This is a genomic window from Burkholderia pyrrocinia, from assembly GCF_003330765.1.
In the GTDB taxonomy this organism is placed as follows: domain Bacteria; phylum Pseudomonadota; class Gammaproteobacteria; order Burkholderiales; family Burkholderiaceae; genus Burkholderia; species Burkholderia pyrrocinia_B.
The window spans coordinates 631650-746433 of the sequence record NZ_CP024903.1 but is presented as its reverse complement, the minus strand read 5'-3'; the positions used below and the strand labels follow the sequence as shown (position 1 = coordinate 746433).

The 114784-nt window shown below is 66.7% G+C and carries 101 protein-coding genes, 1 tRNA gene and 3 pseudogenes (1 of these 105 running past the window's edge); 51 read left to right on the top strand and 54 right to left on the bottom strand.

What is annotated here, in order from left to right; genetic code table 11:
• Nucleotides 1-147 precede the first annotated feature (147 nt).
• Nucleotides 148-906: an N-acetylmuramoyl-L-alanine amidase family protein gene (locus CUJ89_RS20810; protein WP_114179359.1), complete on the top strand. Its 759-nt coding sequence runs from the start codon at nt 148-150 to the stop codon at nt 904-906.
• A gap of 50 nt (nt 907-956) precedes the next feature.
• Entirely contained in the window at nt 957-1346 is a 390-nt protein-coding gene (locus tag CUJ89_RS20805) for a lysozyme inhibitor LprI family protein (RefSeq protein WP_114181470.1), read from the top strand.
• 54 nt (nt 1347-1400) lie between these two features.
• On the opposite strand, the gene CUJ89_RS20800 is transcribed toward CUJ89_RS20805, so the two are convergent.
• The 3 genes from CUJ89_RS20800 to CUJ89_RS20790 form a co-directional block, all read right to left on the bottom strand.
• The gene (locus CUJ89_RS20800) at nt 1401-2747 is read right to left on the bottom strand and encodes a glutamine synthetase family protein (RefSeq protein WP_114179358.1); all 1347 of its coding nucleotides are present in this window, start codon (nt 2745-2747) and stop codon (nt 1401-1403) included.
• A 151-nt stretch (nt 2748-2898) separates the two neighbouring features.
• Complete coding sequence (locus tag CUJ89_RS20795) at nt 2899-3456, bottom strand: helix-turn-helix domain-containing protein (protein WP_089427004.1); 558 nt, start codon at nt 3454-3456, stop codon at nt 2899-2901.
• A gap of 17 nt (nt 3457-3473) precedes the next feature.
• A complete protein-coding gene (locus CUJ89_RS20790) occupies nt 3474-4763 on the bottom strand; it encodes an NAD(P)/FAD-dependent oxidoreductase (RefSeq protein WP_114179357.1) in 1290 nt (429 codons plus the stop codon).
• A 283-nt stretch (nt 4764-5046) separates the two neighbouring features.
• On the opposite strand from CUJ89_RS20790, the gene CUJ89_RS20785 reads away from it, so the two are divergent.
• From CUJ89_RS20785 to CUJ89_RS20765, 4 genes are all read left to right on the top strand, one after another.
• Complete coding sequence (locus CUJ89_RS20785; protein ID WP_114179356.1) at nt 5047-5274, top strand: DUF2945 domain-containing protein; 228 nt, start codon at nt 5047-5049, stop codon at nt 5272-5274.
• Entirely contained in the window at nt 5271-5846 is a 576-nt protein-coding gene (locus CUJ89_RS20780) for a DUF488 family protein (RefSeq protein WP_114179355.1), read from the top strand. Before CUJ89_RS20785 ends, CUJ89_RS20780 begins: the two co-directional genes overlap by 4 nt.
• A 126-nt stretch (nt 5847-5972) precedes the next feature.
• Nucleotides 5973-6710 (top strand): sulfite exporter TauE/SafE family protein, encoded by a 738-nt coding sequence (locus CUJ89_RS20775; protein WP_114179354.1) that lies wholly within the window; start codon nt 5973-5975, stop codon nt 6708-6710.
• A 293-nt stretch (nt 6711-7003) separates the two neighbouring features.
• On the top strand, nt 7004-8383 hold the full coding sequence (locus tag CUJ89_RS20765) for an amino acid permease (RefSeq protein ID WP_114179353.1): 1380 nt from the start codon (nt 7004-7006) through the stop codon (nt 8381-8383).
• Between the two features lie 42 nt (nt 8384-8425).
• On the opposite strand, the gene CUJ89_RS20760 is transcribed toward CUJ89_RS20765, so the two are convergent.
• From CUJ89_RS20760 to ftrA, 7 genes and pseudogenes are all read right to left on the bottom strand, one after another.
• Entirely contained in the window at nt 8426-9004 is a 579-nt protein-coding gene (locus CUJ89_RS20760) for an NnrU family protein (RefSeq protein WP_114179352.1), read from the bottom strand.
• 324 nt (nt 9005-9328) lie between these two features.
• Entirely contained in the window at nt 9329-9910 is a 582-nt protein-coding gene (locus tag CUJ89_RS20755; protein WP_114179351.1) for a TfoX/Sxy family protein, read from the bottom strand.
• Between the two features lie 16 nt (nt 9911-9926).
• Complete coding sequence (locus tag CUJ89_RS20750; protein WP_114179350.1) at nt 9927-11036, bottom strand: malate/lactate/ureidoglycolate dehydrogenase; 1110 nt, start codon at nt 11034-11036, stop codon at nt 9927-9929.
• 45 nt (nt 11037-11081) lie between these two features.
• Nucleotides 11082-12536 (bottom strand): M20 family metallopeptidase, encoded by a 1455-nt coding sequence (locus tag CUJ89_RS20745; protein ID WP_114179349.1) that lies wholly within the window; start codon nt 12534-12536, stop codon nt 11082-11084.
• An 81-nt stretch (nt 12537-12617) separates the two neighbouring features.
• Nucleotides 12618-12815 (bottom strand): annotated as a pseudogene (locus CUJ89_RS20740) (2-nitropropane dioxygenase); the annotation flags it as partial.
• 108 nt (nt 12816-12923) lie between these two features.
• The gene (locus CUJ89_RS20735; RefSeq protein WP_114179348.1) at nt 12924-13664 is read right to left on the bottom strand and encodes a hypothetical protein; all 741 of its coding nucleotides are present in this window, start codon (nt 13662-13664) and stop codon (nt 12924-12926) included.
• 164 nt (nt 13665-13828) lie between these two features.
• A complete protein-coding gene (ftrA, locus tag CUJ89_RS20730) occupies nt 13829-14803 on the bottom strand; it encodes a transcriptional regulator FtrA (protein ID WP_114179347.1) in 975 nt (324 codons plus the stop codon).
• Between the two features lie 114 nt (nt 14804-14917).
• Here ftrA and CUJ89_RS20725 point away from each other — a divergent pair, with 114 nt between their 5' ends.
• Both CUJ89_RS20725 and CUJ89_RS20720 read left to right on the top strand, forming a co-directional pair.
• A complete protein-coding gene (locus CUJ89_RS20725; protein WP_114179346.1) occupies nt 14918-15337 on the top strand; it encodes a rhodanese-like domain-containing protein in 420 nt (139 codons plus the stop codon).
• 90 nt (nt 15338-15427) lie between these two features.
• Nucleotides 15428-15754, top strand: coding sequence for a superinfection immunity protein (locus CUJ89_RS20720; protein ID WP_114179345.1), 327 nt, complete (start codon nt 15428-15430; stop codon nt 15752-15754).
• A 15-nt stretch (nt 15755-15769) separates the two neighbouring features.
• On the opposite strand, the gene CUJ89_RS20715 is transcribed toward CUJ89_RS20720, so the two are convergent.
• The 5 genes from CUJ89_RS20715 to CUJ89_RS20690 form a co-directional block, all read right to left on the bottom strand.
• Nucleotides 15770-16939: a cytochrome P450 gene (locus tag CUJ89_RS20715; RefSeq protein WP_114179344.1), complete on the bottom strand. Its 1170-nt coding sequence runs from the start codon at nt 16937-16939 to the stop codon at nt 15770-15772.
• A gap of 101 nt (nt 16940-17040) precedes the next feature.
• Nucleotides 17041-17307, bottom strand: a complete 267-nt coding sequence (locus CUJ89_RS20710; protein ID WP_114179343.1) for a YodC family protein — start codon at nt 17305-17307, stop codon at nt 17041-17043.
• Nucleotides 17308-17642: 335 nt separating this feature from the next.
• Nucleotides 17643-18503, bottom strand: coding sequence for an isocitrate lyase/PEP mutase family protein (locus CUJ89_RS20700; RefSeq protein ID WP_114179341.1), 861 nt, complete (start codon nt 18501-18503; stop codon nt 17643-17645).
• A 178-nt stretch (nt 18504-18681) separates the two neighbouring features.
• Nucleotides 18682-19542 carry a MurR/RpiR family transcriptional regulator gene (locus CUJ89_RS20695; RefSeq protein WP_047902647.1) on the bottom strand — a complete coding sequence of 287 codons (861 nt, stop codon included), beginning with the start codon at nt 19540-19542 and terminating at the stop codon, nt 18682-18684.
• A gap of 56 nt (nt 19543-19598) precedes the next feature.
• Complete coding sequence (locus CUJ89_RS20690) at nt 19599-19952, bottom strand: YgiW/YdeI family stress tolerance OB fold protein (RefSeq protein WP_114179340.1); 354 nt, start codon at nt 19950-19952, stop codon at nt 19599-19601.
• Between the two features lie 232 nt (nt 19953-20184).
• On the opposite strand from CUJ89_RS20690, the gene CUJ89_RS20685 reads away from it, so the two are divergent.
• From CUJ89_RS20685 to CUJ89_RS20670, 4 genes are all read left to right on the top strand, one after another.
• On the top strand, nt 20185-20847 hold the full coding sequence (locus CUJ89_RS20685) for a response regulator (RefSeq protein ID WP_096473744.1): 663 nt from the start codon (nt 20185-20187) through the stop codon (nt 20845-20847).
• The gene (locus tag CUJ89_RS20680; protein ID WP_114179339.1) at nt 20844-22220 is read left to right on the top strand and encodes an ATP-binding protein; all 1377 of its coding nucleotides are present in this window, start codon (nt 20844-20846) and stop codon (nt 22218-22220) included. The genes CUJ89_RS20685 and CUJ89_RS20680 overlap by 4 nt, the downstream gene beginning before the upstream one ends.
• A gap of 487 nt (nt 22221-22707) precedes the next feature.
• Complete coding sequence (locus CUJ89_RS20675) at nt 22708-23154, top strand: MarR family winged helix-turn-helix transcriptional regulator (RefSeq protein ID WP_114179338.1); 447 nt, start codon at nt 22708-22710, stop codon at nt 23152-23154.
• Nucleotides 23155-23188: 34 nt separating this feature from the next.
• Entirely contained in the window at nt 23189-23557 is a 369-nt protein-coding gene (locus CUJ89_RS20670; RefSeq protein ID WP_114179337.1) for an antibiotic biosynthesis monooxygenase family protein, read from the top strand.
• A 361-nt stretch (nt 23558-23918) separates the two neighbouring features.
• On the opposite strand, the gene CUJ89_RS38030 is transcribed toward CUJ89_RS20670, so the two are convergent.
• The gene (locus CUJ89_RS38030; RefSeq protein ID WP_161556549.1) at nt 23919-24086 is read right to left on the bottom strand and encodes a hypothetical protein; all 168 of its coding nucleotides are present in this window, start codon (nt 24084-24086) and stop codon (nt 23919-23921) included.
• Between CUJ89_RS38030 and CUJ89_RS20665 the strand changes: the two genes are divergently transcribed.
• Nucleotides 24085-24285, top strand: a complete 201-nt coding sequence (locus tag CUJ89_RS20665) for a hypothetical protein (RefSeq protein WP_114179336.1) — start codon at nt 24085-24087, stop codon at nt 24283-24285. The two genes, CUJ89_RS38030 and CUJ89_RS20665, sit on opposite strands and share 2 nt — an antisense overlap.
• 341 nt (nt 24286-24626) lie before the next feature.
• Here CUJ89_RS20665 and blaPEN-bcc read toward each other — a convergent pair whose 3' ends face one another.
• Nucleotides 24627-25544, bottom strand: a complete 918-nt coding sequence (gene blaPEN-bcc, locus CUJ89_RS20655; protein WP_114179335.1) for a PEN family class A beta-lactamase, Bcc-type — start codon at nt 25542-25544, stop codon at nt 24627-24629.
• A 128-nt stretch (nt 25545-25672) separates the two neighbouring features.
• Here blaPEN-bcc and penR point away from each other — a divergent pair, with 128 nt between their 5' ends.
• Nucleotides 25673-26563, top strand: coding sequence for a beta-lactamase transcriptional regulator PenR (gene penR / locus CUJ89_RS20650; protein ID WP_114179334.1), 891 nt, complete (start codon nt 25673-25675; stop codon nt 26561-26563).
• A 497-nt stretch (nt 26564-27060) separates the two neighbouring features.
• Here penR and CUJ89_RS20640 read toward each other — a convergent pair whose 3' ends face one another.
• The 3 genes from CUJ89_RS20640 to CUJ89_RS20630 form a co-directional block, all read right to left on the bottom strand.
• Nucleotides 27061-27312, bottom strand: coding sequence for a hypothetical protein (locus CUJ89_RS20640; protein WP_114179332.1), 252 nt, complete (start codon nt 27310-27312; stop codon nt 27061-27063).
• A gap of 96 nt (nt 27313-27408) precedes the next feature.
• Entirely contained in the window at nt 27409-29631 is a 2223-nt protein-coding gene (locus CUJ89_RS20635) for an amylo-alpha-1,6-glucosidase (protein WP_114179331.1), read from the bottom strand.
• Between the two features lie 170 nt (nt 29632-29801).
• Entirely contained in the window at nt 29802-37712 is a 7911-nt protein-coding gene (locus CUJ89_RS20630; protein WP_236655048.1) for an autotransporter-associated beta strand repeat-containing protein, read from the bottom strand.
• 1 nt (nt 37713) lies between these two features.
• Here CUJ89_RS20630 and CUJ89_RS38565 point away from each other — a divergent pair, with 1 nt between their 5' ends.
• The gene (locus CUJ89_RS38565; protein WP_236655047.1) at nt 37714-37977 is read left to right on the top strand and encodes a hypothetical protein; all 264 of its coding nucleotides are present in this window, start codon (nt 37714-37716) and stop codon (nt 37975-37977) included.
• A gap of 601 nt (nt 37978-38578) precedes the next feature.
• Here CUJ89_RS38565 and CUJ89_RS20625 read toward each other — a convergent pair.
• Both CUJ89_RS20625 and CUJ89_RS20620 read right to left on the bottom strand, forming a co-directional pair.
• Nucleotides 38579-39238 carry a YdcF family protein gene (locus CUJ89_RS20625; RefSeq protein ID WP_114179329.1) on the bottom strand — a complete coding sequence of 220 codons (660 nt, stop codon included), beginning with the start codon at nt 39236-39238 and terminating at the stop codon, nt 38579-38581.
• A 220-nt stretch (nt 39239-39458) separates the two neighbouring features.
• A complete protein-coding gene (locus CUJ89_RS20620; RefSeq protein ID WP_114179328.1) occupies nt 39459-40493 on the bottom strand; it encodes a rod shape-determining protein in 1035 nt (344 codons plus the stop codon).
• A gap of 270 nt (nt 40494-40763) precedes the next feature.
• On the opposite strand from CUJ89_RS20620, the gene CUJ89_RS20615 reads away from it, so the two are divergent.
• Nucleotides 40764-43157 (top strand): patatin-like phospholipase family protein, encoded by a 2394-nt coding sequence (locus CUJ89_RS20615; protein WP_114179327.1) that lies wholly within the window; start codon nt 40764-40766, stop codon nt 43155-43157.
• Nucleotides 43158-43241: 84 nt separating this feature from the next.
• Here CUJ89_RS20615 and CUJ89_RS20610 read toward each other — a convergent pair whose 3' ends face one another.
• Both CUJ89_RS20610 and CUJ89_RS20605 read right to left on the bottom strand, forming a co-directional pair.
• Nucleotides 43242-44372, bottom strand: a complete 1131-nt coding sequence (locus CUJ89_RS20610; RefSeq protein ID WP_114179326.1) for an ATP-binding protein — start codon at nt 44370-44372, stop codon at nt 43242-43244.
• A 64-nt stretch (nt 44373-44436) separates the two neighbouring features.
• Complete coding sequence (locus CUJ89_RS20605; protein WP_114179325.1) at nt 44437-45147, bottom strand: response regulator; 711 nt, start codon at nt 45145-45147, stop codon at nt 44437-44439.
• A gap of 220 nt (nt 45148-45367) precedes the next feature.
• Here CUJ89_RS20605 and CUJ89_RS20600 point away from each other — a divergent pair, with 220 nt between their 5' ends.
• Nucleotides 45368-46282, top strand: coding sequence for a glutaminase (locus tag CUJ89_RS20600; protein WP_114179324.1), 915 nt, complete (start codon nt 45368-45370; stop codon nt 46280-46282).
• Nucleotides 46283-46465: 183 nt separating this feature from the next.
• On the opposite strand, the gene CUJ89_RS20595 is transcribed toward CUJ89_RS20600, so the two are convergent.
• Nucleotides 46466-47764, bottom strand: coding sequence for an NAD(P)/FAD-dependent oxidoreductase (locus CUJ89_RS20595; protein WP_114179323.1), 1299 nt, complete (start codon nt 47762-47764; stop codon nt 46466-46468).
• A 532-nt stretch (nt 47765-48296) separates the two neighbouring features.
• On the opposite strand from CUJ89_RS20595, the gene CUJ89_RS20590 reads away from it, so the two are divergent.
• Nucleotides 48297-48932, top strand: a complete 636-nt coding sequence (locus CUJ89_RS20590; protein ID WP_114179322.1) for an isochorismatase family cysteine hydrolase — start codon at nt 48297-48299, stop codon at nt 48930-48932.
• A gap of 136 nt (nt 48933-49068) precedes the next feature.
• Here the strand turns inward: CUJ89_RS20590 and CUJ89_RS20585 are convergent, their stop codons facing one another.
• The 3 genes from CUJ89_RS20585 to CUJ89_RS20575 form a co-directional block, all read right to left on the bottom strand.
• The gene (locus CUJ89_RS20585) at nt 49069-49800 is read right to left on the bottom strand and encodes a ribonuclease T2 (RefSeq protein WP_114179321.1); all 732 of its coding nucleotides are present in this window, start codon (nt 49798-49800) and stop codon (nt 49069-49071) included.
• A gap of 184 nt (nt 49801-49984) precedes the next feature.
• Entirely contained in the window at nt 49985-50563 is a 579-nt protein-coding gene (locus tag CUJ89_RS20580) for a hypothetical protein (protein WP_114179320.1), read from the bottom strand.
• Nucleotides 50564-50657: 94 nt separating this feature from the next.
• Nucleotides 50658-52061 (bottom strand): HdeD family acid-resistance protein, encoded by a 1404-nt coding sequence (locus CUJ89_RS20575; protein WP_114179319.1) that lies wholly within the window; start codon nt 52059-52061, stop codon nt 50658-50660.
• Between the two features lie 335 nt (nt 52062-52396).
• Here CUJ89_RS20575 and CUJ89_RS20570 point away from each other — a divergent pair, with 335 nt between their 5' ends.
• The 7 genes from CUJ89_RS20570 (at nt 52397) to CUJ89_RS20540 (ending at nt 60053) form a co-directional block, all read left to right on the top strand.
• Nucleotides 52397-53035: a hypothetical protein gene (locus CUJ89_RS20570; protein WP_114179318.1), complete on the top strand. Its 639-nt coding sequence runs from the start codon at nt 52397-52399 to the stop codon at nt 53033-53035.
• An 84-nt stretch (nt 53036-53119) separates the two neighbouring features.
• Nucleotides 53120-53677, top strand: coding sequence for a helix-turn-helix domain-containing protein (locus CUJ89_RS20565; protein WP_114179317.1), 558 nt, complete (start codon nt 53120-53122; stop codon nt 53675-53677).
• A 107-nt stretch (nt 53678-53784) separates the two neighbouring features.
• Nucleotides 53785-54366 (top strand): HD domain-containing protein, encoded by a 582-nt coding sequence (locus CUJ89_RS20560; RefSeq protein ID WP_114179316.1) that lies wholly within the window; start codon nt 53785-53787, stop codon nt 54364-54366.
• A 41-nt stretch (nt 54367-54407) separates the two neighbouring features.
• On the top strand, nt 54408-55136 hold the full coding sequence (locus tag CUJ89_RS20555; RefSeq protein WP_114179315.1) for a class I SAM-dependent methyltransferase: 729 nt from the start codon (nt 54408-54410) through the stop codon (nt 55134-55136).
• Between the two features lie 305 nt (nt 55137-55441).
• On the top strand, nt 55442-56635 hold the full coding sequence (locus tag CUJ89_RS20550) for an efflux RND transporter periplasmic adaptor subunit (protein ID WP_114179314.1): 1194 nt from the start codon (nt 55442-55444) through the stop codon (nt 56633-56635).
• Between the two features lie 2 nt (nt 56636-56637).
• The gene (locus CUJ89_RS20545; RefSeq protein WP_114179313.1) at nt 56638-58668 is read left to right on the top strand and encodes a MacB family efflux pump subunit; all 2031 of its coding nucleotides are present in this window, start codon (nt 56638-56640) and stop codon (nt 58666-58668) included.
• Between the two features lie 11 nt (nt 58669-58679).
• On the top strand, nt 58680-60053 hold the full coding sequence (locus CUJ89_RS20540; protein WP_114179312.1) for an efflux transporter outer membrane subunit: 1374 nt from the start codon (nt 58680-58682) through the stop codon (nt 60051-60053).
• 15 nt (nt 60054-60068) lie between these two features.
• On the opposite strand, the gene CUJ89_RS20535 is transcribed toward CUJ89_RS20540, so the two are convergent.
• Nucleotides 60069-61607, bottom strand: a complete 1539-nt coding sequence (locus tag CUJ89_RS20535) for an MFS transporter (RefSeq protein ID WP_114179311.1) — start codon at nt 61605-61607, stop codon at nt 60069-60071.
• 180 nt (nt 61608-61787) lie between these two features.
• On the opposite strand from CUJ89_RS20535, the gene CUJ89_RS20530 reads away from it, so the two are divergent.
• Nucleotides 61788-62693: a LysR family transcriptional regulator gene (locus tag CUJ89_RS20530; RefSeq protein WP_114179310.1), complete on the top strand. Its 906-nt coding sequence runs from the start codon at nt 61788-61790 to the stop codon at nt 62691-62693.
• Between the two features lie 40 nt (nt 62694-62733).
• On the opposite strand, the gene CUJ89_RS20525 is transcribed toward CUJ89_RS20530, so the two are convergent.
• The 6 genes from CUJ89_RS20525 to CUJ89_RS20495 all read right to left on the bottom strand — a co-directional run bounded on the left by CUJ89_RS20525 (nt 62734) and on the right by CUJ89_RS20495 (nt 70221).
• Complete coding sequence (locus CUJ89_RS20525) at nt 62734-63873, bottom strand: enoyl-CoA hydratase/isomerase family protein (protein ID WP_114179309.1); 1140 nt, start codon at nt 63871-63873, stop codon at nt 62734-62736.
• Nucleotides 63870-64658 carry an enoyl-CoA hydratase gene (locus tag CUJ89_RS20520; protein WP_114179308.1) on the bottom strand — a complete coding sequence of 263 codons (789 nt, stop codon included), beginning with the start codon at nt 64656-64658 and terminating at the stop codon, nt 63870-63872. The genes CUJ89_RS20525 and CUJ89_RS20520 overlap by 4 nt, the downstream gene beginning before the upstream one ends.
• Complete coding sequence (gene mmsB / locus CUJ89_RS20515; RefSeq protein ID WP_046548443.1) at nt 64658-65557, bottom strand: 3-hydroxyisobutyrate dehydrogenase; 900 nt, start codon at nt 65555-65557, stop codon at nt 64658-64660. The genes CUJ89_RS20520 and mmsB overlap by 1 nt, the downstream gene beginning before the upstream one ends.
• An 18-nt stretch (nt 65558-65575) precedes the next feature.
• Entirely contained in the window at nt 65576-67105 is a 1530-nt protein-coding gene (locus CUJ89_RS20510) for a CoA-acylating methylmalonate-semialdehyde dehydrogenase (RefSeq protein ID WP_114179307.1), read from the bottom strand.
• 113 nt (nt 67106-67218) lie between these two features.
• Nucleotides 67219-68925, bottom strand: coding sequence for an AMP-binding protein (locus tag CUJ89_RS20505; protein WP_114179306.1), 1707 nt, complete (start codon nt 68923-68925; stop codon nt 67219-67221).
• Between the two features lie 162 nt (nt 68926-69087).
• On the bottom strand, nt 69088-70221 hold the full coding sequence (locus CUJ89_RS20495) for an acyl-CoA dehydrogenase (protein WP_114181469.1): 1134 nt from the start codon (nt 70219-70221) through the stop codon (nt 69088-69090).
• 137 nt (nt 70222-70358) lie between these two features.
• Here CUJ89_RS20495 and CUJ89_RS20490 point away from each other — a divergent pair, with 137 nt between their 5' ends.
• From CUJ89_RS20490 to CUJ89_RS20480, 3 genes are all read left to right on the top strand, one after another.
• Nucleotides 70359-71393 carry an AraC family transcriptional regulator gene (locus tag CUJ89_RS20490; protein WP_114179305.1) on the top strand — a complete coding sequence of 345 codons (1035 nt, stop codon included), beginning with the start codon at nt 70359-70361 and terminating at the stop codon, nt 71391-71393.
• Nucleotides 71394-71514: 121 nt separating this feature from the next.
• On the top strand, nt 71515-73071 hold the full coding sequence (locus CUJ89_RS20485; RefSeq protein ID WP_114179304.1) for an NfeD family protein: 1557 nt from the start codon (nt 71515-71517) through the stop codon (nt 73069-73071).
• Nucleotides 73068-73841, top strand: coding sequence for a slipin family protein (locus CUJ89_RS20480; RefSeq protein WP_114179303.1), 774 nt, complete (start codon nt 73068-73070; stop codon nt 73839-73841). Before CUJ89_RS20485 ends, CUJ89_RS20480 begins: the two co-directional genes overlap by 4 nt.
• 81 nt (nt 73842-73922) lie before the next feature.
• Here the strand turns inward: CUJ89_RS20480 and CUJ89_RS20475 are convergent, their stop codons facing one another.
• Entirely contained in the window at nt 73923-75200 is a 1278-nt protein-coding gene (locus tag CUJ89_RS20475) for a haloacid dehalogenase-like hydrolase (protein WP_114179302.1), read from the bottom strand.
• A 563-nt stretch (nt 75201-75763) separates the two neighbouring features.
• On the opposite strand from CUJ89_RS20475, the gene CUJ89_RS20470 reads away from it, so the two are divergent.
• From CUJ89_RS20470 to CUJ89_RS20450, 5 genes are all read left to right on the top strand, one after another.
• Nucleotides 75764-76660 (top strand): M24 family metallopeptidase, encoded by an 897-nt coding sequence (locus CUJ89_RS20470; protein ID WP_114179301.1) that lies wholly within the window; start codon nt 75764-75766, stop codon nt 76658-76660.
• Nucleotides 76661-76698: 38 nt separating this feature from the next.
• Complete coding sequence (locus tag CUJ89_RS20465) at nt 76699-78486, top strand: SDR family oxidoreductase (RefSeq protein WP_114179300.1); 1788 nt, start codon at nt 76699-76701, stop codon at nt 78484-78486.
• Nucleotides 78487-78516: 30 nt separating this feature from the next.
• On the top strand, nt 78517-79422 hold the full coding sequence (locus CUJ89_RS20460) for a metal-dependent hydrolase (RefSeq protein ID WP_114179299.1): 906 nt from the start codon (nt 78517-78519) through the stop codon (nt 79420-79422).
• Between the two features lie 78 nt (nt 79423-79500).
• The gene (locus tag CUJ89_RS20455) at nt 79501-79788 is read left to right on the top strand and encodes a hypothetical protein (protein ID WP_114179298.1); all 288 of its coding nucleotides are present in this window, start codon (nt 79501-79503) and stop codon (nt 79786-79788) included.
• Nucleotides 79789-80039: 251 nt separating this feature from the next.
• Nucleotides 80040-80414: a DUF2917 domain-containing protein gene (locus CUJ89_RS20450; protein WP_114179297.1), complete on the top strand. Its 375-nt coding sequence runs from the start codon at nt 80040-80042 to the stop codon at nt 80412-80414.
• A gap of 165 nt (nt 80415-80579) precedes the next feature.
• Here CUJ89_RS20450 and CUJ89_RS20445 read toward each other — a convergent pair whose 3' ends face one another.
• A complete protein-coding gene (locus CUJ89_RS20445; RefSeq protein WP_114181468.1) occupies nt 80580-80858 on the bottom strand; it encodes a hypothetical protein in 279 nt (92 codons plus the stop codon).
• 764 nt (nt 80859-81622) lie between these two features.
• Between CUJ89_RS20445 and CUJ89_RS20430 the strand changes: the two genes are divergently transcribed.
• The gene (locus CUJ89_RS20430; RefSeq protein WP_114179296.1) at nt 81623-82924 is read left to right on the top strand and encodes an NCS2 family permease; all 1302 of its coding nucleotides are present in this window, start codon (nt 81623-81625) and stop codon (nt 82922-82924) included.
• Nucleotides 82925-83165: 241 nt separating this feature from the next.
• On the opposite strand, the gene CUJ89_RS20425 is transcribed toward CUJ89_RS20430, so the two are convergent.
• Nucleotides 83166-83453, bottom strand: coding sequence for a DUF1488 domain-containing protein (locus CUJ89_RS20425; RefSeq protein WP_114179295.1), 288 nt, complete (start codon nt 83451-83453; stop codon nt 83166-83168).
• 239 nt (nt 83454-83692) lie between these two features.
• Complete coding sequence (locus tag CUJ89_RS20420) at nt 83693-83968, bottom strand: DUF2964 family protein (protein WP_236655046.1); 276 nt, start codon at nt 83966-83968, stop codon at nt 83693-83695.
• Nucleotides 83969-84461: 493 nt separating this feature from the next.
• Between CUJ89_RS20420 and CUJ89_RS20415 the strand changes: the two genes are divergently transcribed.
• The 8 genes and pseudogenes from CUJ89_RS20415 to CUJ89_RS38955 form a co-directional block, all read left to right on the top strand.
• Nucleotides 84462-86366 (top strand): sigma-54-dependent Fis family transcriptional regulator, encoded by a 1905-nt coding sequence (locus tag CUJ89_RS20415; RefSeq protein ID WP_114179294.1) that lies wholly within the window; start codon nt 84462-84464, stop codon nt 86364-86366.
• Between the two features lie 81 nt (nt 86367-86447).
• Nucleotides 86448-86750 (top strand): 2Fe-2S iron-sulfur cluster-binding protein, encoded by a 303-nt coding sequence (locus CUJ89_RS20410; RefSeq protein WP_114179293.1) that lies wholly within the window; start codon nt 86448-86450, stop codon nt 86748-86750.
• Between the two features lie 56 nt (nt 86751-86806).
• On the top strand, nt 86807-87301 hold the full coding sequence (locus CUJ89_RS20405) for an SRPBCC family protein (protein WP_114181466.1): 495 nt from the start codon (nt 86807-86809) through the stop codon (nt 87299-87301).
• An 82-nt stretch (nt 87302-87383) separates the two neighbouring features.
• On the top strand, nt 87384-87761 hold the full coding sequence (locus CUJ89_RS20400) for a DUF2946 domain-containing protein (RefSeq protein ID WP_114179292.1): 378 nt from the start codon (nt 87384-87386) through the stop codon (nt 87759-87761).
• 199 nt (nt 87762-87960) lie between these two features.
• Nucleotides 87961-88326, top strand: coding sequence for a copper homeostasis periplasmic binding protein CopC (gene copC, locus CUJ89_RS20395; protein WP_114179291.1), 366 nt, complete (start codon nt 87961-87963; stop codon nt 88324-88326).
• Between the two features lie 83 nt (nt 88327-88409).
• A complete protein-coding gene (locus CUJ89_RS20390; protein ID WP_114179290.1) occupies nt 88410-88856 on the top strand; it encodes a copper chaperone PCu(A)C in 447 nt (148 codons plus the stop codon).
• A 32-nt stretch (nt 88857-88888) separates the two neighbouring features.
• Nucleotides 88889-89062 carry a hypothetical protein gene (locus CUJ89_RS38320; RefSeq protein WP_201752379.1) on the top strand — a complete coding sequence of 58 codons (174 nt, stop codon included), beginning with the start codon at nt 88889-88891 and terminating at the stop codon, nt 89060-89062.
• A 26-nt stretch (nt 89063-89088) separates the two neighbouring features.
• Nucleotides 89089-89232 (top strand): annotated as a pseudogene (locus CUJ89_RS38955) (LysE family translocator); the annotation flags it as partial.
• 39 nt (nt 89233-89271) lie between these two features.
• Here CUJ89_RS38955 and CUJ89_RS20380 read toward each other — a convergent pair.
• Nucleotides 89272-90597 (bottom strand): leucine-rich repeat-containing protein kinase family protein, encoded by a 1326-nt coding sequence (locus CUJ89_RS20380; RefSeq protein WP_114179289.1) that lies wholly within the window; start codon nt 90595-90597, stop codon nt 89272-89274.
• A gap of 145 nt (nt 90598-90742) precedes the next feature.
• Here CUJ89_RS20380 and CUJ89_RS20375 point away from each other — a divergent pair.
• Nucleotides 90743-90827 (top strand) — tRNA-Leu (locus tag CUJ89_RS20375).
• Nucleotides 90828-90959: 132 nt separating this feature from the next.
• On the opposite strand, the gene CUJ89_RS20370 is transcribed toward CUJ89_RS20375, so the two are convergent.
• Entirely contained in the window at nt 90960-92252 is a 1293-nt protein-coding gene (locus tag CUJ89_RS20370) for an acetyl-CoA hydrolase/transferase family protein (RefSeq protein ID WP_114179288.1), read from the bottom strand.
• 450 nt (nt 92253-92702) lie between these two features.
• On the opposite strand from CUJ89_RS20370, the gene CUJ89_RS20365 reads away from it, so the two are divergent.
• Nucleotides 92703-93017 (top strand): hypothetical protein, encoded by a 315-nt coding sequence (locus tag CUJ89_RS20365; RefSeq protein ID WP_236655045.1) that lies wholly within the window; start codon nt 92703-92705, stop codon nt 93015-93017.
• A 481-nt stretch (nt 93018-93498) separates the two neighbouring features.
• Nucleotides 93499-94680, top strand: a complete 1182-nt coding sequence (locus CUJ89_RS20360; RefSeq protein ID WP_114179287.1) for a porin — start codon at nt 93499-93501, stop codon at nt 94678-94680.
• A 146-nt stretch (nt 94681-94826) separates the two neighbouring features.
• Here CUJ89_RS20360 and CUJ89_RS20355 read toward each other — a convergent pair whose 3' ends face one another.
• Complete coding sequence (locus CUJ89_RS20355; protein WP_114179286.1) at nt 94827-95789, bottom strand: PDR/VanB family oxidoreductase; 963 nt, start codon at nt 95787-95789, stop codon at nt 94827-94829.
• A gap of 492 nt (nt 95790-96281) precedes the next feature.
• On the opposite strand from CUJ89_RS20355, the gene CUJ89_RS20350 reads away from it, so the two are divergent.
• The 4 genes from CUJ89_RS20350 to CUJ89_RS37805 all read left to right on the top strand — a co-directional run bounded on the left by CUJ89_RS20350 (nt 96282) and on the right by CUJ89_RS37805 (nt 99521).
• The gene (locus CUJ89_RS20350; protein WP_114179285.1) at nt 96282-97199 is read left to right on the top strand and encodes an alpha/beta hydrolase; all 918 of its coding nucleotides are present in this window, start codon (nt 96282-96284) and stop codon (nt 97197-97199) included.
• A 47-nt stretch (nt 97200-97246) separates the two neighbouring features.
• The gene (locus CUJ89_RS20345) at nt 97247-98182 is read left to right on the top strand and encodes an alpha/beta hydrolase (RefSeq protein ID WP_114179284.1); all 936 of its coding nucleotides are present in this window, start codon (nt 97247-97249) and stop codon (nt 98180-98182) included.
• Between the two features lie 201 nt (nt 98183-98383).
• On the top strand, nt 98384-99067 hold the full coding sequence (locus CUJ89_RS20340) for an SDR family oxidoreductase (protein ID WP_236655044.1): 684 nt from the start codon (nt 98384-98386) through the stop codon (nt 99065-99067).
• A 247-nt stretch (nt 99068-99314) separates the two neighbouring features.
• Nucleotides 99315-99521 (top strand): hypothetical protein, encoded by a 207-nt coding sequence (locus CUJ89_RS37805; protein ID WP_152036651.1) that lies wholly within the window; start codon nt 99315-99317, stop codon nt 99519-99521.
• A gap of 278 nt (nt 99522-99799) precedes the next feature.
• Here CUJ89_RS37805 and CUJ89_RS20330 read toward each other — a convergent pair whose 3' ends face one another.
• The 3 genes and pseudogenes from CUJ89_RS20330 to CUJ89_RS20320 form a co-directional block, all read right to left on the bottom strand.
• Nucleotides 99800-100921, bottom strand: coding sequence for a hypothetical protein (locus CUJ89_RS20330; RefSeq protein ID WP_152036650.1), 1122 nt, complete (start codon nt 100919-100921; stop codon nt 99800-99802).
• Nucleotides 100922-101301: 380 nt separating this feature from the next.
• Nucleotides 101302-101832, bottom strand: a complete 531-nt coding sequence (tssJ, locus tag CUJ89_RS20325) for a type VI secretion system lipoprotein TssJ (protein ID WP_236655043.1) — start codon at nt 101830-101832, stop codon at nt 101302-101304.
• 13 nt (nt 101833-101845) lie between these two features.
• Nucleotides 101846-102064, bottom strand: a pseudogene (locus CUJ89_RS20320) (type VI secretion system baseplate subunit TssG); the annotation flags it as partial.
• 94 nt (nt 102065-102158) lie between these two features.
• Here CUJ89_RS20320 and CUJ89_RS20315 point away from each other — a divergent pair.
• Nucleotides 102159-103369 (top strand): IS3-like element ISButh2 family transposase gene (locus tag CUJ89_RS20315; protein ID WP_114176841.1). Its coding sequence is split into 2 segments (ribosomal slippage): nt 102159-102474 and nt 102474-103369, totalling 1212 coding nucleotides; the frame shifts between segments, so codons are not numbered across the junction.
• Here CUJ89_RS20315 and tssG read toward each other — a convergent pair.
• From tssG to CUJ89_RS37790, 9 genes are all read right to left on the bottom strand, one after another.
• Nucleotides 103361-104296, bottom strand: coding sequence for a type VI secretion system baseplate subunit TssG (gene tssG / locus CUJ89_RS20310; RefSeq protein ID WP_114179279.1), 936 nt, complete (start codon nt 104294-104296; stop codon nt 103361-103363). The two genes, CUJ89_RS20315 and tssG, sit on opposite strands and share 9 nt — an antisense overlap.
• Nucleotides 104293-106107 (bottom strand): type VI secretion system baseplate subunit TssF, encoded by a 1815-nt coding sequence (gene tssF, locus CUJ89_RS20305; RefSeq protein WP_114179278.1) that lies wholly within the window; start codon nt 106105-106107, stop codon nt 104293-104295. The genes tssG and tssF overlap by 4 nt, the downstream gene beginning before the upstream one ends.
• Nucleotides 106108-106116: 9 nt before the next feature.
• Nucleotides 106117-107700, bottom strand: a complete 1584-nt coding sequence (tssA, locus tag CUJ89_RS20300; protein ID WP_114179277.1) for a type VI secretion system protein TssA — start codon at nt 107698-107700, stop codon at nt 106117-106119.
• Complete coding sequence (locus tag CUJ89_RS20295; RefSeq protein ID WP_114179276.1) at nt 107697-111260, bottom strand: ImcF-related family protein; 3564 nt, start codon at nt 111258-111260, stop codon at nt 107697-107699. Before CUJ89_RS20295 ends, tssA begins: the two co-directional genes overlap by 4 nt.
• Nucleotides 111257-112495, bottom strand: coding sequence for a hypothetical protein (locus tag CUJ89_RS20290; RefSeq protein WP_114179275.1), 1239 nt, complete (start codon nt 112493-112495; stop codon nt 111257-111259). Before CUJ89_RS20290 ends, CUJ89_RS20295 begins: the two co-directional genes overlap by 4 nt.
• Before the next feature lie 3 nt (nt 112496-112498).
• The gene (locus CUJ89_RS20285; protein WP_114179274.1) at nt 112499-112756 is read right to left on the bottom strand and encodes a PAAR domain-containing protein; all 258 of its coding nucleotides are present in this window, start codon (nt 112754-112756) and stop codon (nt 112499-112501) included.
• Nucleotides 112753-113595 (bottom strand): hypothetical protein, encoded by an 843-nt coding sequence (locus CUJ89_RS37800; protein ID WP_152036649.1) that lies wholly within the window; start codon nt 113593-113595, stop codon nt 112753-112755. Before CUJ89_RS37800 ends, CUJ89_RS20285 begins: the two co-directional genes overlap by 4 nt.
• Nucleotides 113596-113647: 52 nt before the next feature.
• Complete coding sequence (locus CUJ89_RS37795; RefSeq protein ID WP_236655042.1) at nt 113648-114130, bottom strand: hypothetical protein; 483 nt, start codon at nt 114128-114130, stop codon at nt 113648-113650.
• A 199-nt stretch (nt 114131-114329) separates the two neighbouring features.
• Nucleotides 114330-114784, bottom strand: the 3' portion of a protein-coding gene (locus CUJ89_RS37790; protein WP_152036647.1) for a hypothetical protein. 208 nt of this gene lie beyond the right edge of the window; only the last 455 of its 663 coding nucleotides appear in the window; its start codon lies beyond the right edge, outside the window; it ends in the stop codon at nt 114330-114332.

Sequence of the window (114784 nt, the reverse complement as noted above, 5' to 3'; positions counted from 1 at the left end):
CGCCGGCGTCCGGCCTGCGCGGCGGTGGCCGTTGCGTAATTGCGCCGCCACCGCCAACCGCTATAATCGCGCGACATTCCGACTGCATTGAGCAGGCCGACGGTGCCGCGCCGTTCGACGCGGCCGTAGCCCTCCTCGACAAGAACAATGACGAACCGAACCCTTCGCCCGTTCGCGCGCATCGCCGCGCGCCTGCTCGCGTGCATGCCACTGCTTGGCGCGCCGCTCGCGCTCCATGCGGAGGGCGCCATGACTGCCGACGCCGGAGCCGCGACGCCGGCGCAGCGCTACATCGTCGTCGACACCGGCCACACGCCGGCGCACCCGGGCTCCACGGGCGCGAGCGGGCGCGTCGAATACCTGTACAACCTCGATCTGTCCGCCGCGGTCGCGGAAAAACTCGCCGCGCACGGCGACCGCGTACTGCGCACGTCGGCCGACGGCCGCGAGATCGCGCTTGACCAGCGGTCGACGCAGGCGCCCGACGCGAACCTGTTCGTATCGATCCATCACGACTCGATGCAGCAGCAGTTCATCGACGCGGGCCGGCAGCGCGAATTCCGCGGCTTCTCGGTATTCGTGTCGGAGCGCAATCCGCACTATGCGGAAAGCCTGCGTTGCGCGAAGGCGATCGCCGAGCGACTGGTCGCGGCCGGCGAGCGGCCGTCGCTGTATCACGCACAGCCGATCCGCGGCGAGAATCGCCCGCTGATCGACCCGCAACTCGGCATCCACCGCTTCGACGATCTCGTCGTGCTGCGCACCGCGCCAATTCCGGCCGTGCTCGTCGAGGCCGGCGTGATCGTCAATCCGGACGAAGAAGCACGGCTCGCGCGGCGCGAGACGATCCAGCGCCTGTCCGCCGCGATCGCGGGCGGGATCGACGCATGCACGGCGCCGAAGTGACGGCATGGCCCGTCGGGCTCAACGGTTTTCACCCAGTCAGGAGCATCACCATGAAGAAGAAGAATCTGCTCGCATCCTGCGCGCTGCTCGCGCTTGCCGTTCCGTTCGCCGCGCACGCGGCCGGCTGCGCGAAACCGCACAGCGCATTCGACCAGGTGTACTGCACCAGCACGCAGTTCTCGCAGGCCGACCGCGACCTCAACGACGAGTACGGCCGCCTGCGCAAGCAACTGAGCGGCGACCAGCAGGCGACGCTGAAGGCCGGCCAGCTTGCGTGGCTGAAGCAGCGCGACGGACAGTGCAGCGAAACCCGCAACAACAGCTACCTCGTGGACCTTCAATGCGCGGTCGACTTGACGCAGTCGCGGCTGTCGTTCCTGCGCGAGCGCGAGCGTGAATGCACGAGCACGGGGTGCGTGGCGTCGAAGCTCGGGGAGTAAGGTCTTCGCGCGTGCCGTGCCGTGGAGCGTTTCGCGGCGCGGTGCACCTCCCCCTCACAGAAACCACCGATACTCCCGCGCGCCGATTTCATTGCGGAAATCCAGCTCCTCCTGCCGCTTGTTCTCGCAATACACCATCACGAACTCGCTGCCGAGCCCTTCGCGCACGGCCACCTGATCCTGCATCGCCGCCACCGCCGACAGCATCTCCTTCGGGAAATCGATCCCGCTGCCGCGATCCTCGTTGAGCGGCGCGATCGGCTCGATCCTCGCATCGAGCCCGTGCTCCATCCCGGTGAGGATCGCCGCGAGCACCAGATACGGGTTCGCATCCGCACTCGCGAGCCGGTGCTCGATCCGCAGGTTGCGCGCATCCGACTCGGGAATCCGGATGCACGCATCGCGATCCTCGAAACCCCAGCTCGCACGGCTCGCCGCGTTCACCATCGACCCGTAGCGCCGGAACGCGTTGTGATTCGGCGCGAACACCGGCATGCAATGCGGCAGCAGCGCGAGGCAGCCGGCCACCGCATGCCGCAGCGGCCGCTGCCCGTCCGCCGCGAGCAGGTTGCGCCCCGCGTCGTCGTACAGGCTCACGTGCACGTGCATCCCGCTGCCCGGCGCATGCAGGTACGGCTTGCCCATGAAGCTCGCACGATAGCCGTGCTGCAGCGCGACGCCACGCGTGCTGCGGCAGAACAGCGCCGACCAGTCGGCCGCGCGCAGCGCGTCGTCGGTGTGGCCGAAATTGATCTCGAACTGGCCGGGCCCGAGCTCGGCCGTGATCACCGTCGCATCGACGCCCTGTTCGCATGCGGCCTCGACCATCTCGTGCAGCACGTCGGAGAAACGCGACAGGCGCTCGATATGCATGTTCGGCTGATCGTCGCGGTCGTCGCTCAGGCGGTCGCGCGGATACTGCGGCATCCCTTCCTCGAGCTGCGCGGCGAACAGGTAGAACTCGAGCTCGAACGCGACGACCGGCCGGATGCCGCGCGCCGCGAAACGCCGCAGCACGCGCGCGAGCACTTCGCGCGGCTCGAACTCGATCGGCGCATCGGTGCCGTCGGAGCTGATCAGCATCTGCGCGAGCGGTTGCCGCTCCCAGCGCACGGGCTTCAGCGTGCCGGGGATCAGCCGGCGCGGCGCGTCCGGATCGCCGTCGTTGAAGCAGTAGTCGCCGATCTTGTAGAGCCCGCCCTGCGTGCCGAGCAGCACGCAATTCTGCGGCAGCTTCAGCAGCGAGCCCGATGCGACCTTCTCGAGCGCGTCGATCGGGTAGCGCTTGCCGTAAAAGTGTCCGGGCAGATCGAGGCAGATCAGGTCGACATAACGGATCTCGGGGTGCGCCTGCCGGAATGCGCGGACTTCACCGACCAGCGCGGGAACGACGTCAGCCATGTCTCATCCTTTCCATGTCTTGTATGACGGTGCCGCAGCGCGGCGAACCGGATTCACGCGCGTGCGTCACGTCGCACGCATCATGTCGATCAGTACTGCAAACAGGCTGGGTGGCACGGCGGCCTGCCATACCGCGCGCCCCGCCGACAACTCAGGTGAATACCCAGATCACGCGCGTCGGCGCGTCGGTCAGGTTGGCGTAACGGAACCGCTTGTGCGCGGGAAGCTGGAACGCGTCGTTCGGCCCGAGCGTGACGGGCGTATCGTCGCCGTCGACCCAGATCGTCAGTTCTCCTTCGAGCACGAAACCGCCCTGCTCGTCGCTGTCGTCGACGGGCCGCTCGCCGCTGCTCGCACCGGGCGCGAGATGGCTTTCGAGGATCGAGAAGCGCGAGCGCATGTTCGGCGATACGAGGATGTCCGTAATGCCGGCCGCGTAATACACGGTGCGCCGCTCGTCGGGCCGCGTGACCCACGGCACGCTGCGCGGCTTGCTCAGGCTGTAGAAATACGTGGTCGGCACGCCGAGCGCCTCGCCGATCGCGGTGAGATCCGCGACCGTCGGGCGCGACAGCCCGCGCTCGACCTGCGACAGAAAGCCGACCGAGCGGCCGATCCGTTCGGCGAGATCGTTGAGCGTGACCTTGCGATGCTTGCGCAGGTCGCGGATCAGGATCGCCAGGCTTTCTATCTCTTCTTGTTCGTTCATAGTGGGTTCCGATACGGTCAGACGGTATCGCGCAGACGGTACCAGGCCTTGCCGACCGCTTCCAGCGGCGCGGCGAGCCGGTCGCCACCGGGGAAGCGCGGGTTGCGGATGCGCTGATACTGCGCGAGCAGGCGCTCGTCGCCGAGCACGGCGTCGGCAACCGCGCGCGCACCGGCAAGTGTCGGCAGCACGCCGTGCCCCGAGAAGCCCTGCAGCCAGAAACGCTGCCCGTGGCGGCCGATGTCCGGCGTGCGACGCATGCTGATGTCGATGTGGCCGCCCCACGCGTAATCGAGCGGCACGCCGGCCAGTTGCGGGAACACGCGTTCGAGGTGCGGGCGCGTCGCCGCCGCGATATCGGCCGGAATGCCGCCGAGATACGTGCACCCGCCGCCGAACAGCAGCCGGTTGTCGGGGCTCAGGCGGAAGTAGTCGGGTACGAACTGGTTGTCGATCACGCAACTGTTCTGCGGCAACAGCGCACGGGCGACGTCAGGCGCGAGCGGCGCAGTCGCGACCTGGTACGTGCCGACCGGCAGCAGCCGGCGCGCCAGGTCGCGATCGAGCCGGTCGACATACGCGTTGCATGCCAGCACGAGCACGTCCGCGCGCACTTCGCCGCGCGCCGTGCGGGCGATGTGGCCGCCGGCCGTCTCGCGACAGTCGAGCACGCGGCTCTGTTCGAAGATGCGGCCGCCCGCGCGCTCGATCGTCTGTGCGAGGCCGAGCGCGAGCTTCAGCGGATTCAGATGGCCGGCCTCGGGATCGTGAAGCGCCGCGAGATAGCGCGTGCCGCCGATCCATTCGGGCATGTCGGCTTGCCCGATCACGCGCAGCCGGTCGTAGCCCCAGCGCTCGGCCGCCTCGTCGCGCGCCTGCTCGAGCATCGCGACGCGGCGCGGCCGCACGGCCGCCCACAAGCTGCCGGGCCGGTAGTCGATGTCGAAACCGTGCCGCTCCGGCAGTTCGCGCACCTCGGCCGCGGCCCACCGCATGCTGTCCCACAGCAGGCGCGCGCCGTCGCGGCCGAGCGAATCCTCGAGCGGCTGCATGTCGCACGACCAGCCGAGCAGCGCCTGCCCGCCGTTGCGGCCCGACGCGGCCCACGCGACGCGGCTCGCTTCGAGCACGACGACGCGCTTGCCGGCGAGCGCGAGGCGCAACGCCGTATGCAGCCCGCTGAAACCCGCGCCGACGACGAGCACGTCGGCGTCGATGCGCTCGTCCAGTGCCGGACGATGCGGGATCGGCGTCGGGTAGGTGCCGGCGTAGTAACTTGCAACGTGACGGTCGGACTGCACGAACATGCGGACTCCCGTGAAAATTACGTCGAGAAATTTCATGAAAAATTAGCACGACAATTTCACGCGGGCAAGCGGGTAAATAAACACCCAAATCGTCGGAAAAATGAAAGGATCGCCGCGCGCCGGCACGCCGATTGCGTATGCAGCACAGCGCCGCCCTGCCGTCTGTACCTTTTTCCGCGCGCGGTCGCGGCCGATAATGGGCCCATGCAGGCAATTCCTCACGGCACGCCAACGCGCGCCGCAAGGACCGACGAACCGCGCATCGACGCCAGGAGGTCCCGGCATGACGACGCAATTCAAACTGGGCGACCACGTCCGGTGGAATTCCGAGGCCGGCTACGTGACCGGCACGATCATCGCGATCCACACCGCGGACTTCGACTACAAGGGCCACCGTCATCGCGCGTCGCCCGACGATCCGCAATACGAGATCAAGAGCGACCGGACCGATCACATCGCCGCGCATCGCGGCCGCGTGCTCGAACGCATGGCGGGCAAGGCCGACGCATGACGCTCCCGTTCTACACGATCGGCCATTCGAACCGCACGCTCGACGAATTCGTCGAGATGCTCGACGCGGTCGATATCGCATTGCTCGCGGATATCCGGAAGATGACGCGCTCGCGCACCCATCCGCAATTCAACGAAGCGACGCTGCCGGACGCGCTGGCCGTGGCCGACATCGCGTACGAACACATCGCCGAACTCGGCGGCCTGCGCGGCAAGTCGCGCGACGTGCCCGACGACGTCAACGACTTCTGGACGAACCGCAGCTTTCACCGCTATGCCGATTACGCACTGTCGCCGGCGTTTCATGCGGGCCTCGACCAGCTGATCGGGCAGGGGCATGAGCAACGCTGCGCGATCATGTGTTCGGAAGCCGTGTGGTGGCGCTGTCACCGGCGCATCGTGTCCGACTACCTGATCGCGCGCGGCGAAACGGTGCTGCACATCATGGGCCGCAACCGCGTGGAACCCGCGCACCTCACGGCCGGCGCGGTCATCCGGCCCGACGGCACGATCGTCTATCCGGACGTCGAAGGCGGCGCCGCGTCGGAAGCCGGCACGCGGCCGGACGCGTGACGTCGCACGCAAGACTGCGCACCCGCACCGGCTTCCGGAGGCCGCGATCCTGCATTACCATCGTGCGTCCACCGTGCCTGCCCGCGTCCGGCAAGCGGCCCCCGCCACCTCTCCCGTTGCGCACCGATGCTCGCTCTCGTCATCCTCGCCGGTCTCTGGGCCGGCCTGCAGAACACCCTCGCAGGCGGCGGCTCGTTCGTCACGCTGCCCGCGCTGATCGTGTCGGGCATGTCGCCGCTCGCGGCGAACATCACATCGACGGTCGCGCTGTTTCCCGCGCAGGTCACGACGGGGTGGGCGAGCCGCCACATGGTGCGCGGCGCGGGCAAGCTGTCGTTTCGCGCGCTGTTCGCGATCAGCATCGTCGGTGGCGCGCTCGGCGGGCTGCTGTTGCTGAAAACGCCGTCGTCGATCTTCTCGCACCTCGTGCCGTGGCTCGTGCTGTTCGCGACGATCGTGTTCGCGTGGGGCAGCTTTTTCCGCAAGCCGCGCGAAGGCACGGCCCACCTCGGCGCCGTCCCCGCCGCGATCTCGCAGTTCATGATCGCGATCTACGGCGGCTATTTCGGCGGCGGGCTCGGCTTCCTGATGATGGCCACGCTGACGATGGCCGGCCTGTCGCCGCGTCACGCGATGTCGACGAAGAACGCGCTCGCGGGCGTGATGAACGCATCGGCCGTCGTGCTGTTCCTGACGTCGCCGCACCTGCACTGGAGCGCGGCGCTCGCGCTCGGCGGCGGCGCGATCGTCGGCGGGCTGCTCGGCACGTGGGCGCTGCATCGCGTGAACGAACGCGTGCTGCGGATCGGGATCGTCTGCATCGGCGCGATACTGACCGTCGGGTTGTTCGTCAAGCCGATCTGACGCACGCCCATCCCCGCCGCCGCCGCGGCAATTGATGAGCAAACCGCAAGACGTCTTTCGCATATCTCGTTTGCCGTCGCGCCGGCGTCCGCCCACAATCTGGGGCTGCCATCGTCATCGCCCTCTCGCGGGCACCGACCGGCACTCCGCGGCCGTTACCCCGACTCACCACCGGCGGCCCGGCACATCGCGTCACACACGCTCCCTCGACATCGGCGCCCCATGCGGCGGCAGAATGCTTGCCGCCGCCCTCGCCCGATGCCATTCCAGCCAACAATAAATAGAGGTAGGAGATGCAGGACAACTCGTTGAGGCAAAGCCTCAAGCAACGGCACATCACGATGATCGCGCTCGGCGGCGTGATCGGCGCGGGCCTGTTCGTCGGCTCCGGCGCGATCATCGCAACGGCCGGCCCCGCGGCGATCCTGTCGTATCTGTTCGGCGGCGTCATCGTCACGCTGGTCATGTTCATGCTGGGCGAAATGGCGTCCCGCAATCCCGACAGCGGCTCATTCTCCACGTACGCCAGCGCGTATCTCGGCGAATGGGCCGGCTACGCGGTCGGCTGGCTGTACTGGTTCAAGTCGATGATGACGATCACGGTGGAAGCGATCCTGCTCGGCGCGATCCTCCACGATTTCCTGCCGTGGCTGCCGGTGTGGGCCGGCGCGCTGTTCATGCTCGTCACGCTGATCGCGAGCAATGCGTACTCGGTGCGCTCGTTCGGCGAAGCCGAATACTGGCTGTCGTTCGCGAAGATCGCGACGATCATCGTGTTCATGGCGCTCGGCGTGTCGATCCTGCTCGGCTTCCAGCCCCGCATTCCCGCGCCCGGGCTTGTGAACCTGACGGACCACGGCGGCTTCATGCCGAACGGCATCACGCCCGTGCTGGCCGGCATCATGGTGGTGATCTTCTCGCTGGGCGGCAGCGAAATCGCGGCCGTCGCCGCCGGGGAATCGGAAAACCCGAGCAAGAACGTGATCAAGGCGATCAAGAGCGTGATCGTACGCGTGATGGTGTTCTATGTCGGCTCGGTGTCGATCCTGATCCTGTGCATGCCGTGGACCGACAAGGCCAACCTGAAATCGCCGTATGTGTCGTTGTTCAGCATGACAGGCTTCACCGGCGCCGCCGTCGCGATGAAGATCGTGCTGTTCGTGTCGTTCATGTCGGTGATGAACTCGTTCCTGTTCTCGAACTCGCGCATGCTGTTCTCGCTCAGCCAGCGCGGCCATGCGCCCGCGCTGTTCGGCCGCACCAACGCGAAAGGCGTGCCGCTCAACGCGCTGCTGCTGTGCCTGGCGATCTGCGTGTCGATCCTGGCGATCCACTTCGTCAGCGGCGGCGACCTGTTCCTGATGCTCGCGAAAAGCAGCGGCGCGATCATCATGATCGTGTGGAGCTTCATCATCGTCGCGCACTTCGCGATGCGCCGGCAGACGAAGCATGCGGCCCGCGATCCGTCGGCGTTCCGCGCGTGGTTCTATCCGTATTCGAACTGGATCGCGCTGCTGGCGCTGGTCGCCGTGCTCGGGTCGCAGGCCTTCAACCCGGATTCGCAGTTCCAGTTCTGGTTCACGATAGTGACGACGCTGACGATCCTCGCGTCGTATTTCGTGCGCCGCAAGCCGGCCTCGCTCGGCGACGCCTCCGGCGCGAAACTGCGCTGACCGGCGGCGGGCGATGGACCGGCGCGCCGGCCGGTCGCCCGCTCAGCCGAACGGCCGCACGCCGATCAGCCAGCCGTGCAGGAACAGCGTGAACACGGCCCAGGCGACGAGCCCGGCCGCGATCGTCGCGACATCGCCCGACAGCTTGCCGGCCGGATAGCGAACGGCATCGCGACGATCGCGGGTGCGCGACACGACGAAATCGACGAGCGACCACACGAAGAACGCGCCGAACAGCACGAACGCATGCAGCGTGCCGTTCGCGAGCAGGTGCGCGATCGCCCACGCCATCACGCCGGCCAGCATCGGATGGCCGACGAGCGTCTTGATGCGGTTGCCGGGTACGTAGGACGCGGCGATCAACACGAACGCGATCGCGGTCAGCATGCCGGTCAGGTGGCGCACGCCGACGGGCGGCACCCAGAGCCACGTCGCGCCCGCGCGGGCGAGCCCGTAGCCCCACACGATCAGCACAAAGCCGACGATCGACGCGATCGCATAGCGCGCCTTCCAGCCGTTTTCGCCGAGCCGGTCGATCGTCGCTGACCGCCAGCCGTCCGCGACGATCCGGATCGAGTGCACACCGAGGAAGATCGCTAAACCGAGAATCAGGACGAGCATCGGCTATCTCCGTCTGGAATGATGAGTGGGGGAAGCATCCGCTCGGCGTTCGATGCGCCGTTCGCGGGGGCCGGCGGCGAGGCCGGCGCGGGTCGCGCCAGGCGCATGCGTGACCCGCGCCGATCATAAACGCCGGGGCCGCCGTTGTGAAGCATGCAGGATGTGCGGTGCGACAGCTTGACGCTTTTGTGCGCCCGACCGTGCGTGTGCGCCGCCGGTCGCTCATGCGCCCACCGTCGCGCATCGCGCGAATCGCCCGGCAACGTGCGGGCCGGAAAGAAAGGAAAACGAAATTCGCGAGGCCATCGCTTCGCGTGATCGACACTACGTTTGCTTGCGCTTCGCCGGCGGTTTTGACGCCGGTTTCAACGCCGATTTCGCGGTTCGCTTCGATGCCGATGCAGATGCCGGCTTCGCTGCCGGTGCTGGTTTCGGTGCTGGTTTCGGTGCTGGTTTCGGTGCTGGTTTCGGTGCTGGTTTCGGTGCTGGTTTCGGTGCTGGTTTCGGTGCTGGTTTCGGTGCTGGTTTCGGTTTCGGCTTCGGTGCCGCCCTCGCCTTGCGCTTCGGCGGCCCCGCCAGCAGCGCCGCACGATACGCGCCGCGACACCAGTCGAACAGCGCGCCCGCATCCTCGAGCACGTCGGCCGGCGTCTCGTAGTAGCCCTCGAGCGCGACGGTGCGCGTGCGCCCCGAATACGAGAACGGCCCCATCCCCCCCGCGACGAACGCCGGACGGTTCACGTCGTCAACGCGCAGGAACAGCGATCCGCGCGCGAGGAAGCCGAACATCACGCCGTCGAGCCGCATCGCGGCGCCGCTGAAAAACCGCGTGACTTCGATATGGCCGAGGCTCGCTATCTGGTACGCGATCTCCTCGCCGTGCGCCTTGTCTGCCTGCCAGCTCATCGGCCGCCCTTGTCGGTCATGCAGCGCCGGTACAGCGCTGCGTCCACGCGTCGAGCGCCACGTCGTCGAAGCCGACGGCCGCCGCGCTCTCGCGGATCTGCCGCCACGTCGCGCGGTCGACCGGAATGCCGCCGGCGCCGCGCGCGGCGCGGCTCGCCTCCTCCGGCTCGCCGGGCACCTGCACCGGCACGTCGCCCGCTTGCGGCGACGCCTTCGCCCATGCGACGAATGCATCGGCCTCGCGCTCGGCATCGGCCGCGTCGAACGCGTTCGGATCGATCAGCACCGACAGCATCCCGTTGACGATCGCGCTCGTCTTCTGCAGCGTGTCGCCGTACGTCGTATGCCCGCCGACGAGCGCGCCGCCGAAGATCTCGCACATCGCCGCCAGCGCATATCCCTTGTGCAACCCGAACGGCAGCAACGCGCCGAACGGCTGCTCGTGCATCACGGCCGGATCGTCGGTCGGCTGGCCGCGATGGTCGATCAGCGCCCCGGCCGGCACGCGCTTGCCCTGGTTGTACGCGACGCGCGTCTTGCCGTACGCGATCGCGCTCGTCGCGAAATCGAGCAGCAGCGGCGGCCTGCCCGCACGCGGATACGCGGCGCAGAACGGATTCGTGCCGAAGCGCGGATCGGTGCCGTGCAGCGGCGCGACCAGCAGGTCGCCCGGCACGTTGACGAAATGGAACGACACGAGCCCCGAACGCGCGCACTGCTCGGCCCAGTGCCCGATGCGGCCGAGGTGATGCACGTCGCGCAGCCCGATCGCGCAGATGCCCATGCGCCGCGCGCGCTCGATCCCTTCGACCATCGCCTCGAACGCGATCACCTGGCCGAAGCCGCGCCCGCCATCGATCGTCAGCACCGCGCCGCCGTCGCGGACGATCGACGCGTGCCCGTTCAGCTGCAACTGCCCTTCCCGCCATGACGCGACGTAATTCGGGATCATCCCGATCCCGTGCGAATCGTGGCCCGCGAGATTCGCGCCGACCAGGTGATCGGCGACGAGCCGCGCCTCGCGCTCGCTGCTGCCGGCCCGTTCCCAGAGTGCCGCGACGAATGCGTGCAGCGGTTCGGCGCGCATGCGCAGCGGTTCGGTGTCGGGCGTCGGCAATGCGGTCATCGGCTAGGCTCCATCAGGTCGGGTTGGGTCAGGCAGTCGTGGCGGTCAGCGCGCGGTCGCGATCACGTCCGCGACCGCCGCGGTCAGCTTCTTCGCGTACGGCACATGCAGGAACTCGTTCGGACCGTGCGCGTTCGACTTCGGCCCGAGCACGCCGCACACCATGAACTGCGCGGACGGGAAGCCTTCCTGCAGCACGTTCATCAGCGGGATCGTGCCGCCGAGGCCCATGTACGCGCAATCCGCGCCGAAGTGGCGGCGCGATGCGGCGTCGAGCGACGACGCGAGCCAGGGCGCGAGATCCGGCGCCGCCCAGCCGGTCGCGGCGCCCGCGTCGGGCTTGAACGTGACCTTCGCGTTGTACGGCGGATCGAGTTCGAGCAGTGCCTTCAGCTGCTGCACGGCTTGCGCGGCGTCGACGAGCGGCGGCAGGCGCAGCGACAGCTTGAACGCGGTGCGCGGACGCAGCACGTTGCCCGCATCGGCGAGCGCCGGCATACCGGCCGCGCCCGTCACCGACAGCGACGGACGCCACGTCGAATTCAGCAACGCCTCGCGCGGATCGGTCGTGGTCGGCAGCACCGGCTTGCCGTCCGCGCCGCATGCCCACGGCAGCCCCTTCCACACCGCGTCGCCGAGGATCGCGGCGGCCGCATCGGCTTCGCGCACGCGGCTCGACGGAATCTCGCAATGGAACACGCCCGGCAGCAGGTTGCCGTTCTTCGCGTCTTCGAGACGCTCGAACAACTGGCGCATCACGCGGAAGCTCGACGGTGCGATGCCGCCGTATACGCCCGAGTGGATGCCTTCCTCGAGCACCTCGACCTGCAGGTCGCCGGACACGAGCCCGCGCAGCGACGTGGTAAGCCACATCTGGTCGTAGTTGCCGGCGCCCGAATCGAGGCACACGACGAGCGACACCTGGCCGAGCCGGTCGCGCAGCGCGTCGACGTACGGCAGCAGGTCGTAGCTGCCCGATTCCTCGCAGGTCTCGATCAGGCCGACGCAGCGCGGCCGCCCGATGCCCTGCTCGTCGAGCGCGCCGAGCGCCGCGAGGCTCGCGTAGATCGCATAGCCGTCGTCCGCGCCGCCGCGACCGTACAGCTTGCCGTTCTCGAACTTCGGCGTCCACGGGCCGAGATCCGCGCGCCAGCCGTCGAATTCGGGCTGCTTGTCGAGATGGCCGTACAGCAGGATCGTGTCGGTGCTGCCCGCGCGCGTGGCCGGCGATTCGAAGAAGATCACCGGCGTGCGGCCCGGCAGACGCACGATCTCGAGCTTCAGGCCCTTCACGGGCTGCCGTTCGGCCCACTGCGCGGCGTCGGTGACGACGCGCTCGAGATAGCCGCGCTTCGCCCAGTCGGGGTCGAACGCAGGGCTCTTCGCAGGGATCGCGATGTAGTCGGTCAGTGCGTGAAGGATTTCATCGTTCCACTTGCGCTCGATGAAGGTAACGAGCTTGTCATGGTCGAGGACGGGGGTAGTGTCGACGGAGGTCATGGTGGGGGTGCCTGGATCGGGCTGACGAAAAACCAGATCATACGCCGATGCTCCCCAGCCGGCGCCCCCTTCCGCGGCCGTTCAGACCGCCTGCGGGAACGTCGCGCGCAGCCCCGCCGCGCACGCCAGCGCGTCGTCCCGCAGGCGCCGCGTCAGTACGCCGGCATCCTCTTCACGCGCGAGCGCCGCGGCCTCGCCCGACCACAGCAGCGAGAAATCGTCGCGGCCCTGCCGCTCGAACGCGCCGCGCAGCGGATCGACCGCGGCCGTCGCGAGCGAGCTCAGGGAACCGACCATCGGGGCCTGGATCAGCGGCAAACGGGAAGGCAGCATCGTCATCGAGATCCCTGTTCGGAATGAGTGGCCATCACAAGCGTCGGCGGCCGTTCAAGCGGCCGGTTGCTCCGGCAACTGGCCAACCCACGCGGCAAGCTGCGCTTCGCCCTCCTCGTCGAGCTTGCCCTTGAGTTCGCCGTACCACAGCGCGATCGCATCGGCCGGCTGCGCGGCCTTCAGAACCTCCAGGCTCTTCTCCAGGAAGGTGGGGAAGAACGGAATGCCGCGCATGTAGAGGAAGGTCGAATCGGTAATGCGCACCTGGCCGTACACGTCGCGCATCCACGCAAGATGCGGCAGCGCCTCGCGCAGATGGCCGCTCTGTGTCAGTGCGGAGATGAAATTCACGCATGCGGCGACGTCGGACTGCTCGCGCGTGTCCTGATTCACCAGCGCGGCCTTCTGCATCCACGCTTCGCCACGCTCCACTTCGCCGCACATCACCGAGGTCGTCGCGAGTTGCACCGCGTTGTGCGCGCTCGGCTCCTTGTCGAACAGCTTAAGCCAGTACGGAAATGCTTCCGGATAACGGTGCATCTCCGAGTACCCGAGCGCGCAAAGGCGTGCCGCATCGGCGAGCTGCTCCGCATACGGCGCGGCAGCCACAATCGCGGCCTCGTGCCGGCCGGCCTGGAATTCCGCCAGTGCGACCGCGAGTTCGGGCGCGATGTCGGGCCCATCCTGCTCGACCTGCTCGCCCGCTTCGGCTGCGTCGTTCGCCGAAGGTGACGGTGCGGGCGACGCCGCCACGTCACGCGATTTCTTTCCGAACAGCTTGCCCAGCAGGCCCATGATGGTTTTCCTTGTCGTCGTGATGCATGAACGGCGATTCAGAGCGGTGGCAACGCATGCGAGGCCGCTGGCCGCCGCCTCGCGGCGATCGCTATCTTACGCGTGGAAGAAGTCGCCGATGGACGAACAAGGGCCGAAACCGTGGCCGCACTGCAACGCGATGTTCAGGCGCCCTGCGCGTGCGTGCCGCGATCCATCCCGCGCCGGTACGCGGCCGGGCTGGTCGCCGCGATGCGCCGGAAATGCCGGCGCAGCGATTCCTCGGAACCGAACCCCGCACGCGCCGCGACCTGCGCGAGCGACAGCGCGGGATGCGTTTCGAGCATGTCCTTCGCGACGTTCACGCGCTCGCGGATCAGCCACGCAAGCGGCGACATCCCCGTCGCATCCGCGAACTGACGCTGCAGCGTGCGCGTGCTCATCGCGGCCTGCGCGGCAAGCGACGCGAGCGTATGCGGCTCGGCCGCGTGCGCGCGCATCCAGTCGATCAACTTCGCGAGCCGGTCGCTGCCGCCCGGCGCAACCGGGCGCGGCACGAACTGCGCCTGGCCGCCGTCGCGATGCGGCGGCAGCACGAGGCGCTGCGCGACGCGGTTCGCGATGGCGCCGCCGTGATCGCGACGCACGAGATGCAGCAGCATGTCGAGCCCCGCCGCCGACCCGGCCGACGTGACGACCTGCCCTTGGTCGACGTAAAGCGCATCGGGATTCACGCGCAGCGCCGGATAACGCGCCTGCAGGCGCTCCGCGTAACGCCAGTGCGTCGTCACGGTGAGCCCGTCGAGCACGCCGGCGGCCGCCAGCACGAACACGCCCGAACAGATCGAGCAGAGCCGCGCGCCGCGCCGATGCGCGGCCCGCAGTTTCTTCAGCAACGGTTCCGGCGGCAGTTCGTCCGGATCGCGCCAGCCGGGAATCACGATGGTATCCGCGCGATCGAGCGTCGCGAGCCGGTACGGCGCGGCGACCGTGATGCCGCCCGCCGCGCGCACGGGCCCCGGCTCGCTCGCGCATACCGCGAAGCGATACCAGTCGACGCCGAGTTCGGGGCGCTCGAGGGCGAACAGTTCGACCACGCAGCCGAATTCGAAGGTGCAGAGGCGATCGTAGGCGAGCGCGACGACGAGATGATTGTGCATGGCGCGATGTTACCGGAACTTGTCGATCGCGCCACTGCCGCGAAACGTGCCGGGCCGCGATACTGCCCTCCAGTCCGGCGCATTCCGCGCCCGTTCATCCAGGAGAGCCTGCCCATGTCTTTCGTCACCGACGTGCCCGCCGCCGACAGCCCCGCCGCCCTCGCGCATTTCGAGGCTTCGCTGCGATTCGAGACCGATTGCTGGGACGTGCACGACGCGTTCGCATCGGGCGCGCCCGATTTCGTGCTGCTCGACGTCCGCGGCCCCGACCAGTTCGCCGCCGGCCATGTGCCCGGCGCGCGCAACCTGCCGCGCCGCAAGATCATCGAAGGCAAGCTCGCCGGCTATCCGGCCGACACGCTGTTCGTCGTCTACTGCGCGGGCCCGCACTGCAACGGCGCCGCGCGCGCGGCGATCCAGCTCGCGCGCCTCGGCCGCCCCGTCAAGCTGATGATCGGCGGCGTGACGGGCTGGCTCGACGAAGGTTTCGCGCTGAGCAACGAAGTGCAGCCGGCGGACGCCGAAGCCGGCTGATCGTCATTAAAAACGCAACAATCAATTGCCTGCACACGAACCGAAAAAGCGCGACAATCGGTCTCATTGCAGTTCGGACGGAGCAGCACCATGCATGATGCAGTCCTGATTCAACTGGCCGGTTCGGTCGTCGCGATCGCACTCTATTTTTTGCCGGCGATCATTGCCGACAGGCGCGGCCGGCACGATATGCTGACGATCGCACTGTTCAACGCGCTGTTCGCGTGGACGGGCATCGGCTGGCTGATGACGCTGTACTGGGCCTGCCAGCCGAACCCGCGAACCGATGTCGCGCAGGCGATCCTCGCGAAGCGTCGGGGCATCAGCATGCGGACCTTCTCGACCGGTCTCGTCGAGCGCGTGCAGCGCCGCGTCGCCGCCCAGGAGCAATGGGCGGAGAAGCAAGGCTGCCGTTAAGTCCCTCTTTCCCCCTCACCGTGTCGCGTCGAACTTCGGCATCCTGACGTTGGTCGACGCGCGGTAATTCCACTTCAATCCGTCGCGCGGCGGCCAGCCGCCCGCGCGCAACCACGCCCCGAACGCCCCCGCCGTCACCGCCCGCGCGATCCGCTCGCCCGGACAGCCATGCGGCCCCGTGCCGAAACCGAAATTCGGCCCGAGCGCACGACCGGGCATCAGCCGATGCGGGTCGCGATACACCGCAGGGTCGCGATTCGCCGCGGCAAGCACGACGAGAATCGCGTCGCCGGCTTCGACGGGCACGCCTTCGATCGTCGTGCGTGCCGCGACGAAGCGGCGCGTGTTCTGCACCGGCGAATCGAAGCGTCCGACTTCGGCAACGAATGCGTCGAGCGCGGCGTCGTCCGGCGCGACGCGCGCGGCTTGCGCTTCCCCGTTCCATGCCGCCAGCGCATTGCCGAGCCATGCGGCCGTCGCCTCGCAGGTCTGCGACAGCAACCCGACGAGATTCGCGACCAGCGCGCCGCTCGCCTGCCAGCCCGACGCGCGGGCCGCCTGCTGCACCGCGGCGACGAGCGTGCCGTCGTGCGCATGCGTCTGCGCGACGCGCTCCGTCATCCGGTCAAGCAGTTGCCGCGCGCCGTCGCTCGCACGAGCCAGCGCCGCGGCGTCCGACAGCGGCGACAGCGCGGCAACGAAGTCGACGACCCGCGCCGCGATGTCGTCGAGCTGCGTCTCGTCGAAGCCAAGCAGATCGGCGACCGCGCAGACGGGCACCGTCATGCACCACGCGTTCAATGCGTCGGCATCGCCCGGCGCCGGCAACCGTCGGGTGGCAAGCTGCGCGGCACGGTCGCGCAGCGCAGCCGTGTCGATCGGTGCGAACGCCGTGCGCAGCGCCTGCTTCGGCACGTCGTGCCGCAACGCGCCGTCGTTCATGCGCACCAGCTCGCCGAACAGCGCGCCGGCCGTCGTACCGCGCAACGCGGGGGGCACCGGCGCGTCCAGCGGGCGCACACGGCAGGCCGGATGGCCGAGCACGGCCGTCACGGCCGCCGCGCGGCTCGCGACCCACAGGCCGAGCGTGGCGTCGAACGCGAGCGACGGCCTGTCGACGAGCGCCGCATAGTAGGGATAGGGATCGCGGTGCGTGACCGCGGCAATGGGATCGGTCGGGTTCATGCCAGCAGTATCGGCGCGCTGCGCCGCCGCATGTTTCGGGCTGGCGTGAAATGTCGTGGTGCGGGCACCGCGCGTTGCCGCATCGCAACGACAGGCTGGCGTCAGGCAGCCGACCGGTAGCGATGCGACTGCATGCGCATGCGTACGCGCCCGGCCGAAATCGCGCGCGGCTCGAGCGCCACCGTGTCGTGCGGGAACATTTCCTGCCGGAACTCGCCGCTTTCGTCGAACCACTGGCAGATCAGCCAGTCGCCGTCGTCGAACACGACCGGCCCGGCATAGGTGACCGTCATGCGCGGCCCGCCCGTTTTCAGCGTCACGACATCGCCGACACGAAATCCGACGCGGTGATTTTCTCGGATCGTCATCGCTCTCTCAGTTTTTTATATATTGATATTCCCGGCGGCCCACCGGCCGGTCATTCGCATCTGCCGCAGATTATCAATCAAAAAAATAACCGGCAACTCTCGCGCACTGAAATTCGTTCATCGGGAAAATGCAACAATGCGCGACACTGGCGCGCGTGGCGGGCCGCCGATTGCCAGAACCGGCGCGGCTGACGCGTCGGTTCCGGTCGAACGGGGGGAATGCGGAGAATAAACGATGGTTTTCGCGCCGTCATCGACGTTTAATTCGGATGCGGAATCGATTGATTATTATCAATCAGCTTTCGACTGGAAACGATCCCACGCTTTATTTGCGGTCATTCTCCGAACGAAACCGGCGAATTATCGGGCGCCGCAAACCACCGATTGAGTTCGCGCCCCGGAACGGCCGCTTGCGTAAACGTGAACGTGCCGTCGCGCGCCATCTCCATCGCGCCGCGCAGGAACGCGCCGAGCGCGGCCCGCGCCAACGCGCCGCCGACGCTGACCCGCTTCACGCCGAGCGTCGCCAGCTCGTCGAGGCTCAGCAACCCGCCCTGCAGCCCCATCACGACGTTGACGGGCGCGCCGACCGCCTGCGTCACCGCCGCGATCTCGTCGGCGTCGGTGATGCCCGGCGCATACAGTACGTCGGCGCCCGCGTCGCGATAGGCAACGAGCCGCGCGATCGTGTCGGCGAGGTCGCGACGGCCGTGCAGGTAGTTTTCGCAGCGCGCGGTCAGCGTGAACGGAAACGGCAGCGCGCGCGCCGCGTCGACGGCCGCCGCGATGCGCTCGACCGCCGCGTCGCGCGCGTAGATCGGCGCATCGGCGCGGCCCGTCGCATCCTCGATCGAGCCGCCGACCGCGCCGGCCTCGGCTGCCAGCCGGATCGTTTCGGCCACCGTTTCGGGTGCGTCGCCGAAGCCGTTCTCGAGATCGGCGCTCACGGGCAGGCCGCCCGCAGCGACGAGATCGGCAATGTGATCGAGCATCGCGTCGCGGTCGATCGCGTAGTCGGGCTGCCCTTTCGAAAAGGCGTAGCCGGCGCTCGTGGTGGCGAGTGCCTCGAAGCCGGCCATCGCGAGCAGGCGGGCGGTGCCGGCATCCCACGGGTTCGGGATGATGAATGCGCCGGGGCGCGTGTGCAATGCGCGGAAAGCTTCGGCGTGGCGGGCTTGCAGGTCGGAACGGGTCATCGCGTACTCCCGGAAGGTGTCGACGGGTGAGCTTACGCCGGTTGTGCGCGCGACGTTTCAGCGATGGCCGAAATGTCGTCGCGCGACAGGAAAAACCTGATGCGGCGGATGCGCGCCGGCGTCGGTCACCTCGGATGTGAACGTCATCGATTGCGTCCGGTTGAATCGTGAAGCCCGCTCAAACGACGTAAGCACCCTTCGCGTGCAGTTCCGCTTCCGTGCGCTCGAGCGCCGCGATCGCATCGCTGCCTTCGAGCGCCAGCAACTGCGCGACCAGCGCCTCGGCCATCGCATGCGCGGCCACCAGCGACGGAAAGAACGACGGGCTGTCGTGCGTGAAGATCAGTTGCGCGTCCGCGTGCAGCGCGATCGGCGACACCGCGCTGTCGGTGATCGCGACGATCCGGCTGCCCTGCGCCTTGGCGGCCTGCGCGACGCGCGTCGCTTCCGCCGAATACGGCGCGAAGCTGACGACCACGGTCACGCTCTGTTTCGCGATCGTCCGCAGTTCCATTTCGAGCGAGCCGGCGACGCCGTTGAGCAGCGACACGGTCGGACGGAACAGCCGGTAGCCGTACACGAATCCGAACGCGACCGGATAACACGAGCGGAATCCCGCGACATGCACGTGCGACGCCTTGCGGATCAGCCTGGCCGCGTCCGCGAGCGCGTGCTCGTTCTGCGCGGCGGTGGCCGACAGGTTGTGCTGCTGCGCGGCGAGCAGGTCGTGCGCGAGCGACGCCTTCGCGTCGGGCCGCACCAGCGAGCGCGCCCGCTGCGTGAGCGGCTCGGGGCGCGTGCGCACGCGCGCGACGCACAGGTCGCGCAGCTCGTTCCAGCCGGGAAAGCCGAATTGCTGCGCGAGCCGCACGAGCGACGCGGGCTGCACCTGCGCGCGCTGCGCGACCTTGCGCATCGACGACGTGGCGACTTCGTCGGGATGATCGAGCAGGAATGCGGCGCCCGCCTGGAATTGCGGGCTCAGCTCGGAAAATTGCGCCCGGATCCGGGACGCGAGTTCGTCGAAATTGGCGGCCATCTTGGTGGGAACGGGAACCGGTCGTCCATGTTATCACCGGCGCCCGCGCGCACCGGTCAGCGCAGCACTTCGACGTGGTCAGCGTCGACCTTCACGCGGCCCGACCATTTGCGCTCGAATTCGCCGGTCACCTTCACTTCGCTCTTGTCGCTGACGGGCTGGCCGGCCGCCCACAGCTTGTTGTCGATCTCGACGCGGATCGTGCCCGTCGCGTCGGCGAACTCGTAATCCTCGCCGCCGACATGCTTGACGATGCGCCCCTGCAACTGCACGTGCTGGTCGTCCTTGCCGTTCGCGAGCAGTTCCTTGACGGTCGTCGAAGTCAGCGCGGACGGCCCCGTGTATTGCGCGTAGACGGCGGCGGGCAGCGCGGCGAGCGCGACCGTCAGGATTCTGGCCAGATGTTTCATGATTTCGTTCCTCTTCTTCGATGTGACGCCGCGCCCCGTTGAACGCGACGACGCCAGATTACGGACCGTAAGATTAAGCAAACCTGAAGGTCGCGCCGAGGCGACACGGTGCCGCATCGGGCCGGTACGCAAGCCCGCCACGCACCGCCCGCATTTAAGCTCGGCCTAAGACGCGTGCGCTTATCATGGGAACCCCGGGCGCCGCGGCACCCCGTTGAAGAGACTCGAATCCATGCGCGTACTGCTCGTCGAGGACGATCCGCTGATCGGCAGCGGGCTCGAACAGGGCCTCAAACAGGAAGGCTTCGCGGTCGACTGGGTGAAGGACGGCGACGCCGCGTCGCTCGCGCTGCGCTCGACCGGCTACGGGCTGCTGCTGCTCGATCTCGGGCTGCCGAACCGCGACGGCCTGTCGGTGCTGGCCGCGCTGCGCCGCCGCGACGAAACCCTGCCCGCGATCATCATCACCGCGCGCGACGGCGTGCCGGACCGCATCGCGGGCCTCGACAGCGGCGCGGACGACTACCTCGTCAAGCCGTTCGAGCTCGACGAACTGCTCGCCCGCATCCGCGCGGTCAACCGCCGCCATGCGGGGCGCGCGCAGACGACACTCGCGATCGGCCCGCTGCGGCTCGATCCCGTCAAGCACCTCGTCTGGCTCGACGACGAAGAAGTGCCGCTGTCGCCGAAGGAGTTCGTGCTGCTGCACGAACTGATGCGCGAACCGGGCGCGGTGATTTCGCGCGAGCAGTTCGAGGAGCGGCTGTACAGCTGGGGCGAGGAAATCGAGAGCAACGCGGTGCAGGTGCATATCCACAACCTGCGCAAGAAGCTCGGCCACGACATGATCCGCACCGTGCGCGGCGTCGGCTACCGGATCGGTGACGGCGCATGACGCGCATGCAACGCGCGATCGAGCGCTGGCGCAGCGCGTCGCTGCGGCGGCGCCTGCTGATGTGGCTGCTGCCGGCCGCGTGCGTGATCGGCCTGGTCGCGAGCGCGGGCACCTACTGGGGCGCGCTGCGCGAACTCGACGACCTGCTCGACGACCAGATGCGCAGCATGTCGAAACAGATCGCCGTCGGCCCGAACGGCGAGCTGTCGTTCAGCAACCAAGTCAACGGCAAGCACGGCTTCGAGGCCAGCGATCCCGATGCGGTGCTGCTGCAGGTCTGGCGCAACGGCACGCTCATGTATTCGACCGACCGCGATTCGAAGCTGCCGCCGCCGGCGCAGACGGGCATCGCGAGCGTCGACGTCGGCGGCCAGCCGTGGCGTACCTATGTGACCGAGCGCGGCGGCACGACGATCCGGCTCGCACAGGCGCGACATGCGCGATGGGAAGCGATCGCGGGCATTGCCGTGCACCTGCTGTGGCCCGTGTTCTCGATGCTGCCGTTGCTGGCGATCGGTCTGTGGTTCGGCATCGGCGCGGGGTTGCGGCCGCTGCGCACGATCGCGTCCGGCCTTAAACGCAGGAATGCGAATAATCTTGAACCGGTCGACGTCGAATCGATGCCGAACGAGGTCCGTCCGCTCGCCGAAGCGATCAACGATCTGCTCGCGCGGCTCGACCGCTCGTTCACGCTGCAACGGCACTTCATCGCCGATGCCGCGCACGAGTTGCGCACGCCGATCATGGGGCTCTCGATCCAGTCGCAATTGCTGCGGCGCGCGGCAACCTCCGACGAGCGCGAGCGCATCCTCGCGCAGATCCATGCGGGCACGACCCGCCTCGGCCACCTCGCCGAGCAGTTGCTGACGCTCGCGCGCCTCGAACCCGATGCGCAAGCGTCTGCGAGCGCGGCCGCGCCCGTCGATCTCGCCGCGCTGTGCCGGTCGGTGGTCGCGGATCGCACGCGCGTCGCCGACGCGCACCGGATCGATCTCGGCGCGATCGTGTCGTCGCCCGTGACGGCCGCGGGCAATGCCGACACGCTGCGCGTGCTGCTGAACAACCTCGTCGACAATGCGGTCCGCTATGCGGGCGACGGCGCGCGCGTCGACGTGTCCGCGCGCATCGACGGCGCAACGCCCGTACTCGAAGTCGCCGACGACGGCCCCGGCATCCCGGAAGCCGAGCGCACCGACGTGTGGGAGCGCTTCTATCGCGGCGAGGGCGCGCAGGCTGCCACATCGTCGGGCAGCGGGCTCGGACTGTCGATCGTCAAGCGGATCGCCGAACAGCATCGCGCGACGGTCGCGCTCAGTACCACGCACGGCGGGCGCGGGCTCACCGTGACGGTGCGGTTCCCGGTACCGGCCTGATGCGCGTGCGACCGGCAGCTTGTCCACAGATTATGTTGGCAAGCTTGTGGACAACCTTCCGCTAACGGCACCAAACCATTGATCGGAAAGGGTTTGTCAGCCGTGCGCGGCAAATGCGCCATGCGGTCACGAACGGGCACATGCTCGCCGCCGCGATGACCTCGGCTCAATTGTCGTAGACGATCCGCTCGACCCGCAGGCCGGTCGAGGTTTCGAGGATGCGCGCGTGCTGCTCCGCGGCACAATACAGGCGCCCCTTCGGATAGTCGTCCGGTTTGCGACGGGGCAGCGATCATTCTCCAGATCGTTCTCACTGATCCTCTCCAGGTTCTTTCTTGTTGGTTGGCAACCCGCTGCGGCCGATGCTACCGGTGCCGGATCGCGTCACACGTTCACCTGGCCGGCCTCGTTCGACGACGCACACCGCAATTTGACAACCAGTTGTCCATTACGTAAAGTGGTTGTCAATTCATGACGCGTATTGAATATGACGAAATCCGCGAAGTTGACCACCGTAGCGTTGTCCGTATTCCGGTTGAACGGGCTGCTGATCGAATGGGGCAACACCTTTGCCGCGCCGCACGGGCTGACCAGTGCACGCTGGCAAGTGCTGGGCGCCATCTCGATGGCGCCGGAAGCCCCGAACATCCCGCAGATTGCCGACGCGATGGGCATCACCCGGCAGGCCGTCCTGAAACAGATCAACGTGCTGGTCGATGAAGAGCTGGTCCGGTCGCTGCCCAACCCGGCGCACAAGCGCTCCCCGTTGTATTCGCTGACGCCTCGCGGCGATACGGCCTATCAGGCCGTGGTCGCGCAATGGCAGCAGCATGTCCGCGACATCGCCGGCGAGTTCAGTTCGGCCGACCTGGATGCGGCGATTCGCGTTCTGTCGGCGATGTCCAGCGCGCATGGCCAGGATGGCCAGGCGTGATCGTTCAATTGCCCCATGACCCACAGGAGTTCCCATGCCGCAGTTCAAACCGATGGATCCGAACTTTCCGATCCAGCGACAGATCGCCATCGACGCGGAGCCGGTCGTCCTCGTCAACGTGTTCACGCTGGAACCCGCGGACGAAGCAGACTTTCTGGCTGTATGGAAGGACGATGCCGCGTTCATGAAACGACAGCCGGGATTCATCTCGACCCAGCTTCATCGCGCGCTCGGCGACAGTCCGACTTACCTGAACTACGCGATCTGGGAATCGACCAGCGCGTTTCGCGCGGCCTTCACGCATCCCGAGTTCGTCGCAAAACTCTCGGCCTATCCGTCGTCCGCCGTCGCCAGCCCGCATCTGTTCCAGAAAGTCGGTGTGGCCGGCATCTGCACCGCCTGAGTGCACGCGCGAATCGGAGTTGCGCACGGCTTCTGTCGGATGTGGCATCGGCCGATCCCGAACCCGGACTTCTCCACAGAAAATGTTGGCAAGCTTGTGGATATCCTGCGCACCGCAACGCTAAGCCCTTGATCCGATGGACTTTGGCACGCGTGATGCAGACAGGGCCCGAATGAGGGCCTTCGCGCGCGCCGCTTCGCCGCACTTCGCATCACGACGCCACGGCGATGCACGTCGCGATCGCCGCACGCGTGCCGGCCGTGCGCCGCGCCACTTACCCACAGATTTTGTTGGCAAGCTTGTGGATATCCTGCGCAAGCATGCGCTAACCCGTTGATCGGCCAACGGTTCATGCGCCGCGTCACCGTTTCGGCAACATGCGGCCCGGGCCTGCGCGAATACGGACGATCCGGCGCAACAGCGGCACGCCGCCCGCGCCTTGACGCACGCGCACGCCGCGCATCAAGATCATGCGAGCCGGCCGTTCCGCCGGCGCCGCACCACGACACATCACTCCGAGGAAGGCCATGGAACACTTCACCGCGTGGCAGTTGCTCGTCTCACTCGTGCTCGTCGCCATCGTCGTCTATCCGTATATCCGCATCGTCCGGCGCACCGGGCATTCGGGCTGGTGGATCCTGACGATGTTCGTTCCCGTCCTGAACTTCGTCATGCTGTGGGTGTTCGCGTTCGCGCGCTGGCCCGCCGTCGACGATCGGCAGCGCTGACCATCGCGATGGCGGCCGCGCGGGCTTGTCCACAGATTTTGTTGGCAAGCTTGTGGATAGCCTGCGCATACCGCGACCAAGCGCTTGATCCGAAAGGCTTTGTCCGCGCCGCTTCGAATGCGGCACGCGGCCGGCAAATCGCCGGCCACGCATCGCTTGGCCGCGTGACGGGCCGCCTGCCGCGCGTGCGTACGGGCTTGTCCACAGATTTTGTTGGCAAGCATGTGGATATCCTGAGCATGCGTGACCTAAGTCGTTGATCGCACAACGTTTGATCACGCGGGTCACGACAGCGGCACGGTGTGCATGCGGATCTCGTCACGCATGCCGCGCCGCCCGGCTCAACTGAACGTCTGGGCCACGATACGCGCGACCGACGCGATCACGTCGTCCTTCGCCCGCGCATCGGCACGCGCCTGCGTGTAGTACACGACCAGCACGATCGGTGCGCGCGACGTCGGCCACATCACGCCAGCATCGTTGGTCGTCCCGTAGTCGCCGGTGCCCGTCTTGTCGCCGACCGTCCACCCGGCCGGCACGCCTGCACGAATCCGCTTGTCGCCGACCTTGTTGCCGCGCAACCAGGTGACGAGCTGCGCACGCTGCGCGGCCGGCAGTGCATCGCCGAGCGTCAGCACGCGCAGGCTCGCGGCCATCGCGGCGGGCGTCGTCGTGTCGCGCAGGTCACCCGGCACCGCAGTATTCAGTTCGGTCTCCCATCGATCGAGCCGGAACGTGTCGTCGCCGATCGAGCGCGCGTATGCGGTCACGGCCGACGGGCCGCCGAGCAGCTTCATCAGCAGGTTCGCGGCCGAGTTGTCGCTGTACTGGATCGCGGCCGCGCACAGCTCGGCGACCGTCATGCCCGCGCCGACATGCTTCTCCGTCACCGGCGAATAGTTGACGAGGTCGGCCTTGCCGTACGTCACGCGCTGTTGCAGCAACCCCGGACGCTCGACGCTCTGCGCGAGCACCGCCGCACTCAGCATTGTCTTGAACGTGCTGCAGAACGGGAAGCGCTCGTTCGCGCGATGCTCCACGACCCGGCCGCTCGCGGTGTCGATCGCGCACACGCCGAGACGGCCGCCCGCGTCGCGTTCCAGATCGGCAAGCGCCGCCGCGGCGGCAGCGGGGGCCACGGCCGCCGTGGCCTCGTCCCGCGCCGCGGCCTGCGGCGACGCGCACGCGGTGACGGTCAGGACGAGCGGTGCCGTCGCGGCGGCCAGCAACAGGGTTCGACGTTTCGATGAGTAGGTCATGTCGGTTGTCTCATGGTGGAATGGCGGCGAAATGGCGTTGAAAACGGCCGGCCGCCGAGACAGCACTATCGGGACTTTACGGTTGCCTGACAAGCAACGATAATTGAGCGCTGACAAAAGAAAATCTTATGACGAAGCTCCGCCCTCACCTTCCGCTCAATGCACTGCGCGCGTTCGAATCGTCGGCGCGCCACCTGAATTTCACGCGCGCCGGCCTCGAGCTGAGCGTGACCCAGGCCGCGGTCAGCCAGCAGGTGCGCTCGCTCGAGGAGCGGCTAGGCTGCACGCTGTTTACGCGGCTGCCGCGCGGCCTCGGGCTCACCGACGAGGGGCGCGCGTTGCTGCCGGTGCTGAGCGACGCGTTCAGCCGCATCGAGACGGTGCTCAAGCAGTTCGACGGCGGGCGTTTCCACGAAGTCCTGACGCTCGGTGTCGTCGGCACCTTTGCCATAGGCTGGCTAATGCCACGCCTGAAGCAGTTCGGCGATACGCACCCGTTCGTCGAGCTGCGGCTGCGGACCAACAACAACGTCGTCGACCTCGCCGCCGAGGGGCTCGACTTCGCGATCCGCTTCGGTGAAGGCAACTGGCCGACGACGCGCAACGAGCGCCTGCTCGATGCGCCGCTCACCGCGCTGTGCGCGCCGGAGATCGCACGGCGCCTCGCGCAGCCGGCCGATCTCGCGAACGAGACGCTGCTGCGCTCGTACCGCACCGACGAATGGCTCGGCTGGTTCGACGCCGCGCAGCTCGAGCCGTGGACGGTCAACGGGCCCGTGTTCGATTCGTCGCGGTTGATGGTCGAGGCCGCGATGCAGGGCGCGGGCGTCGCGCTCGCGCCGGCCTGCATGTTCGCGCGCGAACTGCAGCTCGGCCTGCTCGCGCGGCCGCTCGACATCGACGTGCGCGCCGGCGGCTACTGGCTCACGTCGCTGAAGTCGAAACCGCTCACGCCCGCGATGACGCTCTTTCGCGACTGGATCGCGGCCGAAGCGGCCGACACGGCGCCAGCCGAATGACGCGGCCCCGTTTATCCACAGAAAGTGTTGGCAAGGATGTGGATATCCTGGGTACCCGGGCCCTAACCCCTTGATCGCGCACGAATTAGCGTGCCGACGCAGACATCGGGCAGCCCGTGCGCACGGGCTTCGCGCGGCGGCTGCGGCCGGCGCGATCCTCAACTGTCGCGACGCAATCGATTGCGAGTTGTCCACAGAAAGTGTTGGCAAGCCTGTGGATATCCCGCCGATGCGGCGCGTAACATCCTGATACAAAAGGGGATTCGATTCGCGGACCTTGAACGGTCAAGGTCACGGCAGCGCAAGGGCTTTCGCACGGCACGCGCCGCGCACCCGGCCCGAAGCGGGCCGGTTCTCCACAGATTTTGTTGGCAAGCTTGTGGATATCCTGCGCATCGGCCGCCTAACTCATTGAGCGCACGGGGTTTTGTGCTTCGTCTGCAGGATCGGGCAGCGCCGGCGCTGCCCGGGCGGCAGGTGCCGGCGCAATCCGCTCATCAATGCCGGTCGAGCCCGCTGCGCAGTTCGCTCGCCTTGTCGCGCAGCGCCTGGTAACCCGAGCGCGCGTGCTCGGGCAGGTCGGGATCGCCGATCAGTGCGCCGAGCGTTTCGATCAGGCTGAACAGGATGCCCTTCGCCGCGCCGACCGCGATGCTCTGCGATTCGATCGACTTGTGCAGGTGGTCGACCGCCGCTTCCAGATTCTCGAGCTTCTGCTCGCCGTCGTCGGGCCGGTTGTCGGTCGTCATCGTTTACCTCCGCCATCGCTCAAGGGTCATGTCACGATTCTATGCCGCTGCGCACGAACGTGGCGCGACATCGCGCAACGTTCGCGCAGCGCCGCACTACAGCACCGCGACCACCTTCACGCGGCCCGGCTGCTCCGCCGACGCGACGACCTGGCCGTCGACGCGGCGGAACGTCAGCGACACGGTTTCGTCGCCGACGCGCAGCGCGTCGATCCGCAGCCAGTCGACGCCTTCCGGCAGCGTCGGGCGTTCGACGCGCACCTCGTGCCGCGTCGCGTCGATGCTCACGCCGAGGCACGCCTGCAACATCATGAACGGCGCGCCGGCCGCCCACGCCTGCGGCAGGCAGGCAACCGGATACGCGGTCGGCGGTTCGCCGCGCCGGCGCGGGAACCCGCAGAACAGCTCCGGCAACCGCATCTCGAAGCTCACCGCCGCCTCGAACAGCGCGCGCAGCAGGTTCACCGCGGCCGTCTTGTCGCCATAGCGCGCGAGCCCGCGCGCGATAAGCGCATTGTCGTGCGGCCACACCGAGCCGTTGTGATACGCCATCGGGTTGAAGCGCGGCTGGCCGGCCGCGAGCGTGCGGATGCCCCAGCCCGTCTGGAACAGCGCCGAGCCGAGCACGCCGGCGACCGCCGCGCCGCGCTCGGCATCGGGCAGCCCGAAGGCGAGCAGGTGGCCCGCGTTCGACGCGAACACGCGGCACAGGTCGCCATGACCGTCGAGCGCGATCCCGTAGAAATCGCCTTCCGGCATCCAGAACAGCGCGTCGACCTGTTCGCGCAGCGTCTTCGCACGCAGTGCGTAGCGCGTAGCGTCGGCCGCGTGGCCGCGCCGGTGCGAGCACACCGACATCGCATCGAGCGCCGCACACGCGTAGGCCTGCACTTCGACGAGCGCGATCGGCCCGTCCGGGAAGCGGCCGTCCGCATGGAACACGGAATCGTGGCTGTCCTTCCAGCCCTGGTTCGCGAGGCCGCGCTCCGACGTGCGCTGGTAATCGAGCAGTCCGTAAGGATTGCGGTCGCACTTGTCGATCACCCATTGCGCGGCGCGCTCGAGCGCGGGCCACAGCTCGTCGATCAGCGCATCGTCGCCGGTGCGTTCGACATACGCGCCGGCCAGCACGATGAAGAGTGGCGTCGTGTCGACGCCGCCGTAGTACAGCGCGAACGGCACCTCGCCCGTCGCGGCCATCTCGCTGCGGCGGAACTCGTGCATGATCTTGCCGGGCTCCGCGTCGCGGAACGCGGATGTCTCGCGCGCCTGGTGCTCGGCCAGGAAACGCAGCACGCCGCGCGCGAGCGACGGCTGCAGCCACAGCATCTGCAGCGACGTGATCACCGCGTCGCGGCCGAACGGCGTCGAGAACCACGGAATGCCCGCATACGGGTACGGCCCCGTGTCGAGCTGCGTCGTGAGCAGCCCGAGATCCGCGAGCGAACGGTCGAGCCACGCGTCGAACAGCGGATTGCCGGTGTTCACGCGCGCCATCGACTCGCGCCGCGCGCGCATCTCGCGGTGCACGCCGACGAGCGCGGTGCGCAGCGCGACGCGGCCGCACCCCGGCGCTTCGCCGTGCGCCGGGCCGAGCGTCGCGTCGACGGTCAGGTAGATCGATACGCACGCCTGCGCGGCGATTGTCAGCGTGTAGTCGGCGCGATCGACCGACAGCGCATCGGGCGCCGGCGAGAAATGCACGGTCACGTTGCGCTCGACGCTGTCGAGGCCGTCGTAGCGCAGCCGCACCGCGCCTGCGTCGATGCGCGGCGACACCACGGTGCCGCGCTTCGGGCGCTGCGTGCCGCGCACCTCGAACATGTCCTTGAAATCGGCCGCGAACGACAGCGACAGCGGCACCTCGGCTTCGCTCGCGCCGTAGTTCGTCAGCGTCAGCGCTTCGTAAAGCACGTCGCCCGCGAGTACGCGCATCCGCTCGATATGGATCACGCCCTCGGGCGTCTCGTGCCCGCCGAGCGGCGGCAGCGGGCGGTTCGTCAGGTGCGCGGTGAAGGATGCGTTGTCGGCGCTCGTCGCGCCCGACAGCAGCGACGGCGCGCGGCCGCCGAACGTCAGGCGCCAGGTCGACAGCACGCGCATGTCGTCGACGAACAGGCCGTCGTCATGACCGCCGATGTCGCCGAGCGCGTCGCTGACCACGAACGCGTCGCCGGATTTCAGCACGTACTGGTTGTTGCGCGCGAGCGCCTGAGGATCGGCTTCGGGCGCGATGAATGCGGGGCCCGACGCTGGGGTCGGGGCAGTGGGCGCGACTTGCGGCGCCTGCGTCGTCGTGGCTTCGGCGTGATTCGGCATCGATGCTCCTGTGTCGAGGCGCAACGCGCGGCGCGCGTCGCGTGTTTCGCACAGGATAGGCCAGAACGGGGGACGTGCGCAGCGTTGAAGCAGCCGCGACGCCATGCGACGTTTCCGTCGCCGCATGGCGTCGCGCGCGGGCGCGCAGAGGCTGGCGCGTCAGGCGCCGGTCAGAACTTCCACAGGATGTTGCCGAGCACCGCGTTGTCGCGCACGCCGCTGCCGTACTGGCCGCTGTACGTGAGGCCGAGCGTCAGGCGCTTCGTGATGTTCGCGTCGATGCCGGCCTCGAGCACCGCGCTGTCGCGAGCAATCGGCACGCCCGATACCTGAAACGACGTGCCGCCGTTCGCGAACGTGAACGCCGACGACGGCCGCACGTTGCCGAACGCATGCCGCCAGCCGACCGTCCCGCGCGCGGTGAACGTGCCGCTCGCGATCGAGCCGAGCTGCGACGCCGCACGCACGCCGAGCGTCGAGAAGCCGACGTGGGTCGTCTCGCCGCCGGCGCGCAGCGCAGCCGCGCCACCGCTTTCCGTATAGCCGTCGGTATGCAGGTTCACGTACGCGAGGCCCGCGAACGGTTCGATCGCGACGGGCCCGACCGGCAGCGCGTAGCCGACTTCGCCGAACACCTGCGCCGAATTCGCGTCGTAGCCGGCCGAGTCGTGATCGGAGAAGCCCGCAAAGCCCGGATAACGGTCGCTGTTGATCCGGTACCACGTGTACGACGCGCCGCCGCGCACCCCGAGCGCACCATACTGCGCGCCGCCGTACAGCGACAGGTAGTAGCTGTTCACCGACGCCGACGAACTCTGGTCGTTGTCGAGCGAGCTGTGCGTGACGCCCGCGGCCAGGCCGGCACGCCACTTGTCGTTGAGCGCCATGTCGGCGCCGGCGATGAAGCCCGTCATGCTGCGCTTGATCGTCGACGCGTTGCCGTCGCCGGCGAGCCGGCTGCGGCCGCCGAACGCCTGCCCCCACACGACCGGCTGATAAGGCGTGCCGCCGTAGCAGCCCTCGCGCGAACCGATCCGGCGTTCCGGCGGCAGCGTCGGGTCGACCGCGCCGGCCGTGTTGTCGCCGCACAGCGCGGCGCCGCCCGACGACAGCGCCGCGAGCGGGCCCGATCCGGGCGCCAGACCCTGGCGGACGCGATCGGTCACCGCGTCGCGCACATAGCGGCTGTCGAGCAGCAGCATGCTCTTCAGGCTCGCCTGCAGTTCGCCGTCGAGCAATCCGTAGGCCCGGCGCGCGGTACCCGCGTCGGTCGTCAGCACCGCGTCGTACAACGGGTTGCCGGCGCCGAGCCCGCCGAGCGCGGTCGCGACCGAGCGCTGGTTGGGTGTCGTCGCGACGTCGGGCAGCGAGGTGCCGTTCAGGACCAGTTGCAGGTACACATGATCCGGATCGTAGGTGAGCTTCGGCATCAGGAACGCGTAGTTCGCGTTCACCTGGCTGAACGCGCCCTGCACGCCCGACGATGCGGTGAGGATCGTGTAGGTCGTGCTCGGCTGGTAGCTACCCTGGTTCGCGAGCACCTGCACGGTGCCGCCGTTCAGCGTCGCCGTGCCGCCCGCCGCGAGGCTGCCGCTCTGCTGCGGCGTGGCCGCGACCTGGAACGTCGAACCCGGCTGGAACGTGACGTTGCCGGCCACGTTCAGCGCGGCGCCCGGCTGCGATGCGGCCGCCGTCGCGCCGCCCTGCACCACGAGGCCGCCGATCGTGCCGGTGCCCGTCAGCGTCGCGCCGTTCTGCACGGTCACGGTCGACTGGCCGAGCGACCCGTTGACGGCGAGCGTGCCCGCGCTGACCGTGGTCGGGCCGCTCAGCGTGCTCGTGCCCGTCAGCGTCAGTTGCCCGCTGCCGGCCTGCGTCAGGGAACCCGCGCCGGAAATCGCACCGCCGAACGACAGGTTGTCCGAGCGATTGAAGACCAGTGCACCCGCATCGGCAACGTTGCCGGCGATGCTGCCCGACGTGCCGCCGTTGCCGATCTGCAGCGTGCCGCTGGCGACGGTCGTGCCGCCCGTGTAGTTGCTCGCGCCGGTCAGCACGAGCGTGTCGCTGCCGCTCTTGGCCAACGCGCCGGCGCCCGTCAGCGTGCCGCCGAAGGTGCCGCCGCCCGCGACCGTGAGCGTGCCCGTGCCGGTGTCGAGCGTGCCGTTCGCCGCGCCGCTCAGCCCGCTGAGCGTCACGTTCGTGCTGCCGAGCGCGAGGCTGCCGCCGTTCAGCGTGAGGCTGCCGGTGCCGAGCGCCTGGCCGTTGCCGAGCACGACTGCACCACCGTTGACCACCGTGCCGCCCTGATACGTGTTGCTGTTGTTCAGCGTCAGCGTCGCCTGGCCATCCTTGACGAGGCCGCCCGCGCCCGACACGACGCCCGACAGCGTCAGGTCCTGCGTGCCGCCGATCGTTGCGTTCGCATTCAACGCGACCGCATTCGCGAGATTCACCGCGCCCGTCGTATCGATCGTGCTCGCCGCGCCGACCGTCACGGCGCCCGTGCCGAGCGCGCCGTTGCTGCCGAGCACGAGCGTGCCGCCCGCGACCGTCGTGCCGCCGCTATACGTGTTGTTGCCCGACAGCGTCTGCGTGCCCGTGCCGCTCTTCACGAGCGCGCCCGTGCCGCCGATCGTGCCGCCAAACGACGTGTTCGCCGCGCCGCCGAGCGTCAGCGTGTTGCCGCCGAGCGCAACCGTCGTGCCCGCGACGCCGGCGAGGCCGGCGACGGTCTGCGTGCCGGCGCCGGTGCCGAGCGTGAAGCCCGCGCCGGACGTCGCCAGGTTGACGGTCGTCGATCCCGCGAGGCTGCCGCCCGCGCCGATCACGAGGTTGCCCGCGTCGATCGTCGTCGCGCCGCCGTACGTGTTCGCCCCCGTCAGCGTCGTCGTGCCGCCGCCCTGTTTCACGATCCCGCCCGTGCCGCCGAGCGCGCCGCCGAAGGTCTGGTTCGTGCCGTCGCCGAAGGTCAGCGTGTTGCCGCCGAGCGCGACGGTCGAACCGGCGACGCCGCTCAGCGCGCCGATCGTCTGGTTCGCGCCTGCGGCACCGAGGTCGAGCGATGCGCCCGCGCCGTTCAGGTTGACCGCGCCCGTGGCCGCGAGGCTGCCGCCCGCACCGAGCGCCAGCGTGCCCGCATCGATCGTCGTGCCGCCCGTGTACGTGTTCGCGCCCGTCAGCGTTTCGGTGCCCGCGCCGGTCTTCGTCAGCGAACCGGTGCCCGCGACGGTGCCGCCGAATGCCGCGCTGCCGCCGCCGCTGCCGAGCGTCAGCCCGTTCGCGCCGAGTGCGACCGTCGAACCTGCCAAGCCGCTCAAGGTGCCGATCGTCTGGCTGGCACCGGACGCGCCGATGTCGAACGTCGTGCCCGTGCCGCTCAGGTTGACGGCGCTGCCCGTAGCGAGACTGCCGCCCGCGCCCAGCGCGAGCGTGCCGCCGTTGATCGTCGTGCCGCCCGTGTACGTGTTCGCACCCGTCAGCGTTTCGGTACCGCTGCCTTGCTTCGTGACGCCGCCCGTGCCCGTGATCGCGCCGGCAAACGTCTGGCTGGCCGTGCTGCCGAAGGTCAGGCCGTTGCCGCCCAGCGCGACCGTCGAACCGGCCGCGCCCATCAGTGCGCCGATCGTCTGGTTCGCGCCCGCGCCGCTCAGGTCGAGCGTCGTCCCCGCGCTGCCGAGGTCCACTGTGCCCGACGATGCGATGCTGCCGCCCGCACCGATCGCCAGCGTGCCGGCGTTGATCGTCGTCGTGCCCGTGTACGTGTTCGTGCCCGTCAGCGTCTCGGTGCCGCTGCCCTGCTTGACGACCCCGCCCGTGCCGGCGATCGTGCCGCCGAAGGTGCCGTTCGTGCTGTTGCCCAACGTCAGCGTGTTGGCGCCGAGCGTCACGTTGGCTCCGGCCACGCCGTTCAGCGCGCCGATCGACGTGCCGCCACCCGCGCTGATGTCGAGCGTCGTGCCCGTGCCCGTCAGGTTCACCGCGTTGCTCGACGACAGGCTGCCGCCCGCACCGATCGCAAGCGTGCCGCCCGCGATCGTCGTGTTGCCCGTAAAGGCGTTCGCGCCCGTCAGCGTTTCCGTGCCGCTGCCTTGCTTCGTGATCCCGCCCGTACCCGTGATCGCGCCACCGAAGGTCTGGTTCGTGCCGTCGCCGAAGGTCAGCCCGTTGCTGCCGAGTGCGACAGTGGAGCCGGCCATGCCGCTCAGCGCGCCGATCATCTGGTTCCCGCCCGAACCACTGATGTCGAACGTTGCGCCCGCACCGGTCAGGCCGACCGCGCCCGTGGCCGCGAGACTGCCGCCCGCGCCGAGTGCCAGCGTGCCGCTGCCGACCGTCGTACCGCCCGTATATGTGTTCGCGCCCGTCAGCGTTTCGGTGCCCGTGCCCTGCTTGACGATGCCGCCCGTGCCGCCGATCGCGCCACCGAACGTATCGTTCGTACTGCTGCCGAGCGTCAGGATGTTCGCGCCGAGGCTCACGGCCGAACCGGCCGCGCCGTTCAGCGCGCCGATCGTCTGGTTGCCGCCCGCGCTGATATCGAGCGCCGCGCCCGCATTCGCGAGATTCACGGTGCCCGTCGCCGCGAGGCTGCCGCCCGCGCCGAGCGCCAGCGTGCCTGCATCGATCGTCGTGCCGCCCGTGTACGTGTTGGCACCCGTCAACGTTTCGGTGCCGCTGCCTTGCTTCGTGACACCGCCCGTGCCGGTGATCGCGCCGCTGAAGGTCTGGTTCGTGCCATTGCCGAAGGTCAGCCCGTTGCCGCCGAGTGCGATCGCCGAACCGGCGACGCCGCTCAATGCGCCGATGGTCTGGCCCGCGCCTGCCCCGCTGATGTCGAACGTCGCCCCCGCGCCGCTCAGGTTCACGGCGCTGCCTCCGGCAATGCTGCCGCCTGCGCCGAGCGCGAGCGTGCCGCCTGCGATCGTCGTGCCGCCCGTATACGTGTTCGTGCCCGTCAGCGTTTCGGTGCCCGTGCCCGACTTCACGATCGCGCCCGTGCCGCCGATCGTGCCGCCGAACGTGTGATTGCCGGCGTCGCCCAGCGTCAGGCCATTCGCGCCGAGATTGACCGTCGAGCCGGCCGCGCCCGCGAGACCGCCGATCGCCTGCGGCGTGGTCGCCGCACTGACGTCGAGCGCCGTGCCCGCGTTCGCGAGATTCACGGTGCCGGTGGCCGACAGCGAACCGCCCGCGCCGATCGCGATCGTGCCGGCATCGACCGTCGTACCGCCGGTATACGTATTCGCACCGGTCAGCGTTTCGGTGCCGGCGCCCTGCTTCACGATGCCGCCCGTGCCGCCGATCGAACCGTCGAACGTCTGGTTCGTCGCGTCGCCGAACGTAAGCGTGTTCGCACCGAGCGACACGGTCGTGCCGCCCACGCCCGACAACGCGCCGATCGTCTGGTTGGGGCCCGCCGCGCTGATGTCGAAACCGGCACCCGCCGTGCCGAGGTTGACCGAGCCCGTCGCCGCGAGCGAACCGCCCGCGCCGAGCGCCAGCGTGCCGCCATTGATCGTCGTGCCGCCCGTGTACGTATTGGCACCCGTCAGCGTTTCGGTGCCGCTGCCTTGCTTCGTGACGCCGGCCGTGCCCGTGATCGCGCCGCCGAAGGTCTGGTTCGTGCCGTCGCCGAACGTCAACCCGTTGCCGCCGAGTGCGACCGTCGAGCCGGCCACGCCGCTCAACGCGCCGATCGCCTGGTTCGTACCCGAACCGCTCACGTCGAACGTTGCGCCCGCACCGGTCAGGCCGACCGCCCCCGTGGCCGCGAGCGAGCCGCCCGCGCCGAGTGCCAGCGTGCCGCCGGCGATCGTGGTACCGCCCGTATAAGTGTTCGTGCCCGTCAACGTCTCCGTGCCGGAGCCCGACTTCGTGATCCCGCCCGTGCCGCCGATCGTGCCGCCGAACGACCCGTTCGTACTGCTGCCGAGCGTCAGGTTGTTCGCGCCGAGGCTCACGGCCGAACCGGCCGCGCCGTTCAGCAAGCCGATCGTCTGGTTGCCGCCCGCGCTGACGTCGAGCGTCGCGCCCGCATTCGCGAGATTCACGGTGCCGGTGGCCGACAGCGAACCACCTGCGCCGATCGCGAGTGTGCCCGCGTTGACCGTCGTGCCGCCCGTGTACGCATTCGCCCCCGTCAACGTTTCGGTGCCGGCGCCCTGCTTCACGATGCCGCCCGTGCCGCCGATCGATCCGCCGAACGTCTGATTCGTCGCGTCGCCGAACGTAAGCGTGTTCGCACCGAGCGACACGGTCGTGCCGCCCACGCCCGACAACGCGCCGATCGTCTGGTTGGGGCCCGCCGCGCTGATGTCGAAACCGGCACCCGCCGTGCCGAGGTTGACCGAGCCCGTCGCCGCGAGCGAACCACCTGCGCCGAGCGCCAGCGTGCCCCCGTTGATCGTCGTGCCGCCCGTGTACGTGTTCGCGCTTGTCAGCGTTTCCGTGCCGCTGCCCTGCTTCGTGATCCCGCCCGTGCCCGCGATCGTGCCGCCGAAAGTCTGGTTCGTACCGTCGCCGAACGTCAACCCGTTGCCGCCGAGCGCGACCGTCGAGCCGGCCACGCCGCTCAGCGCGCCGATCGTCTGGTTCGCGCCCGAACCACTGATGTCGAAGCCGGCGCCCGCGCCGGCGAGGTTCACGGCGCCCGTCGCCGCGAGCGAGCCGCCCGCACCCAGCGCCAGCGTGCCCGCATTGACCGTCGTGCCGCCCGTGTAGGTGTTGGCGCCGGTCAGCGTCGCGGTGGCCGCACCGCTCTTGACGAGGCCGCCCGCCCCCGAGATCCCGCCGGCGACGGTCATCGCGTTGCTGCCACCGAGCGTCAGCGCGGCGCCTGAATTCACCGCCACCTGATTCGCGATCGTTACCGCCAGGCTGCTGTCGAGCGTCGCGTTGGCGCCGACCGTCAGCGTGCCGGTGCCCAAAGCCTGATTGTTGCCGACGACGATCGTGCCGCCATTCAGGTTCGTGCCGCCGGTATAGCCGTTCGCGCCCGACAGCGTCAGCGTGCCGCCGTCGTTCTTCGTCAGCGCGCCACCGCCCACCACCGTGCCCGACAGCGTGAGCCCGGTCGCGCCCTGCACCGTCAGCCCGCCCGTGCCGAGCGCCACGTCGTTGGCGACGTCGAGCCCCGCCGCGCCCGCCTGCAGCGCGCCGCCGGTGGCCGTGATGGTGCCGGTGCCGAGCGACCCGTTGCTGGTGATGATCGCCGTGCCGCCGGACAGCGTCGCATCCTGGGCAGTCGATGCGCCATTGAGCGTCCAGCTGCCGCTCGTGATATCGAGGTGATTGAAGTTGATGTAGTTGCTGTTGTTGATCGTGCCCGTCGTCGATCCACCCTGCTGGAGCGTCAGCGTGTTGTTACCGCCCGCGCCGCCATCGACGACGCCCGTCGCCGCGAACCCGACCGTGACCGCGCCGATACCGAGATTGAGCGAAAGGCCCGTCCCGCCGGCTGTATTCACCGACGAACCGGTGACCGCGGTAAACGTGTTGGTGCTGTTCGCGCCCATCGACACGCTGCCGTTGATCGTCCCCGAGTTGACGAACGTGTTGCCCACGCCCGGCGTGCCGGACGACTGGAACGCGACGCGGCCGGTGATCGTCCCGCTGTTGTTGAAGTTGACCTGCCCGCCGCCGTAGGCAACCACGACCGGCGCGTCCGCCCCGACCAGCGTCGCGCCGACCAGCGGCGTCGAGCCGATCGTGCCGGTGTTGGTGATGTTGCTCACGCCGCCCGTGCCGTTCTGCACGCCGAGCGCCATCCCGGTGACGCCGGAAAGCGCGACGCCCGTCGAGCCTTTCATCGTGCCGTTGTTGGTCACGGTCGTCGTGCTCGCCGACGCATTGCCGATCTGCGTGCCGCTCGACAGGATGCCGAGCCCCGAGCCGAGCGCGGACGGGTCGATCGTGCCGTTGTTGGTCAGCGTGACGCCGTTGCCGCTCAGCGACATCGCGGTGCCGCCGACACCGAGCAGCACGCCCACGCTCGAGCCCGGGTTGACCGTCACGTTCAGGTTGTTCGCGCTGTTCGCGTAACTGGGAGCCAGCGGGTTCGCGACGCCGGAACAGGTCACCGTGGTGCCTGCCGTGCTGCAGGTCGCGTGGGCGGGAACGATGCCGGCGCCGGACAACGCCAGGAAAACGCCCGTCGGCAACAGGAATCTCGGAATCGGCTCGCCGGCTTTTTTCGAACGCGCAAGGTTCATGTTTCCCCCAGTTATTGGCTTTGGTATTGGCATTGCGGTCGCACCGAACAACCGGCGGCAGAAAATCACGGACAAAAGCGTCCGCGCCGGCGGTCGCGATGCGACGTCGGCTTATTCGTGGATGAATCTTTAATCGGCCCCGGGTTGCGGATGCGAAACTAGTCGAATGACATGACGCTTGCCCCTGTTTTTATACAGCGGATTTCTGGTTGATTTGATTACTGCCGTGCCTTTTGTCAGACAAGGCTATATCAAACTCACGCCATTTTCCAGTCGATGTTTACCTATCGGACCAAGGGCCAGGAAGCGTGTATTTTTTACCCGCCGCCGCTTGCCTGGCGACGGTGTCCCGCATATTTTCCGTCCGTCTCTTTTGATTTTTCTCAAAAACATCGACATCGCCGCATCCGTGAAAACGCGGGTATACCGCCATGATTCGAGACACACGTATTTTTGCAGCGCAATATTTTCATTCTGACGGATCACCGACGCAGATAATTCGCGACCGGTTAATCATTGGATAAAACGGGATTTTCAGGCGTTTCGCAAATCGCCCCTATTTCCGCCCTGCACCAACCCTGAAAAGCACAACGTTATCGCGAGTCCAGCGCCGATGGCACACGTGCGGCCGGCGAGCACAGAAGGGACACCGCATCCGGTGCGAAACGGCAGGAAACCCGACGAAGGGCGGAGAAAATCATGCGCGCCGGACGCGTTCGCCCCCGCGCGTCGCGTTACGAAAACAGGCGCATCAGGTAAAGCATCGGCCGGAACGAGACCGGCCGTGCATCGGGATTCGCCCACAGACGCACCGCATAGACGGCGTAGGCCGGCACCTCGCGCCAGCTCGAATAGACATCGCGCAGCTGGAAGCGGCGCGGGTACGCGGCGGAGATGTTCTCCCGCGTGATGCCGACACGCTCGAACGCAAGGCGCGCCCGCGCGAGATGGTAGTACTGGCTGACGATCAGCACGCGCGACAGGCGGTGCGCCTGCAGGTACGCGAGCGTGTGCTGCGCGGTCGCGAGCGTGTTGTCGCCCTGGTCGTCGACGGCGATCCGGGCCGCCGGCACGCCGCGCGCCACGAGATAGTCGCGCATGGCCGTCGCCTCGTTCAGCCCGGGGCCGTCGATCGCGCCGCTGACCAGAAACGCCGGGCACTGCCCCGTGCGGTAGCAGCGCACGCCGACGTCGAGCCGGGCCGCGAGCACGGGCTTCGGCGCGCCGGTGTCGTCGAGCGCGTTGCCGAAGATCACGGCCACGTCGGCCGGCTCGCTCGGCATCCGCATCCCGTATACGACGAGCGCGACGGCCGCGGCGACCCAGATGCACGCGACGACGGCCAGCAGCCGGCCCGTTCGGGCTGCAACGCCCCGTTTGGTGTGGTCTTTCAAGGTTTTCGGTCTCTCAGGTCGTCGCGCGTGCCGGCTGGCCCGGCCCCGCATGAGCGCGTAACGCTAGCATGGCGCGCTCGCGCGTGTCCACGCGGCGGACCGATGCCGGACTGCTATCGGCCTTTCGGCACGATGACCGACGGAGCGCGCCCGGGAAAGCGCGCCGGCAATACCGAAATCGAAAGCATGCGAATGGCCGCGCCGCGCGGCCCGGACCGAATCAATCGACCGGGCACATCGCGAGCCGCCCCATCGCCTCGCCGGCGCCGCGCACCGCGCAGGTGGCCGGTTCGTCGGCGATCCGGGCGATCACCCCCGTCTCGTCGTACAGCAGACGTTCGAGACCGGCGAGCAGCGCGCCGCCGCCCGTCAGCACCACGCCGCGATGCGCGATGTCGGTCACGAGTTCGGCCGGTGCGTTTTCCAGTACCGACTTCACCGCGCCGATCACCTGCTTGAGCGGCGCGGCCAGCGCGTCCGCGACGTCGTGGTTGGACAGCTCGACCGAGCGCGGCAGGCCGTCGCCGATGCTGCGCCCGACCGCCCGCGTCGACGCGCGCGGCACCGCGCTGGTGGCCGAACCGATCGTCTTCTTCACGTGCTCGGCCGTCTGCTCGCCGAGCAGCACGCCGTACAGGTTGCGGATATGGTTGACGATCGCCGCGTCGAACTGGTTGCCGCCGACGCGGATCGCCTCGCGGTAGACGATGCCGCCGAGCGCGATCACCGCGACTTCGGTCGTCCCGCCGCCGATGTCGATGACCATCGAGCCGACCGGCTCGGTCACCGGCAGGCCCGCGCCGAGCCCGGCAGCCAGCGATTCCTCGATCAGTTCGACCTCCGACACGCCCGCCGCGAACGCGGCCTCGCGGAGCGCGCGGCGCTCGACGGCCGTCGCATCGGACGGCACGCACAGCGTGACCTCGACGCGGCGGCCGAAGCGCGAACGCGTGCGCGACATGTCGATGAAGCTGCGGATCATCTGCTCGGCCGCGTGCGCGTCGGCGATCACGCCGTGCCGCATCGGCCGCACGGATTCGAGATGCCCCGGTTCGCGGCCGAGCAGCGCTTTCGCGAGCTCGCCGACCGCCTCGAGCGTCGGCCGCGCGTCGGTCGCGCCGGCCTTGCGGAAGCAGACGACCGATGGCTGGTTCAGCACCACGCCGCGTTCGTGCGTATAGATCTGCGTACTCGCCGTTCCAGGGTCGATCGCAACGGGTTGCGCAAACAACTTTCCGAACAGCGGTGTCGACATATCAAACCTTTGTGAACGAACGGGCCGGGACAGCCGCGCCGCATTCTTGCAGCGCGTCGATGCCGCCCCATCACGAGCTTAGCGGCAAATCGTTCCGATACTTTAGATAATTCCGATGATTTTTTCGCGACGAAATTGCCGAAAGTGCCGTTCCGGACGCGCCTGGCTACGCAACGCTCTCTCGCGTTGCGCCTGTAAAACACGGTAACCTCTCGGTCTTGCCTGCTCCCGGCAGGCCTCAGACGCCCGATCACGCCAGGTATTTCCACCATGACAGCGACCGTTTCCCTCCGCTGGACGCGGGTGCGCCCGCTCTGCACGACGCTCGTCGCCTTCTGGTGCTGCACGGTCGCCGCGCAGCCGCTGCCGGCCACCGAATCCGCCGCCCCTCAGGCAGCCGCCGCGAACGCGCCGGCTGCCGCGCCCGCCACGGCCGGGCACACCTGCACGGCCGACGGCGGCCCGGCCGGCCGCCCGTCGATCGGCCTCGTGCTGTCCGGCGGCGGCGCGCGCGGCTACGCGCACCTCGGCGTGCTGAAAGTGCTGGAGGACAACCGCATCCCGATCGACTGCATCGCGGGCACCAGCATGGGTGCCGTGGTCGGCGGCCTGTACGCGAGCGGGATGGCCGCCGTCGAGATGCAGAAGCGGCTGTCGGAAGTCAACCTCGCGGATATCGCGTTCGACGTGACGGATCGCGCGGACCTGCCGCAAGCCAGCCGGGAAGACGAACGCCTGTACATCAACGGCCTGACGCTCGGCTTCGGCAAGAAAGGCGTGAAGGCGCCGGTCGGCCTCGTGCAGGGCAACCGGCTGCAGGCGCTGCTCGCGAACTGGACGGCCGTCGTGCCGACCAACCAGCCGTTCGACCGGCTGCCGATCCCGTACCGCGCGGTCGCGACCGACCTGCAGACGGGGCAGATGGTCGTGCTCGACCACGGCTCGCTGCCGCTCGCGATCCGCGCGAGCATGGCGATGCCCGGCCTGTTCGCGCCTGCCGAGATCAACGGGCGCGCGCTCGTGGACGGCGGCCTCGTCAGCAACCTGCCCGTCGACACCGCGCGGCAGATGGGCGCGAACGTCGTGATCGCCGTCGACATCGGCTCGCAACTGCGCCCGCTGGACGCGCTCGCGTCGCCCGCCGACGTGATGCAGCAGATGGTCGGCATCCTGATCCGCCAGAACGTGACCGCGCAGCGCAAGCAGCTCGACGCGCAGGACGTGCTGCTCACGCCGGACCTCGGCGCGCTCGCGTTCACCGATTTCCAGAACGCGAAGCAGGCGATCGCCGCCGGCGCGGCCGCCGCGACCGCCGCGCTGCCCAAGCTGCAGCGCTTCGCGCTCACGCCGGAACAGTACGCGACCTACCGGTCGGCCCACGCGCAGCCGCTGCCGCCGCCGATCCGGATCACGCGCATCGACATCGAGACCAGCGGGGGCGTGCCGAAGCGGGTCGTCAGCGACGCGCTGCACGTGAAGCCCGGCGACACTTACGACCCGCAGGTCGTCAGCCAGGACCTGCTCGGCTTGACGACGGGCGGCAACTTCGAGAGCGTCACCCAGCAGATCGTGAGCCACGGCGACGACAACGTGCTCGAGATCAACGCGCGCGAAAAATACTGGGGGCCGAATTTCCTGCTGTTCGGGCTCGGCCTGTCGAGCAGTTCGACCGACGAGGGCGGCTTCCGCCTGCATGTCGGCTACCGGCGGCCGTGGCTCACCGAATCGGGGCTCGAGTTCCGCGCGGATACGACGATCGGCAGCGACCTGCAGTCGGCGCGCGTCGAATTGCGCCAGCCGCTGCCAGCCGCATACGGTTTCTACATTTCGCCCTATGCGGAATATCAGCGTCGCTACGTCAACCTGTACGACAACAGCGGCGAGGTGAAACTGAACCAGTACCTGATGCAGACGGCGCGCACCGGGATCGACTTCGGCCTGCCGATCGCCCGGCTTGGCGACTTCCGGATGGGCATCGGCTACGCGACCGGGCACGGCTCGCCGAACTACAACCTGCCGTTCCCGTTCGACGACGGCAGCTCGACGCTGATCTGGCCGAGCTTCACGTCGCAGGCGCTGACCGCGCGCGCGCGGCTCGTCATCGATCAGCTCGACGATCCGATGTTCCCGCGCAGGGGTTACTACACCGAACTCCGTGTCGAACGCTCGCTGTGGTCGCACAACAGCCAGTCCGCGGAGGACCTCGCCGAAACGTCCAACACGCCTTACACCGAGATCTACGGCAAGGCGATGATCGCGCAGCAGTTCGGCCGGCACAGCGTCAGCGCAACGATCGAGGGCGGCAAGAGCATCGGCGGCACCAACCTGATCAACGCGTTCAACTTCACGCTCGGCGGGTTCCAGCACCTGGCCGCGTATGCGGCCGACCAGCTGACCGGCAACGAGCTCGCGTACGGGAACGTGACCTACATGAATCAGTTGATGACGTTCAACGCGTCCCCGGTCAAGGCACTGTCGGTCGGCGCCAGCGCGGAAGTCGGCAACGTGTGGTCGAGCGGCGTGAAAGTCGGCGGCGGCGCGCTCAAGCAGAGCTATACGTTCTTCACGAGCCTGTCGACCGCGTTCGGCCCGCTGTACATGGGTGTCGCGCTCGCGCCGGGCGGCCGGCGCAACATCTACCTGCAGCTCGGTCGCACGTACTGACCCTGGCGCGCGGAGGTCGCCGCGGCGGCCTCCGCTGCACGGCGACCGGGTTGCCCGCATTGTCCGGCTACGCCGGACAGGCCGCTAGACCGGCCAGCTGATCTCGAACCGCGCGCCACCGAGTTCGACCGGATCGACGACCGCGATCCGGCCGTTGTGCGCATGGAGCACCTGCCGCGTGATCGAGAGGCCGAGTCCGTAGCCGCCGGTGCGGCGGTCGAGGCGCACAAATGCGTCGAAGATCCGTTCGCGTTCGTTCTCGGGCACGCCGGGGCCGTCGTCCTCGACGAAGATTCCGATATTGCCGTGCACGAGCGAGATCCCGACGACGATCTGCGATTTCGCATACTTGCTCGCGTTGCGCAGCAGGTTGCGTATCGCGTACGACATCAGCCGCCGGTCCATCTTCACGCGCAGGTCCGACGCGATCGCGATGCGCGACTCGATCGCGCGCTCCGGATACAGCAGTTGCGCGTCGCTGACCTGATGCTCGAACCACGCGACGGGCGCGGTCAACTCCAGGCTCGACTGCAGCGAGCTGTATTCGAGCCGCGCAAACGTGAGGCTCATGTCGATCAACTCCTCGAGCTCGGTCACGTCCTGCGCGATGCTCTCGAGCGCGCCCTGGTATTCGGCCGCGGAACCCGGTTCGCGCAGCATTTCGAGCGCGAAGCGCACACGCGCGAGCGGCGTGCGCAGCTCGTGCGAGATGCCGTTCGTGAGATCGCGCTGCGCGGCGATCAGCCGCTCCATGCGCATCGCGAGCGCATTCAGCGTACGCGCGAGCGGGCCGATGATCACGCTGTGCGATTCGCGCGCACGCGTGTTGAAGCGCCCGCCCGTGAAGTCGATCGCGCGTTCGCGCACCATCACGAGATCCGACCAGACGGGCCGCATCCACCGGTACGCCGCGAGCGCGGGGGCGGCGAACACGAACGCGAGCACGATCCAGATATCGCCCGGCAGCGAGTCGAATGCATGCCACACGACCTGCGGCGACAATTCGACGCACAGCGCGAGCGCCGGCACGAGCGCAGTCAGCAGCACGAGGCCCAGCAGATGCAGGTAGGTGCGCACGTACAGGCGCGACCAGCTCGGAATGCGGTCGGCGCGCGTGTCGGTCCACGCGCGGCGGAAATGCAGCCAGCGCCATTTGACGTAGCGCAGCGTCGGCAGCGGCGGTGCATCGGGGTGCGAACGGGTTCGTCGGATCATCGCGGCTCCCGGCCGGCGGGCGGAATGCCCGCGCGGAACCTGACGGCGTCGCGCGAAGGCGGCGTCATTCCCACGCGTGCTTGCTGAATTGATAACCCTTGCTGCGGATCGTCTTGATCCGCTGCGGGTTGCTCGCGTCGTCGCGCAGCTTGCGGCGCAACTTCGAGATGCGCCCGTCGATCGTGCGGTCGAGGCCGTCGAATTCGACCCCGCGCAACTGCAGCATCAGGTCGTCGCGGCTGACGACTTCGCCCGCATGGCACACGAGCGCCCACAGCAGGTCGAACTCGGCCGACGTGAGATCGGGCGTGCTGCCGTCGGGCAGCACGACGGTGCGGTCGGTGCGGTCGATCGAGAACTTGCCGAACGCGAAGCGCTCGGGCTGCGGCGCGGCGCTCTCGGCCACGCGCGCGGGTGCGCGGCGCAGTTGCGCCTTGATCCGCGCGAGCAGGATGCGCGGCTCGACCGGCTTGTGCACGTAGTCGTCCGCGCCGAACTCGAGGCCGAGCAGTTCGTCGAACGGCTCGTCGCGCGCCGTCACCATGATGATCACGCCGTCGTACTGCTTGCGCGCCTCGCGACAGATTTCGAAGCCGTCCTTGCCCGGCAGGTTCACGTCGAGAATGACGAGATCGGGACGAATGGACAGGATCGCCGGCACCGCGGCGTCACCATGCAGCACAGTGTCGACTTCATAGTCGTTCTTGCGCAGGTAGCCGGCGATCAGCGTGGACAGGCGGGTGTCGTCTTCGACGAGCAGGATGCGAAAAGACATGGGCAGCGGTCGGATCATCGGAGAGGCCGCGGCGGCGCCGGCAGGTGCCGGACGCCGGCCATCGGCCGAAACGTACCGCATGATACTGCGCCCGCCGATTGCCCGTTTGCCCGTCTCAAAAAATAAGGGCACGATGTCGGCCGCGCTTGACGAATCGGCGCCGAGACGGTTCCATACGGGCTCGCCGGAATCCGGACCGCGCACCTACCCGCCTGACGTAATGAATTATCAATCGATCCTCGAACGCATCCACACCGAACTCGCCCCCTGGATTGGCCAGGGACGGGTCGCGGACTACATTCCCGAACTCGCGAAAGTGCCCGCCGACAAGTTCGGGATGGCCGTCGTGACGCTCGACGGAAACGTTTACACGGTCGGCGACTCGCATGAGCGCTTCTCGATCCAGAGCATCTCGAAGCTGTTCGCGTGCACGCTCGCGTTCCAGTTGCTGGGCGATGCACTGTGGGAACGGGTCGGCCGCGAACCGTCCGGCAACGCGTTCAATTCGCTGGTACAACTCGAAAGCGAGCGCGGCAAGCCGCGCAATCCGTTCATCAACGCCGGCGCGCTGGTCGTCACCGACGTGCTGTGCCGCCGCTTCGTGAAGGCCGAGACGGCGCTCGTCGAATTCGTGCGGCGGCTGATCAGCGCCACCGACATCGACTACGATTCGCGCGTCGCCCAGTCGGAACTGCTGCACGCGGAGCGCAATCGCGCGATGGCGCATTTCATGGCGAGCTTCGGCAACATGCAGATGCCGCCCGATACGGTGATCGATGCGTATTGCCGCCAGTGCGCGATCACGATGAACTGCGTCGAACTCGCGCAAGCCGCGCTGTTCCTCGCGAACGGCGGCGTCGCGCCGGTGACCGGCGAGCGGATCGTCGATTCGAGTTCCGCGAAGCGCCTGTCGGCGCTGATGCTGACCTGCGGCACCTACGATGCGGCCGGCGATTTCGTGTACCGCGTCGGCCTGCCCGCGAAAAGCGGTGTCGGCGGCGGGATCGTCGCGGTGCTGCCCGGCGAGATGGCCGTGTGCGTGTGGGCGCCGGGGCTCGATGCGAACGGGAACTCGCTGGCGGGCACGCTGGCTTTGGAATGGTTGACGACCTATTCGGGGCGGTCGATCTTTTGAAGTATCGAAGTCAAGCGTGCCTCATCTGGCGCAACGGCGGCCGGTGAATATCGGCACACTCAATGGAGAATTCGTCACTCGGCAGCCATCGCCCCATTGCGGTCCGTCGCTGGTGCTTTCGGCAAAGTCCGATGCGCAATCGGTAAGCGGTCGCTGCGGAGCGGGGCCAAGTATCCAGTTCGATCAGGTTCTAGGCGCGGGCATCTCCGGCAGCGAAATCTCGATCCCACGCCGGTGCAGTGCCGAGAGCACGTGATACACGCCCTTGAAGCACATCACCGGGATTGCAGCGCGCCAGCTCCCCCGGAGATTTCCTGCCAGCAGATTGACGATGCCGTCTCGCATCCACAAGCGATTGGACGGGGCCATGAAAAGCGTACGCATGACAGGATCGTTCACTCGATAGATCAGCCAACTGATCCGATCCATTGCCGCTGACAATTCTTTGTTGGCTGCTTGCGCAAGCTTCTTTCCTCGTGCCGGATCGTCGAGCCAAACGTGGGCGACCTCGGCGCCGAGTTCTCCGCTAGTCATCGCCATCAATACGCCGGTCGAGAACATCGGATCGACAAATCCGTAGGCATCGCCGATCATCAGGAAACCGTTACCGTTGCCCACGCGTGCGCGATAGCTGTAATTGGCCGTGCTGTAGACGTCCGATACGCGCTGTGCGCCTTGCGCGCGAGCCGAGACGGTCGGGCTCGAAGCGATGCGCTCGGTCAGCAAATCGGTCGGCGTTCCCTTGCGCTCTTTCCACGCCGATTGATTGCCGACAAAGCCAATGCTCATTGTGTCGCCGGGTAGCGGGATCAGCCAAAACCAGCCATCCTCCGCAAGATGAATGCTGATGTAGCCCGCGAGTTCGCCTTCTCGACGCCCTACGCCAGTGAAATGCGCATAAACGGCCGCCGTGTTGTTGTACTTGTTCGAGGTCTTGACCTTCATCCGCGACGCGAGAAACGTATCGCGGCCCGAAGCGTCGAGCACGTAGCGCGGATGCCATTCGCGGGTGCCGCCCGATTCATCCTGCGCGGACACGACGTGACGTCCGCCGGCATCGTCCAGCTTCACTTCCGTGACACGAGTACGCTCGAAACACTCGGCCCCGCGCGCGACGGCGTGTCTGAACAACAAGGCATCAAAGTCCGCACGCCGTACTTGCCAGGCGTGCGTACGGTCTCGATTCAGTGCGTTTTCGAACGGAAACGCGCAGCTGCGGCCCGTACGGTCCGAGACGAACTCTGCGCCCGGCTTATGAACACCGATCTCTCGTACCTGATCCAGAACGCCGAGCCGCTCGAAAATGTCGAGGTTACGTGGTAGCAGGCTTTCGCCGATATGGAAGCGCGGATGTGCTTCCTTCTCCACGAGCACAACGTCGCGTCCTTTCATCGCCAAGAAGGCAGCCGCTGTCGCACCAGCGGGCCCGCCGCCGATAATCAGCACGTCAGGTCGGCTCGAATCGCTTTTCGATGAGTTCATTGCGCTGGCTTCCAAAAAATGGCGTATTCATGGATCAAAGCAAAAATGCTATGGCTGACTTCGGTCAGCTTTCCCCTCGGGCACCGTCCGCGTTGGCCCACAGCACTTGAGCGCGATGTCGACGGGCCCATTCTTTCGACCCGGACCGACACTCTCATCGTTTTCCGCCATTCAATGCAAGGCAGACAGAGCGACCGTCACAGTAAACGCACCGAGCACGAGGGAGGCACAGCGAAGCAGATATTTCGGCGTCGGAACGCCTGGGCGAACGGCAGCCGAGTTGCGCGCCCAGACTAACCCAAAGCAGCCTGATCGGAAACACTAAGGCGAGAAAGGACCCCGTCGCTTCCAGCTCGCGCAACGGCCGGAAGCCAAAGGCGGCGTGGCGCTCGCCCGTCCGGTCGGTGCCGAAGGAATCACATGTTAGTTTATATTTCCAGCGTGCAAGCTCGCTGGCGCTGAAGTGCTTGACGACGTATACGGAACAATCGATTTTCTGAAACCCCGCAGCGGTTACTGGAGAACATCACGCATGAATCCGGACAACGCATCAGATGTCTCGATAGCAGCCCACGCGCGCGCCGGCGGCAGCGCATCCGCGCCGATTCCGGCCATCGCGCCATCGCAAACCGCGCTGCTCGTCATGCATTACCAGACCGACATCCTCGGACTCTTTCCGTCGGTCGCGCCCGCGTTGCTCGCCAATACGCGCCGGCTATGCGACGCGGCGCGGGCCGGCGGCGTCGGCGTCTGGTTCGCCAATCTCCGGTTCAGCCCCGGCTATCCGGAAGTCAGTCCACTCAACAAGAACGGTCAGGGCATCAAGCAGCTCGGCCTTTTCCTCGACGACGGCCCGTCGCCGGAGCTGGCCCGGCAGGCCGACGAGCCGCTGATCGTCGCGCATCGCGCCAGCGTGTTCTTCGGCACCGATCTGCAGGCGCGACTGGTCGCGCAAGGCGTCGATTCGCTGATCATGGTCGGCATCGCGTCGACCGGCGTGATGCTGTCGTCGATCGCCTACGCGAGCGACGCGGACTTCCGCCTGTATACGGTCAAGGATTGCTGCTACGACCCGGACCCGGTGGTCCACGAGCATCTGTTCTCCACCGCCTTCGAATCGCGCACGACGGTGCTGTCGCTCACGAACGCGTTGCGGCTGCTCGCGTGACGGACCGACCGCATCGCCCGAAGCCGCCCGCAGAAGGGAGGCTTGCCGGGCGGTTGCGATCCCCGCCGGAATGAGGTCGATGCTGTGGTCGGGCATTCCGCCGAAGCAGGTTTGACAGCACCGACCACCTTCCCCCTTACTTCGCGATATACACGCCCGACGTCGGGCACGTGCCTTGCGTATTGCCGTCCGTCACGAGCGACGCGGCGCTCGGGAACTGCGTGGCCGCATTCGTCTTCACCGCGATCCACGCTTCGGTGAAATAGCTGACGCCATTCGTCTTCGTGCACTTCAGCGACACTGCGCTGCGCGTATTGCTGCCGAACGCGCCTTCGAACGCGGACAGCAACTGGTTGCGCGTCACCGTCTTGCCCGCGTTCGCCTGCAGGTAGGCGTTGAACGACGTGTTGCCGAGCCGGTTGATCATCCCGGACGCCTGGTTCCAGTACGCATCGGGCGACGCCGAGTTCGAGCAGGTGCCGTGCTTGAACCACTCGTGCTTGTCGAGGCACGATGCGACGCCCGGCATGTACGTCGACAGCGTGTTGCGGGTCGCGCTGCTGATCGGATAGGCGTCCATGCTGCACCACTGGTGCGCGTTGTCGAGGTCGACGTCGCTCTGCGGCACGCCGCAGTAGAACGGCTGGTTGCCGTCGTACCGGTTCGGCCACAGGCCATGCAGCGACAGGCTCGTCGCCGCATACGAACCGGCGAGGTTCGTGCATTCGGGCGTATCGTGCGACGCGCAGAAGCCGGGCTCCCACGAGGCGGCAAGCAACAGGTAGTCGTAGCTGGTCTGCGCGGTGGCGTGCAGCGAGGCGGAAGCGACAACGAGTGCGGCAGCGGCGCGGGCGAGCGTCTTGAGCATGGCGTTTCCTCGGAAAAGGCTTGCGGTCGCGGGATGCGCCGCAAGATTGTCGAATGTCTGCCCGCGATTGTTGCTGCCGCAACGTGGCACGAATGTGAAGGTGGCCGAATGATGTCCGGTGGCGCGGCCTACCCGATACAGTACAGGGCTGACGCGTACCGCCATGCCGGCGGTACGCCGTCGCTCACGATCCGGCGCCCAGCTGCGTGCATGCGCGCGTGACCGATTCGGGACCTTCGAGTACGAGGATCTGCCACACGCCGACGCTGACGCGCTGGCGCGCTATCGTCGACGAATCGGTCAGCAACGCCTCGACACGCGGCGCGGCGTCCGGCGCCTGCTGCTTCAGCGCCGCGTGATGCCGCGCGCGCGACGCCGGCGCGGATTCGTACACGTCGCACAGACGCACCATGCCGGCCAGGCCGGCCACGTCGTCGTCCTTGTCGATCGCACCCGGCTCGACGGGCGCGAGCCCCTTGCGCTCCGCCGCCGGCAGCTTGCTGCGCGCGCCTTCGTCGATCGACGTCGCGGTTGCGGGCGGCAGGCCGCCGATCGCCGCGACGATCCGGCTGCCCGCGGCGATCATGTCGCCCTGGCACGCGATCTTCTCGGCGGCCGCGACGTTCGCGCAGAACGACACCGAGGTCCGGTACACGTCGTTGCTCATGCGCGGCACTTCGTCCGCGCTCGCATGCGCGAGGCCGGCGCTTGCCAGCGCAAGCGAAGCGGGAATCAGGATGCGGAATGCTCTCGTCTTGTTCATTGTTTTTCGTCTGTGGGTTTTTATGGCGGGCAGCATCGCCGGGCCACACGGTGGCGGCCCCCGCGGCGCCGGGCCCTCGTCCGGCGCCACGCGATCACTTCATCGACGCGGCCTCCGATCCACCGGGCGACAGCGCCGCGCTGTCCTGCTCGCGCCACGCGCGGCGCGACGCCATGATCGCCTTCACCGCCGAGCGCGCGACCTTCCACCACGCGAACGGCCGCGGGTCGGCGAGCATGCTGAGCGCGCGCGCATAGTCGAGCGTCAGCCCGGGCGTCCACGCCATCGTCACCGCGCGCTTGCGGATCTGCGCGGCGACCCACAGCTCGGGTGTGAGCAGCAGCCGCACGAATGCGCCCCACCCGGCACGCGCGCCCTTCAGCCGCCACACCGCGCCGTCGAGCGCGGCTTCGAGCGCGTTCGACACGGTGCTCGAGCAGTTCCGGTACGTGAGGTTGTACGTTACGTTCTGCCGGTACGACGTCCAGAATGCGTCCAGCTTCGCCGGATCGTAGTTGCGGATCCGCACGCGAACGGTCGACGGGCACCACGCGTTCGACTCGGTCGCGTAGTCGGGCTGGAACAGGCCCGGCACGTCGTTCTCGCGTGTCGCGCGCAGGATGCGCGTGAATTCGTCCGGAGAACGATCTATTTCGACACCCGGATACAGGCTGATATAAATGCCCTCCGGCGACTCCAGCGCCGCATGTCCGGTCGAGATCACGCCGTTGACGTCCACCGCCGCGATATAGCGGTCGATCACCGGATAGCGCTGCGCTTCGGCCTTCGACGTGCCGGTCGGCGTCCACACGTGCACGGTGAGCGCGTGCTCGCCGTCGGCCGGCGGGCCGTCCCATTCGGACTGCGCGAAATGCGGCAGGTCGCGCGCATCGTCGAGGTCGGGCGCGATCGCCGGCGAAGGCGACGTCGCGAACGCAGGGTTGCGCGTCATCCGCCGCACGCGCGCGGCGAGGCTCAGCATGTGCATCCCGCCGAACATCAGCAGCAGGCCGAGGCAGTACGGCACGGTGCCCGCGTAGTGAGTCGGGTACGGCTGGAAGAAGAAGACCGCCAGCAGGATCTCGACAACACCCCACGCGAACGCGACGTTCCAGCGGCGGTAGCGCACCATCCATGCGGACGTGCACTGCAGCAGCCCGTCGACAAGGAACAGCGTGCCGAAGATCATCGACAGCAGGAAGTGGCCGTGGTGATGCCCGGCGAACACGAGCCCCGCGGCCACCACGACCACGATGCCCTTCACGTAGCGCAGGATGCGCTGCCCGCCGACGCCGCTGCCGGCCACCGCGAGCGTCGCGAGCCCCTCGATCAGGAACAGCCACGCAAACAGCTCGATCGGGAAATGCAGCGCGCCGTCGAGCGCGTCGACGAAGATGCCGACGCCCGCGACCACCCATAGCCAGCCGAACACGGTCAGCCCGCGCCAGCGGGTTCGCAGATATTCGATGCCCAGCAGCAGCAACACCAGTCGTACCATCGCGCCCTCGTGTCATTTTTCGGGAAACGCGCGGCCTCGCGTTTCCTGTCGTGTCGACCGCGCGCCGTGCGACGCGCCTGTCGGGAGGCGGCAATCGTTGCCGGCGCGTCATGCTTCAGCATGACCGATGGCGGCCGGCACGCGCCGCTCTGGGCGAATAATAAGATATGACGGAGTCAGTTGAAAGCCTGCCGAAAACCTTTTGGGCGCGGCGCCGACGGGCCCGCCGCCCGCTGCCACGGCAGATTTCCCGTTCGACAACGTGCGGCGGATACGCCAGAATCCTGCTTCCGAGGGCGAAAGCCTCTGAACCGCACCAGACGGGACAACAAAAAATGAGCATATCGATCACACGCCGGCGCCTGCTCGCTGCCGGCATGGCCGCAAGCAGCCTCGCGCTGTCGGGCTGTTTCACGCCGGCGCTGTACAAGGACGACACATACAGCGAAGACGTGTCCGGATTCATGATTACCGAGGACGGCAAAAAGCTGGTCGTCCTGGGCAGGCGCTACCATTACATCTTCGATTTGCCAGCCCAATTGCGGCCGGTACTGCTGTCCGGCTACCGGAAATCGCTGCGCACGACGTTTATCGGCTTTCATGCGAGCGGCGGCAGCGTCACCGGCCACTACCGGATCGTGTTGCCGAAAGTCGCGTCGGACGACGATCGGCAGGCGGCCGCCGCTGACGGATTCACCAGTGCGCCGGCCGGCCTCGTGCTCGAAGGCGACATCGGCGGCAAGCGCTATTCGACCGAAGGCTTCGTCGAGCAGGACAAGGCGGCTGCGCAGCCGTTCAACCGCCCGTACTCGGTTTACATCAAGGAATCGCCATCCGTCGTCGGCATGGGTCTGCGGATTCTCGCCACGCCGGTCACGGTTGCCGCCGACGGCGTGCTCGTGCTGGGCGGCATCGTGCTCGTGCCGTTCGCGGCCATCGCGATCCAGGCAAGCGGCGGCATCCGGATCATGTAAAGGCGCGCGCGGCGCCCGTGCAGCGCCGGTGGCAGCAGCCCGCGACACGCGAGCGCACACGACGACCGCAACCGGAGCATCGCCATGACCGCCTCACCGCTTCACACGCCACCGCTCGGCCCGCAACTGAAGCGCTGGCGCCTGCTGCACCGCGTGAAGCAGAGCCACGCCGCCGAGCTGTTCGGCGTCGCGCAATCGACGATCTCCCGCTGGGAGGCCGGCATCCAGCAGATGTCGCCCGACGAGCGCGCGACGGCCGAGCGGCTGCTCGCCGCACGCGTCGATTCCGCGGGTGACCGCGCGCTCGCGCGGCTCATCGCTGGTAGTGCTGGACGCATGCATCTCGTGTGCGATCTCACGCACCGCCTGCTCGCAAGCTCGCCGGCACGCGCGGCCGAGTTCTCGCAGCCGCTGCCGATGCTGCTCGGCACGTCGCTGTGGCGCTACGCGACGCCGGAGATCGTCCGCATGGAAGCCGCGCTCGACACGCTCGGCTGGCACGACCGCGCGGGGCCGCCCAGCGTCGAGTTCGACACCGGCGCGAATGCGTCGCGCGTCGTGCCGATCCGCGGCAGCATGTGCCGGTGGACGCGGATGACGCTGTCGGACGGCTCGGCCGCACGGCTCGTCGAAACGCTCTAGCGCCTGCCCGGAGCCAGCGCGCGAACGCGGCCGCGCATATTTCATGCGTGGACGCGCCGCCGCCGCACGACGTACGCTTGACGGCTCTCCGTACGGACCCAGTGACCATGAACCCCGATACGATCCACGCACGACTCGATTTCCTGCGCGAAGCCGAACGCCTGAAGGATGTGCTGCGCAGCGGCCACACGTCGGCCGGGCGTGCGGAAAGCACGGCCGAGCATAGCTGGCGGCTGTGTCTGATGGCGCTCGTGTTCGCCGATGCGCTGCCCGGCATCGACACGCTGAAGCTGCTGAAGCTGTGCGTCGTCCACGATCTCGGCGAGGCGCTGCACGGCGACATCCCCGCGATCGAGCAGGCCGCGCACCCCGACAAAAGTGCGCACGAACGCGACGACCTGCTGACGCTGACGGTTTCGCTCGATCGCGCGCTGCGCGACGAGATCGTCGCGCTGTGGGATGAATACGAGGCGGCCGCGTCGCCCGAAGCACGCGCGGCGAAGGCGCTCGACAAGCTGGAGACGATCCTGCAACACAACCAGGGCAGCAATCCGCCTGATTTCGACTACGCGTTCAATCTCGGCTACGGCCGGCGCTATACCGACGCCGCGCCGCTGTTCAGCGCGATCCGCGACATCGTCGATGCGGACACGCAACGCAGGATCGACGCGGGCGGGCACCGCGCGTAAGCTCGCGGGATCGGGCGCCCTGCTCGCACGAGGCTCTCCGCATGACGCAGAATATCTACGATGACCCGGCTTTCTTCGAAGGCTACAGCCGGCTGAACCGCTCGATCCACGGCCTCGACGGTGCACCGGAATGGCCCGCGCTGCGCGCGCTGCTGCCGGACCTGCACGGCCTGAACGTGCTCGACCTCGGCTGCGGCTACGGCTGGTTCAGCCGCTGGGCGGCCGACCAGCACGCGGCGAGCGTGCTCGGCGTCGACGTCTCCGAACGCATGCTCGAACGCGCGTCATCGACCGCCGCGCATCCCGCAATCACGTACCGCCGCGCCGACCTCGAAACGCTCGCGATGCCGGACGCCGCGTTCGATCTCGCATACAGCTCGCTCGCGTTCCACTACATCGCGCACCTCGACACGTTGCTGCACACGATCCATCGCGCGCTCGTGCCGGGCGGGCGGCTCGTGTTCTCGATCGAGCATCCGGTCTATACGGCGCCGCGCCGGCCCGGCTTCGTCGTCGATACGCAGGGCAACCGGTCCTGGCCGCTCGACGGTTACCAGCGCGAAGGCGAGCGCGTGACCGACTGGCTCGCGCCGGGCATCGTCAAGCAGCACCGCACGCTCGGCACGCTCGTGAACCTGCTGATCGGCAGCGGCTTCACGCTCACGCACCTGGACGAATGGGGGCCGACGCCGGCACAGGTCGACGCGATGCCCGCGCTCGACGAGGAACGCGACCGGCCGATGATGGCGATCATCGCCGCGCAGCGGTAACGCGGGCCGCCGGACACGCACCAGCCCGCGTCCCCTTCTCCGCTGCTTCCCCGCCGCGTTCACAGATCGCAACAATGACGCCGCCCGGCCCCCGCTCCGGCGCGGTGCTCGCACAATTCAGCACAATTTCCACACGATTTGGCGCGAATTCCTCGCTTACCATGAGCGCCTGATTCGATTCGGCACGCCCGCGCGATGCGTACGCGGATTCCGTCGCGGGCAACACGCCCGGCATGCGACGCCGACCGGATCGTCCCGCTCGGCCGCACGCATCGCCGGCATCGCTTCATCCTCGCAGCGTTCTCATGACCCAGAAGACCCATCGCCGCCGGCGCATCGTGCTGGCTACCCTGACCATCGTCGCGATCGCCGCCGGCGTCGCACTGAAGGCCTGCGCGCCCGACAAGCATCCGCAGTACTTGTCCGCACCCGTCACGCGTGGCGATCTCGAGAACGCCGTGCTCGCGACTGGCGCTCTGCAGGCGTTCAAGCAGGTCGACGTCGGCGCACAGGTTTCCGGGCAGTTGAAGACGTTGAAGGTCAAACTCGGCGACAAGGTGGCGAAGGGTCAGTGGCTCGCCGAAATCGATCCCGTGATCTCGGAAAACGCGCTGCGCCAGGCGCGCGCCAGCGAAGAGAGCCTGCGCGCGCAGCAGCAATCGACCGCCGCACAACTGACGCAGGCGGAACTCGCATTCCGGCGCCAGCAGGCGATGCTGCCCGACGATGCGACGTCGCGCGAGTCGTTCGAGGCCGCGCGCGCAACGCTCGACGTACAGCGCGCGACCCTCGCGTCGCTCTCCGCGCAGATCCGCTCGGCACGCATCCAGATCGAGACCGCGCAGGCCAACCTCGGCTACACGCGCATCGTCGCACCGATCGACGGCGAAGTCGTCGCGATCGTCACGCAGGAAGGCCAGACCGTGATCGCGCAGCAGCAGGCGCCGGTGATCCTGAAGCTCGCGGATCTCGACACGATGACCGTGAAGGCGCAGGTCTCGGAAGCCGACGTGATCCGCGTGCACGCCGGCCAGACCGCGTATTTCACGATCCTCGGCGAACCGGACAAGCGCCACTACGGCAAGCTGCGCGCGACCGAGCCGGCGCCGCAGAACTTCGCCGACGCGCAGAGCTCGCTCGGCGGCGGCGCAGGCGGCGGCACGAAACCAAACTCCGCCGTGTTCTACAACGCACTGTTCGAAGTGCCGAATCCCGAGCATCGGCTGCGCATTTCGATGACCGCGCAGGTCAACATCGTGCTCGGCAATGCGCGCAACGCGCTCAGCATTCCGGCCGCCGCACTCGGCGAGAAGCGCAAGGACGGCACCCATGCGGTCCGCGTGCTGCGCGCCGACGGCAGCACGGAAACGCGCAACATTCGCATCGGCATCAACAACAACGTGCGCGTCGAGGTGCTGGCGGGCCTGAAGGACGGCGAGCGCGTCGTGATCGGCGAAGCCGCCGCGGACGAGCACGCGCCGCTGGCGGACGTGGTGTGACGATGAGCCAGCCCCTGCTGAAACTCGCTGCCGTCACGCGACGCTTTCCGGCCGGCGACAAGGACGTCGTCGTCCTGAACAACGTCAACCTGTCGATCGACGCGGGCGAGATCGTCGCGATCGTCGGCGCGTCGGGTTCCGGCAAGTCGACGCTGATGAACATCCTCGGCTGCCTCGATCATCCGAGCGAAGGCACCTATACGGTCGGCGGACGCGACACGCACATGCTCGACAGCGACGAACTCGCGCAGCTGCGCCGCGAGCACTTCGGCTTCGTGTTCCAGCGCTATCACCTGCTGCCGCACGTCGACGCGGTCGCGAACCTCGAAATGCCCGCGATCTACGCGGGCACCACCCGCGCGGAGCGGCACGAACGCGCACGCGCGCTGCTCGCGCGCCTCGGGCTCGCCGATCGCGCGCACCACCGGCCCGGGCAACTGTCCGGCGGCCAGCAGCAGCGCGTGAGCATTGCACGCGCGCTGATGAACGGCGGCCAGGTGATCCTCGCCGACGAACCGACCGGCGCGCTCGACACGAAAAGCGGTCAGGACGTGATCCGCATCCTGCACGAGCTGAACGCGCTCGGCCATACGATCGTCATCGTCACGCACGACCAGGCCGTCGCGCGCCATGCGCGGCGCATCATCGAGATCAGCGACGGCGAGATCGTCTCCGACCGGCCGAATCGCCACTACGCGGAGGCACTCGCGAAAGCCGGCGTCGACGCAGCCGAAGCGACAGCCGGCGCGCCGTCCGCACGCGATCGCCAAGACAGTCCGCCGCCCGCCGACGCCGACGCGGACACCGGCACGCGCGCGCGGCGTTTCGCGGCTGGCACCGGCCGCTTCGCCGAGGCCTGCCGGATGGCGTGGATCGCGCTCGTATCGCACCGGCTGCGCACGCTGCTGACGATGCTCGGCATCATCATCGGCATCACGTCGGTCGTGTCGATCGTCGCGATCGGCGAAGGCGCGAAGCGCTACATGCTCGACGAGATCGGCAGCATCGGCACGAACACGATCAACGTCTATCCGGGCACCGACTGGGGCGACAGCCGCGCCGACACGATCCAGACCCTCGTGCCCGCCGATGTCGCCGCGCTCGCCGAGCAGCCGTACATCGACAGCGCAACGCCCGAGACGTCGCGCACGCTGCTGCTGCGCTACCGCAACATCGACGTCAACGCGCTCGTGAGCGGCGTCGGCGACCGCTTCTTCCAGGCGCGCGGGATGCGTTTCGCGCTGGGCGTCGCATTCGACGAGGACGCGGTGCGCCGCCAGGCGCAGGTGGCCGTGATCGACCAGAACACACGCCGCAAGCTGTTCGGCGCGACGCGCAATCCGGTCGGCGAAGTGATCCTGGTCGACAACGTGCCGTGCGTCGTGATCGGCGTCACGGCCGACAAGAAGAGCGCGTTCGGCAGCGTGAAGAGCCTGAACGTCTGGGTGCCGTACACGACGGCGAGCGGGCGCCTGTTCGGCCAGCGCCATCTCGACAGCATCACCGTGCGCGTGCGCGACGGACAGCCGAGCGCGGCCGCCGAAAAAAGCCTCGAAAAGCTGATGATCCAGCGCCACGGCCGCAAGGACTTCTTCACGTACAACATGGACAGCGTGGTCAAGACCGTCGAGAAGACCGGCCAGTCGCTGACGCTGCTGCTGTCGCTGATCGCCGTGATCTCGCTCGTCGTCGGCGGGATCGGCGTGATGAACATCATGCTCGTGTCGGTCACCGAGCGCACACGCGAAATCGGCATCCGGATGGCGGTCGGCGCGCGCCAGTCCGACATCCTGCAGCAGTTTCTCGTCGAGGCCGTGCTCGTCTGCCTGCTCGGCGGCACGATCGGCATCGCGCTGTCGTTCGGGCTCGGCGCGGTGTTCTCGATGTTCGTCGCGCAATGGAAGATGGTGTTTTCCGCCGGCGCGATCGTGACGGCGTTCGTCTGCTCGACGCTCACCGGTGTGATATTCGGTTTCATGCCCGCGCGCAACGCGTCGCGGCTCGATCCGATCGATGCGCTCGCGCGCGACTGACGGAGCCCGCCATGACGCATTCCTCACCGCTTCGCCGCCTGGTCGCATGCGCGTGCGCCGCCGCGCTGCTGGCCGGCTGCACGGCCACGCGCCACGAGCCGTTGCCCGCCGTCGCGATGCCCGCGAACTGGGCGGCGCCGGTCTCCGCCAACGCGCCGGCCACGACGCGCGACTGGTGGCGCAGCTTCGGCGATCCGCAACTCGACCGGCTGATCGACGACGCGCTGCGCGCCAACAACGACCTCTCGATCGCGGCGATACGCGTGTATCGCGCGCAACTGCAGGCCGGGCTCGTCGACACGAACCTGACGCCCGCCGTGTCGCTCGGCGCGAACGGCGCCGTCTCGCGCACGCTCGATACGCACCGGATCAGCCGGTCGAGCGGCGTCAACGGTTCGCTCAGCTATGAAATCGACCTGTGGGGCCGGCTGGCCGCGTTGCGCGATGCCGCGCATTGGGAAGCCGACGCAACGGCGGCCGATCTCGAAGCCGCGCGGCTGTCGCTGATCGGCACGACGGCGTCGCTGTACTGGCAGATCGGCTATCTGAATCGGCAGATCGCGCTCGGCGACGCGAACATCGCGTATGCGGCGCGGACGCTCGCGGTCGTCCGGTCGCGGCACGCGGCCGGCGCCGTGTCGGGGCTCGATCTCGCGCAGGCCGAACAGAGCCTGTCCGCGCAACGCGCCGCGCAGACGCAACTGATCCAGCAGCGCACCGAAAACCGCCACGCGCTCGCGATCCTGTTCGACCGGCCGCCGCAGCAGCGCGCCGCCGAACCGTCGGCGCTGCCGGACGCGCCGCCGCCGGACGTCGCGGCCGGTCTGCCGGCCAGCCTGATCGGCCGGCGCCCCGACCTGCGCGCGGCGGAATTCCGGCTGCGCGAATCGCTCGCGCAGGTCGACGCGACGCGCACCAGCTTCTACCCGACCTTCACGCTGACCGGCACCGCCGGCACGTCGAGCACGAGCCTCGAGCGCGTGCTCGCGAATCCGGTCGGCACGCTCGGGCTCGGCCTTGCGCTGCCGTTCATCCAGTGGAACACGATGCAACTGCAGATCAAGGTGTCGAAGACGCAGTACGAGGAAGCCGTCGTCGGGTTCCGCCAGCGGCTCTACACGGCGCTCGCGGAAGTCGAGAATGCGCTGTCGGCGCGCGTGCAGCTCGAGCGCGAGGCCGAACAGCGCGCGCTGTCGCTGGCCCAGGCGCAGCGCGCCGAGCAGCTTGCCGCCGCGCGGTTCGCGGCCGGCGCGACCGCCGTGCAGCCGTGGCTCGACCAGCAGCAGGTGTTGAGGAACGCGCAAAGCGCCAACGAGCTGACCCGGCTGAACCGGCTCAACAACCAGATGACGCTGTACCGCGCGCTCGGCGGCGGCATGTCCTGACCGTCGCGCCCGGCATCACTCGCACACGGCCGCCCCACGCCGCGCCGGCGCGAACGCCACCGCGCTCGCCGTCGCGAGCACGGCCACGCCCGCCGCGCCGTACACCATCACCCAGCCGAACCCGTGCACGAGCGCCGCGTGCAGTGCCGCGCCGGTCGGGTCGGCCTGGGCGAGCGCCGGTGCAATCGCCTGCAGCCCGTCGGTGCGGCCCGATGCGATTTCCTGCGCGAGCGTACGCAGCGCGCTGCCATCGACCGCGCCCGCGACACCGGCCTTCAGGCTCGCGACGATCCCCGCGACCAGCACGAAGCCCATCATCGCAATATTCAGCGCGAGCGAGATCATCCGCGCGCTCATGTCGATGCCCGATGCCATCCCGGCCCGCGCGCTCGGCACCGCGCCTGTGGTCGTGTTGGTGACGGGCGTGTTCGTGAGCCCGAGCCCGATGCCGGCGATCGCGCAGCCGGGCAGCATCGTGAGCCAGCTCGCGTGCCCGGCCGCGCTGCCGAGCCGCATCAGCGCGAAGCCGGCCGCGATCGTGAACAGGCCGCCCGGGATCACGACACCCGGCCCGTAGCGCAGCGCGAGCCGTTCGCCGAACGGCGGCACGACCAGCGTCGGCAGCGTGTACGCGAGCAACGCGAGGCCGGCCGTCACGCTGTCGTAGCCGAGCGCGACCTGGAACCAGATCGGCAGGTAGATCATGAACGGCCAGAAGCTGAAGTTCATCCCCATCGAGCCGAAGATCGCGCCGGTGAACGCGCGAATCCGGAACACGGAGAAGTCGAACATCGGCCGCGCGCTGGCACGTTCCGCGACGAAGAAGCCGGCCAGTGCAAGCACGGTCGCGCCGAGCACGCCGAGGCCGGCCACGCTCGTCAGCCCGAGCTCCGCGCCCTGCGTGATGTAGAACGCGAGACCGAGCACCGCGAGCGACAGCGTGACGATGCCCGCGACGTCGAGCGTGCCCGCGTGCGGATCGCGCGACTCCTGCACCGCGCCGCCGATCAGCGCGAGCGCGACGGCCGCGAGCGGCGCATGGACGAGGAACACCCACGGCCAGCTCGCCAGCGCGACGATCGCACCGCCGACGATCGGCCCGAAACCGAGCCCGATCCCGAACACGATCCCCCAGATCCCGAACGCGCGGCCGCGCTCGCGGCCCTCGCGGAACTGGTGCGACAGCACGGCAATCTGGCAGATCAGCATCGCGCCGCCACTGGCGCCCTGCAACAGCCGGCCCGCGACGAGCACCGGCACGTTCGGCGCGAGCCCGCACAGCAGCGACGTCGCGCCGAACAGCACGGTGCCGATCACGTACACGCGCTTGCGGTCGAACCGGTCGGCAAGCGTGCCGGCCGCCATCAGCACCGTCGTGCACGCGATCGTGTACGCGTTCATGATCCACTGCATGCCGTTGAAATCGCCATGCAGCACGTGTTCGAGCGTCGGCAGGATCACCGGCACGCTCGAGATTTCGAGGCCGAACATCAGCGACGTGAGACAAACGGCCGCGAGCGCGACCGCATTCCTGCGGGAGTCGGATAGCGTCATGCGTATTGCGCGGCGACCCGCAACGGGCCGCGCGCGCCTCCAGATCGAAGAAGATTCGCCGCGCACGGCCGGCGACGCGCGCTGAGCGGGAATCGGTACTATAGTGAGAATTTCCCTCCCCATTGACGCGTACATTTCTTCGAACTGGGGAATCACAGGACTCAATCAGCGCGACCTTCCATGACCGACAGACTCGACGGCGTGACGACCTTCGTCCAGGTGGTGGAATCGGGCAGCTTCGCGCTCGCCGCGGAGCGGCTCGACATGACGCGCTCGGCGGTCGGCAAGGCGGTCGCGCGGCTCGAGAAGCGGCTCGGCGCGCGGCTCTTGCAGCGCACGACGCGCAGCCAGAGCCTGACCGACGACGGCCAGGCGTACTACGACCGCTGCGTGCGCGCGCTGTCGGAACTGGAAGCGGCGGAAGCCGATCTCGATTGCGGCCGCCACGAGGCGCGCGGCAAGCTGCGGCTGAGCGTGCCGCTCGCGTTCGGGCACCACTGCGTGACGCCCATCGTGCTCGACCTCGCGCGCACCTATCCGCACCTGCGGATCGACGTGTCGATCACCGACCGCTTCGTCGATCTCGTCGAGGAAGGCATCGACCTCGCGGTGCGGATCGGCACGCTCGCCGACAGCACGAGCCTCGCGGTGCGGCGGCTCGGCACGCAATACGGCAGCCTCGGCGCGGCGCCGTCGTATCTCGCCCGCCACGGCATGCCGAAGACGCTCGACGATCTGAAGCACCACCGGACGATCGCGTATTCACGCTCGGGCGTGCCGCAGCCGTGGGACCTGCGTGCGCCGGACGGCTCGACGGTACGCGTCGACATGCAGCATCAACTGAGTTTCGACGACGTGCAGGCGATCGCGACGGCCGGCGCGTCGGGGTTCGGGATCGCGTGGCTGCCGAGCTGGCTGCTCGATTACTACGTGAAGCGCGGCGAGATGACGGTCGTACTCGACCGCTGCTTCGTCTGCGAAGGCGACATTCACGCGCTCTGGCCGAAGACGCGCTACCTGCCGCGCAAGACACGCTGCGTGATCGACGCGCTTGCGCAGGCGGTTCCGCCGATGATCGAGCGCTAGGACGAATTGAAACCGACGCGCCGCGCGGCGCGTCGGGCAATCACGCGGCGCCTAGATCGGCGAGCGGATGCGCAAACAGCTTCCATGGCGACGTCAGGAAATGCCGCACGCGTTCGGCGCGCAGTTCGACGAGCGACGCGGGCGCCCAGCGCGGCTTGCGATCCTTGTCGACCAGATGCGCGCGCACGCCCTCGCAGAAGTCGCCTTCCTCGATCGCGCGCGCGACGATGCCAAGCTCCATCCGGAACGATTCGGCGAGCGTCATCTGCCGGCCGCGCAGCAGCGCTTCGCGCGTCACGTGCAGCATCGTCGGCGAATGGCCGGACAGCGCGTCGAGCGTCGCCTGCAGCCACTGACGGTGCTCGCGCGACAGCTCGTCGCGCGCGAGATCCTGCGTCAGCGTCGCGACGATCCGCTCGACGGTCGAACGCTTGTCGAAGTGGCGGACGATCCATGGCATCTGGCTGTCAAGCACCGCGTGCGGCACGACGTTGCACGGCGGCTCGAACACCTTGCGCAGCGCCGGCAATGCATCGCCGTCCCACTTGACGCCTTCGATGCGCGCTTCGAACGTATCGAGCCACGCGGACGGCACGCACAGGTCCGCGAGCTTCGCGGTCAGCGCGTCGGCGCCCGACAGCATCGCGCCGGTCAGCCCGACGTACAGTTCGAGTTCGACCGGCATGCGCGACAGGAAATGCGTGGCGCCGACATCCGGCACGAGGCCGATGCGGGTCTCCGGCATCGCGATCTTGCTGCGCTCGGTCGCGACGCGCAGCGCCGCGCCTTGCGCGAGGCCCATGCCGCCGCCCATCGTCACGCCGTCCATCAGCGCGACCACCGGCTTCGGAAACGTGTGGATCGCGTAGTCGAGCCGGTATTCGTCGACGAAGAACGGCAGCCAGGTTTCGCGCTGCGCCACCATCCTGTACAGCGCGCGCACGTCGCCGCCCGCGCAGAAGCCCTTCTCGCCCGCGCCGCGCAGCACGACCGCGACGATCTGGTCGTCGTTGCGGCAGCGCTCGAGCAGCGCGGCCAGCTCGCCGATCATCGCGTACGACAGCGCGTTGAGCGCGGCCGGCCGGTTCAGCGTGATCAGCGCCACGCGGTTCACCACGCGGAACAGCACCTCGGGCGCGTGCTCCGCCAAGGTGTCGTGAGTCGTGACCGGCGTGCTCATCGTTCCTGCTCTCCCTCATGCCATTGCGGCGCACGCTTGCCGAGAAACGCGGCCACGCCTTCGCGCGGATCGTTCGTGTCGAACAGGTCGACGAAGCGTTCGCGCTCGACCGCGAGCGCCGCACCGCGCGGCACGCCGCGGCGCGCGAGGCCGATCAGCTCCTTGCTGTACGCGACCGCGTGCGGGCTCTGCCGCGCGACGTTGCGCGCCAGCGCGAGTGCCGCGTCGCGCGCCGCGCCGCTGTCGACCACGTCTTCCACGAGGCCGATCCTGAGCGCCGTCGCCGCGTCGACGCGCGCGCCGGTCAGGATGATCTTCTTCGCCCAGCCTTCGCCGACGAGCCAGGGCAGCGTCTGCGTGCCGAGTCCGCACGGCAGCAGGCCGACCGACGGCTCGGGCAGCGCCATCTGCGCATGCGTCTCGGCGATCCGCAGGTCGCACGCAAGCGCGCATTCGAGGCCGCCGCCCATCGCATAGCCGTTGATCGCCGCGATCGTCACGACGCGCGCATCGTGCAGCGCCTCGAACGCCGCGCCGAAGCGCGACGCCATCTCACGCGCGACCGCGCGGTCGCCGTCGGCGAACGTGTTGAGGTCGGCGCCCGCGCTGAAGAACTTCGGACCGTCGCCCGTGATCACCAGGGCGCGCACGTGCGGGTTTGCATTCAGTTCTGCGACGGTTTCCTGCAGCTGCTGCAGCCCGTCGGCGGTAAAGGCGTTCGCGGGCGGACGCTTGAGCGTCGCGCACGCGATCGCGCCGTCGTCGACGTAGTCCAGTTCGATCATCACGCGTCCTTCTTGGTTGCCGGTTGGTACAGGCGAATCACCGCCGAGAAATCGAGCTGCCCGTCGCCGCGGCTGCTCATCGTCTGGTACAGCTGCTGCGCGAGCGCGCCGAGATAGACGGGCTGGCGCGCCTGCTTCGCGGCGTCGTTCGCGAGGCCGAGATCCTTCAGCATCAGGTCGGTACCGAAGCCGCCCGAGTAGCCGCGCGACGACGGCGCGGTGTCGATCACGCCCGGATACGGGTTGTACGTGTCCGAGCTCCAGCAACGGCCGGTCGACGTGTTGACGATGCCGGCCAGCACCTTCGGGTCGATGCCGAGCGCGACGCCGAGCGACATCGCCTCCGATACGGCCGCCATCGAGATGCCGAGCACGAGGTTGTTGCAGACTTTCGCGACCTGCCCCATGCCCGTCGCGCCGCAGTGGACGATGTTCTTGCCCATGCCGGCGAGCACGGGCTTCACGCGCTCGAAATCGGCGTCGCTGCCGCCGACCATGAAGGTAAGCGTGCCGGCCGCCGCGCCGCCGGTGCCGCCCGATACCGGCGCATCGACGAACGCGCCGCCGTGCTCGCGCACGAGCGCGCCGAACGCCTGCGCGCTCGCCGGGTCGATCGTGCTCGAATCGATCACGGTCGCGCCCGCGCCGAGGCCGGCCAGCACGCCGTTTTCGCCGGTCAGCACCGAGCGCACGTGCGGCGCGGCCGGCAGCATCGTGATCACGAACGTCGCGCCGGATGCGGCATCGCGCGGCGACGCGGCAACCTGCGCGCCGGCGTCCTGCAGTGCACGCAATGCGTCGGCGCTCAAGTCGAACGCGTGCACTTCGTGGCCGGCTTTCAACAGGTTCAGCGCCATCGGCGCACCCATGTGGCCGAGGCCGATAAATCCGATTTTCATTTTCGTGTCCTCCGCCGCTCAATGCAGCCGAATCGTCGTATTCACCGGGCCGGCCGTCGTGTCGTCGTCGAACCAGCGCGCGGTGACCGTCTTCGTCTGCGTGTAGAACTGCACGACCTGCTTGCCGTACGGGCCGAGATCGCCGAGCTTCGACCCGCGCGAACCGGTAAAGCTAAAGAACGGCACCGGCACCGGAATCGGGATGTTGATGCCGACCTGGCCGATGTCGATCTCGCTCTGGAACTTGCGCGCGGCCGCGCCGCTCTGCGTGAACAACCCCACGCCGTTGCCGAACGGATTCGCGTTGACGAGCGCGATCGCTTCGTCGAGCGTGTTGGCTTCGAGCACGACGAGCACCGGGCCGAAGATTTCGTGCGTGTAGATCGACATGTCGGTATTCACGCCCGAGAAGATCGTCGGGCCGATGAAGTTGCCGCTTTCGTAGCCGGCCACCGTCACGTCGCGGCCGTCGAGTTCGAGCTTCGCGCCTTCGTCCACGCCTGCTTCGATCAGCGACAGGATGCGCTCCTTCGCGGTCTTCGACACGACCGGGCCGACGTCGGTGCCGGCTTCCGCGCCCGCGTTCACCTTCAAAAGCTTCGCCTTTGCGACGAGATCGGGCAGCCAGTCGCGCGCGTCGCCCACCAGCACCGCGACCGACGTCGCCATGCAGCGCTGCCCCGCCGCGCCGAAGCCGGCACCGACGAGTGCATTGATCGTCTGCTCGCGGTTTGCATCGGGCAACACCACCGCATGGTTCTTCGCACCCATCATCGACTGCACGCGCTTGCCGTTCGCGCTGCCGAGGTTGTACACGTGCGTGCCGACCGCCGTCGAGCCGACGAACGAGATCGCCTTCACGAGCGGATGCGAGCAGATCGCGTCGACGACTTCCTTGCCGCCGTGCACGACGTTCAGTACACCTTTTGGTATCCCGGCCTCGACCGCGAGCTCGACGAGTTCCATCGTCGACATCGGGTCCTGCTCGGACGGTTTCAGCACGAACGTATTGCCGCACACGATCGCCATCGGGAACATCCACAGCGGAATCATCGCGGGGAAGTTGAACGGCGTGATGCCCGCGCACACGCCGAGCGGCTGGCGCAGCGTGTAGGTGTCGACGCCGCCCGCAACGTTCTCCGCGAATTCGCCGAGCTGCAGCGAGCCGACCGAGCATGCGTGCTCGACCACTTCGAGACCGCGGAAGATGTCGCCTTCGGCATCGGGAATCGTCTTGCCCTGCTCGGCCGTCAGCGTCTTCGCGATGCGCTGCTGGTTCGAGCGCACCAGATCCTGGAACTTCAGCATGATGCGCATGCGTGCGGCGATCGGCGTGTTCTTCCACGTCGCATAGGCGGCGTGCGCGGCCTGCACGGCCGCGTCGACTTCCGCCACGGTCGCGAACGGCACGCGCGCGAGCACCTGCTGCGTCGCCGGGTTGACGATGTCGCGCCACTCGTTCGTGGCGGACTCGACGAAGGCGCCGTCGATCAGCAGCTTGACCGTCGGCACGTCTTGCCCCGTGCGGGGCGTCGAATTCGCGTTCATCGATCCTTTCTCCTTCAGAACGCCGCCCGCATGGAATACCGTACGGGCGGCCGGTTCAGGTCGGCTGCGGCGCGGCCGCTTCAGTGCGGCGCACGGCCCGCGGCCCGGTCACGTCATTTCAGCTCGGCGGCGAAATCTTCTTCCCAGTATTCGCCGGGCATCCGCGCGGTCGCGTCGTCGCCGCGCTCGATCTCGCGGCGGCGCAGCTCGACGCGGCGGATCTTCCCCGAGATCGTCTTCGGCAGCTCCGCGAACTGCAGGCGGCGGATGCGCTTGTACGGCGCGAGCTTTTCGCGCGAGAAGCGGAAAATCTCCAGCGCGAGCGCGGGGCTTTCCTCGTAGCCCTGCCGCAGCGTGATGAAGGTCTTCGGCACCGACAGCCGCACGGGGTCGGGGCTCGGCACGACGGCCGCCTCGGCGATCGCCGGATGCTCGATCAGCACGCTCTCGAGTTCGAACGGGCTCAGCCGGTAGTCGGACGACTTGAACACGTCGTCCGCGCGGCCGATATACACGTAATAACCGTCGTCGCGGCGCATCGCGATGTCCGACGTGCGGTAATGGCCGTCGCGCATCGCGTAGGTCGTCGCGTCGGGGTTGTTCGCGTAGCCGTTCATCAGCCCGACCGGGCGCGGCGCATCGGCGCCGATCGGCAGCGCGACCTCGCCTTCGGTCACGGCCGCGCCGTCCGGATCGAGCAGCGCGATGCGGTAGCCGGGCAGCGGCCGGCCCATCGAGCCCGCGACGACCGGCTGGCCCGGCGAGTTGCCGATCAGGCAGGTCGTCTCGGTCTGGCCGTAGCCGTCGCGGATCGCGATGCCCCACGCCTTCTTCACGCGCTCGATGATCTCGGGATTCAGCGGCTCGCCCGCGCCGACGATCTCGCGCAGCTTCACGTCGAACGACGCGAGCGGCTGCTGCACGAGCATGCGCCACACCGTCGGCGGCGCGCACAGCGTCGTCACCTGGTATTTGACGATCGCATCGAGCACGACCTTCGGCTCGAAGCGCGCGTAGTTGAATGCGAACACGCACGCCTGCGCATTCCACGGCGCGTAGAAGCAGCTCCACGCGTGCTTCGCCCAGCCCGGCGAGCTGATGTTCCAGTGGATGTCGCCCGGCTGCAGGCCGACCCAGTACATCGTCGACAGATGGCCGACCGGATAGGTGCGGTGCGTATGCTCGACGAGCTTCGGCTTCGACGTCGTGCCCGACGTGAAGTACAGCAGCATCGGATCGCCCGCGTGCGTGACCGCGTCCGGCTCGAACGCGGCGCTCGCCGCGTAGCCGTCGTTCATCGCGAGCCAGCCCGCACGCGGCGCGCCGGCGACGATCTGCTGCGCGAGGCCGAGGCCCGGCTGTTCGAATTTCGCGGTTTCGTTCTCGTCGACGATCGCGTATTTCGCGCCGCCGATCTGCACGCGGTCGCGCACGTCGTCGGCCGACAGTTGCGTGGTCGCGGGCAGCACGATCGCACCGAGTTTCATCGCGGCGAGCATCGCGTCCCACAGCTCGACACGGTTCGGCAGCATCAGCAGGATCCGGTCGCCGCGCCCGACACCGATCGCGCGCAGCCAGTTCGCGATCCGCGACGAGCGCTCGGACATCTGCGCGAACGAATACGGATCGCCCGTGCCGGTCGCCGCGTCGACGATCCACAGCGCGGGCTGGTCATTGCCGCGCGCCATCGGGTCGAAGTAGTCGAGCGCCCAGTTGAACGCATCGAGCACCGGCCATTCGAAATCGCGATAGGCGGTTTCGTAGTCGGTGCGATGGCGCAGCAGAAAGTCGCGTGCGTCCAGGAATGCCTGTACCGTCATCGTGTTGTCTCCAGTCTCCATGCCTCGCGGTCAACCGGCGCATGCACTGCAGCGCATGCCCGATTCCCTGTTGCGCGGCGCACGGTCACGTCGTTGCGTGCCGCGTTCACCGCCATGCCCTCGTGCCCTGCGTATCGCTGCCGCCGGCGCGGCCGGCGCGACTCAAAGCTGCCGCGCGATCACCATCCGCTGCACTTCGCTGGTGCCCTCGTAAATCTGCGTGATGCGCGCGTCGCGGTAATGACGCTCGACTTCGTAATCGACCAGGTAGCCGTAGCCGCCGTGGATCTGGATCGCGTCCGAGCACACGCGCTCGGCCATCTCGGACGCGAACAGCTTCGCCTGCGAGGCTTCCGACAGGCACGGCAGCCCGGCCGTGCGCAGCTTCGCCGCGTGATGCACGAGCAGGCGCGCGGCGTTGATCTGCGTGGCCATGTCGGCGAGCTTCTGCTGGATCGCCTGATGCTCGGCGATCGGCTTGCCGAACTGCACGCGCTCGCCCGCATAACGGCGCGCCTTGTCGAACGCGGCGCGCGCGATGCCAAGCGCCTGCGCGGCGATGCCGATGCGCCCGCCCTCGAGATTCGACAGCGCGATCTTCAGCCCTTCGCCGCGATTGCCGAGCAGGTTCTCTTCCGGAATCGCGCAGTTCTCGAACGTGATCGGGCACGTATCCGACGCGCGGATGCCCATCTTCTTCTCGGGCTTGCCGACGATGAAGCCCGGCGTGTCGGTCGGTACCAGGAACGCGGAAATGCCGCGCTTGCCGGCCTCGGGGTCGGTCATGGCAAAAACGATCGCGACACCCGCGCGCCGGCCGTTGGTCACGAACTGCTTCGCGCCGTTCAGCACCCATTTACCGTCGCGCAGCTCCGCACGCGTGCGCAGGTTGTTCGCCTCGGAGCCGGCGTGCGGCTCGGTCAGGCAGAACGCGCCGATCACGCGGCCGGACGCCATGTCGGCCAGCCAGCGGTCCTTCTGCGCCGGCGTGCCGAAGCCGAGGATCGGCCCGCAGCCGACCGAGTTGTGCACGCTCATCAGCGTTGCGCACGCGGCGTCGCCGGCGGCAACCTCCTCCATCGCCAGCGCATACGCGACGTAGTCGGTATACGAGCCGCCCAGCTCCTGCGGCACGATCATCCCGAGCAGGCCGAGTTCGCCGAGCTGCGCGACGACGGCGTCGGGCAGCTGCGCGTCGTGGTCCCACTGCGCGGCGTTCGGCGCCAGCACCTCGGTGGCAAAAGCGCGCGCGGCGTCGCGGATCATCCGCTGGTCTTCGGTGTAAAGCTCGTCCATGGTGCTGCTGTCTCCCGCGGCCGCCGGGCGCGACCGTCCTTGCGTTTCGATGCAACAAGTGTAGGCAAGCGCGCGCGACTGTTCGATGCTCGCGTCGCTCATTTACACTGAGCGTTTTTGCCACACCGGCGACACCGATGAAGCAGGAAGACAAGGGAACCATCGCGATCAGCCTCGTCGCCTACAGCGTCGCGCTCGCCACCCGGCGCGGCGTCGCGGCCGAGCCGCTGCTCGCGCAGGCCGGCATCGCGCCCGCGCTGCTTGGGCAACCGCGCGCACGCGTGTCCGCGCAGCAATACGGCGCGCTGTGGAACGCGATTGCGCGCGCGCTCGACGACGAGTTTTTTGGGCAGGATCGCCACCCGATGCGCTGCGGCAGCTTCATCGCGATGAGCCAGGCCGCGCTGTCCGCGCGCGACGGGCTGCACGCGATGGCGCGCGCGGTGAATTTCATGCACTGCGTGCTCGACGACCTGCACGCGGAACTCGACGCGAACCCGCAGCGCGTGCGGTTGCGCTTCGTGCACCGCAACAACGGCGCGACGCCCGCGATGTTCACGTACGCGACCTATTTCATCATCGTCTACGGGCTCACCTGCTGGCTGATCGGGCGGCGCATCCCGCTGCTGCATGCGAGCTTCCGCTGCGACACGCCGCCCGCCGACCACGAATATCCGTCGATGTTCTGCGACGACATGCGTTTCAACGAGCCCGATTCGTATGTCGATTTCGATCCCGAATTCGCGACGCTGCCGGTCGTGCAGAACGCGAAGACGCTGAAGACCTTCCTGCGCAACGCGCCGGCGAGCTTCATCGTCAAGTACCGCAACCCGAACGCGCTCGCGCAGCGGGTGCGCGCGGTGCTGCGCGGGATGCCGCCCGCCGCGTGGCCGGGCGCGGGCGGGATGGCCGCGCGGCTGCACGTGGCCGAGGCCACGCTGCGCCGCAAGCTGCACCAGGAAGGCCACGCGTACCAGTCGATCAAGGACACGCTGCGGCGCGATCTCGCGTTCGAGGCACTGGCCGACCCCGCCCGCACGATCGCCGACGTCGCGGCCGCGACCGGCTTCGCGGAGCCGAGCGCGTTCTACCGCGCGTTTCGCAAATGGAGCGGCCGCAGTCCGGCCGACTATCGCGACGAAGTGCTCGCGCGGGGCGGCGGCGCGGGCTGAATCCGGCCGGCGCGGCCGCGCCTTCGCGCTTTCCGCCGAAACCGCCTAATCTTTAAGCATCGGGCCAACGCCCTTTCCGCGAGCCGGACAGCGCGCGTCCGCGCGCCGCCCGGACGCCCCGATGCGCTTCCACCGTCACGGGCCTCCGCCGGCGCCTTCCGCGCCCGACGGCCGCCCCCGTCACCCGCTGTCCGCGCGGGTCGCGCGCGCCGCGCTGTTCGCGGCGCTGCTCGTCGTGTGTGCCGTGGCCGCCGCGCCGGCGCCCGTCGAGGCGCCCGCCGCTCGCCCGGTCATCGTGATCCCCATCAACGGCGCGATCGGGCCGGCCAGCGCCGATTTCATCGTTCGCTCGCTCGAGCGCGCCGCGCGCGAGCACGCGCCGCTCGCGATCCTGCAGCTCGACACGCCCGGCGGCCTCGACACGTCGATGCGGCAGATCATCAAGGCGATCCTCGGCTCGCCGGTGCCGGTCGCCGCGTTCGTCGCGCCGGGCGGCGCGCGGGCCGCGAGCGCCGGCACCTACATCGTCTATGCGAGCCACTTCGCGGCGATGGCGCCCGGCACCAATCTCGGCGCGGCGTCGCCCGTGCAGATCGGCGTCGGCGGCGCCGCGCCGCCGGGCGCGAACCCCGCTGCGCCACGGGCGCCCCCGGCCGGGACGTCGGGTGCATCGGGTGCCTCGGGCTCGTCGCCGGCCGCGCTGCCGACCGACACGCAATCGACCGAGATCCGCAAGGCGATGCAGGACGCCTCGGCCTATATCCGCGGCCTCGCGCAGTTGCGCGGGCGCAATGCCGAATGGGCCGAGCGCGCGGTGCGCGAAGCCGTCAGCCTGTCGGCCAGCGAGGCGCGCGCGCAGCACGTCGTCGACCTGATCGCGCAGGATCCGGCCGACCTCGCGCGCCAGCTCGATGGCCGCAGCGCGACGACCACCGCCGGCACGGTGCGGCTCGCCACCGCGCATGCGCCGCTCGTCGTGGTCGAACCCGACTGGCGCAGCCGCTTCCTGTTGATCATCGCCGATCCGAACGTCGCGCTGATCCTGCTGACGATCGGCATCTACGGCCTGTTCTTCGAATTCGCGAACCCCGGCTTCGTGCTGCCGGGCGTCGCCGGCACGATCTGCCTGCTGGTCGGGCTGTTCGCGATGCAGTTGCTGCCGATCAGCTATGCGGGCCTCGGCCTCGTGCTGCTCGGTCTCGGCTGCCTCGTCGCCGAGGCGTTCCTGCCGACCTTCGGCGTGCTCGGTTTCGGCGGGATCGTGTCGTTCACGATCGGCGCGCTGATGCTGATCGACACCGATGTGCCCGGCTACGGGATTCCGTGGCCCGTCATTGCGAGCCTCGCGCTCGGCGGCGGGTTGCTCGTCGCGGGCGTGTCGAGCGTCGCGCTGCGCGCGCGGCGGCGCCCGGTCGTGACGGGCGCCGAGGCGATGCTCGGCAGCATCGGCGAAGTGCTCGACGACGGCCTGCATGCGGACCAGCCGCGCGACGGCGACCCCGCGCCGTCGGCTGCCGGCTGGGCGCTCGTGCACGGCGAGCGGTGGCGCGTCGCGAGCAGCGCGCCGCTGGCCGCCGGTTGCCGCGTGCGCGTCACGGGCCGCCACGGGCTGATGCTCACCGTCGCGCCGCTGTATGACACGCCGGTGCAAGAACAACACCACGGAGAACCGTCATGATGGGTTACACGTTCGGCTTCAGCAGCGTTCTGATCGTCTTCGTCGTCGTACTCGTCGCATCGTCGATCCGCATCTTCCGCGAGTACGAGCGCGGCGTCGTGTTCATGCTCGGCCGGTTCTGGAAAGTGAAGGGGCCAGGGCTCGTGCTGATCATCCCGATCGTCCAGCAGGTCGTGCGGATCGACCTGCGCACCGTCGTGTTCGACGTGCCGCCACAGGACGTGATCACGCGCGACAACGTGTCGGTGAAGGTCAACGCAGTCGTGTATTTCCGCGTCGTCGACCCGGAGAAGGCCGTGATCCAGGTCGCGCGCTTCTTCGACGCGACCAGCCAGCTCTCGCAGACGACGCTGCGTTCGGTGCTCGGCAAGCACGAACTCGACGCGCTGCTCGCCGAGCGCGAGCAGTTGAACGCCGACATCCAGAAGACGCTCGACGCGCAAACCGATGCGTGGGGGATCAAGGTGTCGACGGTCGAGATCAAGCACGTCGACCTGAACGAAACGATGATCCGTGCGATCGCGCGGCAGGCCGAGGCCGAGCGCGAACGGCGCGCGAAGGTGATTCATGCGGAAGGGGAATTGCAGGCATCGGAGAAACTGCTGCAGGCCGCGCAAACGCTCGCGCGGCAGCCGCAGGCGATGCAACTGCGCTACCTGCAGACGCTGACGACGATCGCCGCGGACAAGAACTCGACGATCGTGTTTCCGCTGCCGATCGATTTGCTGGGAGCGTTGCTGGAGCGGTTGGGGGCGCCGCGCGAGCGCTGAGACGCTCGTTTTCCGGCCCGCGCGACGCTGCCGTCGATCCCGATGGACGCCGGGCAGCAGCGGCCCGGCGCCCCGCGCTCGTCAAGCCAGCAGCTTGCGATCGGTCTTGCCGTACTTGATCGACTTCTCGTCCGGGATCATCAGGCCCGTGTGCTCGTCGCGGCCCTGCAGCAGGAAGCGCGCGTCCGACTTGCCGATCTGCTCGGCCGCGAGCTTGCTGTCCGCGCCGATCTCGCCCTTCTTCATCCGGTTGACGATCACGCCGGCCGCGGTGTCCTTGAAATCGCGCAGCATCCACGCGTCGCCGTCGCTGTCGCCGAACACCAGCAGCGGACCGTAGCCTTTCTTCGACGCGAGCACGTTGCGAATTCCGACCGTCTTGCCGGGCCCCCAGTTGAAGTGCCAGCCGGCCGGATAGGTGCTCGTGTACTTGCCGTCCTGCATGTCGAGACGCAGCCCGATCACATTCTCCGGCGGCACGCCGTAGCCGTAGTTCGGATGGCCGGCGAACACGCGCACGACGTCGTCGAGCGACGCGGTGCTCACGTACACGTCGATGCCGTTCGCGCGCAGCGTGTGCATCACCGCGCGGATTTCCTCGTGGATGCGGATGCCGTGGAAATGCGTGTCGGCGACCACGCCGGCCTTGCCCGGCAGCGTCTTCGGGCTTTCGTAGCGGACCTTGCGCAGCGCATCGCCGATACCGTAGTTGTCCGACGCTTCCGCCATCGCCTGCAGCTCGGCGGTCGTCATGTTCTTGTAGAAGTAGATGATCCACTTGTAGCCGATCTCGAGCGGATGCGTGTCGCAGATCGCGTCGTACATGAAGTACAGCTTCGCGCGGAAATCCTTGAACTGATCGGTCTCGCGAATCTCGTCGAGGCTCTTGTCGCCGCCGAATCCCTTGTAGTTCGCGTAAAGCCACCGATAGTCGGATTCGACGTCGGCGGCGAGATCCTCCATCGTCACCGGCTTGCCGTCGATCGTCGTGTAGTCCTTCATGAACGCGCCCTTCGGCACGTCCTTCCACATCACGCCGACGAATTCGTCCGGCGTCAGCTTGTACTGCAGATGGTTGATCTGGTACATCAGCAACGCCTCTTCGCAGTCGTTCATGATGCACGTGTTGTCCCAGTCGAACACCGCGTACGGGCGGCGCTTTTCGTCGTAGTGCGCGCTCGCGACGCCATGCCGGTCGAGCACCGCCTGCAGGCGCGCGGCGTTGAACGGCGACCAGCGGCCCGGGTCCAGCGCATCCGGCGCGGTTGCGCTCTTCGCGTCGGCCGTACCGGCCTTTAGCATCAGCGACGTCGCAGCAGTCGCTGCGGCAAGGGTATTCATGAACTGGCGGCGTTGCATGGTCTCTCTCCGTGGAAATGTCGAATCTCGAATCGGCTTCGGGCACTGCCCCGCGCGGCGCACCGCGCACCGGCGGCTCATCGGCGCGGCGAAGCCGGGACGGCTCCGAACCGGGGGCGAATGATGTGACGAAATTATTTCGGCAATTTGACAGCGTCACGTCGCGACGCGACGGGGACTTGATCCGGCGCGACATGCCGGGCCGTCGCAAGGCGGCCGCACGCGCGCGGCCATCCGGGCCGGCGCCGGAACCGCTCGTGACAACGTCCGGCCGGGGCCCCTGATCCCTGCGTGCGCGCCGACGGCCATCCGGCCCCAACCGCCGGCAACCTAGAGTCTCCCCTCCATTTCGGCCCTTCATTAGGAGAAATCCTCACCCCCGGGGGCTGGCGCGCCACGCCGAACCCGCTATTATCGTTACATCAATCAATGGCACATTAAATGCTGACTGAATAATTCGCGACGGGAACACCAGCGGATGCATTCCGGATCAGCGCCCTGCTTTGCACAGGACCCGAGTAAGCGCGGAAGCGCCAACTCTGGCCGACATTTGGAGACGCACCATGTCCGATCACCCGCTGCCGGAAGTCCACCTCGACGAGCTGCCGCAATTCCGCGCGGTCCAGCAGCTTGCGTACCGCTGCGTCGAAACCGTCGGCGCGATGCTCTACCCGGGCATCACCGAGAAGGAAGCCGCGCGCCTGCTGACCGAATGGCTGCAGGACAACGGCGTGCACGACTGGCTGCACAAGCCGTTCGCGTGGTTCGGCGACCGCACCGCGTTCAAAGGCTTCTCGGGCCTCAAACACATGGGCGGCTTCAATCTCGCGTTCTTCCCGAGCAACCGGCAGCTCGAAACCGACATGCCGGTGATCCTCGACGTCGCGCCCGTGCTCGACGGCATCGTCGCCGACGTCGGCTATGCGCACTGCCTCGGCGAGAACCCGATCCTCGAACAACTTCAGGACGACCTGATGGACCACCGCGACATGATCGTGCGGCTCGTGAAGGAGCGCCGGTCGATGGCCGAGGTTGCGCAGGAAGTGGACGCGCTGTGCCGCCGCCAGGGCGTCGAACCGCGCCACAAGGCCTATCCGTTCAAGGTGCTCGCGCATCGCGTCGCGAAGATCCACAAGCTGTCGAAGCCGCGCTTCGTCGCGCGTTTCGGGCTGAATGCGACGCGCAACCTGCTGCTCGACCAGGGCCGCGCGGCGAAGCAGCAAGGCTGGTCGCCGCTATGGTCGATCGACCGCCGCTCCGAGCATGCGCCCGTGCCGGGCCTGTGGGCGGTCGAGCCGCATCTCGGCTTCGCCGGTGTCGGCGCGAAATTCGAGGAACTGCTCGTGATCACTGACGACGACGCGTACTGGCTCGACAACGACCTGCCGCACGTGCGCCGCTGGCAGCGCCGCCAGGCCGAACGCACGCAGGCCGTTGCAACCGTGCAGGCCGCCGCCTGACACCCCCGCTCCCCGACTCCCTGAACAACGGACTCACGATGCAGCCTCTTTCCGACGAAGCGCCGCTGGCCCTGTTCGAATCGGTTCACAGCGAGACGGCGGTCGCCTCCGGCGACCTGACGCTCGCAGTCAGGACCTGGGGCGACCCGGCCCGTTCGCCGGTCGTGCTGGTGCACGGCTATCCCGACGACAGCAGCGTCTGGCAGCACGTCGCGCCGCTGCTCGCGCACAAGCATTACGTGATCGCGTACGACGTGCGCGGCGCGGGCCTGTCCGGCGTGCCGAAGCGCACGGCCGACTACCACCTCGCGAAACTGACCGACGACTTCATCGCGGTGATCGACGCGCTCTGCCCCAGCCGCGCCGTGCACCTGATCGCGCACGACTGGGGCTCGATCCAGGGCTGGGAATTCGTCACCGATCCGCGGCTCGCCGGCCGCATCGCGTCATACACGTCGTGCTCGGGGCCGTGCCTCGACCACGTCGGCTTCTGGCTGCGCGAGCGCGTGCTGCGCCCGACGCCCGCGTCGTTGGCCAAGCTCGGCGGCCAGCTCCTGCGGTCGTGGTACGTGTACCTGTTCCACCTGCCGTTCATCCCCGAGCTCGGCTGGCGGCTTTGGCTCGGCCGCGCCTGGCCGCGCCTGCTGCGCCGGATCGAAAAGACGCCCGTCACGCCGCGCGCCACGCAGGCCGATGACGGCGCGCGCGGCGTGCGCCTCTATCGCGCGAACTTCATCCGCTGCCTGTTCGTGCCGCGCGAACGCTACGCGCATGCGCCCGTGCAGACGATCGTGCCGCTCGGCGACAGGTACGTGAGCCCCGCGCTGTCCGAGAACCTGTCGCGCTGGGTGCCGCAGTACTACCGCCGCGAGGTCGCGGCCGGCCACTGGCTGCCGCTCGCCGATCCCGCGCGCTTCGCGGACCTCGCCGGGCAACTGATCGACGCGGTCGAATCGGGCAACGAACCGCCCGCGCTCGCCAACGCGCGCCGCCGCGCGACGAGCGGGCGCTTCAGCGGCAAGGTCGCGGTCGTCACCGGCGCCGGCAGCGGCATCGGCCGCTGCGCGGCCCTCGCGTTCGCGCGCGAAGGCGCGACGGTCGTCGCGTGCGACATCGATCTCGCCAGCGCCGAGCGCACCGCGCTGTTGATCGGGCTGACCGGTGCGCAGGCGCACGCGAAACGCGTCGACGTCGGGTCCGCCGACGAGATGGAAGCGCTGGCGGCCTGGGTCGGCAGCGAACTCGGCGGCGCGGACATCGTGATCAACAACGCGGGCATCGGCATGGCCGGCGGCATCCTCGACACCAGCACGCGGCACTGGGAGCGCATCCTGCACGTGAACCTGTGGGGCGTGATCCACGGCTCGCGGCTGTTCGCGCAGCAGATGGCCGCGCGCGGCACCGGCGGCCACATCGTCAACACCGCGTCGGCCGCCGCGTTCGGGCCGTCGCGCGACCTGCCCGCCTATGCGACGACGAAGGCCGCCGTACTGATGCTCAGCGAATGCATGCGCGCGGAACTTGCGGACAAAGGCATCGGCGTGACGGCCGTGTGCCCCGGCTTCGCGGAAACCGGAATCATGGCGTCGACGCAGTACGCCGGCGCCAACGCGCAGGACGAAGCACGGCTGCGCAAGCGCGCAACCAGGCTGTACCAGATGCGCGGCCTGAAACCCGAAACCGTCGCGCAGGCGATGGTCGACGGCGTGCTGCGCAACCGCCCCGTCGTCGCGGTCGGCGGCGAAGCGCATGCGATGCGCTTTGTCGGCCGCTTCATGCCGTGGCTCGGCCGGATGATCGCCCGCGTCAGCATGGCATCGCATTGACGGCGCATGACGCCGCACACGGAGACACCCATGACCGAACCCGCCGAATATCACAAGATCAAGGCCCGGCACGTGAAGTTCGACTTCAGCGACACGCCGATCACCTGGGTGCCGAACGACCCGGGCAGCACGCACATCATCAACACGCTGAACCTGCTGTTCCCGGAAGGCGAGCTGTGGTTCTGCCGCGTGTACAACAAGGCGCTGCCGCTGATCGCCGATGCGCGCCTGCACGACGAGGCCGAAGGCTTCCTGCGTCAGGAAGCCGTGCATTCGCGCTCGCACGGCGGCGTGCTCAAGCACTACTACGACCGGCACGGGATCGACACGAAGCCGTTCACGCAAAAGCTCAACCGGCTGTTCACGCGCGTGCTCGGCGAACAGCCGCTCGGGCTGAAGATCGGCCATACGCGTTTCTGGCTGCGGCAGCAGCTCGCGGTGATCGCGTCGCTCGAGCATTTCTTCGGTTATCTCGGCAACTGGGTGCTCAACGCGCACGGGCTCGACGAAAGCAAGGCCGATCCGACGATGGTCGACCTGCTGCGCTGGCACGGCGCCGAGGAAGTCGAGCATCGCACCGTCGCGTTCGACATCTACCGGCACCTGGGCGGCACCTATCCGGAGCGCTGCATGCACATGGCGTTCGTGATCCTGCTGCTGCTCTACTACATCACGACCGGCGCGAAGTTCATGTACACGCGCGACCCGGACGCCGGCCGCTACCCGGGCTTCGTGCGCGCGTGGTGGCAGGGTTCGCGGCGCGGGCACCTGCCGTCGTTCTGGAAGGTGATCGGCGCGGCGCTGCGCTATTTCAAGCCGAGCTATACGCCGCACCACGAAGGTTCGACCGAGCAGGCGCTCGAATACCTCGCGCGCTCGCCGGCCGCGCAGGCGGCCGCGCACGGCGGCAACTGGGGCACGACGAAGGGCGCGTAACCGGGTTTCTTGCGGGTGCGGCGGGCAGCGCCCGCCGAAATGCGTACAATCGCGGCTTCATTTCCCGGAGGTGCTGCGATGACCATGAAGAAAACCGATCTCGAAAAGAACAAGGCGCTCAAGCTGACGCAAGCAATGAAGCAGTCGGGCGCCGCGCGTTTCGGCAAGAGTGCCGACGACGCGGCCAAGCTCGACCGCCGCGCGCAGCGCAAGCTCGACCAGGAGCAAGGGCTCGTGCCGTTCGCGTGCAAGCTCAACGCCGAACTCGTCGAACAGCTCAAGGCGCGCGCGGCCACACATCCCGAAGGGATGACGGGCCTGCTGTCCGAACTGCTCGTGAACGGGCTCGCGCAACGCGACGCGTAACCGCCACGTATCTCAAAAAATAACGTTGACATCACCGCGCTGCCACGACAAACTCGTTCGCATGCCTACGTTCAAGCTCATCGCCATCGCGAATCATTGCCCGGTGAACATTCGAAAGAATGGATCACGGGAGGCGCTTGTGCGTTAGCATCCGAGCAGTACCGCATGTCACACAAGGCCTCACCGGAAACGGATGAGGCCTTTTTGTTCTGGTGCACGTCATCCGTCCGGTTCACTGAGTGGAGAAGACGATGGACCAGGCAAGCCCGCTGTTTGACCGTCCCGATCGGCGCCGCGCCGGCACGATCGCGTTACCGACTGTCGTGATCCGTTTCGCGGTCGCGCCGCGCACCACGATGACCTGGCGCGCGCCGCAAGACGCGGAGATTCGCGCGCACGGCTCGGCGCTGTGGATCACGCGCCCGCCGAGCATCGACGATTACTGGGTACGGCCCGGCGACGTGCTGCGCATCGCGCGCGGCGACCGCATCTGGCTCGGCACCGATGCCGACCGGTCGGCCGAAGCGTCGATCACGATCGCTTACGTGCGTCGCGGCGAGCGGTTCAGACGCACGCTCGCGCAAGTGCAACGTTTGCTCGTCGGGGTATGGCGAAGAAGTGGATGATTGACTTGACGCGCCGTCACGCACGCGAGACGCGGAACGGCCGCAACCGGAAACGGACGCACCCGCAGCGCAACGCGCCGCGGGTGCGCATCGAATGACGCGGCACGCAGATGCATGCCGCGAGCGATCGCGCGCCGTGCGCAGCCACCGGATGCAGCACGTGCATCAGGTGCTGGCGGCGAGACGCGGGCCCGTGCCTCGTGGAGTGGAATCGAGCTCGGGTCGTTGCGATGCCTGCGAGGTCACCCACGGATCGATGCCCTGCTTCTGCACCTCCTCGAGGAATGACACACGTGCGCGCCAGTAATCCGCTTGTAATTTCGCATCGATGACACGCTGTTCGGCTGTGAACAGTTCCATGCGCGCCGTCACGAGCATCGACGCAGCGGTTTTTTCCGGCGTGGGGGCGTGTCGCATCGCCCAACGGCTGATCCAGTTCAACATGCTGACCTCCGTGATTACGGACGAACCCGCATCGGGCAATCGCAATCGGCCGTGCCTGCCCGAACGCGCAACGGCCTTGACCGCACTTCACCGCCTGGCCTGCACGGACTGCGACTCCCCCGCATCGGCAATTACCGGCCGGCGCGTGCATGCGCGGTGTATCTATCCTAGAAAGACTTGCCGGTTTACGCGATGGGGTCTTGCAATCTTTTACACAGAAACCACAGTCGCCCCCGCATCGCAAAATGACAGTTGCGGACGGGACGGCTTCGGCGCACGATAGCCCGAATCTGAACCCGCCCGGACTGACGAACGGCCGCTGCACGCCGTTGCGCATCCGCACCGGCCGCGCACGCGGGTTCGCGCACATGCAATGCCTGCACCGCACTCGTGCAGCATGCGGGCGTTCCGTTTCAGTCGGATGTCATCGCGCACCCGCCACGCGCGAGGCGACCGGCGCACCGTTGCGCACGCATCGGCCTGCCTTGTTCATGCCTCCCGCTCCCCTTTCCGTCATTTCTGCCGGCCCGCCCCGCCCGAACCGGTAAAATGCGCGCCTTCGTCGCGCGGCCGGGCTGCCAGACCGTTCGCGCGCAAGCAGCCGATCGCGCCCCCAACTATATCGTCCGAGCTATCCGCGCTATTACAATCCGCCGATAGCCGGGCAATAGTGGCTGGTTACAGTAAGCCGGCCGCGCGCTGCCTGCCTTTACAACAATTCGGCACAACAAGCAACACGACAACCCGACCGGAGAAACGCCTTCATGGAATCCATCAAGCGGTATTTCGGCTTCGCTGAAGCCGGCACCGACTTCCGCACCGAAATACTCGCGGGCGTCACCACGTTCCTGACGATGGCCTACATCATCTTCGTCAACCCCGCGATCCTCGGCGACGCCGGCATGCCGAAGGAATCCGTGTTCGTCGCGACCTGCCTCGTCGCGGCGCTGGCGTCGATCATCATGGGGCTGTACGCGAACTACCCGATCGCCTGCGCGCCCGGCATGGGCCTGAACGCGTATTTCGCGTACACGGTCGTCAAGGGGATGGGCTTCACGTGGCAGGCCGCGCTCGGCGCGGTGTTCATCTCCGGCTGCCTGTTCCTGCTCGTCACGCTGTTCCGCGTGCGCGAGGCGATCGTCAACGGCATTCCGAAAGCGCTGCGGATTTCCATCACGGCGGGTATCGGCCTGTTCCTCGGCATCATCTCGCTGAAGACGTCGGGCGTGATCGTCGGCAGCCCGGCCACGCTCGTCACGCTCGGCGACCTGCACAAGCACGACACGATCCTCGCGATCATCGGCTTCTTCACGATCGTCACGCTCGACCACCTGCGCGTGCGCGGCGCGATCCTGATCGGCATCATCGGCGTCACGATCCTGTCGTTCTTCTTCGGCGACAACCAGTTCCACGGCGTGTTCTCCGCGCCGCCGTCGATCGACGCGACGCTGTTCAAGCTCGACATCGGCGCCGCGCTGTCGACCGGCATCATCAACGTGATCCTCGTGTTCTTCCTCGTCGAACTGTTCGATGCGACGGGCACGCTGATGGGCGTCGCGAACCGCGCGGGCCTGCTCGTCGAAGGCAAGATGAACCGCCTGAACAAGGCGCTGCTCGCCGACAGCACGGCGATCGTCGCGGGCTCGGTGCTCGGCACGTCGTCGACCACCGCGTATATCGAAAGCGCATCGGGCGTCCAGGCCGGCGGCCGCACGGGCGTGACCGCGCTCACCGTCGCGGTACTGTTCCTCGCGTGCCTGTTCATCGCGCCGCTCGCCGGCGTCGTGCCGGGTTATGCAACGGCACCAGCGCTGCTGTACGTGTCGTGCCTGATGCTGCGCGAGATGGTCGACGTGCCGTGGGACGATGCGACCGAAGCCGTGCCGGCCGCGCTGACCGCGCTGCTGATGCCGTTCACGTACTCGATCGCGAACGGCGTCGCGTTCGGCTTCATCGCGTACGGCGGCCTCAAGCTGCTGACGGGCCAGGCCCGTACGGTCAAGCCGGTCGTGTGGATCATCGCGGCCGTATTCCTGTTCCGCTTCTTCTATCTCGGCAGCGAATGACCGAGGCGCATCGCTGCGCCGCACGATGAGCAACGCCACCTTCGGGTGGCGTTTTTGATTTCGCACGATTTCGTCTGCGATCCTGACGAATCGACGCGCCTGATCATGCCGGCACACGAACGATCCGGCACGGCACGCATACGAAAATGCCGCGCGGCCCCGCCGAACGGCATTGCGTAGATGGCAACGTCTTCGCGTGCGCACCGCCCGCGATGCGCGCCGCAAGACGAGCGTCGTTTCGTCAGCGCCAGTTGGCCTCGTAGAAGCGCACGTAACCGCTGCGCAGCGTCACGCATTGCGCGCGCGTCTCCGACAGCAGGCGCCGGGTGGCCGCCTCGATACGCTCGCGGTGCTGGTCGAATGCGCCGACCATATCCTCGAAGCGCGGCGATGCCGCGCCGAAGTGGTCTTCCAGCGCCTCGGCGGTGATCTGACATTGGACGCGCTCGCCATTGACCAACGCCGTGAACTCAAGCATCAGGTCGCGCCCCGAATACTCAGGCTTCTCGTTCGTGAAATGGATCTGCATGGAAGCCGCCTCGACCGGTAGAAAACGAATGACCGCGTCCGTCGTCCGCTACCGGCCGGACGAAATGTACGCGGGCTCGCCAGCAGAGGCACAGCCCGCGGGGTATAGCGCGGACGATGCATGCCGGTTGCTTTCACTTTAGACGGTTTCGCGCAGGAGACAAATATTCCGGTGTGCGTCGTTCCGACGCGCATTTCATCTGATCAGAGCGACATCCGGCACCGTTTCGGAAACGGGCGTCAGTGCGGATCGGTGGGCCAGACGTTGAGCGCGACCGCGGCCGTCGTGGCGCCCACCGCGATCGCGGCCGCCCCGTATCGCACCGCATCGGTCAGATCGAACAGCAACCCGTGGATCGCCACGGCAATGCCGCCCAGCATGATGAAGGTGGCGATGGCCGCCAGCACGACTCTCAGTTCTGTCCGAACCATGATCCGTCTCCCGAACGGATGCATGTCGCGTCGCATGCATGTTGCAATGCGGAACACGGCGCGTGCGTGCTCCATTTCCATCATTGCAGGCGGGCGCTTAAAAGCAAGGGGATTTTGTTCGCAGTCGCATATCGCACGCGGCGCTTGTATGATGATGCGTACCCGGACGGTCGGCCTCGTGCACCGATGGTGCGCCGCAAGCGGCGCATGGAATCCGCAGATCGTTTCGGCGATGAAGCTTCGGCAAGTACCGGGGCACGGAAGTAGCCGATCGAGGCGCATGGGGCCCGAGTGAGTGCTGAAGCACTAACCGGGTCGACCGCGAAGCATGGGACCCGATGCAAAGCATGGGGTCCGAGTAAGTGCTAAAGCACTAACTCGGGTCGACATAACCGCTAAAGCGCTAACTCGGGTCGACCGCGAAGCATGGGACCCGATGCAAAGCATGGGGTCCGAGTAAGTGCTAAAGCACTAACTCGGTCCGACATAACCGCTAAAGCGCTAACTCGGGTCGACCGCGAAGCATGGGACCCGAGTAACCGCTAAAGCGCTAACTCGGGTCGACAGGAGACAAGTCATGCCGCAATCCTTCGTGCTGCCCGCCACCGCGGGTCGCACCGACCTGCTCGCGCAGGCGCATGCGCGTTCGACCGCGGTCGGCCTGCGCGCACACGAGCGCCCGGATTTCTCGCCGCTGTCGCGCATCGCGCTGCGCGAACTGCTCGACACGAATCACTCACTGTTCTCGCACGCGCGCCCGGTCATGGAAAACCTCCACGCGCAAATCGCCGATACGCAAAGCCTCGTGCTGCTGACCGACGCCGACGGCGTGATCCTGCACAGCATCGGCGACGCGGACTTCATCGAGAAAGCCAACCGCGTCGCACTGTGCACCGGCGTCTCGTGGGCCGAAGGCGCACGCGGCACCAACGCGATCGGCACCGCGCTCGCATCGGGCCAGGCCGTCGCGGTGCACGGCGCCGAACATTTCCTGCAGGCCAACCACATCCTCACCTGCTCGTGCGCGCCGATCTTCGACCCGTTCGGCCGCACGCTCGGCACGCTCGACGTCAGCGGCGACCCGCGCGGCTCCAGCCCGCATACGCTCGCACTCGTGCGGATGTCCGCGCAACTGATCGAGAACCATCTGTTCGCGAACCAGTGCGCCGAAGCATTGCGGCTGCGCTTTCACGCGCACGAGGAATGCGTCGACTCGCTGTTCGCCGGGCTCGTCGCGTTCGGCCCCGACGGCGGGCTGATCGCCGCGAACCGCAGCGCGCAATTCCAGCTCGGCGCGCCGTTCGATGCGCTGCAACATCAAGGCAGCGACGCGCTGTTCGGCATGCGCTTCGGCCAGCTCGCGCAGCAGGCGGCACGGGCGCCCGGCGCGACGTTCCGTCTCACGCTGCCGACCGGCGTACGCGTGCTCGCACGCTGCGAATTCGCGGAAGCGCACCGGACGGCCGTCGCCGTCACCCCGCCCGCGCCAGTCGCACGCGTGCGTACGCCCGACCCCGACGTAATCACGTTCGCGACGCTCGACACCGGCGACGCGCGTATGGCCGCCGTGCTCGAGCGCGTCGCGAAGATTCGCGGGCGCGACCTGCCGCTGCTGATCCTCGGCCAGACCGGCACCGGCAAGGAATGGCTCGCCCGTGCGCTGCACCAGGCATCGCCGCGCGCGGACGGCCCGTTCGTCGCGGTCAACTGCGCGGCGCTGCCCGATTCGCTGATCGAGGCCGAGTTGTTCGGCTATGAGGACGGCGCATTCACGGGCGCGCGCAAGCGCGGCAGCCCCGGCAAGATCGTGCAGGCCGACGGCGGCACGCTGTTTCTCGACGAAATCGGCGACATGCCGCTCGCGCAGCAGGTCAGGCTGATGCGCGTGCTGCAGGAGCGCGCGGTGATGCCGCTCGGCGGCGCGCGCGCGGTGCCGGTCGACGTGCGCGTGGTCTGCGCGACCCATCGCAACCTGCGCGCGATGATCGCGGAAGGCACGTTCCGCGAAGACCTGTTTTACCGGATCAACGGGCTCGCGGTCACGCTGCCGGCGCTCGCCGCGCGCACCGACCTGCCCGCACTCGTCGACCGGATTCTCGCGCGGCTCGCCCGCAGCGAGCCGATGCCGCGCCGCCTCGCGGCCGACGTGCTCGACGCGTTCGCGCGACACCGCTGGCCCGGCAACCTTCGACAAATGACCAACGTGCTGCGCACGGCCGGCATGCTCGCCGAAGACGAAGACGAAATCGCGCTCGCCCATTTGCCCGACGATTTCTGGCTCGACTGCGACGGCGCACCGGCCGCGCCGGCCGCAACAACACCGGCCGCATCGGCCGACACGCGCGAAGGGACAACGCTGCAAAACCACCAGGCCGCGGTGATCGACGCCGTGCTCGCGCGGCATGGCGGCAACGTATCGGCGGCCGCGCGCGAACTCGGTCTCGCGCGCAATACCGTGTACCGGTACCTGCGCCGGCACTGACGCCAGCGGCCGGCAGGCCCAGCGGCTGGCGGCTTCGGGTATGCTTGCCGCGTTGCCGTCGAACCGCCGCCCGCTTCAGCCATGACCGATCCAGAACACCCTCCTCTCGTGCGCATCGAGCCGCTCGGCGCAAGCTTCGATGCGCCCGATTCGCTGACGCTGCTCGAGGCCGCCGCGTTCGCGCGCGTGTCGCTACCGCGCTCGTGCCGCAACGGCACGTGCCGCAGTTGCCTTTGCCGGATCGTCAGCGGCAGCGTACGCTACACGATCGAATGGCCTGGGCTGAGCCGCGAGGAAAAGGCCGACGGCTATACGCTGCCGTGCGTGGCCGTCGCGACGTCGGACCTCGTGCTCGACGTACCCGATGCGGTCATGCTCGACTAGACACGGCGCGCGGTCGCGCGCCGTCCTGCAACGGTTGATCCTGCATGGAGAACGTCATGACCCCGCAAACCGATCGCATCGAAAAACAGACCCTGCTCGCGGCGCCGCCAGACCGCGTCTGGGAAGCGGTCAGCAATTCCGGCGAATTCGGCCTGTGGTTCGGCGTCACGTTCGACGGGCCGTTCGCGGCCGGCCAGCCGCTGTTCGGCCGCATCACGCCGACGCGCGTCGACGACGACGTCGCCAAGGCACAGGAGCCCTATGCGGGCACTGTGTTCGAGATCGTCGTCGATCGCGTCGAGCCGAAGCAACTGTTCTCGTTTCGCTGGCATCCGTTCGCGATCGACCCGAATTTCGATTACACGTCCGAGCCGATGACGCTCGTCACGTTCGCGCTCGCCGCACAGGCCGGCGGCACGCTGCTCACGGTCACCGAAACGGGTTTCGACCAGTTGATCGAAGCGCGCCGCGCGAAGGCGCGCGAGATGAACGATCAGGGCTGGGCCGCGCAGATGATGCTGATCACGAAATATCTGGCGAAGCACGCATAGCGTGCCGCAACGCCGCATGCCCGCGTCGCGACGTGCGTGGCATAATCCGCTCCATCATCGTCCACACGCCGCCGCGCATCGCATGCTGAGTCGTCGTCTCCGGAAGATCGGCAGTCTGATCGGGATGCTCGCCATCCTGATGACGGCGCTCGCGCCGACGATCTCGCAGGCGCTGACTACGCAAGGGCGCGTCGATGCGCTGCTGGCCGGCTACTGCACGGCCGCGCCGGCTGCCGCCGACCACGCGGCCGATCCATCGTCGAAAAGCCTGCAGGCCCACCTCCACGCATGCGGCTATTGCAGCCTGCTTGCCCATACGCCCGCACTGCCCGCGCCCGAACTGACGTTCGCGGCCAACGTGCGCGTCATCCAGCACCGCGAAGCCACCCGCTTCGAAAGCCTGCGCCGCGCGCTGCCGCTCACGGCCGCGCAACCGCGCGCCCCTCCGTTCGCGTCCTGAACCGTCGTCGTCACGCGTGATGCCGTAGCGCATCGCGTGGTCCGCGCACGCCGCCGGCGTGCGTGACGTGTCACGTTTCGAAGGACGATCATGCCCCGCCGTGTTGCGCGCGGCGTCGTGCCGCGCGCGGTTGGCCGCGCGCGCATCCGTCCGTCGAATCCGTGTTTCTCCATCCGATTCGCCACTCGCACATCCAGTCATGAAAACCATCACTTTCGTTCGCGGCGCACTCGCCGCACTCGGCTTCGTCGTCATCCAGGCCGCCCACGCACATGCGCTCCCGAAGACACAGGAACCGGCTGCCAACGCCACGCTTTCGGCCGCGCCGCACGCGGTCACGATCGACTTCAGCGAAGCGCTCGAGCCTGCCTTCAGCTCGATCGCCGTCACCGACAGCCACGGGCAGTCGGTCGCCGACGGGAAATCGGCCGTCGACGCCGGCAACCGGAAGCAGATGCACGTCGCGCTGGCCAGCCTGACGACCGGCACGTACACGGTCGCGTGGATCGCGGTGGCCAGCGACGGCCATCGCACGCAAGGCCGCTATACGTTCACGCTGAAGTGACGCACGCGATGTGCATCGGCGTTCCGCGCCGATTGCATCGCCACCGATGCTCTCCGCAGCACACCCTATAAGGATAACGAACCATGAAACGCTCAATTCCAATCAGCCTGATGTTCGCACTGCTGGCGCTGCAAGCCCCCGCTACGTTCGCCGCACCGGTCGTTCACGCAGAAAACTGCTGGATCCGCGCAATGCCTTCGACGGTCCCGTCGTCCGGTTACTTCACGCTGAAGAACGACGGCGACGCGCCCGTCACGCTCACGGGCATCGATACGCCCGCGTTCGGGATGGCGATGCTGCATCAAACGCAGACGAACGGCAGCACCGCGAAGATGGTTCACGTCGATGCGGTCGAGGTGCCCGCGCACGGCACGGTCACGTTCAAGCCGAAAAGCTATCACGTGATGCTGGAGCAACCGCGCCAGGCCGTCGCGCCCGGTGCGAAGGTGCCGTTCCGGCTGCATTTCGCGGACGGCTCGACGGTGTCCGTGACCTGCGACGCCAAGGCGCCGACGTACACCGGCCAGTAACGCCGTATGCGCCACGATCGAAGGAGTCGAACATGAAAAACTGCCCGCCGCTGGCCGACCTGATCGTCCGCTACCGGACGCCGCTGAATATCGCCGTGCTGATCGTCTGCGGGTTATGGGCCGCGTGGATCGCGTGGATGACACGGCCGGCTGCGATCGATACGCCGCCCCCGATCCCCGCGTACTGCATGCGCGACGCGCGCTGACGCCGGCCCGGTTCCGGCGGATTCGGGTCGTTCACAGCGTCTATTCGGCCGGCGTGCGCCGGTTCCATCGCGGCTTCGGCATGAGTCGTGCGGTGCGTGTGCTCAAGCGCGCCAGCGGGCTGCTGTTCGTCGGGCTCGGGATCAAGCTGCTGACTGCGCGGCAAGCATAAGCGGCGCAATCCGGAGCACGGCCCTGCGGCGCGATGCCGTCAGGGCTGGTGCGCGGCCAGCGCCGCCGTGATCTCGTCGAACGACGGCCGGGCGTCGACGTCCTCGCTCAAACACGCCGCCGCCAGCGCATCGAGCGCGTTCCTGCCGGTCCACGTGCGCGGTTCGCATCGCTCGAGCAACTCGCCGAGCAGATAGCCGAACGCCCGTACCTCGAGCCGTTCGAACCGGGCGCCGTGCATGCCGTCGTTCACGTCGTAGAGCGACGCCGCACCGAAATCGCCGAGCAACGCGCCGCCTTCGCCGTCGTGCAGGATGTTGTGCGCATACAGGTCGCCATGCATGATGCCGCGTGTGTGCAGATGGCCTGCGACCGACGCGATGCCATGCGCGATCCGCACCGCTGCCGCCGGCTCGAATCTGGCGTCGGCCGCATACACGTCGCGCGTGCAGGACGCGAAGCTCGGCGGCCCGGCGAGATTCGCGAGCGCAGGATCGACCAGTTCCATCACGAGGCCGTGCGTGCCGTCCGGATGCCCGCGCACCTTGCCGATCACCGGGATCATGTTCGGGTGACTGCCGGCGTGCAGGCACGCCGCCATTTCGCAATCGGGCAGGCCATCGCTCGTCACCGCGCCCTTGAACAGCTTGACCGCGACCGCCCGTGGCGGGCCATCGTTCGCGCGCCATTGCGCACGGTAAATGACGCCCGACGCGCCTTCGCCCAGCTTCTGCTCGCATGAAAGCGATGCCCAGTCGACGTCCGTGACCGCAGACCCGGCCGACGCCGCGGCCTCGGGCGCGGCACTGAACGGATTACCGGCGTACGCGAGCCATGCGAGGCGCGGCAGGTGCAGCAGCCAGTCGGGCAACGCATCCAGCCGGTTCGCCGACACGCGCACCAGTTCAAGCGCGCGGCATGCGGCCATTTCAGCAGGCAGCGCGCGCAACCGGTTGCCGGCGAGCATGAGCTTCTGCAACCGCGAACAGTCGCCGATGTCGGCGGGCAGCGCATCGATGTCGTTGTCGGTGAGAATCAGCCAGCGCAGCGCGCGCGGCAGCGCGCCGCGCGGTACCGTGCGAATCCGGTTCGCCTTGAAGCCGATCATGTCGAGTTGCGGACATGCGCCGAGCGCCTCAGGGAACTCGGTGAAGCAGTTGCCGGACGCGAACAGGATGCGCAGGCGATACAGTCGCGGCAGGTCGTCCGGCAGTGCGGACAGCGCATTGCCGGTCAGGTCGAGCACTTCGAGCGTGTCGGCAAGATCGAAGATCTCGCGCGGAAATTCGGCCAACCCACATGCGAGCTTGAGTTGCCGTGCGCCCGACAGTTGTCCGGCCTGCAGTTGTTCGAGAGTGGTTGTCACGGTGGAAAGCGGGTAGCAATGGCAATGATCGTCGGACCGGTCGCATGAATTCTACCGGGATCGCTTTCGCGCAGTCGTCCACCGTGTCACATCCCCTTCACAAACGCGCAATGTGACGCTAGAATGGCGCCCCTTGCAGTGCAGTGCCGACGTGGTGAAATTGGTAGACACGCTATCTTGAGGGGGTAGTGGCGAAAGCTGTGCGAGTTCGAGTCTCGCCGTCGGCACCAGATGCGGTTTCCCCGCGTTTCGAGCATTTCCAAAAACCCGCGACAGTGCATGGCTTCGCGGGTTTTTTGTTGCCATCGCGCGTCATGCAGGCGAGATCGTCGCGATGAAAGCTACCGGCGCGCCACGCCCGGTCAGCAGCGTGCGCAGGCCTCACGCTCCAGCCGCTCGCGATGGTGGGGATGGGCGACGGCAATCATCTTCGGCATGCGCTGCGCGAGCGACAGGCCGCGCAAATCGGCGATCCCGTATTCGGTGACGATCACGCACGCGTCGCTACGCGGCACCGTGACGGGGCCCGACAACCGCGTCACGATGCGACTGTGCACGCCTGCGGTGGACGGTAATGCGACAACCGGCACGCCACCGCGGCTGATCTGCGCCGCGCGCAGGAAATCACCGACGCCGCCGATCGCGCCGACGTAGGTACCCGCGGCGACCTCGGCATTGATCTGCCCCGTCAGGTCCACCTCCACCGCCGAATTGATCGCGACGAAGCGGTCGATCCGACGCAGCACGTGCGGGTTATGCGTGTATTCGGTGCCGCGCAGTTCGAGCGCGGGATTGCGATGCGCAAAACGGCGCACGTGCGCGGAGCCGATGATCACCCCGCCGACGGAGATCCCCGCGTCGATCGTCTTGCGCGCATTCGTCACGACGCCGGCTTCGCACAGCGCCGCGACGCCGTCCCCGATGCTGCCGGTATGCACACCCAGGTCGCGCTTGCCGTGGAGTGCCGCCATCACCGCGTCCGGAATCGCGCCGATGCCCGTCTGCAGCGTCGCGCCGTCTTCCACGAGCGGCGCGACGTGCCGCCCGATCGCCTGTTCCACTGGCCCGGGCGTCGTTGGCGCGGCGTTCGGGAACGACGCGTCCGACGTCACCAGCAAATCGATGTCGGCCGCGCGCAAATAGGGGCCGCCATAAGTCCAGGGCACGTCGGGATGCACTTCCGCGACGATCGCCCGCGCATGTTTCACCGCTTCGACCAGATACTCGCGCGCGAGCCCGAGGCTGTAGCGGCCGTGCTCGTCCGGCGACGAGACCTGCAACATCACGACGTCGATCCGCAACGCACCGCTGCGAATCAGCTCCGGCAATTGCGAATAGTGCGCGGGGAGAATGTCGAGCACGTTCGCGCTCGCAAGCTTGCGGTTGGCGCCGCTGCCGCAATAGGCGAGGAAATCGAATGCGTCGGTATGTTCGGGGGCCAGTATGTCGGCGAGGCCGATACCGAGAAAGAGGCGGATCCACTTCACGCTGTGCCGCTGGGCGACCAGCGCGCGCATCAGCGTCACCGGTTCGGCGTGCGACTGGCCCCACATCACCGTATCGCCGGGACGAATGAGCGTGGACAGTGCGCGGCAGTCGCCGGCCTGGCGGGCATCGGCCGAACCGACCGGAATTGCGAGTTCTGCGTGGTTCATGGCTGGACATGGTCGAATGTCGCACTGAACGCCCCGAATCGTCGGGCAATGCGACGGGTATCGACATCCATCGTGTGCGGCACCAATGAACGCGTCAATGCACGGCCGGACGCTGTTCCGTACGTCGGAATGCCAGCGTCCCGCCTTTTCGTGCGACACGTACTGCCTGCCCGGCAGGCCCGATTCCACATCTCCCGCACGGCTTCCGAAGTACGGAATCATTGGGCAAACGGTATTGACGTGACGACAGTCGAACCGACACTGTTGACGCTACGGCAGTGCCACGGTCTTTTCCACACGACTGGCGGCGGATTGTTGATTGGAAAAGGAAACACAAGGTGAAGGTATGGGTCCCGGTCGAACGCGTGGCCGATGTGAGCCTCGTCGGCGATCCGTTCGAGGCGGCTGCGGAATCGACGGGCCAGCCTGGCTAATTGCAAGGCTCAAACGATGCAAAAGCAACGAACCGAGGTTTACACATCGAGCATGACGATCGCGCGCGCGGCAGCGCGTGACAGCGCCAACGCGGAAGACGCCGCGCTGTGGCGATGGTTCGCTGCGTTGCTCGACGAGCGGCGGATACGCTGGTGCCACAGCGGGCGTGGATGGCTGGTCAGCGTGGATCATCGCCACGTTGCCACCGGCACGCAGTTCGACCAGGCGATGCGGATGGCAAAGGAAAACGTCGATGGTGGTGGTTCCGGGCGCATCGAGACGCCGTCGAAATCCACCGGATCCGGAAGAAGGATTCACCTCGTGAAATAGGCGGGGCATCCTTCAAGCGCCGAAAAGCAATCATGTGCACGACGCCGGTCAAACGCCGCAGACAAATCTTCAATCGCGCTACCGGATCGCCTCCACGAGTCGGCACGATCAACATGTGCAGGCGGTCATCCGCGATCACGCCCGATGCAGCAACCGCCTCGACATTTCCCACGACATATTGCAGGCAAGGCCGCGCGATGCGGCTTTACCCTTAAGGGTCTCCACGCTCGCCACGAGGCCTGGCGCACGCCTGTTTCACTGCACGGAATCGGATAGCCCAATCAATTGACGGTGACGTCAGCCACGCATCTAATCACCGAACGTTGCGACAGCAGGACGTTGCAGGTTCGGATGAGACGGGTGAAAGGTCGTTGTCGATTGATCCCGAACTACCCCTGTCTATCAGTTATCCGAATCAATCATTCGTCCGCTGATTGCTACGTCACGACACATAAATTCAGAAGAGATTTGGAGACGTTCGATGAAAAAGACGATTGCGCTTTGCGCAGCGATGGGCTGCATCAGCGGCACGGCAAATGCGCAGAGCAGCGTGCAGTTGTACGGGATCCTCGACGAAGGGCTCAACTACGTCAGCAACGCATCCGGCCATCACCTGTACAGCCTCGCGAGTGGCGTGCTGAACGGCAGCCGGTGGGGATTGCGCGTGCAGGAGGACCTCGGCGGCGGTTACGGTGTGGTCGCCGTGATGGAAAACGGCTTTGACGTGAATACCGGCAAGCTCGGCCAGGGCGGCCTCGAATTCGGTCGGCAAGTCTATGTCGGCCTTTCCGGTCCGTACGGTGTCGTCACCCTCGGGCGTCAATACGATTCCGTCGTCGATTCGGTCGGCCTGCTCGAAGCGGGCGATCAATGGGGCGGCTACCTGGCCGCCCATCCGTCCGACAACGACAATTTCAACAATACCAACCGCGTCAACAACGCGATCAAGTACACCAGCCCGACATTTCACGGAGTGACCGCGACCGCCCTCTACTCGCTGGGCGGCGTGCCGGGTCGCACGGGACGCAACCAGATCTGGTCGGCTGGCGCCCGCTACTCGAACGGTCCGTTTTCATTCGGCGCGGGCTATCTCAACGTGCGCAACCCGAACACGTCCTTCTACGGATCGGGGGGAACCGTCGCTCCGACGGTCAACGAAGTGCCCGGCTCGAACTTCGGCGCATCGCCCGTGATTTCGGGCTATGCGTCAGCGCATACGTTGCAGGTGATCGGCACGGGCGCCGCCTACACGATCGGTTCGCTGACCTTGGGTGCGACCTATTCGAACACGCAGTACCGTCATCTCGGCGATACCTCGACGGGCCCCGTGCCCGCCGGCGGCATCGGTGGAACCGCGAAATTCAATAATGCCGAACTGAACGTGAAGTACCAGATCACGCCGGCATTTGTCGTGGGCGCCAACTATGTCTACACGAAGAACAGCGGCGCCGATGCGGTCGGGGGCGCCCACTACAACCAGGGGTCGATCGGCGCCGACTACTTCCTGTCGAAACGGACGGATGTCTACTTCGTCGGCTCGTATCAGCGCGCGAGCGGAACCGATTCGACCGGCCGAAGCGCGGTCGCGTCGATCAATCAGTTGACGCCGTCGACATCCAATCATCAGGTGGCGCTGCGCATCGCGATGCGACACAAGTTCTGACGCGCCCCGACGGCTGCGATCATCCAGTCGACAGGCCGCGCCGCAACGATTCCGCCGCAGACATCGCGGGGGAATCGTTGCGGCGCGCGCTGCGTTTCGAATCCGTCACGACGATCCGGAACCGGTCGTCGAAGCCAGCGGGCCGCTTACAGATCCAGAACCAGCCTGGCGGACTTCGACCGGGAACAGCACGGCAGGAACTGGTCGTTCGCTGCCCGTTCGTCGGGCGTCAGGCAGAGATCGAAATGCTCCGGCTCTCCCGCGAGCACGCGGGTCGCGCAGGTCCCGCACACCCCCTGCTCGCACGACGTTTCGATGTCGATGCCGGCCTTCGCGAGTGCCCGTACGACCGATTCGTTCTTTTCGACGACGATCACCTTGCCCGAGCTCGCTATCTCGAATTCGAACCGGCCATCCCGATCCGTCTGTCGCGCCTCTGCGGCAAAGAACTCGACATGCAGTTGCGCTTCCGGCCACCTGCTCGCACGCGCGATGGTCAGCACCGCATCCATGAAACCCTTGGGTCCGCATACGTACAGCTGCGTGCCGTTCTCGGGAGCGGCGAGCCGTGCCGCGATATCGAAGCGCTGGCCGTCGGCTTCGTCGTCGAAATGAACCTGCACGCGGCCGGCGTAGCGTGCGCGGGCGATACGGTCGAGAAATGCCGTGCGCGCGCGTGAACGCGTGCAGTAATGCAGGTCGAACGACGCATCGATGCTGGCGAGCCGTTCCGCCATGCAGAGCATCGGCGTCACACCGATGCCGCCTGCCAGCAGCAGGCTGTGCGTGGCGTCATGCGCCAATGCGAAATGATTCCTCGGCACGCTGATCGTCAACGCGTCGCCGACTTTCACCCGATCGTGCATGCCGGCCGACCCGCCGCGCGACTTGGGATCGCGCAGGACGGCAATCTGGTATCGATGCGTTTCGTCGGGTGCATTGCACAGCGAATACTGGCGCGTCGGGCCGCCGGGCACGCTCACGTCGATATGCGAGCCCGCCGAGAACGGCGGCAGCGGCAGGCCATCCGCGTGAACCAGTTCGAAACTGCAGATGTCGGCGGCTTCGTCACGCCGCCCCGCAACACGGACTTGCAGCCCGTCGATCATGCTCGTCACCTCTCCTCGTCGAACGCCGCAAGCGCGTGCGTCCGCGTTCGTCAACCCGATAAAAACGGACGACGTTCATCGTCCGGCGGATGCATCGTGTCGATGTCGATGCACGTCGAACAGGCATCGCTGTTCCGTCATCCTGATTTTTCGATTACAGAGGCGCGGGCCGTTCGATGTCAATTCGACTCATTTCGACGTTCCGTACTTCGGGCCGCTTCCCTGCTTGCGGCGGATATTGCGCGCCGACGCACGCGACGCGGGCTCATTCACCTGCATGAACGACCAGACCAATGATAGGAAGGCCGCATGCCACCGGGCATCACCTTCCAGGGGGACAAGCGGCCTGCATTGTTAAGCTGGATTTACATGTGTAGTAGCTGGCCGGCGCTTGCCGATGGCCGATGCGGTTCCTACCATTTGAACCTGGCAGCACGCTCGCGAATAAGCCTTCGCAAGTCGCTCGTTTCCCCTGCAATCCAGGAGGTCGTCATGCAGAAAGTCAGCTTCAAGAATCTCAACGGCCAAGGCATCACGACGTCAGCCGTGATCCACTTCCCCGCCGGCTTCGACGCGAGCAGGAAGTACCCGGCCATCGTCGTCTCTCACCCGGGCGGCGGCGTGAAGGAGCAGACGGCCGGCCTGTACGCCGGGAAGCTGGCGGAACAAGGCTTCGTGACCATTGCGTTCGACCGCTCCTATCAGGGCGAGAGCACGGGCGAGCCGCGCCAGCTGGAGAATCCGTCGGTCAGCACCGAGGACGTGAGTGCCGTCATCGACTACCTGACCACGCTGCCTTACATCGACCAGGACAACATCGGCGCGATGGGCATCTGCGCGGGCGCGGGCTACAGCGCCAACGCTGCCATCAATGACCGTCGCATCAAGGCGCTGGGCACCGTGAGCGCCGTGAACATCGGCCAGATGTTCCGCAACGGCTGGGAAAACACCGTCAAGGACGCCGATGCCATCGGGCTGCTGGAAGCGGGCTCGCAGGCGCGGACCCATGACGCCGGCCAGGCCGGCTACGCCACGATCCCGCTCGCCCCGATGAAGAAGGAAGACGCGCCCAATCCCGAGCTGGCCGAAGCGTGGGAGTACTACCACACGCCGCGTTGCGAGCACCCGAACGCCCCCGGCTTCGCGCTGGCCCGCGATCTGACCCAGATCATCACCTACGACGCCTACAACAAGGCCGAAGCGTTCCTGACCCAGCCGATCCTGGCCGTGGCAGGCAGCGTGGCAGGCAGCAAGTGGATGAGCGACGACCTGCTCGCGCGCGCCGCCAGCCAGGACAAGCAGATGCACATCGTCGAAGGTGCGAATCACATGTCGCTGTACGACGTGCCGCAATACGTGGACGAAGCCGTATCCGTGCTCGCGCCGTTTTTCCGGCGCACGTTGAAGTAAACCTGTACGCGGGCTGTGCCCGCGCCCCCATTTGACTGGAGTCATTCATGAGCACGAGCAACATCAAGAGCGTGACCTACCCGAACCTCGGCTGGGACACGGCTGCCGACCTCTATTTCCCGCCCGGTTTCGACGAGAGCAAGCAGTACCCCGCGATCGTCAGCACGCACCCGATCGGCAGCTGCAAGGAGCAGACCGCCGGCAACATCTACGCGAAGGGGCTGGCCGAGGAAGGCTTTGTCGTGCTGGTGCACGACGCGAGCTTCCAGGGTGCGAGCGGCGGCACGCCGCGCTTCATCGAAGATCCGTCGATCCGCGTGTCGGACATCCGCTTCGCGGTCGACTACCTGCAATCGCTGCCCTATGTCGATGCCGGCCGCATCGGCGCGATCGGCGTGTGCGGTGGCGGCGCCTACACCGTTCATGCCGGCATCACCGATCACCGCATCAAGGCGCTCGTGTCGATCACCGGCGTGAACTACGGCCGCCTGATCCGCGAAGGCTTCGCCAACTTCAAGCCGCTCGAATTCGCCGAGAACATGGCCGCGATGCGTACCGCGGAGGCCCAGGGTGGCGGACGTCATGTGGCCAACCTGTTGCCCGATTCCGTCGAAGCGGGCAAGAAAGCCGGTATTACCGACATCGACGTGCTCGAAGCCACCGAGTACTACAAGACCGCGCGCGGGCAGCAACCCAACGGCGCCACCAGCCAGCTGATGTCGTTCAGCAGCGCCGCGATGGGCTGGGATGCTTTCCTGAACGCCGAAGTGCTGTTGACCCAGCCGCTGCTGGTCGTCATCGGCGACAAGCCGGGCGGTTTCGGCGCCTACCGTGATGGCTGGGAGATCTACAGCCGGGCCGGCTCGAAGAACAAGCAGATCGTCGTGGCCGAAGGCTGGTCGCACTATGAGTTGTACGACAAGCCCGAACCGGTCGGCATCGCCATGAAGAAGGTCGTGCCGTTCTTCAAGGAAACGCTCTAGGCTCGAGCCACGGGCCGGCTTGCTTGGCGGGCGTGGCACACGCCAGCCGTATCTTAGTCATACGAACGATATTTCATAGAATTCCGGATTTCCGGCGAGACCGGATCGTCACGGGCGCGAGCAGCGGTATCGGCTTCGCGACAGCGCAGCTGTTCGCGCGGATGGCGCCAGCGTGGCGCCGACCGCGCGCCGCAAAGGAGCGTGCGCGCCGCCGGCGGCATCGCCATCAACGCAAAGGGAGCCCGTATCGTGAAGCATGTCCTCATTATTGGCGCAAACGGCCAGATCGCCCGCTGGGTGATCGACACACTCGCGGCCGACCGGAACGTCAGCCAGACTCTGCTCGTACGCACCCCCAAAAAACTCGGCGATACGCCGTCGAACGCGAAGGTCGTCATCGGCAACGTGCTCGACAGGACGCTGTTGTTGAACGCCGTGCAAGGACAGGACATCGTCTATGCGAACCTCACCGGCGAAGATCTCGACGCGCAGGCGAAGATCGTGATCGCCGCCATGCAGGCCGCGGGCGACAGGCGTCTCGTTTTCGTGCTGTCGCTCGGTATCTACGACGAAGTGCCGGGCAAGTTCGGCGACTGGAACAACGCGATCATCGGCGAAGACCTCAAGCCGTTCCGTCGTGCGGCCGATGCGATCGAAGCGTCGGATCTCCAATACACGATCCTGCGCCCGGCGTGGTTGATGGACGAGGTCGAGATCGATTACGAGCTCACGTCCAGGAACGAACCCTTCAAGGGCACCGTGGTGTCGCGCAAAAGCGTAGCCGATCTGATCGCCAGGATCATTGCCGAGCCCGAGCTGCATGTGGGAGAAAACCTCGGCGTCAACAAGCTGAATAGCGACGGCGACAAGCCTTATTTCATGTAACGCGCATTGCAGATGACATTACAGTATCTCGACGGGAGGATTGCCGTCATCACCGGCGATTGCTTTTCGCGGCGTCCGCCAGCCTCAGCGAAACTGAAAGCGAACCAACCCAAGAATCTGACTATACGGTAGAAATGTCGCGAGTCCACAAGCAAGAGGACTTGTTCAAAACGCATACATACCGCGACGGAATATTTTAGGTGCGCGCGTATACGTTCTCTTCCCTAGTGACGGCGTTGGAGGGCAGGTGAAAAATCCGAACCCCAACTTCTTCGTCCGACATCCGACCGCGTTCGGCACGAAGTCGCATCAAGCTGTTCCGAGTGTCGGCAGCTTCCCTTTATCACCTGAAAGTTTCGGCGCACTGGTCATGGCAATTCGCACATTACTTGTGGTCGCCTTCGAAGCCATCTCGTCGAGTTCTGAGTACCGACAAGAAGACGCTTGTTTTTAACCGGTACGGATACCTTCGAATGGACTAGGAAACACGTAGTTGTGGCGCCGACCAGCACCGCTTATGGGACGGGAGTGTTGCAAGCCATGGCGCGGCGGCCCGCGACAGCATAGTCGTCTACCGTGAGGCTGGCCTGCTTTTCCGTTGTGCGAGCATCCCGATGGCCGGTGCCGACGCCGGTCGAGAATCGGACGATAAGATCTTCCTCGCGAACAATCGCGCCGTCCGCCGTCCCGATCGACGCCATGCCATTATCGAATAACATGCACGCACGGTGATCAGGGCGCGGCCCGGAAGTCGAACGTCTTATTACCGATCCATTGACCTTCAAGCTTGTCGCCCTTGATCGTGGCCCGAATCTGCGGGTTCGGCGTATCGCTGCTCCCGGCCTCGGTAAGCTCGACGACATCGCCCTTCACCTTGCCGCTCAGCGCGATTGGCTTGCGGTACTTGCCATAGAAGTAGATACCGGACAGCGACCCATCGCTATAAAGATCGGACAATAGCAGTGTGATGGCCGCCGGCCCCACACGACCTTGCAGAATTTGCCGGTACGGTTCAGCTCGCGGCGCAGCCTGTGGACCACTCATTAGAAGGTACTTGCCGTAAGCAGTGAGATTCGGCGCGAGATTTTCGATTTTATAAGTCACCTTCTGGTCGCCCACGTCGTCCAGCGCCCGCATAGCGTGGTTACTGCAACGACCATACAGAAACGTGATGGAGTCGTCCTTGATTTCCATAGGGATATCCACCCATTTGTAGTAATTTCCATAATCTGATGAATGCATCGACTCCAGGCAGTTTTCATACATGCCGATGGCCGACGTAATGTGCTCTTCTTCCTCATCCTGTCTGCCGTCGGGCCAAGGTGTTGCGATGCCCTTCTTCTTGCGGTTAGCTACGGCATCCTTGCTCAGATCGGCGATGGCTCTCTTGTACTCAGCCTCCCGTTTCGCGAGGTTCTTCTTCCGCAACGTCACACCACCTGTCGGCGTAAATATGTCCTCAGCAGAGATCAATCGCCCGGTCGCTGCATCGAAGTTGTAATATCTCGAGTAATGCTCGCAATATGCGCCGCAGCCCTCGGCGTCGACTTCGATTGCCAGCATTCGATCATCGTTACGCAACACCGAGAAGTTGAAATCCGAGCTGCCTTGAAGTCCGTCCTGTACCTTGGACACCTTGATGCCGTCGGAATATCTGGCCGGGGCTGGCTGCTCGGCCATGTCAAGGAAAATGCGATTGTTGATGCGGGCGTCACGCGCGGCATCGCCTGATTCGACGTAGGGCAGCGATCCTTTGTACGCGATCGTTTTCACGTCGATCGGTACTGGTGAAGCGGCAGCAACGAGAGCGGGTGACGCAGCGGCAATACAAGCGAAAAGTGCGCGATTGTGCATGATGATCGTTTGAGAATAAGGAATTGTAAAAAGTGAGTTGCAGGCCCGCACCTAGTCGGCGCGACTGAACCGTTCCACAAGGGGGCCGCAGACATGAATTGTGGGCACGCATGATGACCGACGCTCTCCAGATTTGTGCACCAACACCCAAAAACGATTCATTCGTGCCCCGACTGCTACATTTGGCGCGTTGGAGATCCGGCAGGCGCAACATTGCGCGCCTGGCGGCGATCACCCTAACTCGACCCGCCCGTCCGGCCCCCAACGCCACAAACGATGTCGATGTGATTTTCCCGCTCCACCACTTCGCGCTTCGGATTCCGGTCGCGCGGGAGGCTATTTCGTGCCGACATCGAAAGCAGTCCTTCGTGGAGCGAACGTCACCGTGAGGTATGCTCAGGCGCGCCATCCAGGGCAACAAGCAACTGATCGACCAGTTCGAGCTTCAACGGCTTGTCAGCGTCGACTTTTTTCTTCCCGATCACGTATTTCCAGCCGTCGCCGTTGCCCGGGTTACGGTAAAACGCGACGATCGCCACGTACTTCGTGTTGGCCTGCATGGGCTGCGCGAGACTCGCAGATGCCCCCGGATTCAGCACGGACGCCATGCTCGCCTGCAGGTCCTGCGCGAGCACGGTTCGGTCGTTCTTCAGGAGATCCTCGTACGATGCGCCGTCAAACAGCTTGCGGTCCCTCAGCTGGTACACGCGTACGGCAACCGACGTTGGCCGGCCGGCGTCATCTGGGTTCAGTGCTTCGCGAGCCGAAAGATCGACGTTGAGCACCTTCACCTGCTTGAAGACCACCGCGTGATACGCGCCTGACGAAGCATCGGAAACAGCCTGCCAGGCACCGCACGCCGATAGAAGCATGGCAAATACAAGCGTTGAAATCGTGAAACGAATGGACATCGGCATTCTCCGGTCATGCATGTCGTGGAATCAGGTGCGGATTGGGTCCGGGGGTGGGGAAAGCTTCGTAGACGCCGAGCGCGATGTTGATCAGGCGATCCTCCCTGGCAGGCAGCACGGTGGTCCAGCCGAGCCGCGGCACCGGACCGGCATGTCCCGGACCGATCGCCGGTTCCGGTGCGTGCCGCGACGAGACCTCCATGCGCAGGTGCACGTCGGCCTTGACGCCGACTGGAACGGCCCCCTGAATCTCCGGACACAGTCTCCCGCTTAAACTAACGGGTAGGCATAGGACTGTGTTTTTGACTAACACCAGGCAGGAAGTGATGGATGTGTTGACGGGCCCGGAGCGTCGGCGGCGCTGGACGGCGGAGCAAAAGCTGGCGATGGTTCGCGAGAGTTTCGAGCCGGGGAAGTCGGTTTCGATGGTCGCGCGCCAGCACGGCGTGAACCCGAACCAACTGTTCCACTGGCGCAAGCTGTACCAGGACGGGAGCCTGTCAGCGGTCAAGGCTGGCGAGGAAGTGGTTCCGGCATCGGAACTGGCCGACGCGCTCAAGCAGATTCGCGAGCTGCAACGGATGCTCGGCAAGAAGACCATGGAGAACGAGATTCTCCGCGAAGCAGTCGAGTATGGCCGAGCAAAAAAATGGATAGCGCACTCGCCCTCGCTGCCGGAGGACGACCAGTGAAACTGGTTTGTGAAGTTCTCGGCGTGTCGCGCTCGAACGTATCGGCACGACTGTCGCGTCCGGCGACGTGGCGCGATGGCCGTCAATCGAGGCAGACCGACGATGCGAGCGTAGTCGAAGAAATCCGCCGTGTCGTCGGCGAATTGCCCAGCTATGGCTATCGCCGGGTTTGGGGCACGTTGCGCAACGAGCGTGTTGCCGTTGGGCTGGTGCCGTTCAATGCCAAGCGCATCTATCGCGTCATGCGTACGCACGGGCTGCTGATGCAGCGCCGACCGATTCCACCTCGGCCGCAACGTCGCCATGACGGCAAGGTGGCTGTCGGTCGCAGCAATCAGCGATGGTGCTCCGACGGCTTCGAGTTTCGCTGCGACAACGGCGAGCCGCTGCGCGTAACGTTCGCGCTGGACTGCTGTGACCGCGAGGCGATGAGCTGGGCGGCCACGACGGCAGGCCATAGCGGCGACATCGTGCGCGACGTGATGCTGGCTGCGGTGGAAAATCGCTTCGGCAATGCGTTGCATACGCCATCCGAAATCGAGTGGTTGAGCGACAACGGTTCGGGCTACACGGCCGACGACACGCGCCGGTTTGCGATGGACATAGGCCTGAAGCCGTTGACCACGCCGGTGTGCAGCCCGCAAAGTAACGGCATGGCAGAGAGCTTCGTGAAAACCATGAAGCGCGATTACGTCGCCTTCATGCCGAAGCCGGACGCGGCGACCGCTGCACACAATCTGGCTATCGCGTTCGAGCATTACAACGAGAAGCATCCCCATAGCGCGCTGAAATACCGCTCGCCTCGCGAGTTCCGGCGCTCGATGGATTCAGCAACCTTAGTGTGAAGCTGTGTCCGGGATTACAGGGTCAATTCCACCGACATACAGTTGCACGAACGCGATCAAGTCGCGATGCAGCGTCCCGCCGGGCAGCAGGCCGTGCGCCTGTTCCGCATCGGCGGGCTGGAGCGTCACGCGCACCGCCCGGCTGCGATACGCCATCCGTTTGCCCAGCACGTAGCCACTGCCCAAACCGCCACGCTTCCCGTTTTCCGGCCTATGCGTAGCGTCACCGGCCGCGGTAAGCGGCCGTGGCCGGCCCGACGACGTCACGACGGGCCAGAACTCGTCCACCCGTACGGCAACGCGTGGGATGACCAACGCGACGACGCCCGCCAACCCTTCCGGCGTGCGGCTGCGCTGGATCAGGAGCCCCAGGAGCGCCAGCATCCGTGAATCGGGCAAGCCGGCACGCTTCGGCTTGTCGCCCCAGCCGAACCCGGCCAGACACAGCAGGTTGCGCGAATGCACATCGACGCCACCGGGACGGAAGTGCTCGGGATAGCGGTACTTCCGCCAGGCTCGATACAGCAGCGTGACGTACCGGTGATTGAATTGGTCGAGAAATGCTTCGACCGCCTCGTGCCCTTCCTCACGCAGCACGATCTCGTCGATCATGTGCGAAGGCATCGCTGCGTCGACGCCGTACAGCCCCATGAAAGTCGTGCGCACGGTCGGCGGCGCATCGGGCCCGAATGTGTTCGACCCGTCGTCGACCTCGACCGATGCGACTTCGCCTGCCGGAAAGCCCATGCGCGGCCGGGGCCGGAACCGCACCGGTTCATGCTCGAGGGAATCCCGCGCACCGAATCCCGGCAGGTCAGGCACTCGCACCTCGAGCAGCCGGCACAGCTGCATGAAGTTCATGCGCGGTGCGCGCGCCAGCAACGACGCGACCAGCGGGTCGAGATTGGGGAGGTCGTGCGGCTTCATAGCGGCGCTCGTTCGGCCTTGCTGCGTGGCCATTCGATCCGGGCCTGGGACGGCAGGCTGATGATTGCGAGCTTCGTGAACAGATTGATGTCGGCATAGAGCGCGAAGAACCGGTGCAGCAACTCACCGAACAGCATCACGTCGCCCTCGCCCGCAAACGCATGGCTGTCGAGCGTCACCTCGATCAGTACGCCCCGTTCGACCGAGCCACCCGACACTTCCTCGATCAGCGCCTGCGATACCCACAAAATGCCCGCGAGCCTCCGACGGTTCAGTTCGTCGTCCGTCCAGTCGTAAAGCGCGAGCGCCCCGCGCAGCACTTCCGCGTTCATCATCGACAGGAAGTTCGGTGCCAGATGCGACAGCACGCGCCACTGGAACCGGTCTTCCGTCGGCGGGTACAGCGGCAGCGTTGGCGACACGAGATTGCGCACCCCGGCGACATTCTGCGTGCTGGTCGCGAGCTCATTGAGGCTCGCTTCCCGCAGCCCCTTGCGCGGCAACAGCCCGTTCGTACCCGTCACCCGCAGCGACAGGCTTTCTTCCGGCAAGCTCTGCATCGTTTCCCATGCGTGACCACCGAGAATCACCCACGTCTCGTGAAGGCCGGAGACACCCGGCCGCACCCGCGTGTGGAAATACCGCTCCGGTGCCTCATGGCGCAGCATGCCGCCGCGATGCCGGAACGTCGCGAACGGCACGTATTCGTACCGCTCGGCCGTTTCGTGGTCGAATGACTCGATCGCGTCGACCGAATATGTTTCGACATGCTCGCCTTGATGGCCTGCCGGCACCACGCGGTATTCGGTTTCGTGATGGTCGATCCCGATCGGCTCGGCATCCAGCTCGAACAGGTTGATTACGGGCGAGCAGAACAGCCGCACGTTCTCCGCGCTGAAGCGTTGGTCCGATGGATACGCATGCTTCAGCACGATCTCCAGCTCGAAGCGGGTCGAGCTTTCCGGGAGCTTCGCGATATCGAGTCCGCACAGGTCGACGAACAGGAATTTCTCGCGGAACGTGAAATACTCGAGCAGCAACTGGTAGCCGGAAAATGCCGCATCGGCCTTCGGCCACAGCCGTTCCTCAGTCGAGAACCCGGCCGGCTCGATCGTGACGCCGTCGAGCGGTACCGCTTCGCCGTTACGGACTTCCGGAATGCGCCAGTGGATCGTGTCGATCTGGCGCGTCAGCGCGAGGTGCATCGCGAACGCAGTCGGCAGATCCGCGCTCAGGTGCAAACGCAGCCGCGACAAATCTGTTTCCTTGCGGCGTGCGGCGCCTTCGAGCGCGAACCCGAGGCGGATCACCGAGCGGCCGTCGTGACGCACGGTCGGTCCGGCATGCGTGATCGCGATCGGTTGCAACGTGACGGCTTGCGTGGTCCGGTATATGCACTGCACCGTTTTCGGCGTCGTGCCTTCGGCGCCGGCCGGCGGCGGCACGGCGATCGGCGCGGAGCGCACCGGCACGCCCGCCGGCACGACTTCGGTCTTCTGAAGCTTTTCCGCAGGCGGGACGAGTTCAACCACCGACAGCGACGGGATCATCCGCAGGTAATGCGGCCAGAGAAGGCTCACGAGTCCCTCGGTGAGTTCCGGCAGTTCGTCGTCGAGCTTTTGGCGAAGCCGGCCGGTCAGGAACGCGAAGCCCTCGAACAGGCGCTCGACGTAGGGGTCGCGATCGCCAACGCGATCGAGGTTGAGCAGGCGTGCGCGATCGGGGTGCGCCTTCGCGAATTCCTTGCCGGATTCGCGCAGATAGCGCATTTCCGCTTCGTAGTAGCGCAGGATCGGATCATCGTTTTTCATTAGTTTTTCTTACGAAAGAGTCAGCGCGCGCGCCGGATCAAGCACGGTCAGTTCGGCCTGCAGTTCGCCGATGCGGCGGGCAAGCGCCGGTTTGTCGGCATCCTTGCGGGCGCTCATCGCTTTCAACGCCCGTACGAACTGCTGCTTGACCTCGAACACCAGCGCCGGCTCCCAGCGCATCAGCGGCAGCGATCGGGACGACGTGTCGAGTTCCGCAAGCAACGCGAGCGCCGTATCGGGCCGGCCGGCGTGATCGGCAACGCGCGCCATCACGAGCCGTTGCAGGTAGCGGTGGCGGTCGTTCTTCATACCCGGCAACGCCTCAAGCCACGCGAATGCAGCCTCCACGCCTTCGCGCCCGGCCAGTTCCCGCGCCTGCACTTCGATTTCCGGCCAGTCGCCGGCGGCATCGCCAACGCTCTCGGCCGAAACCGGCAGCGGTGCGACAGACTCGCCCGCTTCCAGATCGCGTACCACCGCGTACCGCGCGATCCATTCAAGCGTCGTGTCATCGGCGAACGGCGTACCGTCGTTGAACGCCAGCCGCTCGATGCCCGGCAGTCGTTCGAGGAACAGCGCAAAGTCCGCGCGCAGCAGTTCGCGCCACGCGTTATACGGTGCGCCGACGTGATCAAGGGCGACGTGCTGAAAGTACTGCAGGTCGAACCAGAGGTGGTTCACGCCCTCCATGAACGCGCCTTCGACGCGTTCGAGCAGCTCGTGCCATTGCTTCTGCAGCACGAGCCGTTTCATCTGCTGGCGCAGCTCGGCGCGTGGCGGCAGGAGGCGCGTACGGGCCGCGGCATCCGCCGGCGGCACCTCGTGCAGCGTGTCCCAGCGGATGCTGCGCACGAGCCGCACTGACGGCAGATAGCCGTTCTCCTGATCGCGGAGCCAGACGGCCATCGTGCGGGCCTGGTCCAGTAGATCGCGTGTCGAGGCGATCGCGCTGGACCTCGTCGATGCAGTCGTCGTCGCCGACGCGGCTGCTTCCGCCTCCGCACTGCGCGCCGGTTCGCCCTTGCGCTCGAAACGGGAGACGAGCGGCTGCAGGTTCGGGCGCACGGCTTCGGGCCACGTGCCCGTGGCGGCCACCAGCACATCGAGCGCGGCGAGCGCACGCTCGAGGTCGGCCGGCGCAAACGCGCCACGACTGTCGAGCAGCTCGATCACGCGCGCGGTGGCCAGCATTTCGAGCGCGCCTTTCTTCGCCTCGGCACGTGCCGGCAGCACGGCCTCCCCGAACCGGTCGACGAGCGCGGCCGCCAGCTCGAGCCCGTCCGCGAAACCAGCGGGGCCATCCTGACGCAGCCGGGCAAACGCGTAGTAGCCGGCCAAACGCAGATCCTTGCCGATTTCCCTGATCAACTGCTCGCAGGACCGGACGACCAACCCGTCGTCGATACCGGAAAGCTTCTGCGTTTCCTCCCGGAGCTCGAAGAACACGTCCTCGTAGCCGGGGTCGCGGCCGACGCCACCGTCGCCCGCGAGCGGGAGCAGCCACGCGTTCCACGCGTCGAGCCGCGCCCGCACGAGCTGCTCGGCGTCATCGCGGGCAGGGAAAAGGCTCTTGAACAGTCCACCCAGTTTCATTCGACCTCCGGTAACGCGGTACGAGGAAGCGGCATCGCGGCATGCTTCGCGGCTTCGACCATCGACGCCGGCAGCGGCGGCGGATTCGCTGCCGAGAGCTTGGGCCCGGACTTCCCCGAGCCGGTCACGAAAATCCGTGTCGGCAACGTGAAGCGACGCAGTTGCAGCACGTCCAGCGGCCCTGCGCCCGCTTCGCTGCGCAGTTGCACCTTCAACGGAATGCCCTGGCTCGTATCGGGGGTCCAGGTCAACAGATAGCGCGCGCTGTCCTGCTGCGACACCTTCGCACGCTCCAGCAGGCGGATCAGACCGAACCGGCCCGGCGAGTCGAGCGCCGTGCGCAATCCACCCTGCTCGGTCTGCCATTCGATATGCGACAGGTTTTCGAGCGACTGGCCCGGCCACTCGAACGGCATCCATTCCTGCTTCTGGTTGAAGTAGTGCAGCTCGCGCCCGGACAGCACGAATTTCATGTCGGTCACGCCGGGTGTCGGCACGGCTTGCAGCTCGTACCGCACGCGTGCGTCTCCCGAAGGGAACAGCACGGTCGAGATGCGTGTCAGCTTGTTCAGGCTGCTCAGGAAGCCCGGATCGATCGTCAATGCGCCGCGGTCTGTGCCCTGTGCGGCGACCCACCGGTCACCCTGCCGTTCGACGACACCGGCGAGCTGAGTCGTGACGAATTGCGCGATCACCCCGTTGTCCGGCCGCATGAAGCGCGCCATCTCGGGCAGCGACGCATCGTTGTCCGAGTCCGCGAACGGATAGCGCCCGCCGAACGTCTTGTTCCAGTCGGCCAGGATCGCTGTTCGCCAGATCTCGTTCAGGCTCGCCGAGGCCGGCTGCACGACGACCTGCCACGCCTGATTGAACGGCGCCCGGAAAAGCTCGCCGAAGCCCACCCACTGCTCGCCGAGGCTCGCGGCCACGCGGCTCGCGTAGTCGCGGCTGTCCGAAATATCGGAGGTCTTGCCCTGCAGGACCGACTGCGCGGCCAAACGCGCGATCGCGTCCGGATCTGCACCGGAGACGATCTGGGATACCTTGAGGCGCATCGCCGTAACCCGCTCGAGGTAGCGCGCGAGACTGAGGTCGCCTGTGGCAGCCAGTTGAGCGGCGGCCTTGCCGTTGGCCGGGACACCGGACACCAGATCGCTGCCGGTCAGGCGCAAGACCGGGCCGAAGGCTGCCACGAGCGGCGCAAGTTGCGGCTGAATCTGCTTCGATGGATCCTTCTCGTCCGTACCGACGAGCTGCTGCGCCTTGTTGATCAGGCTATCGGAGAGCGACTGCGCGTTTGCACCCGTCCCCGCCTGATAGACGACAGCGTTCATCAGCGCGACGAGCGGCGAGCGTTGCGGGTCGCCCAACAGCGTCAGTTGGTCGGCGGTGGCCGATAGCGTCGGCGCCTGCTGCCAACGCAGGCTATTGAGGAACAGCGCCCACGCGCGCGCGTAATCGTCGAAATAGCGCTGGCGCAACTCGGCTTTCAGTGTCGACGGCGTGTGGTTGCCGGCCTTGACGTCAGTGAGCACCCAGTCGCCCGACACGTCGCGCTGCGCGCTGGCTTCGTCGATCGCCTTCGAGATCCGTTCGTCCCATGCCGCACGCGTGAACACGCCCGGAATCGTCGCGGTGGTGTTGAACAGGCCACGGCCGGTCGTGTCGCCGAGCAGCGTGGCCAGGGACACCGGCGGATACTTGGGCGTAGCATCGTCGACGATCTGCTGGTAGAGCGCATCCGTGGAGTTCTGGATGCCGCGTACGCCTATAACCGTTTGCCGGGCCGAGGCGATCAGGCTGCCGTCCGGCACGATCGCCAACGCGGAGGCATTCGACGCAGTATCACGGCCGAGATGGTTCGCAAAGAATGCGATCGTGTGCTGACGCAGGTCTTCCCACGTACCCGGCGACAAGGACGAGTTGACCGGGCGCGCGGGTGCGGCCGTCGCAACAAGTTGCGGTGTCAGAAAAGCGGCCACCGCACGTTCCGGCCTGGCGAGCATCAGGTAGGCCTTGAGCGTGTCGTATGCGGCCTGCACCTGTGTGTTGCCGCCGCTGGCGATCTGAGCGTCGGACAGGGATGCGAGCTGACGCAGGCGTTCTTCGAGAGTCTGGCGAATAGGGGCAACGAGGATACGGTTCGCGGCGTTGGCGTAGTTCGGCCATAGCGCGTCGAGAAGCGCACCGTCTCGGTTCAGGCCGAACCGGGTCGGCCAGGGGGCGCCGTCGCGCTGATGGACTTCCAGCGTATCGATCTGCCGGTCGAGACCGTCCAGGGTCTGCATGGCTTGCGTGCGATCCTGCACGGTCGGGAGTTTCGCAGCCGTGTTTACTGCGTTCTGGATCGTTGCGCGGTTGACGAATCCGGAGAACATCGTGCCGGCGATCCAGCAGCCGATCAGGGCCGTCATGCCCCAGGCGGCGGTGGTCGACAGTGAGAAGCCTACGCGGCGGCCGTGAATCTTGCGGCTATGCTCCGCGACGGTTTGCCAGATCGTTCGATGTTGCGGCCCGAGCGGCAGATCTTCGTCGCTCGCGTCGTTCGATGCTGGCGGCGCAAGTTCCCGCTCCGTGAACAACGGGGCAAACAGCAGACCGTGCACCGCATGTCGCCAGACACGGGACTGAGCCGTTTGCATCACCAGATCCGACAACGCACCACGAAGGTTCGAAATATGCTGCGACAGCTCAGCGGGATAGCGATCGCCTGCCTCCTTCGTCAGGCGCACGACACCGGTATCCGCCAGGTTGCAGGTAAGGTCTTGCAGCGACCTGTCGATCTCATCCGCGCTTCCGCGCACGTTGGACCACGTGAAGCCGATTGCCTCGTCGGGACTCGACGTTTCGCTGCCGAAATCAGTGACGTTGAGCAGGTATGCGGGCGCGGCCCAGCGCAGCGCGCGAGCATGGCGCGCGAGCCGTTGGGCGAGGTCGTCGGTGTCGAATGGTGTATTGGCCGAACTGCGGTTACGAGTCACCGCGACAATCGCGTCGACCGGACGACGGCGACGCAGGCGGCGGATCTGGTCGAGCCATTCGGTCTCGAGGGTGTCGCGAGTTTGCCTGGCATATAGCAGAACCGTGTCGCCGGTAATCAAATATCCCGTGTCGACGAGTCCCGGCGCAAGGCGTCTCACTAACGGTAGATCGCCCGCAACGAGTACGCATCGTTCGCGATACCGCCATCGCCAGCCGTAGCGATCGGCAAGGATATTGCGCAACATGGCGGCTCGATCGGTTGCGCCCGTCTGCGCGGCGGAATCGCCGCTGCCAACCGACGTCGAGCGCTTGCCGGCGTCGTAGCGTGCAAACCAGCGGGAAGCTCTCAGCGAGGCGATCTGCAGCAGCACCCACTCGAAGAACTTGACCAGCAGGATCACCACCAGCAAGGTGGAAAATAAGGAAAGCTCGATGATGATCAGGGTATCGCGAGACCACCCGTAACGAGGCCCCTCTACCCATACCGCGATACCGAGCACAAGGAAGACGATGACGGCCGCAATGCCGATAAAGAGGCCGGCCGGTCGAGTCTTGTTTTCATTTTTGTTGTCGTTCATGTTTGCTTTCTGCACATGAGGGCGATCAGTTCCTTACCTTCGCCACAAAGCACCAATTGCGGATCGCCCATTGTCCGCGCATTTTCTGCGGCAAGGGCAACGGCCAACCACGGCCCGGTACCCGAACAGTCGCCCACTGACGTTTCGAGCGTGATCCATCGCGCCTCATCCGGAAGTGACGCGGTTTGCCGAACCGCACTCATACCGTCATGGGTCAGACCATGCGCCCACACCGTACGCAGTTGGTCACGCAAGGATTGCCCCCAACGTATTGCAAGTTCAAGCGTCGAGGCGGCGGCATCAAACGTGCCGTTGGCGGGGCGATGCAGACCTAGCCCGACGGGCATGGGCGGCGACGTAAGGCGCGGGTCTCCAACGAGCAGAGCGACGCCCGCCTCTGCCATGCCATCAGACAGGACAGTACTGATCGCATCGCGAAGCTCGATTGCGACCAGCAGGTGGGCCGTATTGACGTCTCGATTGTCCAGCCACGCGTCCGTCCGGAAGAGCGGAACCGTGTGTTCACCCGGCACGACGTTCACCTTCAATACAGGCACTCGTTCAGCAAGCATTTCCCGCAGCTTGGTCTCGACAGACTCGGATTTCAGCCTGGATCGATGCTGAAGCTCGACCGCAAGCTTCGTTCGCGGCGGAAGAGCCCTGAGTTGCGGCAGGAGACGGTCAACCAGACGTTCCAGCAGCCACCTACACACGGCATGATGACGAGCGTGTTCGGAAAGCTCGTTACCCGGATAAAAACGCATATCGGGAATATCAAGCCAACGTGCATAGACTTCGCTATCCGCGACTGCACCGCTTGGCCTGAGTTTTACCAGTTCCGCCCCGCTCAATATTCCTTCGAGCGAGTTTTCCGAATCATTCGCAGCAAAGCACCACGCATGACCCAGTATCGCCAGAGGTCTGCCCGCGATGGTGTGACACCGCTGGTCCGCCTCATCGCTGACGCGGTTGGTCGCGATCGCTTGATTGCCGCGCGTGTAGCCGTACCCGAGCCAGGAGCACAGCAGAAATGCCCAAGCCATGAGTGGGCAGCCCGCGACATAGAACCAGAACCGCAGCGTGTGCGTTGTCTCGCCCGCAGGCCAAAGCAAGATCGCCAGCGCCGCCCCAGCGCCCATCACGACCACCAACAGGATCGTCCAGACAATCATCGACGGCTGCGGCGCGGACGGCACACTTACCCGCGGCGGCACGCGATTGAAATCGACAGGCATCGCTTACCGAACCTGCGCAGCGGTGGACGAGGCGATGAGCACCGCGCCACACTGCGTGTGGTCGCCGTCGCGCGACAACGGCGTGGTGCCGTCCTTCAACCTGGCACTACCCTCGACAATCTCGTTGTCGCCGTGGATCGGGCACGACACCTTGTCGCCGATATGGGCAGCCCGGCGACCCTTTACCTTGATGCGATTCGAGCCGGTCAGGATCTTGCCGCCGTGGCTCGTGGCGTCGCCTTCGTATGCGAGATTTTTCATTTGGTGTTTTCCCTGGGGAATGACGAGCGATTCACCAATACCGAATCACCTTGCACAAGGTAGGCTCTGGCAACTGATGATTTCTCGGGTTTTTCATAGAGATATGCCTTCTTGGAAATCACTGCATGGGCGACCCAGGCGCCCGGCTCAACTTGCGCTACGTGGATAGACGTCCCATTCCGGTCACCACTCAGGATCTTCTTCAGCTTCGCGGTGTTTTCAGTGTCGCCATCCTCCTGTAATTGGATAAGTAGTTTCGAATAAACGCTTCCGTTACCTGAATTAGGTGGGTCGCACGCAAGCAGATTGTCAAATGCGGTACCTTCCGCCAGATATGCCAGGATTGGAGGCTGTGAAACTTGGTACCCGCTTTTGTGTTTCGATGCGTAAACGGCAAAGGTGTCGGCTGCATTAGGTGGATTATCGAAGATCGGCTCAATATTGATGGACCACTGGTGAGGCGGGTGCCACTCTCCACCACAGACGGCATCTTGCGCCACATGCACAACACAACCGTCCTTCATACGTACGAAGGCACATAGATAATCGGTATGCACAGACACACCGCTGGAATCAGCGAGATCTCCTTGGGCAGAAAAACTCACGATCGAGTATTGCCTGTCCGGAGACAGACTGTTTGCGCTGGGCTTGTAAAATATCAATCCCTCATCGAAAGGGGTAAACATCGTGCCATCTGGACGCTTAAAACGTAGAGATCGGTAGACATTGTTCCCACCATTGGCATACTCTAAAATACTTGATTCACCCGACACACTTATCTCGGCCTGAACGCAGGCAGACAGTACTGCCAAGAACATAAATATGGATTTTCGAATCATTTTAAGTCTTATAGCCGGCCGCGAAGTTGATTGTAACGTTCTACAGCGGAATTCATGTGGCGTGATGGGCCATAGATCTGAATAATTTTGGTTTCATACTGCGACCGTCATCCCCACTCATCAGCAAAGCGAAAGGAGAATTTATCGCTTGCTGAACGTCTTTCTTGGACTGGCAAGGGAATTTGTAAATCACATTCTTTCCATCAGATAGCCAACCGTAACCAACCCCAAACCAATCGATAGAACGTTCATTTTCATGCAAAATATCCTCGATTGGTTCTAAAACAGAAACCGAATAGAATTTACCAGATGAATTTGGCTCCACGAGAGAGTATCTCACCTCAAAACAATGGATTAAGAAGACTGTTTCCCGGTGACCGTGATCGACACTCAATGAAAATGCATCGATAATTTCGCCGGGCGCATCGTCATAAAGCAACCCTCGCCCTTCAGCCTCCGTTGACACATTTCCATTCGCGATGTAGTACAACGAAATTCCATCAAGACCTGTCGGCTCCCGGGTCTTACCGTCCAATATCGATTTCCGAACGAAACAGACCACTTCTCCGCTTATATTCAGTGACGGATAGCTCTGCTCGCCTTTAAGGTCAGCACATGTGCTCTTCGCGCTGACCGAGGCGGTCGAAAGGATTATTTTGGCAAAAACACAACCCTTGCCCATCACCGCACCCTAATAAAATACCAATCGCCAAATATAATCTTCCCCACCACACTCATCCGGCACAGAAATCAATATCGCGACAATCAATCCATTTAATATAATGACGCTTATTTCGCGATATAAATTCTATCTTCCAAAATCGCAAGTCAGGCGAAACACTTAGCAGTTTCACACGATCCCCCTTGACGACATATACATGAGCCGCCAGAGAATGTGATGGCGTATCATATAAAAATGCCTTATTTTTCACCACCTCCTTCTCACCCGAATGGGACTCCACCGATGAATCTTTATGCATCTTGGCTCGCAAAGGACCATAATAATCACCACCCTCGGGAGTCTTTATTACATCCCATATCAGCCAATCGCCATCCGTCGTAATTTTTGCCAACCCACCAACTGCACCGAAAAATGAATGAAATTTAACGGCTACTGTATTTCCATCACCCCCAGCACGGCCACTTATATTCAACTCACCATCCGGAGCACAATCGATTCTATTACCTG

Coding starts and splice junctions, on each gene's coding strand:
- CUJ89_RS20755 (WP_114179351.1), bottom strand. CDS start 9,910: ATGAGCTGGCAGGCAGACAAGGCGCACGGCGAGGAGATCGCGTACCAG.
- CUJ89_RS20600 (WP_114179324.1), top strand. CDS start 45,368: ATGAATTATCAATCGATCCTCGAACGCATCCACACCGAACTCGCCCCC.
- CUJ89_RS20585 (WP_114179321.1), bottom strand. CDS start 49,800: ATGCTCAAGACGCTCGCCCGCGCCGCTGCCGCACTCGTTGTCGCTTCC.
- CUJ89_RS37800 (WP_152036649.1), bottom strand. CDS start 113,595: ATGATTCGAAAATCCATATTTATGTTCTTGGCAGTACTGTCTGCCTGC.
- CUJ89_RS20750 (WP_114179350.1), bottom strand. CDS start 11,036: ATGACCGCATTGCCGACGCCCGACACCGAACCGCTGCGCATGCGCGCC.
- CUJ89_RS20530 (WP_114179310.1), top strand. CDS start 61,788: ATGACCGACAGACTCGACGGCGTGACGACCTTCGTCCAGGTGGTGGAA.
- CUJ89_RS20575 (WP_114179319.1), bottom strand. CDS start 52,061: ATGGTACGACTGGTGTTGCTGCTGCTGGGCATCGAATATCTGCGAACC.
- CUJ89_RS20535 (WP_114179311.1), bottom strand. CDS start 61,607: ATGACGCTATCCGACTCCCGCAGGAATGCGGTCGCGCTCGCGGCCGTT.
- CUJ89_RS20640 (WP_114179332.1), bottom strand. CDS start 27,312: ATGACGACCGACAACCGGCCCGACGACGGCGAGCAGAAGCTCGAGAAT.
- CUJ89_RS20490 (WP_114179305.1), top strand. CDS start 70,359: ATGAAGCAGGAAGACAAGGGAACCATCGCGATCAGCCTCGTCGCCTAC.
- CUJ89_RS20760 (WP_114179352.1), bottom strand. CDS start 9,004: ATGCTCGTCCTGATTCTCGGTTTAGCGATCTTCCTCGGTGTGCACTCG.
- CUJ89_RS20780 (WP_114179355.1), top strand. CDS start 5,271: ATGACGCTCCCGTTCTACACGATCGGCCATTCGAACCGCACGCTCGAC.
- CUJ89_RS20765 (WP_114179353.1), top strand. CDS start 7,004: ATGCAGGACAACTCGTTGAGGCAAAGCCTCAAGCAACGGCACATCACG.
- tssF (WP_114179278.1), bottom strand. CDS start 106,107: ATGAAAAACGATGATCCGATCCTGCGCTACTACGAAGCGGAAATGCGC.
- CUJ89_RS20355 (WP_114179286.1), bottom strand. CDS start 95,789: ATGATCGACGGGCTGCAAGTCCGTGTTGCGGGGCGGCGTGACGAAGCC.
- CUJ89_RS20505 (WP_114179306.1), bottom strand. CDS start 68,925: ATGACGGTACAGGCATTCCTGGACGCACGCGACTTTCTGCTGCGCCAT.
- CUJ89_RS20615 (WP_114179327.1), top strand. CDS start 40,764: ATGACAGCGACCGTTTCCCTCCGCTGGACGCGGGTGCGCCCGCTCTGC.
- CUJ89_RS20295 (WP_114179276.1), bottom strand. CDS start 111,260: ATGAACGACAACAAAAATGAAAACAAGACTCGACCGGCCGGCCTCTTT.
- CUJ89_RS20445 (WP_114181468.1), bottom strand. CDS start 80,858: ATGTTGAACTGGATCAGCCGTTGGGCGATGCGACACGCCCCCACGCCG.
- CUJ89_RS20715 (WP_114179344.1), bottom strand. CDS start 16,939: ATGAACCCGACCGATCCCATTGCCGCGGTCACGCACCGCGATCCCTAT.
- CUJ89_RS20525 (WP_114179309.1), bottom strand. CDS start 63,873: ATGAGCACGCCGGTCACGACTCACGACACCTTGGCGGAGCACGCGCCC.
- CUJ89_RS20495 (WP_114181469.1), bottom strand. CDS start 70,221: ATGGACGAGCTTTACACCGAAGACCAGCGGATGATCCGCGACGCCGCG.
- CUJ89_RS20480 (WP_114179303.1), top strand. CDS start 73,068: ATGATGGGTTACACGTTCGGCTTCAGCAGCGTTCTGATCGTCTTCGTC.
- CUJ89_RS20475 (WP_114179302.1), bottom strand. CDS start 75,200: ATGCAACGCCGCCAGTTCATGAATACCCTTGCCGCAGCGACTGCTGCG.
- CUJ89_RS20590 (WP_114179322.1), top strand. CDS start 48,297: ATGAATCCGGACAACGCATCAGATGTCTCGATAGCAGCCCACGCGCGC.
- CUJ89_RS20595 (WP_114179323.1), bottom strand. CDS start 47,764: ATGAACTCATCGAAAAGCGATTCGAGCCGACCTGACGTGCTGATTATC.
- CUJ89_RS20695 (WP_047902647.1), bottom strand. CDS start 19,542: ATGGCCGCCAATTTCGACGAACTCGCGTCCCGGATCCGGGCGCAATTT.
- CUJ89_RS20570 (WP_114179318.1), top strand. CDS start 52,397: ATGAGCATATCGATCACACGCCGGCGCCTGCTCGCTGCCGGCATGGCC.
- CUJ89_RS20470 (WP_114179301.1), top strand. CDS start 75,764: ATGTCCGATCACCCGCTGCCGGAAGTCCACCTCGACGAGCTGCCGCAA.
- CUJ89_RS20605 (WP_114179325.1), bottom strand. CDS start 45,147: ATGTCTTTTCGCATCCTGCTCGTCGAAGACGACACCCGCCTGTCCACG.
- CUJ89_RS20785 (WP_114179356.1), top strand. CDS start 5,047: ATGACGACGCAATTCAAACTGGGCGACCACGTCCGGTGGAATTCCGAG.
- CUJ89_RS20560 (WP_114179316.1), top strand. CDS start 53,785: ATGAACCCCGATACGATCCACGCACGACTCGATTTCCTGCGCGAAGCC.
- CUJ89_RS20690 (WP_114179340.1), bottom strand. CDS start 19,952: ATGAAACATCTGGCCAGAATCCTGACGGTCGCGCTCGCCGCGCTGCCC.
- CUJ89_RS20545 (WP_114179313.1), top strand. CDS start 56,638: ATGAGCCAGCCCCTGCTGAAACTCGCTGCCGTCACGCGACGCTTTCCG.
- CUJ89_RS38320 (WP_201752379.1), top strand. CDS start 88,889: ATGAAAAACTGCCCGCCGCTGGCCGACCTGATCGTCCGCTACCGGACG.
- CUJ89_RS20620 (WP_114179328.1), bottom strand. CDS start 40,493: ATGTCGACACCGCTGTTCGGAAAGTTGTTTGCGCAACCCGTTGCGATC.
- CUJ89_RS20365 (WP_236655045.1), top strand. CDS start 92,703: ATGCAAAAGCAACGAACCGAGGTTTACACATCGAGCATGACGATCGCG.
- CUJ89_RS20390 (WP_114179290.1), top strand. CDS start 88,410: ATGAAACGCTCAATTCCAATCAGCCTGATGTTCGCACTGCTGGCGCTG.
- tssG (WP_114179279.1), bottom strand. CDS start 104,296: ATGAAGCCGCACGACCTCCCCAATCTCGACCCGCTGGTCGCGTCGTTG.
- CUJ89_RS20555 (WP_114179315.1), top strand. CDS start 54,408: ATGACGCAGAATATCTACGATGACCCGGCTTTCTTCGAAGGCTACAGC.
- CUJ89_RS20510 (WP_114179307.1), bottom strand. CDS start 67,105: ATGAACGCGAATTCGACGCCCCGCACGGGGCAAGACGTGCCGACGGTC.
- CUJ89_RS20360 (WP_114179287.1), top strand. CDS start 93,499: ATGAAAAAGACGATTGCGCTTTGCGCAGCGATGGGCTGCATCAGCGGC.
- CUJ89_RS20810 (WP_114179359.1), top strand. CDS start 148: ATGACGAACCGAACCCTTCGCCCGTTCGCGCGCATCGCCGCGCGCCTG.
- CUJ89_RS20450 (WP_114179297.1), top strand. CDS start 80,040: ATGGACCAGGCAAGCCCGCTGTTTGACCGTCCCGATCGGCGCCGCGCC.
- CUJ89_RS20745 (WP_114179349.1), bottom strand. CDS start 12,536: ATGACCTCCGTCGACACTACCCCCGTCCTCGACCATGACAAGCTCGTT.
- CUJ89_RS20540 (WP_114179312.1), top strand. CDS start 58,680: ATGACGCATTCCTCACCGCTTCGCCGCCTGGTCGCATGCGCGTGCGCC.
- CUJ89_RS20410 (WP_114179293.1), top strand. CDS start 86,448: ATGACCGATCCAGAACACCCTCCTCTCGTGCGCATCGAGCCGCTCGGC.
- CUJ89_RS20520 (WP_114179308.1), bottom strand. CDS start 64,658: ATGATCGAACTGGACTACGTCGACGACGGCGCGATCGCGTGCGCGACG.
- CUJ89_RS20345 (WP_114179284.1), top strand. CDS start 97,247: ATGAGCACGAGCAACATCAAGAGCGTGACCTACCCGAACCTCGGCTGG.
- CUJ89_RS20565 (WP_114179317.1), top strand. CDS start 53,120: ATGACCGCCTCACCGCTTCACACGCCACCGCTCGGCCCGCAACTGAAG.
- CUJ89_RS20800 (WP_114179358.1), bottom strand. CDS start 2,747: ATGGCTGACGTCGTTCCCGCGCTGGTCGGTGAAGTCCGCGCATTCCGG.
- ftrA (WP_114179347.1), bottom strand. CDS start 14,803: ATGCACAATCATCTCGTCGTCGCGCTCGCCTACGATCGCCTCTGCACC.
- CUJ89_RS20775 (WP_114179354.1), top strand. CDS start 5,973: ATGCTCGCTCTCGTCATCCTCGCCGGTCTCTGGGCCGGCCTGCAGAAC.
- CUJ89_RS20735 (WP_114179348.1), bottom strand. CDS start 13,664: ATGGGCCTGCTGGGCAAGCTGTTCGGAAAGAAATCGCGTGACGTGGCG.
- CUJ89_RS20415 (WP_114179294.1), top strand. CDS start 84,462: ATGCCGCAATCCTTCGTGCTGCCCGCCACCGCGGGTCGCACCGACCTG.
- CUJ89_RS20670 (WP_114179337.1), top strand. CDS start 23,189: ATGCCGCAGTTCAAACCGATGGATCCGAACTTTCCGATCCAGCGACAG.
- CUJ89_RS20350 (WP_114179285.1), top strand. CDS start 96,282: ATGCAGAAAGTCAGCTTCAAGAATCTCAACGGCCAAGGCATCACGACG.
- penR (WP_114179334.1), top strand. CDS start 25,673: ATGACGAAGCTCCGCCCTCACCTTCCGCTCAATGCACTGCGCGCGTTC.
- CUJ89_RS20420 (WP_236655046.1), bottom strand. CDS start 83,968: ATGATGGAAATGGAGCACGCACGCGCCGTGTTCCGCATTGCAACATGC.
- CUJ89_RS20285 (WP_114179274.1), bottom strand. CDS start 112,756: ATGAAAAATCTCGCATACGAAGGCGACGCCACGAGCCACGGCGGCAAG.
- CUJ89_RS20460 (WP_114179299.1), top strand. CDS start 78,517: ATGACCGAACCCGCCGAATATCACAAGATCAAGGCCCGGCACGTGAAG.
- blaPEN-bcc (WP_114179335.1), bottom strand. CDS start 25,544: ATGACCTACTCATCGAAACGTCGAACCCTGTTGCTGGCCGCCGCGACG.
- CUJ89_RS20720 (WP_114179345.1), top strand. CDS start 15,428: ATGCATGATGCAGTCCTGATTCAACTGGCCGGTTCGGTCGTCGCGATC.
- CUJ89_RS20465 (WP_114179300.1), top strand. CDS start 76,699: ATGCAGCCTCTTTCCGACGAAGCGCCGCTGGCCCTGTTCGAATCGGTT.
- CUJ89_RS20635 (WP_114179331.1), bottom strand. CDS start 29,631: ATGCCGAATCACGCCGAAGCCACGACGACGCAGGCGCCGCAAGTCGCG.
- mmsB (WP_046548443.1), bottom strand. CDS start 65,557: ATGAAAATCGGATTTATCGGCCTCGGCCACATGGGTGCGCCGATGGCG.
- CUJ89_RS20290 (WP_114179275.1), bottom strand. CDS start 112,495: ATGCCTGTCGATTTCAATCGCGTGCCGCCGCGGGTAAGTGTGCCGTCC.
- CUJ89_RS20680 (WP_114179339.1), top strand. CDS start 20,844: ATGACGCGCATGCAACGCGCGATCGAGCGCTGGCGCAGCGCGTCGCTG.
- CUJ89_RS20405 (WP_114181466.1), top strand. CDS start 86,807: ATGACCCCGCAAACCGATCGCATCGAAAAACAGACCCTGCTCGCGGCG.
- tssA (WP_114179277.1), bottom strand. CDS start 107,700: ATGAAACTGGGTGGACTGTTCAAGAGCCTTTTCCCTGCCCGCGATGAC.
- CUJ89_RS38030 (WP_161556549.1), bottom strand. CDS start 24,086: ATGGCCTTCCTCGGAGTGATGTGTCGTGGTGCGGCGCCGGCGGAACGG.
- CUJ89_RS20485 (WP_114179304.1), top strand. CDS start 71,515: ATGCGCTTCCACCGTCACGGGCCTCCGCCGGCGCCTTCCGCGCCCGAC.
- CUJ89_RS20455 (WP_114179298.1), top strand. CDS start 79,501: ATGACCATGAAGAAAACCGATCTCGAAAAGAACAAGGCGCTCAAGCTG.
- CUJ89_RS20795 (WP_089427004.1), bottom strand. CDS start 3,456: ATGAACGAACAAGAAGAGATAGAAAGCCTGGCGATCCTGATCCGCGAC.
- tssJ (WP_236655043.1), bottom strand. CDS start 101,832: ATGTCCATTCGTTTCACGATTTCAACGCTTGTATTTGCCATGCTTCTA.
- CUJ89_RS20790 (WP_114179357.1), bottom strand. CDS start 4,763: ATGTTCGTGCAGTCCGACCGTCACGTTGCAAGTTACTACGCCGGCACC.
- CUJ89_RS20370 (WP_114179288.1), bottom strand. CDS start 92,252: ATGAACCACGCAGAACTCGCAATTCCGGTCGGTTCGGCCGATGCCCGC.
- copC (WP_114179291.1), top strand. CDS start 87,961: ATGAAAACCATCACTTTCGTTCGCGGCGCACTCGCCGCACTCGGCTTC.
- CUJ89_RS20400 (WP_114179292.1), top strand. CDS start 87,384: ATGCTGAGTCGTCGTCTCCGGAAGATCGGCAGTCTGATCGGGATGCTC.
- CUJ89_RS20580 (WP_114179320.1), bottom strand. CDS start 50,563: ATGAACAAGACGAGAGCATTCCGCATCCTGATTCCCGCTTCGCTTGCG.
- CUJ89_RS20330 (WP_152036650.1), bottom strand. CDS start 100,921: ATGCACAATCGCGCACTTTTCGCTTGTATTGCCGCTGCGTCACCCGCT.
- CUJ89_RS20675 (WP_114179338.1), top strand. CDS start 22,708: ATGACGAAATCCGCGAAGTTGACCACCGTAGCGTTGTCCGTATTCCGG.
- CUJ89_RS20685 (WP_096473744.1), top strand. CDS start 20,185: ATGCGCGTACTGCTCGTCGAGGACGATCCGCTGATCGGCAGCGGGCTC.
- CUJ89_RS20610 (WP_114179326.1), bottom strand. CDS start 44,372: ATGATCCGACGAACCCGTTCGCACCCCGATGCACCGCCGCTGCCGACG.
- CUJ89_RS20700 (WP_114179341.1), bottom strand. CDS start 18,503: ATGACCCGTTCCGACCTGCAAGCCCGCCACGCCGAAGCTTTCCGCGCA.
- CUJ89_RS20805 (WP_114181470.1), top strand. CDS start 957: ATGAAGAAGAAGAATCTGCTCGCATCCTGCGCGCTGCTCGCGCTTGCC.
- CUJ89_RS20550 (WP_114179314.1), top strand. CDS start 55,442: ATGACCCAGAAGACCCATCGCCGCCGGCGCATCGTGCTGGCTACCCTG.
- CUJ89_RS20725 (WP_114179346.1), top strand. CDS start 14,918: ATGTCTTTCGTCACCGACGTGCCCGCCGCCGACAGCCCCGCCGCCCTC.
- CUJ89_RS20665 (WP_114179336.1), top strand. CDS start 24,085: ATGGAACACTTCACCGCGTGGCAGTTGCTCGTCTCACTCGTGCTCGTC.
- CUJ89_RS20710 (WP_114179343.1), bottom strand. CDS start 17,307: ATGACGATCCGAGAAAATCACCGCGTCGGATTTCGTGTCGGCGATGTC.
- CUJ89_RS20430 (WP_114179296.1), top strand. CDS start 81,623: ATGGAATCCATCAAGCGGTATTTCGGCTTCGCTGAAGCCGGCACCGAC.
- CUJ89_RS20425 (WP_114179295.1), bottom strand. CDS start 83,453: ATGCAGATCCATTTCACGAACGAGAAGCCTGAGTATTCGGGGCGCGAC.